Below are 107,988 nucleotides of genomic sequence, written 5' to 3'. Positions count from 1 at the left end.
AAATCGCCGCCCGGCGAGCGCCATGCTGGACCTGATGCGACAGCGGCGGAAATTGATTTCCGCCGTCCCGCGAATGCTTTATGACAGCCTTGGCGACGAGGCTGGATCTGCGCGCGCGATGGACGTTGCGACATTCGAAGACCTGATCGACCGGCTGGGGGAGGATCTGTCCCGCTGGCCCGACGATCAACGTCTTGCCGCCGCCCAGCTCCTGGCATCTTCGGCCGAGGCGCGGACGCTCTACGAGGAGGCGAGTGCGGTACGCCGCGCGCTCGCAGTGCCGCCGGTTCGCGCACCCAAGGGTCTTGCCGACCGCATCGTGACCGCTGCGGCGAAATTGCCCCAGAAGCCCGCTTCGGGGCCGGCCCCGGCTGACGATCAGCCGAACGATGCACAAGCACCGGGCCAATCCGCACAGCAAGGCAAGGTGCTGCCTGCGCTGCTGCTAGCCCTCTGCCTGTTGCACGCATTGACGCCGCCGGCATTGATGCTCGGCGAGCCGGATCTGCCGATCAGCCTTTCGCTCTAAAACGCTGCGCATTTGCCGTTGCAGCTCTCCGCGGGCTCTCGCGGCGAGATGCACGCCTGCGAGCCATGAACCTGCAACGGACACGGCAAATTCTGCCGCTTCATCAAGTGATTCCGGTGGATGAATCCGCGCCTGAAATCGGCGCGTCATCCGTTTTATCTGCGAACGACATCACGACCCCAATGTTCCACCGCGTTCCGTCGCGCATCCCGCGGCGAAGAGAGCCTTGTCATGACCGTCTCCTCGGCAACCTCTGCTGCAACCTCCACCACGTCGAGTTCGTCGTCGAGCGCGTCGATGGGGATGAGCTCGACCGATTTCCTCAACCTTCTCGTCAGCGAGCTGCAAAACCAGGATCCGCTGAACGCCACCAGCACGACTGACTTCATCAACCAGCTCACTTCCTACGCCAACTTCACCGAGCAGCAGTCGACCAACGCCAGCATGACGTCGCTGGCGAGCTCGTTCTCGAGCCTCGTGACGCTCAACTCGGTCAACTATATCGGCCACACCGTCGAGGCGAAGACGAACACGGCGGAGCTGACCAACGGCTCGGCGACCTTCGGCTACTCGCTCACCTCGGCTGCGTCCAATGTCGCGATCACGATCCAGGACTCCTCGGGCAACACGGTGTGGAGCGGCAAGGGGACCGGAACCACCGGCTCCAACACCTTCACCTGGAATGGCCAGACCTCCGACGGGACCCAGCTCAAGGACGGCGGCCAATACACGATTCAGGTGACCGCGACCAACTCCGCCGGAAACTCGCTGCTCAGCTACACCACGATGACGGGAACGGTGACCGGCATCGATGCCTCCGGCTCGACGCCGTCGCTGCTCGTGAACGGCGTCCCCGTCAGCGCCGCCAACATCATCGGCGTCACGTCCTGATTGCTTCCGGAGTAATCTCATGAGTCTCACTGGTGCTCTTTCCTCGGCGATCTCCGCGCTCAACGCGCAGAGCCAGTCGCTGGCAATGATTTCCGACAACATTTCCAACGCCGACACCACGGGCTACAAGACCACGTCGGCGATGTTCCAGGATCTGGTGACCGCGTCGAACAGCGCCACCTCATACACGTCCGGCGGCGTCACGGTGTCCGGCCGCGCCAACATCACCCAGCAGGGCTTGCTGTCCGCGACCACCAACGTCACCGACGTCGCGATCCAGGGCAGCGGCTTCTTCGTCACCACCAACGCGACGTCCGGCGGCACCACTTCCTATACGCGCAACGGCGCGTTCACCACCGACAATCTGGGCTATCTCGTCAACAACGGCAATTACCTCGAGGGCTGGCGCACCGACGCTGACGGCAACATCGTCGGCAATGCCTCTGCCGCGAGCCTCGGACCGATCAATACGCAGGTGGCTTCCACCAGCGGCAGCGCCACCACCAAGACCACCGTCGCGGCGAACCTGCCGGCCGATGCCGCCGTCGGTGCGACCTTCAACAGCTCGATGACAGTCTACGATTCGCTTGGCACGGCAAGCACGATCCAGATCGATTGGGAAAAGACCGGCGACAACACCTGGAAGGCCAGCTTCGAACAGCCCAAGCTCGCATCGGACTCCACGACGGCCAGCGCCGGCGCGATCACCGATACGGTGGCGATCACCTTCAATAGCGATGGTTCACTCAAATCGACGGTGCCGAGCCCGCCGACCATCTCGGTGACCGGTTGGACAGACGGCGCGGCCGACAGCTCCATTACGCTCAATCTCGGTACGGCCGGCAAGACCGATGGCCTCACGCAGTATTCGTCGGGCGAGACCACGCCGGCCGTCGACCTTACGAGCATCACGTCGGACGGTCTGCCCTATGGCAAGCTGAGCAGCATCTCGATCGGCAAGGGCGGCGTGGTCGACGCCACCTACTCCAACGGGCAGACGATCGCGATCTACAAGATTGCGGTCGCGACCTTCAGCGACCCCAACGGATTGAGCGCGGCTAGCGACGGCATGTACTCCGCGACGGCAGCTTCCGGCAACGCCACGCTGCAGACCTCGGGCACCAACGGCGCCGGCACGATCTACGGCAGCGAGCTGGAGTCGAGCACCACCGATACCAGCGGCCAGTTCTCCAACATGATCTCGGCGCAGCAGGCCTATTCGGCGGCCTCGCAGGTGATCACCACAGTCGACAAGATGTTCGATACGCTGATCTCGGCGGTGTCGCGATGATGACCGAAAAGCAAAATGACCGCTTGCTGGTCAGGCTTCAGCGGCTGAAGGCGAAGGCCGCTGCGGTCCGGCCGGACGATCGCGCGCAGCTTCGTGCGTTGCTCGACGATGTCGGAACGTTGCGGGACCAGCTAATGCGCGAATGCGCGCGGCTCGACCATGAACTCAACCGGGCCGCGGTCCGGGTAACTGCAATCACCGCGTACGGGCGCAGCGCACAATCGGTTCGCGCCCTGCGTCGCGGACACTAGCTTGAACGGGAGCGATGACATGACACCGGAACGCAACATCAAGATCAATCCCGCGGGAAATGACGAGCGCGCAAGGTCGTTGATCGCGCTGATCGACAATCTGATCGCGATCGTGAACGAGGACAATGTCGAGCTCGCCAAGGGCTTGCCGGCCTCGCGACTGAAGCAGGTCGACGAGAAGCACCGCCTTGCCACCCTGTTCGAGCAGTGTGTGGCGGAGGCGGTCGGCAAGACGGCAAATCTCAACGTTCAGGATCGCGTGCTGCGCGAGCAGCTGATGGACCGGATCCTGAAGCTGCGCATGGCGATGGACGAGAACGTGATGCGGCTGCGTGCGGCGATCGATGCCAGCAATCGCAGGATCGAGGCGATCATGCAGGCGATCCGCGAGCAGATCGCCAACGTATCGCCTTATGGCGCCGGCGGCCGTCGCGTCACGCCGGCGATGTCCTATGGCACCAATGTGCGGGCCTGATCGGGCCGGCGCCGGAGGGAGTAGGCCGTGTCGTCGCTCGATATCGCACGAAGCATCGCATTCAGCGGGCTGTCAGCCACGCAAGTGCAGATCAGCGTAGCCTCGGCCAATATTTCCAATGCCGATACCAAGGGCTATACCGCGAAGACCGCCAACCAGAGCAGCAGCGTCACTTCCGGTGTCGGTACCGGCGTCACGATCACGGGGATCAGCAGCGCGGTCGACAAGCTGCTCCTGAAGTCGCTGGTCGGGGCCGATTCCGATCTCGGCGCCGCCGATACCACCAACAGCTTTCTGACCGAGCTCCAGCAGCTCTATGGCAGCACATCGAGCTCGGACAGCTCCACGACGGGCACCTCGCTGGCCAACACGATCGCGGCATTCGAGTCGGCGTTGTCGTCGTTGGCGAGCACGCCGAGCAGCGCGTCGCTGCAATCGAACGCCGTCAGCGCGCTTGCGGCGGTGACGACACAGCTGCAGCAGACCTCTAGCGGCATCCAGACGCTGCGCTCCAATGCCGACCAGGACATCGCGTCGTCGGTCACCGATATCAATTCCGACCTGCAGCAGATCTCCGACCTCAACAAGCAGATCAAGCAGCAAGCGGCAGCCGGGCAGTCGACGGCCGATCTGGAGGACCAGCGCAACAGTGCGCTGCAGGATCTCGCGTCGATGATGAATGTGAGCTATTTTACCACGTCGAGCGGCGATCTGCAGATCTATACCAGCTCGGGGCAGGCGCTGGTCGATAGCACGGCGCATCCGCTGAGCTATACGGCGCTGCCTAGCGTCACGGCGTCGACGACGTATAGCGCGGGATCGTCGAGCGGTTTCAGCGGCATCTCCGTCAACGGCGTCGACATCACCTCGCAGATCTCCTCGGGCAAGGTCAGCGCGCTAATCACGCTGCGCGACCAGACGCTGCCGGCGGCGCAGTCGCAACTCGATGAGCTGGCCAGGCAGCTTGCCGCGAGCGTCAACGCGGTGTCGAACCAGGGCACGTCGGTGCCGCCGCCGGCCAGCCTCACCGGAGCCGCCACCGTGAGCAGCACGACGCCGCTGTCGGCAACCGGCACGGTGCGCATCGCGGTTGCGGACAAGAGCGGCAATCTGGTGTCCTACCAGGATCTCGATCTGTCGTCCTACGCTACGGTCGGTGATCTCGCCACCGCGATCAACGGCATCTCGGGGCTGTCAGCTTCGGTCGATGCCAACGGACACTTGTCGATCTCGACGACCACATCCGGCAACGGCGTTGCGATCAACGAGATGACGAGCGCGGTCGGCAGTGCGGCTCAGGGCTTTTCGGATTACTTCGGGTTCAACGACCTGATCACGGGGACCGGCGCGTTCGACATCGCCGTTCGCAGCGACATCCTCAACGGCACGGCGGCGCTGCCGACGGCGACGCTCGATGCGTCGTCCACGATGACGGCCGGAAACTCGGTGCTGTCACCGGGCTCGGCGACGGTGGTGAACGCGCTCTCGAGCGCGCTGACGGGGTCGACCAATTTCGGCATGGCCGGCGGCCTCGGGGCGACCACCGGCTCTTTCACGGACTACGCGGCCGCCATCGTCGCCAACGTCGCCGGCAAGGCGACCCAGGCGTCGGCGGCCTACACCGCCAAGCAAACCGCGCAGTCGACTTATGCGAATTCGCTGTCGTCGCAGTCCGGCGTCAACATTGACGAGGAATCCGCAAATCTGAGTGCGTTGCAGAACAAATACGCCGCCGCGTCCCAGATCATTACCGCCGTCAACGCCATGTTCTCGGCGCTGATGACCGCGATGAGCGCCAGCTGAGCCCGAGGCCGTCGTTATGATGATGCGTGTTGCCACCTTTGCTCAGTCGGACCAGATGATATCGAACGCGCTGCGGGTGCAGGCGGTGATGGCCAACGAGCAGGTGCAGGAGTTCTCCGGGCTGCAATCCGAGGATTTCGGCGGCTATGGTTCCAGCGCCGGGCGCGTGATCAATTTGCAGGTGTCGGTGACGCGCGCGCAGTCCTATATCGATGCCGGCCAACTCGCCGACAACAAGGTGCAGGTGATGTATTCGGCGGTCGGCTCGGTGACCGACATCATCACGCAGTTGCGGACCCAGCTCAGCGCGGCCACCACGGGCAGCAGCACGGCGACGGCATCGGTCATCAACTACGCCCAGCAAGCCATGGCGCAGATGCAGGGGCTGCTCAACACCCAGTATGACGGCGAATATGTCTTCAGCGGCGCCCGCACCGGCACCGCGCCGGCGGATCTGTCGAGCTTCGACACCGGCACCGGATCGCTGACGACATCAGACACCAGCTACTACAGGGGCGACAGCGAGATCGCGTCCGTGCGCGTGTCGGACAGCCAGTCGATCTCCTACGGCGTCACCGCCGACAATCCAGCGTTCGAGCAGGTCATGCGGTTGCTGAAATACGTCGGCAACAGCACGACGCTGTCGTCGAGCGACATCACGCAGGCGCTCGACCTCGCGAGCAATGCGCTGGATGCCACATCCACCGTGCAGGCAAAGCTGTCGGCCGCGGCGTCGCAGATCGAGACCGCCAGCACCAACCAGAGCGATTACCAGAATTTTGCGAAGACGCTGTCGACGGACCTCACCAGCGTCGACGTTGCGGCCGTGACGGCGCAGCTTTCGACCTATCAGGCGCAGCTGACGGCGTCCTATTCGGCGATCTCCAAGATCCAGAGCATGAATCTGGCAAGCTATTTGCGATAGCTATCGCCGGCATCACCGGTTCAGGATCTTCAGCCAGACATCGCCGAGGATGATCGGCTCGCGCGGCGGAAGCCAGGTGAGGCCGGCAGCCTTGCCGAGCTCCGCGATGGTGCCCTTGGCCTGCAGGTCGGCGAGGACCTTGTTGACCGATTCCAGCAGTCCTTTGTCGGTTTCGAGCGCAACGTAGCCGCGGTTGGCGCCGATCGGATAATAGTAGCCCGAGGCCGTGATCTTGGTGTCCGGATGTTCAGCGCGGTAGGCATCGAAGCGGCGCAGGTCGAGCAGCGTGGCGTCGAATTCGCCGCGTTCCAGTTCTCCGAGCAGGTCGCTGCGCCCCGGAACGAGGTGCGTGATGTCGTCGATCAGCTTTCCCTTGTCGAAGGTCATAAGGATGGCGTCCCCCAGCGTGCCACTTTCGATCGTCAGGCGAAGGCCGGCGAGATCGCCGATATTCTTGATCTTGCGCTCCTTGATCTTGTCTTTGGCCTTGGGACCGAGCACGACGGTCATCGGCGAATAGATGTAGGGCTGGCTCGGCGCCAGCACGCCGATCGGGATCCGCCGGCGGCGATCCTCGCGGGTGGCGCCGTCGAAGTCCGGCAGCTTGGCCGTCGTGACGCCGGGCGCCTTCAGCGAGTCCGTGGTAAGCGCGTAGCCGCCGACCAACGAGCAGCGCCCGTCCGACAGCAGCGCATTGGCTTCGAGCGCCGGGCTTGCAGTGTCATCGAGCTTGCTTTCGAACCACTGGATCTCGAGCTTGCGGCCGAGCCGCCCGGTTATTGCCTGCGCGAGCGCAACGTCGAAGCCCGAGGCGGGCTTGCCGCGATGATGCACGGAAAACGGCGGCAGGTCCTCGTCGAGACAGACTCGGAGCGGCTCGTCGGCCGCGCGTGCCGCGGTCACGCCGGCAAGCGTCGAGATCAGTGCGAAGCCGAGAGCGGCGGCTAGCGCCGCGGTCCAAGCCCTCATGGCTTTCTCCGGCTTGCGACGAAGGCCCAGAGATCCGATATCTCCTCGTCGCTCAGGATGTCGCCCCACGGCGGCATCTTGCCGTTCTTGCCCTGCTTCACCGTGGTGACGAACCGTGTCTTGTCATCGGGATGGGTACGAAGGTCCGGCGTGACCGTGCCCGAATTGACCATGTTCGGACCATGGCAGTGCGAACACTTCTGGGCGTACGTGACTTTGCCCTTGTCGATCGTGGCCTGATCGCCGTCGGCATTTGCTTGCTGTGCGATGGCAGGCATCGTCATAGTCGCGATGCCCGTCATCGCGGCGGCGGTGAACACCGCCGCCGTCCAGATCGATACTGTCTTCACGTGCGATCCGCGCTCACTGCTTGACGGCGAAGACCCAGAGGGACCCGCCCGTCGGCACTTTCGCAAGGCGCTCGTCGCCGGAGAAGATCGAGTACACTCCGCCGTAGCCGCTGGTGACGGCGATATACTGAACGCCATCTTGCTGCCAGGTCACCGGCTGGCCTTCGATGCCGGAGCCGGTCTGGAAGCTCCACAGCTTCTTGCCGTTCTCGGCGTCGAACGCATCGAATTCACCGGTCAGCTGGCCGGAGAACACGACGCCGCCGGCGGTCGAGAGCACACCCGAGAAGCGCGGGATGTCGCTCGCCACCTCCCACTTGCTCTTTCCAGTCATGGGCTCGATGGCCTTGAGATAGCCGCGCGGTCCGTTGGGCCAAGCCCAGGGATCGGTGAGGTCCATGCCGAGATACCATTCGCCCTGCTTGTAGGTCGCGGGCTCGGCCTTGTAGTTGCCGCCGATATTGAGCGTATTGGCGTAGGCTAGGCCGGTCTGCGGATTGTACGACATCGGCTCCCAGTTCTTGCCGCCAAGGATCGACGGTTGCACCAGGACTTTCTTGCCGTCGCGCGCATCCTTGGAGATGTCGGTCTCAATCGGACGGCCGGTTTTCAGATCGATGCCGCTCGCCCAGTTGACCGTCACGTAAGGATTGGCCGCGAGCAGCTTTCCATTGGTGCGATCGAGCACGTAGAAGAAGCCGTTGCGGTTGGCGTCCATCAGCACCTTGGTCGGTTTGCCCTCGACGTTCATGTCGGCGAGCACCATCTCGGCCACCGAGTCGTAGTCGAACGGGTTGTTCGGCGAGAACTGGTAGTGCCACTTGATCTTGCCGGTCTTCGGATCGAGCGCCAGCACCGAGCAGGTGTAGAGGTTGTCGCCGGGACGCACCGCCGAGTTGAACGGTCCGGGATTGCCGATGCCCCAATCGACGGTGTTCAGCTCGGCATCGTAGGAGCCGGTGATCCAGGTCGATCCGCCGCCGAGCTTCCAGGTGTCGCCCTTCCAGGTGTCGCCACCGGGTTCGTCCGGGGACGGGATGGTATGGGTGCGCCATAGATGCTTGCCGGTTGCGGGATCCCAGCCGTCGATGAAGCCGCGGGTGCCGAACTCGGCGCCCGAGATGCCGGTGATCACGACGCCGTCGGCGACCAGCGGGGCCACCGTCATCGAGTAGCCTTCCTTGATATCCGCGGCCTTCTGGCGCCACAGCTCCTTGCCGGTCTTGGCATCGAGCGCGATCACATTGGCGTCGAGCGTGGTGCGGAACACCTTGCCATCGAACAGCGCCGCGCCGCGGTTGATGATGCCGCAGCAGACGATGCGCGGTGTTTCGGCGGGATATTCGACCTTGGTTTTCCACACCTGCTTGCCGGATTTGGCGTCAATCGCCATCGTGGCGTTGTGCGTGGTGAGATAGATGGTGCCCTGGTAGATCAACGGCTGCGATTGCTCGCTGCGATCGTCGGCGAGGCTGTAATTCCAAACGGGAACGAGATTCTTGACCGTGTCCTTGTTGATCTGGTTCAGCGTCGAGAAGCGCTGAAGACTGTAACCCATGCCGTAATTGAGAACGTTCGAAGTATCAGTCGCCCCCTTGACCAACTGCTCGTTGGTCTGGGCGCTTGCACCATACGATGCAAGAATCACGAGGCTTGCGGCCAGCGCAATGCGTCTCATCCTATCCTCCCAATGAACCTTTTTCGCACGCCTATTCCTGACGTTGCGGACGGAACCATCCGCCTGAAACCAAAACGGGTCAATACGAAAACGTGAACGAGCGCCCGCTAACCGCAAGAGACTGATCGAAAGCGTCAGGTCTTTCGCAGATGCGTTCGTGGCTTGCCGCGTGGAATACGCTACACCAGCGCGGCCCGCCGTGATGCCGCGGCGCGAACGGTCAGCTGGACGGCGTCGGAGGACAGACACTCGGCCGCGGTTTCGCGCCCCGCTTGTCCGGCGGCACATTGCAATTATCGATACGCTGCTCGTCGGTCCATTTGCGACCGAGCCGTTCCTTGCCGGTGAGCACGCGCTGCTGGACCGCCTCCGCCGATGGGGCAGGGTGCCGGGTCTGCGCGGACACGGGCGCGATAAGACCGAGCACAACCAGACAGCCCAATGCGCTCCTCCAAATGTCGCTCATGGCTCACCTCGATCATCTTGGTGCGATACGTCGGAGCTTCACAGGTGACCAGTCGGGAGGTCTCTTTCCACCCGAAAACCGACAAGGGCTCACCGGTTGCGCCAGCTGTCGAAGGTTCGCCAAGGCTGTTATGGTGCGCTTTTCGTGGCGCACTTCGCCCCGTCGCCGGAGCGGCACGTAAGGGAGATGAATGATGATTTCGCGTCGATCGTTTGCTCTGACTTTGGCCATGGCCGTCCTGTCGGCGCCCACCCTGGCGGCATCCGGCCGCAAGGGCGCGCTGAAGATGCTCGATCCTGACAATGACGGTACGGTCGATCTCGCCGAAGCCAAGAAGGCAGCTGCCGACCTGTTCGCGAAGCTCGATCCCGACCATGACGGCACGCTCGACGCGCGCGAATTGCGCGGACGGCTGACCGCGAAAGAACTGGCCGCTGCCGATCCGGATCACGACGGCACCCTGACGCTCGACGAATACCTTGCGGTCGTCGAGCAGCGCTTCAAGGCCGCCGATCCGGACAATGACGGAACGCTGGACGCGAAAGAGTTGAAGTCGCGTGCCGGCCGAGCCCTGTTGCGCCTGCTCCAATAGGTTGCCAGCCGGCGAACTTTGCCGGGCGGACTTGCCGGATATTGACGCAGAATTCCGCGCATAACAAAAAAAGTTGCGATTTCGCTCATGGGCAAGACGCGGCTGGATGAATCGGGTCTCCTTACCCACGCGTCGCCGCCCGGCAGCCGGAAAATGCCCGACGGATCAATGTCGGAGTTCCCGATGCCGGGCAGATGTCAGCGAGCCGTCGTCCGCTTCGGCATGTCCAGCAGCGAAGTCGGGCCCTTACCCGGCCGGCTTGTGCCCTGGCAAAGGCAGCCCTAGCTTGCCGCGCGGCGCGAGGTTTGCGCCAACTTAATGACTTGGGAGAAGGAAATGGCCTGGAAAACACCGAAGATCGTCGAAGTGCCGGTGGGCATGGAAATCAACATGTACGCCTGCGCAGCGCGCAAGTAATCTTAAGACAAGTAACGCGAGACAGCCTGCCCGGTTCGTGCAGCGCACTGCATCGAGCCGGGCAGGCGTCTTTTGTGGAAAGTGTCTTTCGTGGGTCCTGATGCGGCCGCTCGGCCAGCTTCTCTCATACCCTTCCCACAAGACCTTGAGACCGACACCACCTGCGCGATTGGCGGGCCTAGCTGCTTTGTCCTACAGTGTAGCCTGAGGCTGTGGTGCGGGGACTATGAATCCAAAACTCAAGATCAGGCGTCGGGCGGGGATGCTGTGCGCGGCGATTGCCGGCATCGCGGCGGCGTTGCCGCCTGGCGCCTATGCCGAGGACTTTGATACCGAGCACATCTTCGGCTTCATGATCGGCTCCGACGTGGGCAATGTCGGCGAGCGCGAATTCCAGAGCCAGACCACCGGGCGCTTCGCCAAGGACGGCGGTCGGTATCGCACGCTCAATCAGGAAATGGAGCTCGAGCTCGTGCCCGCGCCGAATTTTCGTGTCGAGCTCGGAACGTCATTCAGCGCATACGACATCAACCGCGTTCCGGGTCTTGACGATCGGCGCCAGCTGTCGTGGCAGAGCGTCTCGGTCGATTTCCGCTATCGCTTTCTGAATCGCGAGGCGGCGCCCTTTGGCATGACGGTCGCGCTGGAGACACGTGCCGATCGTGTCGACGAGACGACGGCCGCAGCCGTCCGTAGTTATGGCACCGAACTCACGGTCGCGTTCGACCGCGAGGTGATCCCGAATTTTGTCATCGCGGCCCTCAACCTAAGCTACGAGCCGGAATGGACGCGCACGCCGCGCACCGGCGCTGCGGATCAGGATGCCACCATCGGTGCCGCATTCGGCCTGATGGCCAGGGTGAAGCCGGATATCCTGATCGGCGGCGAAGCGCGCTATTTCAGGAAGTATGAGGGAATCGGCCTGGATGAGCTGTCCGGGCAGGCGCTGTTCATCGGGCCGACCGCCTATTTCCAGCTCTCCGAACGTTCACGCCTGACCGCGACCTGGAGCGTCCAGGCCTGGGGGCAGCGGGCCGGGAGCAATGCCGCCCTTGACCTCGTCAATTTCGAGCGCCATCAGGCGCGGCTGGTGTACGGTTTGAACTTCTAGAGCGTGAAGCCTCCCGGACCGGGTTCCCCAACCTCTCACGGGGCTGTGAAACCCGGACGTGGCTGATTACGTATTTCGCCGTGTTATCTATCGCATGAGCACGCTTAGGGATCGCGCATGAACCCGATTGATCTGATCGTCACGGTATGTGCCGTGCTGTCGCCCGCCACCTGCGAGGAGCAGCATCTGGTGTTCAACTGGAACGGCTCGCTGCAGCAATGCGCCATGGCCGCGCCGCCTTACATCGCGCGGTGGGTCGGCGAACATCCGAAATGGACCGCGGTGCGCTGGCGTTGCGAATATCCGCACAGCAACGATCGGGCCGGCACGGGCGGCGAGCTGCCGGCGGGTTAGCCTTCCTATTTGTTGCAGTCCTTCAGGTCCTTGTCGGATACCGAAAACACGGCGTCGGCCTTGATCTCGATGTCGCGAACGAAGCACTGTTTGGCGCCGCTGTAGCCGACCTTGGCGTCGTAGCGGCCGGGCTCGACGCCGGTGATCCGCAGGCGCTCGTCATGGTCGACTTCCTTGTCCTTGTCGTTGAGCGTCTGGTTCGGACCCCACTCGCTCTTGCCTGCCGGCGACAGCTCAAAGCTCGAAATCGTGGCGCTGGTCAAATTCCACAGCCGAATGCCTTTGCCCTTGCTTTGGGCGAGCACCGTCGCCGGCAGCACAAGCGATGCAACACCAACAGCGATCAACGCGCGCGACATCCAGCCTCTCCTTTATGCTTCGTCCAAGGATGACGGCGTCTCACATATTTGCAAGGTCCAACTGTGAGAGTTGCCGCTTGATTTCGTCGATCTCGGGTTCGCCGCGCGTCGCGCGCGGTGCGGCAATGGTCTCGACGTGGAGGATTCGGGCCGGCCGCGACGACAGGAAGAACAGGCGATCGCCGAGGCGAACGGCGTCGTCGAGATCGTGGGTGACGAGCAAGGTCATCATTTTCCGGCTGGCCACCAGTGTTGCGACCTGGTCGCGCAGCCGCCCCGCGAGCGCATTGTCGAGCGAGGCCAGCGGCTCATCGAGGATCAGGAAATCGGGCTCGATGGCGAAGGCGCGGGCCAGCGCGACGCGGCGGGCGAGGCCGAGTGACAGCTCCGCGGGAAAATGGTTGCGGTGCGCGCCCAGTTCGAGCACCTCGAACAGCGCAGAGAGCGTGCCGTCGCCGATATGCGGCGCGGCCAGCCGCACATTCTCCTCGACCGTGCGCCAGGGCAACAGCCGCGGCTCCTGGAAGACCATGCCAAGGCGCATGCCCGGCGACCGCGCGACATGGCCCCGGTAGTTGGCGTCGAGCCCGGCGAGGATCCGGAGCAAGGTGCTCTTGCCGCAGCCTGACGGGCCGAACAGCACGCCGACCTCGCCGGCGTTCAGCGTGAAGGTGACGTTTTCGAGCACGTCGTGCCGCTTCCCGGCTGCGCTCGCAAAGCTCTTGCCGGTGATATTGACCTCAAGCTGCACGGAGCCGCCACCGCGTTAGCCTGGTTTCAAACGGCTGCACCAGCAGGGTCTCGATGACGAGCACGACTGCGGCAAAGCTCAGCGAATAGGCAAGCAGCAAGGGGATGTCGAACAGCTGGAAGGCGACGCCGATCTCGAAGCCGACACCGTTCGGCCTTCCGAGATATTCGGCGACCAGCACGATCTTCCAGACCAGCGAGAGCCCGGAGCGCGCAGCGGCCGCGATGTAGGGCGCAAGCTGCGGCAGGATCACATGACGGAAGGCGCGGCCGCGCGGAAAAGAAAACGCCGTCGCCATTTCGTCGAGCGCAGGATCGAGCGCGCGGGCGCCTTCGCGCAGGGTGACGACGGCGGTCGGCAGCTTGTTGATGGCGATGGCGGCGATCGCGGCGACCTCGGTCAGTCCGGCCCAGATGTAAGCGAGCACGATGACAACGAGCGCCGGCAGGTTGAGCAGCAGGATCAGCCAGGGATCGCCAAGGCGATTGGCAAGCGAGACGCGGCCCATCAAATAGCCGATCGCCGAGCCGAGCGCCATGGCAAGCGTGAAGGCCAGCGCTACGCGGGCCAGGGTTGCGCCGAGATTGACGAACAGCGCGCCCGATCGGGCTTCGGCGACGAGCACCGACAGCACCGCCGGCGGCGCCGGCAGCTTCGCATCGCCGATCAGCAGCGAGGCGATCCACCAGGTCGCGATGAACAGCGTGAATGAGAGGAGACGCAGCACCGCTAGTCTCCCGGGATCGCTTGGTAGAAGGTGCCGGGATCGAGCTCGGTTGCCGTGCCGACCAGATCGCGGCCGCCGAGCTGCGCCAGCACCCGGTAGAGCACGCGCGCATCGGCCTCTTCGTCCGCGATCGGACGGCGTGGGATGCCTTCGCGGTAGCGCTCACGATAGGCATGCAGGGTTGCGGGATCCTGCGCGCCGGTGAGCGGCGCGATCGCGTCCCATTCGGCATCCGAGGTCGCCAAAATCTCTTTCGCCGCGCGGGTCACCGCGATGAAGCGGGCCACCAGATCCTTGTTGGCATTGGCCCAGGCTTCGTCGAACACGTAGCCGATCATGGCGATGCGGCCCTTGCTGCCGAGCTTTTGCAGGATCTCTTCCATCCCGGCGAGCCGGCGAAAGCCCTTGGCTTCGAGCGCGGCGCAGAAATTCCAGTAATTGAGCGTCGCGTCCATCTCGCCGCCGAGCGTCTTGGCGGCGAGCAGCGGCGGCGCGCCGTAGACGATGGTCGCCTGCGACTTCAGGTCGACGCCGTCCTGCTTCGATGCGGCTTGCAGCAGCAGCCAGTTCTTGTCGATCGCCCCGCCGGCAATGGCAAGCTTCCGCCCCTTGAGGTCCGCAAGCGTCTTGACCGGCGAGGAGGCCGGGACCATCACGGCGCCGAGCGCGCTCGAATAGGGATAGAATTGCAGCTTGGCGCCGAGCGACCGCTCGCGCGACACCCAGGGCCAGTCCGATACCATCACGTCGGCGGTGCCGGCGCGCAACGCGATCTTGCCGGCCTCGGGGCTGGCCAGCTCGACGACGTCGATCGACAGATTGGCCTTCTTGTCGAGACCATGGGAGCGAATGACGGCCAGTTCCCAGGCCAGCGTTCCGGTCTTCTGCGCTGCAACACGGATGGTCTGCGCGTAGCACGAGGTGCCGAACTGCATGACCGCCAGAACTGCCGCAGCCAACACCGTGCGTACAGAGATGATCATCGTTTCTTGAGCCACTTCCCCGAATGTTTTCTTTTCTGATCAGCATCCATAGCATAGCTTGCGGAAAGAGAAGAGGAAGCAGGACCATGGCAGGAGCTGGCATGCTACGACCGATTGTCGCCATCCTGGTGCTCGCCGGGGCGGCGGTCAGCGTGCAGGCCCAGGAGGTCAACGACTATCCGACCTCGGCGCGGGCCGAATATGTGTTCGGCTGCATGAAGGCCAATGGCGAATCCCGGCAGTCGATCGAGCAATGTTCCTGCTCGGTCGACGTCGTCGCCTCGATCATCCCTTATGATCGCTACGTCACCGCCGAGACGGTGCTGAGCATGGCGCAGGTGCGCGGCAATTTGGGCGGCCAGTTCCGCTCGTCCGAGCAGGCCGCGAACGCGCTCAACGACCTCAGGCGCGCCCAGGCCGAAGCCGAAGTCAGGTGCTTCTAGAGCATGATCCGGAAAAGTGCGAAGCGGTTCTCCGGAAAGATCATGCTTAAATACCGGGCTAAAGCGCGATAGCGATCCAACCTGATCTCATCGCATTTTTGCGTCCGTCGTGAGATCGCGAGGCGTCAGGTGCCGGGATTCTCGACCTTCCATTCGTGCTCGAAGATGTGCCCTTCGGTGTCCTTGGCTTCGGCACGGAAGCGCTTGGCGCCGTTCGAGACGTAGGTGAAGCGGATATTGGGATCCTCGGAAATCGAGATTCCTCCCTCCATCGCCAGTACCGGACTGTCGTCCTGCCAGATGTGCAGCTCGTTGACGAAGAAGGCCGGGATATAGAGCTGCGTGACCTGGTCCATCTGCAGGCCTGAATTATTCGGATGCCCGATCATGATTTGGGCTTCCCGCGTGCCGGTCGCTGGTCCCTGTTCGGACTTGGTGAATTGCCGGTAGCGCATCTGGCCGAGGCGCTTCTTGGCTTCCTCGACGTTCTTGCCGGCGGGCGCCGAGCAGCCGCCGGATGCTTTGACATAGAGCTTGCTGACATAGAGCTTGCCGTCGCTGAGCTCCGCGACGGCGTGCACATTGGTGTAGTTGTTGACGCGGACACGGGTCGAGATCTCGGTGACGTTGGCGGCCGGCCCCAGCGTGAACTTCGCGGCCATCGGCGCCGGGTTCTCGTCGATCACAAGCGTGATCGCGACGACGCGGCGGCTGTCGCTCGGCTGCAGTTTGGTGCGCAGCGTCACCGGCACGATCGCGGCGTCTTCCGCGCGCATCGGCATCTCGATGCCGATGACGTCATTGCCGTCATTCATCGGACGGTTGCTGAAGATGTCCTGGACGAGACCCGGCCAGGGATCATAGGCCTCCGCCGCGGGCGCAACCGGTGTGCCCAGCGCGATCGTGAGCAGGCTTGCGATGCAAAGCAGGCGGGCGCGTTGTCCTGTCATGGTCGCGAAATCCTATGCAGCCGCCTCACTATAGGACGAACAGCTACTCCCATTCAATTTCCGAGAATGCTGCAGTTGCGTTGCGGGCGTTGTAATCGTCGAACAATTGCCAGCGCGGCCGCTCGGCGGCTGCCGCGTGCTCCGCCGCGGCCGTGATCGGCTTGCCGCTTGCGACCAGTGCGCGCACGTCCGCGGCCAGCACCCCAAGATAACGCCGCTCGTCGGCAAGCGCGGCCGGCCACGCGCTCACGGGCCCGTGACCGGGAACCACGCGCTCGGCGGAGATCGCCATGAGCTCGTCGAGCGCACGCAGCCAGCCCTTGAGGCTGCCGTCGACCACGGGAATATGGATGAGAAACACCATGTCGCCGGCGAACAGGGTGCTGGTTTGCTCGTCGAGGACCGTGAGGTCGTTATCGCTATGGGCGGGCGGCCACGCCTTCAGGGTGAGGGCCCGGCCGCCGAGGTCGAGCCTCAGCGTGTCCGCGACGAGCACGGTCGGGGGGATGATCTTCACCTCGTCGATCAACGCGTCGCCCATGCTCCGGCGAAACCCGTCGAGGTAGAATTGTCCGCGCGCGGCCAGCGCGCGTGGCAGAGACTTGTGGCCGACGAAGCTGGTCCCGTCGCCGACGAAAGCCGCATTGCCGAAGCTGTGATCCGGATGCGCGTGGGTGTTGATCACGTAGCGGATCGGCTTGTCGGTACGGCTGCGGACCGCGGCGAGCAGCTGTCGTCCTTCGCGGACGCTGCCGCCGGTGTCGATGACGGCGACGGCGCTGTCGCCGATCACGAATCCCACATTGGCGATGGCGCCTTCGTTCTCGCGCGTCATCAATGCGGTGACTCCGGTGTGAACGAATATTCCGGGAGCGACTTCGCTTACAGGCAATTCCACCTCTTGCGCCCGCGCTATGGTCGGCGCCCAAAGCATCAGGAGCAGCGCAAGCACCGAACCGCCATGAGCCATGTTTCCGCCTCAGTTACTCCGCGACGCGCGATCGATGTCGTCGCGTTCCAGTTTGCGCTGCAGCAAGCAACGCGGCGTGGTCGCGATCATTATTCCTGTTGCACGTCATGGTACGCCGGGCAATTGCTGGATGGCGGCGATCGATCCGATCAAGAGGAGACCGCGTAATGAGAATTGTCGGATGCCGTCCTGTTCTGCTCGCGCTTGTCGGTTTCATCGCCTGTCTGGCCGGCCGCGACATCGCACGCGCGCAGGTCAACGATCAGGGCGAACTGTCCATCGAGCTCATCGATGCCCGCGTGCTGCGCATCTGTGCCGATCCCCGCAACCTGCCGTTCTCGAACGACAAGGGCGAGGGGTTTGAGAACAAGATCGGCGAACTGCTGGCCGGAAAGCTGCAAAAGAAGCTCGACTACATGTTCTTTCCGCAGGCGACCGGCTTCGTGCGGATGACGCTCGGCGCGCATCGCTGCGACGTGATCATGGGCTTTCCGCAGGGCGATGACCTCGCGCAAGGCACCAATCCCTATTACCGCACAGCCTATGCGATCGTTGCCAAGCCGGGCAGTGGGCTCGATGAGGTCACGACGCTCGAGGACCAGCGGCTGAAAGGCAAGCATATCGGCATCGTGGCGGGAACGCCGCCCGCGACCAACATGGCCATCAACGGCCTGATGACTAATGCGAAGCCTTATCCGCTGATGATCGATACGCGGTACGATTCATCGGCCGAGGCGATGATGAACGATCTCGCCAAGGGCGAGATCGACGCCGGCATCCTGTGGGGGCCGATGGCGGGCTTTTACGCCAAGAAGGCCAACCCGCCGCTGCGCATCACGCCGCTGGTCAAGGAGACCACGGGACCGAAGCTGATCTATCGCATCGGCATGGGCGTGCGGGCGTCCGACCAGAACTGGAAGCGCCAGCTCAATCGCCTGATCCAGGAGAATCGAGCCGAGATCAACAAGATCCTGCTCGACTACGGCGTCCCGCTGCTCGACGAGAACGACCGTCCAATCGGGCCGGAGACTGCGACCAAATCACCATGATCAGGCTTGCGGCGGTGCTTGCGGTGATGTTCGTTGCCGCTTCGCCCGTCCGCGCGCAAGACCCACCCGCAGAGCCGGCGGGCTATCGCACCGAGGACTACCGCGCGCCGGTGCCGGTGACGCTTGCCGGCGCACGGGTGCTCACCACCGCGGAAGCGGAAGCGATCTGGCGCGACAAGTCCGCCGCCTTCGTCGACGTGCTGCCGCGCGCGCCGAAGCCAAATCTGCCCGCCGGCACGGTGTGGCGCGAACGGCCGCACCTCAACATTCCCGGCAGCATCTGGTTGCCCGACACCGGCTACGGTAAGCTCGCCGCGCCCACGGAGGATTATCTGCGGCGCGGGCTGGTCCGCGCCTCAGGCGGCGACGCGACCAGATTGCTCGTGATCTACTGTCAGGAGAATTGCTGGATGTCGTGGAATGCCGCCAAGCGCGTGCTGTCCCACGGCTACCGCAACGTGGCGTGGTATCCGGAGGGAACCGACGGATGGGGGCGTGCCAAATTGCCGCTGGCGGATGCCGAGCCCGAGCCGCGCGAGGGAGAGCAGTAAGTCCGACCTCGCGCGCGACGCGGGCCGTTACTTCTGCTTGTCGAGCTTGTTGATGGTCTTGCCGCCGTCGCTGTCCGTTGTGGTGAACGAGACCTTGTCACCGGCGTGGAAGGCCTCCAGCGATTGTCCCTTCGGCACCTTGTATTCCTGGATCGCGCCGCCGGACGCGCCCACCGTGCCGCCTTGCGTCTGCTGGATCGAGATGGTTCCACTCAGTCGGTCAATCTTGGTGACCATTCCCGACATGGATTGCTGGGCCAAAGCCGCTGAGGTGACCAGGCTCGCGGCGGCAAGGCTGGTCATGACGATCTTGGCTGCTTTCATGGAGGTCTCCCAACTTCAGATATAGTTGGAGACAACGAGCGGGCCGCGCAGTTTGTTCCGGATCGGCGTGGCCCAACAGATTGTTACCCAAAAGACCGCCAAAGCGGGGCGTTAACGATCCCGCAGGCCTCAATCGAGCTCCTGCTGGATGGTGCGGCCGAGCGCGAACAGGCGCTGATCGATGGCGGTCGGCACCTCGCAGACGAATTTCACCACGCGCCCGCGGTCCTCGAAGATGCGGGTCTCCCAGACCAGTTGGTTGCCGAGCTCGTCGACCTTGGCCTGGTCCGGCGGTGTCGCGTCCTGCAGCGCCTGTAGCTTGAGCGTATCGTCGCGGATCTTCTCCGCGGCCTCGCGCTGCTTGCGCATCACGCGCTCGAGCCCGTTCATCACCGAGGCGCGCTGTCCGTTCAGCGTATCGAACAGGCCGGCAAACAGCAGTTTTCCCGCATTGGCCTTGTCGGCCGCGGCAGCTGACAGGAATTCGGTGATTTCCTTCTGCGCTTCTTCGAGCGGAACGCGGCGCGCCGCGAGCTTGATCGCGAGCGTGCTGACTTTCGGGTCGTCTTTCCACTTGGTCTCGGCATCGCCGAGCGGCGGCCCGGCCCAGACTGCGGCCAGCGAGATCTCGGGCACCTTGGCCTGTTGGCAGGGCCAGTCCGGATAGCGCGGGTCGGCGGCCGATGCGGCCTGGTTCGACAGTACCATCGCGAGCAGCGCGCCCAGTCCTGTTCGCCGGCCTGTCATGCCTCGCCTCCGCCGGGTCCGCGGCGCACCAGGCCGCGTGATGGATCGTAAGCCAGGATCGCGCCGATCATGAAGACGACCGTGCAGCCGCCGACCACCGCGAGCGAAACCCAGTTCATCTTGCCGTACAGCGCAAACCGGATCAGCTCCACCGCATGCGTGAACGGATTGCACTGGCAGATATAATACAGCATCGGACTGCCTTCCTGCACGCGCCACAGCGGGTAGAGGGCCGACGATGCGAAGAACATCGGGAAGATCACAAAGTTCATCACGCCGGCAAAATTTTCCAGCTGCTTGATGCTGGCCGAGATCAGCATGCCCAGCGCGCCGAGCATCAGGCCCGACAGCACCAGCGCCGGAAGCACGGTGAGGTAGCCGATGGTCGGCGGCGCGATGTCCCAGAACCAGGCGATGACAAGGAAGGCATAGACCTGGAGCAGCGACACCGCCGTGCCGGCGAGCAGCTTGCAGAACAACAGATAGCCGCGCGGCAGCGGGCTGACCAGCAGCGTGCGCATGTTGCCCATCTCGCGGTCGTAGACCATCGACAGCGAGGACTGCATGCCGTTGAAGAGCTGGATCATCGCCATCAGGCCGGGCGCGATATAGACCTCGTAGAGGATGTAAGTCTCGTAGGGCGGGATGATCGAGATGCCGAGCACCTGCCGGAAGCCGGCCGCGAAGATGAACAGCCAGACCAGCGGCCTGACCAGCGCCGACACGAAGCGCTCGCGCTGATGCAGGAAGCGCAGCGCCTCGCGCCACACGATGCCGTTCAGGCAGACGAGGTATTCCGACAGCGAGAAACCGCTTCGCTCAGACGTAACCGTCGTGCTGGTCATGACGGCGGTCTCCCCGCGAGTGTTGCCGTTCCGGTCAGGCGCATGAACGCGGTGTTGACGTCCTGGGCGCCTGCGTCCGCGATCACGCGTGACATCGGGCCGTGCGCCAGCATTCGGCCCTGATGCAGCACGACGAGGTCGTCGTTTGGCATGATCTCGTCGAACAGATGCGTCGCCCAGAGCACGCCGATGCCCTGCTCGGCGACGAGCTGCCGGACATGGTCGAGAATGTCGGCGCGCGCCTTGACGTCGAGCCCGACCGTGGCCTCGTCGAGCAGCAGCAGCCGGGGCCGGTGCAGCAGCGCGCGGGCGATCTCAAGCCTTCGCATCTGGCCGCCCGAGAGATCGCGCACCTTGCTGGCGGCGCGGTCGGCAAGCCCGATGCGGCCGAGCACCTCGGCGCTGCGCAGCCGCGCCTCGCGCCGCGAGATGCCGTGCAGCGCGGCGTGATACAGCAGGTTCTGCGTCAGCGAGAGGTCGAGATCGAGCGTGCGCGGCTGGAACACCACGCCCATCAGCCGCAGCGCTTCACCCGGCGTCCGGCTGATGTCGTGGCCGAATATCTTGATCTGGCCGTTCTGGATGCCGAACAGCCGCGTCACCAGCGAGAACAGCGTGCTCTTGCCGGCGCCATTGAGACCCAGCAGCGCGGTGAAGCTCGCAGGCTGAACCGTGAAACTGACATCGATCAAAGCGCGGCGCGGACCGTAGCTGTGGCTGACATTGCCGATCGACAGCGCCGGCTGCACGGCCGCGGCTGTTCCAGGGCCTGCATCCGGCGAGAGCTGGCTCGCGATATGGGCGTCGCTTGCGGTCATGGCTGCGCGATCGTGATCCCCCAGGGCAGTTCGCCGACCTGAATGGTCTTGATCACCTTCTGGGCCGCGACGTCGATGACCGAGACGTCGTTGGAGACGCCGTTAGTGACCAGCAAATATTTTTCGTCCGGGGTGAAATCCATGTGCCAGACCCGCTGGCCGACCAGCAGATATTTGAGGACCTTGTGGGTCACACCGTCGACGACAGCGACGCGGTTGGCGGGGCCGAGCGCAATGAATGCGGTCTTGCCGTCCTTGGTCATGCCGATGCCGACGGGCTGGATCGCCTCGTTGCGCAGGCCCGGAATTTCGAAGGTGATCTTGCCGGTCACCTCGCGCTTGACCGGATCGATGATCGACACCGTGCCGCCGATCTCGGAGGAGACCCACAATTCGGAGCCGTCACGCTTGAACTGGGCGAAGCGCGGTCGCGAATCGACCAGCACATTGGCGACGATCTGGCGCGTCGACGTGTCGATGAAATGCGCCATGTTGGTGGTCTCGGAGGTGTTGATCAGGATCTTGCCGTCCGGGCTGATCGTCATGCCCTCGGGCTCGACGCCGACCTGGATGTCGCCAATCCGGGCGCGCTTTTCGAGGTCGATCACGGTGACCGTGTTGTCGTTCTCGTTGGCGACATACATGGTCTTGCCGGCGGCATCCTGGGTGAACAATTCAGGGTCGGGACCGGAGGGCAGGGTGTCGACGATCTCCTGGGTCTTGGTATCGATCACCTGGATCGTGTCGTCGTCGCCGACCGCAACCATCACGAACTTGCCGTCGCGCGAGAACTCGATGCCGCGCGGCCGCTGGCCGACCTTGATGGTTTTGGTCACCGTCCAGCTGCTGGTGTCGATCACCGTGACGGTGTTGCCTTTCTCGTTGGAGACGTAGGCAACGAAGGCGGACGCCGGTGTCGCGGCAAGCCAAACGAGCATCCCGGTCAAAAGACAGCGGCGCCACATGCGTTTCATCTCCCTCACTGCAGCTTGCACTTCGTTTCAGGCCGGTCAACTCCGAGCGTGTCGAGTTCGGAGACCTGATGCAGGAAACCTTCCTGCGGCGAGACCGAAACAACCATACGACCATCGGCCAGCAGGATCGGCTGGCGAAGCTGCAGATTCCAGTCTCGCAGGGTCAAGCGCGTACCCTTGAAGGCGGCAATCGAGAAATCCTTGCCCTTGAGGAAGGCGATGACCTTCTTTGGGTCCCCCGAATTGGTGCGCGATGTGGCTTCCCCGATCATGCGCGCGGCGGTCCAGGCCTGCATGTCGAGCGCCGTCATGCGGCGCATGTTCAGCTTGACGAAGCGGTTCTGGATCTGGACCGCGCCCCACTGGTCATGCGCCGCGTCCCAGCTGGTCGGCACCAGGCCCGCGGAGCCCGCCACCGGCCGCGGGTCCCAGGTACGGTACGGCAGATAGTTCGCGAACACCTCGCTCTCGTCGGCGGCGACCAGCACGTCGTAAGCCGGCGCCTGCTGCGTGAACACCGGCATCTGGCGCTGGATCAAGGTCACGCCGCTGTCGGTGCGGCGCGCGCCGCCGGTGTCCTCGAAAGTCCGTTCCTGGACGATCTTGGCGCCGAAGCGGGTCGCGGCGCGGCGCAGCGCGTCGGCGTAAAGCTTGTCCTGATCATGCGAGCCGACCACCAGCAGCCAGCGTTTCCACTGCTTCCACACCAGATATTGGCCAAGCGCGTCCGCCAGCATCGAGCGGGTGGGTGCGATGTGGATGACGTTGGCGCGGCAGTCCTGCTCGCGCAGCCGGTCGTCGATTGCGCCGGCGTTGAGCAGCACGGTGCCGCGGTCGCGCAGCGCGTCGGCGACCTTGAGCAGGGCATCGGCCGGTAGGTCGGTGATGATATAGTCGTTGCGTCCGGCGAAGTCGGTCGCGACCTTGGCGACATCGTCGCTGTCCTTGACCTTGACCTCGTCGAGCACGAAGCGCTGATTGAGGAATTTCCCGGTCGTGTTGTTGTCCTCGATCGCAAGGCGCGCGCCGGCGATGCCGTCATTGTCGGCGGGTTGCTCGACCAGCGAGAGCGTCGATTTGACGCCGGCATGGCCGAGATAGCCGATATGAACCTCGACGGGATCAGCCGCCAGCGCGCCGGTCGCTACCATGCTGAGCGCGATCGTGCCGATCAGCCATCGCAACATAACTCCTCCCGCAGTCTTTTTTCACTCGGCATGGCGTTCGGAAATCCGGCTTCCATGCTGTTGACTTGCAAGATGCCGGAATTGGCCTAGCTTGCAACCCCGCTTTTTGTCGTTGCGACGTTACAAATTACGATTGGTTCACAATCATGAGATCAGCGTTTGCCTTCGCCGTTTCTTTGCTGGTGGTGCCTGCGGCGGCAGCGCGCGCCGAGCCGCCCAAGCTCGCGGTGTTCGACCTCGAGATGATCGACACCAGCCTGCAGGGGGAAGTGAGCGGGCCACGCAGTGATGAGCAGGCGCGGCTGCTCCGGGCCGGCGATCAGGTGCGCAAGGAGCTCGCGGACTCCGGCAAGTTCCGCGTGCTCGACATCGCGCCGGTCAATGCTGCGGCGCATGGCAGCAATCTTCAGGCCTGTGGCGGCTGCGATGTGAAGCTGGCCGGCGAACTGGGCGCTGATCTCGTGATGACGGGCGTGGTGCAGAAGGTCTCCAACCTCATCCTCAACATCAATCTCTATTTGCGCGACGTGCGTAGCGGGCAATTGCTGGCGGCGGCGAGCGCCGACATGCGCGGCAACACCGACGAATCCTGGTCGCGTGCCACCGACTACCTCGTGCGCAACCGCCTGCTCGCGCCGAACTACGGCGTGCCGAAGGCGCAGTAGCCTGCGCTCACGAATGGACCTCCCTTATCCTGAGGTGTGAGCTTTGCGGCGCAATTGCGCCGCTGAGCGAGCCTCGAAGGATGAATCGGCTCGGTTACAGCCACACGTAGCAAATTCGGGCCGTGAATCCTTCGAGACCGGCCGCTTCGCGGCCTTCTCAGGATGATGGGATGAACGGACTGCGTGACGCTCACGCCTTCAACCGCGCGGCGTGCCAGCGCAGATGATCGGCCATGAAGGTCGAGATGAAGTAGTAACTGTGATCATAGCCCGGCTGACGCCGCAGGGTGAGGGGGATGTTGGCCTTCTCGCATGCCGCCTTCAGCAATTCGGGCCGCAGCTGCTCGGTGAGAAAGCCGTCGGCATCGCCGTAGTCGACCAGTAGATCGGAGAAGCGGGCACCGTCCTCGATCAGGGCGACGGCGTCATGCTTGCGCCACACTTGCTTGTTGCTGCCGAGATAGCCGCCGAGCGCCTTGTTGCCCCACGGCACCTGCGACGGCGCCACGATCGGAGCAAACGCGCTCGCCGCGCGATAACGATCGGGATAGCGCAGCGCGACCGTCAGCGCGCCATGGCCGCCCATGGAATGACCGAGGATGGACTGCCGCGTCGTGTCGACCGGGAACTGCTCTGCGATCAGCTTGGGCAATTCCTCGGTGACGTAGCTCCACATCCGGTAATTGGTCGCGAAAGGCTGCTCCGTCGCATCGACATAGAAGCCGGCGCCGAGCCCGAAATCGTATGAGTTGGCGGGATCGCCGGGGACGCCTTCGCCGCGCGGGCTGGTGTCGGGCGCGACGAAGATCAGGCCGAGCTCGGCGCATGCCTGGCGGAATTCGCCCTTCTCGGTAACGTTGGCGTGAGTGCAGGTCAGGCCCGACAGATAGGTGACGACGGGCAGTTTTGTGCCAGCAGCATGCTCAGGGACGAACACCGAAAAGGTCATGTCGGTCTTGGTCTCGCGGCTTGGATGCCGATAGACGCCTTGCGTGCCGCCATGCGACTTGTTCTGGGAAACCGTCTGCATTGTCGTATTCCTCTTGGTTGGAGCGCTGCGTCAGGCGACGCCGCTCTCGATCGCCAGCCGCACCAGCTCTGCCGAAGTGCGCACGCCAAGCTTCTGGCGCATGATCGATGACGTATTTGCGACCGTCTTGTATGATGAATGCACCAGCCAGGCGATCTCCGACAGGCTCTTGCCTGAGCTGAGCAGGCGCAGGATCTCCATCTCGCGTGAAGTGAGCTTGGAGAGCGGATTTTGCGCAAAGCCCGGCCGCGCAAACGCCACGTTGCGCGCGATCGCTGGCGGCAGATAGACGCCGCCATTGCCGACCTCGCGCACTGCTTCCACCAGATCGTTGGGATCGCCGGTCTTCGAAACGTAACCCTTGGCGCCGATGTCGATGGCGCGGGCGGCGAACACCGGGTCATCGTTCATGCTGAACATGATGAGGCGCGCAGACCCATCATGCGTCAGGATGCGGCGCGCCAGCTCGAAGCCGGAGACCGTCGGCAGGTTGATGTCGATCACGCAGAGATCGGGCTTCTCCGCGACGAACGCCCGTTCGCCGCTTTCGGCATCCGCCGCTTCCAGCAGCGTGATCTCGGGATCGTCGGCGAACACCGTGCGGCAACCGGAGGCAACGATGGGATGATCATCAACGATCAGAATGCGCATGGCGTTGTTCCGGCGACCTGCTTCGATTCACTCATCATCACGTTGGTTTGCGCGAAGGACAGGTCGGTTCCGACCGGTTGTGCACCTCGTGCGGGATTGCGATAGGGTGCGATTAGATAGCCGGGCAAATTTGGCTGTCAACGATCCTCTCGGAGGAGGGATCGCGGTCGGGGGCAACGTCATGTGGCAAAAGCTATCCTTGCGCGCGCGGATCAACCTGCTGCTGGCGCTGATCCTGGCACTTGGCCTCGGCATCAATATTGCGCGGCTCGTGCTGGAAGCGGGGCCGCGTGTCCAGGCCGAGGACCAGAGCGTGATCCGCCTGGCGCGTGAATTCGTTGCGACGATCGTGGCCGGTCTCGACGAGGCGCCGGATCCCGATGCGCGGCTCGATCAGATCGTCCAGGACCTGAGCCGGCTGCGTCACGTCAGCATCACGCGGCAGGATGGCGCGACCGCAAAATCTCCTGATCGGCCCGAGGGCGCCGGCGATCCGCGCGCTCCGCCGCAGTGGTTCGTCGCGCTGGTTCATCCCGAGCAGACCTCGGTGCGGGTGCCGATCTCGGTGCACGGCAAGCCGCAATCGCTGGTCATCACCTCGCATCCCGACGATGAAATCGCCGAGATCTGGGACGGCATCGTCACCCAGCTCGAGGTCGGCTCCGCCATCGCAGTGGCGCTGCTTCTGGTCACCATGCTGGTGGTCGGCCGCGCGCTGGCGCCGCTGGAGGCACTGTCGCAGGCCATGACCGACATCGAGGCCGGGGACTACGACGCACGCGTCGAGCCCGGCGGATCGCCGGAATTGGCCGCGATCTGTGCCAAACTGAACCATTTGGCGGCGACCCTTGGCGATGCCGTGGAGGGCAAGCGGCAGCTCGCCGAGCGTGCGGTCTCGCTACAGGATTCCGAGCGCAAGGAGATCGCGCGCGAATTGCACGATGAGTTCGGGCCCTATCTGTTTGCCTTGCGCGCGCATGCCGGTGCGCTGACCCGGCTGTCGGAAGTCGAAAAGCCGGACCCTGCGGCGTTGCGCAAGCACGGCAATGCCATCCTCGAGCAGGTCAACGCGCTCCAGCAGTTCACGCGCCGGATCCTGGAGCGATTGCGGCCGGTCGGACTGGCCGAGCTCGGGCTGGCGGAAGCGCTCGGCGCGCTGGTGCGGCTATGGAGCGAAACGCACCCGGAGGTGGAGATCGAGAGCCGCATCTCGTCGGCGCTCGGCGATACCGGCGAGATGGCCGACCTCACGATCTATCGCATAGTCCAGGAGGCGCTCACCAACGTGTTCCGCCATGCCGGCGCGACGGCGGTCGATATCACGATCGAACCGGCGGACCGGCAGGCCGGCCTGCGCGGTAGCCGCGACTGCGCGCTCGTGCGGGTTCGCGACAATGGCCGCGGCCTGCTGAGGGACCACAGGCTTGGCCGCGGTTTGACCGGGATGCAGGAGCGGATCCTCGCGCTTGGCGGCACGCTTAACATCAATTCCGGCGATGATGGCGTGACGGTCGAGGCGCTCGTGCCAAAGGCCGCACAGTCCTAGACGATTGGCTGTTGCCAATATCTGAAAGCCGCCCAAGCCAGCCCCGCCGCGCCGGCGATCCAGAGCACGACGATCGCGATCATTCCCGCCCGGCTGGTCGGACGCTGCAAGACGGCGCCGGCCTTGGCACGGCATTCCGTCATCGCCTCGTCCGGCACGAGCGAGATCGCAAGCCAGATGCCGAGCGGCAGCAGGATCAGATCATCGAGATAGCCGATCACCGGAATGAAATCCGGGATCAGATCGATGGGAGACAGCGCATAGGCTGCGACGGCGACGGCAAGGGCCTTGGCATACCAGGGTACGCGCGGATCACGCGATGCGAGATACAGCGCAACGCTGTCCCGTTTGAGGTTGCGTGCCCAAACCTTGATCGAGGACAGCTTGATTGAGGACAACTTGGTTGGAGAAAGTCCGTTGGCGGACGGCATGGCGCAACGCCTGCACGTCGGATGGAACCGCTATTCCAGCACCACATCGGCCGGCATACCGCCGTGCAGGCCCTTGTGGACGGAGGAGGGCGCGATGCCGAAATACTTCCGGAAGACGCGGCTGAAATGCGACGAGCTCGAGAAGCCCCAGGAGAACGCGACGTCGGTGATGGTCTTGCCGTTCTGGGACTCCAGCTCCTGCCGGCAGTTCTGCAGCCGGGCCTTCCAGATGTAGTCGCTGACCGTCATGCCGCGATCGCTGAACAGCATGTGCAGATAGCGCTTCGAGCAACCAAGCGCCGCGGAAATGCGGTCGATGCAGAGATCCGGATCGCGCAGATGCTCGCGGATGAAGCCCTGGGCACGCACATAGGTGGCCTCGGCGCTGCCGCGGTCGAACATGGCGCCAGTCTCGCGCAGCGGCAACAGCAGCAAGTTCGATCAGCGCATCAGCCACGCCGACGGCGTTGACCGGCGTCAGCGTCGGTGCCTCGCCGAAGGCGGCATGGACGAAATCATAGGCGATGCGGCCGGTGCCGTTGCGCGCCGACAGCTTGCACGGCGCCATCTTGGAGAGCTGGAAGCCGCGCTCCTTGAGCAGGTCCTTTGGAACGATGACGACCTCATGCCGCGTCAGCGACGGACTGATGATGGTGTGCGGACACGACACGTCGTAGGCGAAGCAGTCGCCCGGCATGATGTCGAAGTGCAGGCCGTCCTGCTCGAAATGCGAGACGCCGTGGGTCTGGAATACGATCTTGATGTAGGGGTGCTCGCTCAGCTTGATGCGCGAGATGGTATGCGCGATCCGGTGCTGGCTTGCCTCGATCTGACACAGCTTCAGGCGCGATACCGTCGTGAAATTGACCCGGGCTTCGAGCGAGGATCCTTCCAGCGCATCGACGTCGAACTGGCCGCAAAGGTCAGTGAGCGCATCCGACCAGCGCTGGATCTGCCGCTTGGGCGTCAATCCGTTCGTGCTGAGAGAATGGACTGTATCGGACATCTTTCCAGCCACCGATTCGATCCCCACGTGACTGCTCACCGAGCTTAAGTCTGGCCCGGGATGATGCGCCTTCTCCCTGATTCTGAATAGCTTAGGGAGGCGGCGGGATTTCTTCCCGGTTAATGTCGGGTGATCCTCCGACTTAGTTCTGGGCTCGTCAAGCGCAACCTTAGCACGCGTCAATCTGGCATCCGGATCGCGCCGGCCGCGATTGATGCCCTGCAACATGAAGCAAGCTTTCCAGCCAATTCAGGGCCGGGCGACAAAAATCTGACGAAGCTTCGCTTTTGAGCAAACGGCTCTTCTCTTCTGGGCAAGTCAGCGCGCTTCGAGAGGACTATGACTGGGGCACCAAAATGGAAGAAGTGGGGCCGTTTCGGCGGAAACCCTTGAGCTCTTGAACCTGGGAGGAAATCCACGATGCGCAAGATGCTTTACGCGACCGGTCTTGGGGCAATGGCGGTATTTGCCGCCGGAGCGGCCAACGCCAATGACGAACTCCACAAGATGTCGCAGAACCCGAAAGACTGGGTGATGCCGGCCGGAGACTACGCCAATCAGCGTTACTCCAAGCTGAATCAGATCAACGCCTCGAACGTCGGAAAATTGCAGGTCGCCTGGACGTTTTCGACCGGCGTGCTGCGCGGCCACGAGGGTGGCCCGCTGATCGTCGGCAACATCATGTACGTCCACACCCCGTTCCCAAACAAGGTCTATGCTCTTGACCTTTCGCAGGACAACAAGATCGTCTGGAAGTACGAACCGAAGCAGGATCCGAACGTCATTCCGGTGATGTGCTGCGACACGGTCAACCGTGGCGTTGCCTATGGCGACGGCAAGATCTTCCTGCACCAGGCCGACACCACGCTGGTGGCGCTCGATGCCAAGACCGGCAAGGTGGAATGGACGGTGAAGAACGGCGATCCCAGCAAGGGCTCGACCGGCACCTCCGCGCCGCTGGTGGTCAAGGACAAGGTGCTGCTCGGCATCTCCGGCGGCGAGTTCGGCGTCCAGGCTCATGTGACCGCTTACGACATCAAGACCGGCAAGCAGGTCTGGCGCGGCTTCTCGGAAGGCCCGGATGACCAGCTCCTGGTCGACGACAAGACCACCGAGCTCGGCAAGCCGATCGGCAAGGATTCGAGCTTGAAGACCTGGCAGGGCGATCAGTGGAAGATCGGCGGGGGCGCGACCTGGGGCTGGATCTCCTACGATCCCGAACTGAACCTCGTCGATCATGGGTCGGGCAATCCCTCGACCTGGAATCCGAAGCAGCGTCCCGGCGACAACAAGTGGTCGATGACGATCTGGGCGCGCAACCCGGATACCGGCGTCGCCAAGTGGGTCTACCAGATGACGCCCCATGACGAATGGGACTATGACGGCGTCAACGAGATGATCCTCTCGGATCAGACGATCGACGGCAAGGCGCGCAAGCTGCTGACGCATTTCGATCGCAACGGCCTCGGCTACACGCTCGATCGCGCCACCGGCGAACTGCTGGTCGCCGAGAAGTATGATCCGAAGGTGAACTGGACCTCCGGCGTCGACATGAAGAAGGACTCGCCGACCTATGGTCGTCCGAAGGTTCTTGATGCCGCGTCGACCGACAAGGCCGGCGAGGACGTCAACGTGAAGGGCATCTGCCCGGCAGCGCTCGGCTCGAAGGACGAGCAGCCCGCAGCCTACTCGCCGGACACACAGCTGTTCTACGTGCCGACCAACCACGTCTGCATGGACTACGAGCCGTTCAAAGTGAGCTACACCGCAGGTCAGCCCTATGTCGGCGCGACGCTGTCGATGTATCCGCCTCCCGGTGAGACCAACATGGGCAACTTCATCGCCTGGGACGGCAAGACCGGCAAGATCGTGTGGTCGAACAAGGAGCAGTTCTCGGTCTGGTCGGGTGCGCTCGCGACCGCCGGCGGCGTGGTCTTCTACGGCACGCTGGAAGGCTACCTGAAGGCTGTCGACGCCAAGACGGGCAAGGAGCTCTACAAGTTCAAGACCCCGTCCGGCATCATCGGCAACGTCACCACCTATGAGCATGGCGGCAAGCAGTACGTCGCCATTCTGTCGGGTGTTGGCGGTTGGGCAGGCATCGGCCTCGCGGCTGGTCTGACTGATCCGACGGCCGGTCTCGGTGCAGTCGGCGGCTATGCCGCGCTGAGCAACTACACTGCGCTCGGCGGAACGCTCACCGTGTTCTCGCTGCCGCAGCAGTGAGCTGAGCAACCTCGTTCCGGCGCATGGAGCGATCTCCATGCGCCGGTCCGTCTTCAATCTGCACGCGAGGATATGCTTTTGCGTAAGATCTGGTTTGTGAGTGCTGCGATCTTTGTCGTGGCAATGGGTGGAGTTGCCTCCGCCGAGGACGCTGGCGACCCGACCGCCGTCAAGTCCGAGGACGGCAAGTATCTCGACAAGGATGGAAACCCGACGTTCAAGGTTACGGCCGACGGCACGACGGACTGGTACACCTACTCCGGCTATCGCCGCTATCATTCGGAGTGCCACGTCTGCCACGGCCCCGACGGCATGGGATCGACCTATGCGCCGGCGCTGGCGAATTCGCTGAAGACCATGAGCTACGCGGATTTCATGGGCGTGGTCGCGAGCGGACGCAAGAACGTTTCCACGGCGCAGGAGAACGTGATGCCGGCGTTCGGCGATAACCCCAACGTTGCCTGCTACATGGACGACCTCTATGTCTACCTGCGCGCCCGCGCCAATGACGCGGTTGGGCGTGTTCGGCCGGCCAAGCACGAAGACAAGTCGGAAGCCTATGGAAAGACGGAAGACGCCTGCATGGGGCACAACGACAAGAAGTGAGCCCGTCCGGTACGAACGAGAAACCTGTTTGACGTTTTGTGGAGACCAAGATGAAGACCCGCGCCGCAGTCGCATTTGAAGCAAAGAAGCCGCTTGAGATCGTCGAGCTCGATCTGGAGGGCCCCAAGGCCGGCGAGGTCCTGGTCGAGATCAAGGCGACGGGCATCTGTCACACCGATGCCTACACGCTCGACGGCTTCGACAGCGAGGGCATCTTTCCCTCGATCCTCGGGCACGAAGGTGCAGGCATCGTTCGCGAGGTCGGCGCCGGCGTGACGTCGGTCAAGCCTGGCGATCATGTGATCCCGCTCTACACGCCGGAATGCCGGCAGTGCAAAAGCTGCCTGAGCCAGAAGACCAATCTCTGCACCGCGATCCGCGCCACCCAGGGCAAGGGCGTGATGCCCGACGGCACCTCGCGGTTCAGCTACAAGGGCAAGACGGTCTTCCACTATATGGGCTGCTCGACCTTCTCGAACTTCACCGTGCTGCCCGAGATCGCGGTGGCCAAGATTTGCGAGGACGCGCCGTTCGACAAGAGCTGCTACATCGGCTGCGGCGTCACCACCGGTGTCGGCGCGGTCGTCAACACCGCCAAGGTGACGCCGGGCTCCAACGTGGTCGTGTTCGGCCTCGGCGGCATCGGCCTCAACGTGATCCAGGGCGCCAAGATGGTCGGCGCCGACAAGATCATCGGCGTCGACATCGATGACTCCAGGAAGCCTGGGCAAGCAGTTCGGCATGACGCATTTCGTCAACCCGACCAAGGTTTCCGGCGACATCGTCCAGCACCTGGTGGGCCTGACCGATGGCGGTGCCGACTACACCTTCGACTGCACCGGCAACACCAACGTGATGCGGCAGGCGCTGGAAGCCTGCCATCGCGGCTGGGGCGTCTCGGTGGTGATCGGTGTCGCGGAGTTCAGGCAAGGAGATCGCGACCCGGCCGTTCCAGCTTGTCACCGGACGGGTCTGGAAGGGTACCGCGTTCGGCGGCGCGCGCGGCCGCACCGACGTGCCGAAGATCGTCGACTGGTACATGGGCGGAAAGATCCAGATCGATCCGATGATCACCCACGTGCTGAAACTCGACGAGATCAACAAGGGCTTCGACCTGATGCACGAGGGAAATCGATCCGTTCGGTCGTCGTATTCTGAAATCAAAACACCAAGCACTAGGAGGATAGGTCAATGACTGTTCATATCCACCCGTCGGTCGACAATGGCGTCAAGCAAGGCTCCGGCAGTTTTGCCGGCGGCACGCTGGTCTGCAAATGCGCGGACAAGCCGGTCAAGGTCGGCATCAAGGGCGACGTCGCCCACAACCATGCCTGCGGCTGCACCAAGTGCTGGAAGCCTTCGGGCGCCACCTTCTCGGTGGTCGCGGTGGTGCCGCGCGAGAATGTCACCGTGCTGGAGAACGGCGACAAGCTGAAGATCGTCGATGCGGCGGCGGTGATCCAGCGCCATGCCTGCACGGGATGCGGCACCCACATGTACGGCCGGATCGAGAACAAGGGCCATCCGTTCTATGGCCTCGATTTCATCCATCCCGAGCTGTTCCAGGAGTCCGGCTCGGCTGCGCCCGGATTTGCCGCCTTCGTGTCGTCGGTGATCGAGTCCGGCGTCAAGCCGTCCGATATGGCCGGGATCAGGTCGCGGCTCAAGGAGCTTGGGCTCGAGCCGTATGCACTGCCTGTCGCCGCCGCTGATGGACGCGATCGCCACCCACGTGGCGAAGTCCAAGGCGGCCTGACGACGGCACCGTGACAAAGGCGGCCTGACCGGCTCGCCTTGACGAGATCCTGCGCCGGCAGAGGATCTGCCGGCGAGGGATATGCTGGTAGTACCCGTGACCTTGAACCTTGCATGCCCTGCGGACGACCACAGGGCATGCATTTTATTTTCCGCTTTGCCCTCGTCCTTTCCCCGATCCTGCTGCTTTCGCCGGCCCGCGCCGCGTCGCCGGAAGACCGCTATATCGCCGCGCGTGACGCCGCGATCGCCAAATTCGCCAAGCTGTCGAACGACAACAAGATCAATGAGGTCGTCGACAAGGCCGAGGCGGCCGCGCGCGACGAGCTGAAGGGGCAGCTGACGGCCATCCTGTCACAGCCCGCCCGGCCGGGCTTTGCTCCCGCCCAGCTCAACCTCGACACTCTATACAAGGGCGATATGGGGTTCGGCATGCTGGACGGCCTGCGCTTCGATGCCGACACCGGCAGGGATGGGGCGAAGATCGGAGAAAAGCGTGCCGACGGCAGCCTCGTCGAGCCGAAAGCCCATATCATCGTCACCACCGAGCCTCTGTTCACGCGCTGGCTGCACGAACACAAGACCTGGTGGGACAAGGGCAGCAAGAACGTGCCGCAGCAGATCGATGCCGCCCTGAAGTTCGAGGGCCTCTACACCCAGGCGATCTCGACCGATGCCGCGGTGGTCAATTTCGACGACCTGCCCATCGCCAAGCCGGCGTCGGCCACGCTGGCTTACGGCTTCCTGGCCGGCCGCACCCGCGGATTCGTTCCCCGACGAGGCCGACGAGGTGTTCGTGGCGGCGCTCGCCGGCGGCAAGATGTATGTCGCCTATGGCGAGATCGAGCCGGCGGTGCAAGTGCCGGCCTGCACCGCGATCCGAACCGACTACAACAAGAAGGCCGATGCGGCGGCCGAGAGGCTCGAGCGCAAGCAGATCACCAGGCAGGCCTATGACAAGCTCGGTGACCTGCGCCAGCAGGGCGAGGATGCGTTCAAGCGCTGCTTCACCGAGCGCGCGCCGCAACAGCCGGCCTTCGCCGCGGCCACCGGGCAGGCCCAGGCGCTGCTCGAGGCGGCGATCGGCAAATAGCTCGGCGAGCTATTGACCAGCGGCAATCCCAACCTCAGCACGGCATCTTGTCTGTCATGGATGCTAATCAGATAGATTGCCACAACAAGCTCCGTCCTCTGCGACATCAGCGCTTCGATCGCCTGCGCGTGATGTCGATCTATTGTGGCCGATGTCTTAGCAAGATCGCGGTGCCGATAATGGTTCTTGTCGTCAGATTTCGCGGCTAGTCGTGCAGGGTTCGTGCAGGCGAGGTTTGCGGCGCGGGGTTTGATCGGCGACCCGCGCCAGCCTATCTTCCCCGAAAGTTCAGCATCCCGTGGAGACGCCATGACCGCCATCAGTCCGTTCCGCATCGCCGTCAGCGACGATGTCCTCGAGGATCTGCGTAGTCGGCTGCGCCGGACCCGCTGGCCGGAAGCCGAGCTGGTCGACGACTGGAGCCAGGGCGCGCCGCTGCAATGGATCAAGGACGTCTGCCATTATTGGGCCGAGACCTATGACTGGCGGCAGCGCGAGGCGCGGCTCAACCGCTTCAGCCAGTTCACCACCGAAATCGACGGGCTCGACATCCACTTCATTCATGTCCGCTCGAAGCATCCGGAGGCGCGGGCCTTGATCATCACCCATGGCTGGCCGGGATCGGTGGTCGAATTCCACAAGGTGATCGAGCCGCTGACCGATCCCGTGGCCCATGGCGGCCGCGCGGCCGATGCCTTCCACGTGGTGTGCCCGTCATTGCCGGGCTTCGGCTTCTCGGCCAAGCCTATCGCGAGCGGCTGGGGCGTCGACCGGATCGCCAAATCCTGGGCCGTCCTGATGCAGCGGCTCGGCTACGCCAACTATTTCGCGCAAGGCGGCGACTGGGGCTCCGCGGTCACGACCGCGATCGGCGGACAGGATGCTGCGCATTGCGCCGGCATTCACATTACGCTTGCGATGTCGACCCGGCCCAATGTCGAGGGGCAGCCGACGCCGGAGGAGACGAGGGCGCTCAACGGCATCAAATATTATGCCGACTGGGATTCCGGCTACTCCAAGCAGCAATCCACCCGGCCGCAGACGCTAGGCTATGGCCTGACGGATTCCCCGAGCGGGCAGGCGGCCTGGATCCTGGAAAAATTCTGGGCCTGGACCGATTGCGACGGCCATCCGGAAAACATCCTCAGCCGCGACGAACTGCTCGACAACGTCATGCTGTACTGGGTCACCGCGACGGCTGCGTCGTCGGCGCGGCTCTATTGGGAAAGCTTTGGGCCGGGCAAGCGAACCCAGCACAAGGTGAGCGTGCCGACCGGCGTTGCCGTGTTCCCCAAGGAGATCGTCACGCCGGTTCGCAAATGGATGGAGACAAACTTCACCAACATCCAGCACTGGAGCGAGATGCCGAAAGGGGGACATTTCTCGGCATTCGAGCAGCCCGAGCTGTTCGTCGGCGAGGTGCGCGAGTTCTTCGGGAAGCTGCGCTAAGCCTGACGCGTATGTTGGTCTGAAGCGGTTTGTGACAGAATGCACCGTGCAACGGAGGACGTCGGCGTGCTGCTTGATCCCCGCCTCGGCGACTTTGAGGACAATGCCGCCAGCCCGGAACAGCGTTCGTTGTTCGCGATCGTGGGTAGCCTTCTGGTTGAGATAAGCCCGGCGAAACTGTTGTTCGCCTGGACGGTCTCGCTTCTGCTTCCGGGCGTACTGCTCGGCCTTGCGCCACTGGTCGCATCCGCCTGGATTTCGAGCCTTTCGCAACACGCTCTTGCCCTGTCCGAAGTGGGCGCCGTGCTGGCGCTGGTTGTGATCGCAGCGTTGGGATGGCTCGGCGGACGACCGCTGCTTCAAATCGCGGAAACAAGCTTCTGGTCGCTGAACGCGCTCGCGGTCCAACCGAGTTATGCTTTCACACGCGAGGCGCTGGGCCATCTGGCGGAGCTGCTTTGGCGCACCGGCGCGACTCCTGCCTCTCGCACGAGGCTGCGCCGCGGTTGCTCGGTCGGCGCCGGCATACTGCTCTCCGCGGGGGCGGCATTGATCGCGGCCCTGGCCTGGCCTGCCTCGCAATGGACTGCGACCGTCAATGACCTTGTTCTGATCCATCGTCTGGTGTTGCCGACGTTCGCGAACGCCGTGGTGCTGGTGTCCTGCTATCTTGCGGTCGCGTCACTGGCCTGGAGCGTGGCCGACGCCAGTATGGAACAACCGGCCGACCTGGCCGGATTCGACGCGACTCCGTCCGGAGGCCGCTGCTGGCGCCTTGCGCATCTGTCCGATCTTCACGTGGTCGGCGAGCGGTACGGTTTCCGTATTGAAAGCGGGACCGGCGGTCCGCAGGGAAACGAGCACTTCAATCGCGTGTTGGCTCGCCTTGCCGAAATTCACACAGTTGATCCGCTCGACCATGTGCTTATCAGCGGCGATATGACGGACGCCGGCCGGCCCGGCGAATGGGCGGAATTTCTCGATGCATTGGCAGCTCATCCCGAGCTTGCAGCACGCATCATCATGCTTCCGGGCAATCATGACGTTAACGTCGTGGATCGTGCCAATCCTGCGCGCCTCGACCTGCCGTTCAGCCCAGGCAAGCGGCTACGGCAGATGCGTACCCTGTCGGCGATCGCGGCCGTCCAGGGCGATCGCGTGCGCGTCATCGACGGTTCCGGCAAACCGTCGGCCACGTTGAACCAGGCGCTCGCCCCTTATCATGATCGGATAACACAATTTGCGCAGCATGGGGGCGTGCGCCGCGCAGCGGCGCTCCGTGGCCTGTTCGATGATCAATTCCCAATGATCCTGCCGCCGGACCAGGACGGTAGCCTCGGGATCGCCATTCTCAACTCCAACGCCGAAACCCACTTCTCCTTCACCAACGCGCTCGGTTTGGTTTCGGAAGCGCAAACGCGGCGGTTGGAGGCTGCGATCCGTCATTTTCCGACGGCATGCTGGACCATCGCGTTACATCATCACGTGATGGAATATCCCATGCCGGTGAAGACATTTGCCGAGCGCATTGGGACAGCCTTGATCAACGGCAGCTGGTTTGTACGCAGGTTGCAAAGGTTTTCCGATCGCTCGGTGGTGATGCACGGTCACAGGCATATCGACTGGATCGGTACATGTGGTGCGTCGAGGATCGTCTCGGCCCCGTCGCCGGTGATGGGGGCCGACGATGCAGCCAGCTATTTCTATATCCACAAAATGATGGTCGGCCCGGACCGGAAGCTCTGCCTCGCCGAGCCCGAGCGGGTTGAGATTGCCGCAAGCTAGGACGCTTCCGGCTTGTCTTGGTGCGATCCGCCACACAGATCGGCTATCCATGCGGCCGACGGACTCTCGGCACAGAAGGTCAGAATAGCGAGCGTGATCGGCACGCCGATGAAGGTCCCAAACAGGCCCCAAAGCGAGCTCCAGAAGAAGATCGCAAACAGCACCAGAAACGGCGAGATCGACAACGTCGAGCCGGCCACCCGCGGTTCGATATAGCTGCCGACCACGAACTGGATGACGTTGAGGCAGGCGAACACGCCAAACACCGCGGGCCAGCTCTCGAACTGCGTCATGGCCAGCAGCGTGGGGAACAGCGTCGCGATGAAAGGACCGACGAAAGGAACGTAGTTGAGGACAAAGGCGATCACGCCCCATTCGAATGCGAATGGCAGCCCGGTCACGGCGGCGAACAGGCCGACCAAGAGACCCGTGACCGCGCTCATCTGCGTCCGCACCAGCATATATTTGCGAAACTTGGCGGCCGTCGCTTTGCTGCCCTTGAGCAGGACGCGCGCAGCTGTGCGATTCTCCAGCCGCTGGATTCGTCGACCAGCGTCGTCGACCTCGAGAAGTCCCAGCACGACATAGACCAGCGCGATGAGCCAGAAACTCAACGTGGTGTTGACGCGCCCCGTGACGTATTGCGTGGTGCGCAGCAGCCAGCCGACATTGAAATGCTCCGCCCAGACGCCGGCGAACGAGACGCCATGGCCGTCGAGCCAGATCACCGCGGCATCGTAGAAGGCCTGATACCGCGCCGCATCCGCAATCAAGGAGCGCCCGACGCGGCCGAACCCCCATGCTGCCAGCGAGGCAAACGCGATGCAGGTGGCAACCGTAACAACGACGGTAATGGCGAGCGCGAGGAGTTTCGGCAGCCACGACTGCAGCCGTTGCTGAACGGGCCAGACGATCGCGATGATGAACAGGGCGGCCGCAAGCGGGGCGAGCACGCTGCGCGCCTGAGCCACCGCCGCAATGACCAGTACCGCGGCGATGATGCCGGTCGTGATCTTCAACCCGCCAGCCATCCTTGGACTACCCGATCTCCGTGAACGCAGAGATTGTCAGTCTGTCTCGTAGCGCGACAGGACCGGCAATGGATCTGCGGAGCAGCTACAGCAATCCTCGATAGATCCCCGGCGCGGAGCCTTCGATGGCCACCGCGCCGACAGCTTTCGTATAGAATTCCGCCGGCCCGACGCCGCCGATGATGGCGTAACCGAAACCCTGGTGTTTCATGTCCTCGAGGCAGGCAAACAGCAGCGCCTTGCCGATTCCGCCCTGCTGCGCCTTCGGCGCGACACCGGTCGGACCAAAGAAGTTGCGACAGGCCGCGTCGTGGCAGGCGAATCCGAGGATCTTCTTTTGCTGGATCGCGATGAAGCAGGAGACGGGTTGGCGGCTGAACGCGACCTCGGTTTCGCTGGCCCACGCCTCGCTGAATGTCTCCCGCACCCAGGCCACAACCTTGTGCTTTTCCGGGGCGAGCGCGCGGCGCATGACAATTCCGGCCTTGAGCAATCGATCGTATGCGGACCGGGAATCGGGTAGGGCGTAGAGCTTGACGAGCATGTCCATCCGGCGAGCTTAGTTGAAAACGCGCCCCGTGGGCAAATCACGGGAGCAAGGTGGCGGCGCCGGACTACCATTTGCGTTGTTGCTTGTTCGCGGTCCTGGCTTCACGTGCAATTGCCCAGAAATACCCGCCGCAGAACGCAACAATCGCAACAATCACACCGGCGGCGATCAGCTCTTGCATATCAGCGGCTCTCCACGTAGACGTATCTCGTTCACGTGGGAATTATACCCACGAATACGCCGACGAAGAGGCAAATCGGTTTCGGGACGTAACGAGGCGGAGTGAATGCAATGGTGACGGTCAGCGCAGCAGACAGGCGTCTTCGGGCGATCGTTGCTCTCGTCGTCATGGTCGGCGTCGGTTCGGCGCAAGCCGCCCGAACTCCCGATGTGTCGGATGCGAGTGGGAGCACCGTCTCCATGCCGATCGACACACGGAGCCAGACGTCCGCGATGGACGGCGTGGTCCGCGCCGTCCAACTTCCCAAGGGCGCTTCCGCGATCAGCGAGACCTACGGAGACTGGATCGTCAAATGCCAGCTCGACGGCGGGGCCAAGCTGTGTACCCTCGGGCAGACACAGCTCGCCAAGGAAACCAATCAGCAAATCTTCGCCATCGAACTGATTCCCAGGGACGGAAAGGCCGAAGGCAACATCTTGATGCCGTTCGGGCTGAAGTTCGACGCCGGGGCCGTCCTCAAGCTTGACGGCAAGAATTTGGAGCAGACGCGCTTCACCACCTGCACGGCGCAAGGCTGCTTGCTGCCGGTATCCTTTTCCGCGGTCGTGACCGACACCATCAGCAGGGCCAAAATGCTCACCGTTGCCGCACAGAGCATCAGCAACGGGCAGGCTGTCGTCTTTAACGTCCCCCTCAACGGCTTCGCCGCGGCGCTGGAGCGCACCATTCAGCTCGGAAGCTGAGCGGCACGACGTTCCGCGCCCACCGCACGATGGCTGCGACAAATCACCCCGACGGGCAAAATCCCGCTTCCGTCGTCGGGCAAATCAGTGATCCAATTCCGCCCGTCTCACCCGATTGAGGGGCGCTTCGCGGTCGTCACGAACGTGGGTCGAGATGCGGTGGACGCCGATTGCCCAACTGACGAGTGCGCATGACGTGGACGGTGAAGTCGTGTGGTCCTGACGCCCTAGCGGCAGGTGTCTTTTCGAATTGCGCGATGCGCGTTGCGAAGACGGTGACAAACAAGCCCAGTCTCGCCGGGGAGAGCACGAAATAAGCCGTAGCCCATCGCGCAGGGAAAGCCGGATTGCTCCGGTTACACCTGTGGTCCTACCCCCGAGCTTTCTACCCATTGCTCGGGGCCCATGGGTGCGATCGGCACCCGGCTTTCCCTGCGCCCTCTTCAACAGAGAGGGTGGAACGAAGAGCAAAGCTCGGGCGAAACACGCCGCGAGAATGCGGATGTGTGACTTACAGATCGTGCAACAATTTCAGCGTCGTCCCGGCGAAGGCCGGGACCCATTACCACGAATGCGAATTGTTGCGCGACGCTGGGGCCACGGCCTGTTTTTCAACAACGCTACCCTGTGGTCATGGGCCCAGGCCTTCGCCGGGACGACGAATGGAGAAAGCCTGCGCCGGCTTTCGCTCTCAATCCCGATACGACGGATCCGCCCGGTCGAGCTTGCGCAGCAGCGCGGGCCAGGCGAGTTCGCCGTTGCGGGCGGCGCGGCCGGGCTTCGGCAGCATCCGCTCATAGGTGTCTTCGAGGATATTTTGCGGCGGATAGACCAGCTTGGTGTTGCAGGACAGCGCCATCACCTGGGTCTGGCAGGCGCGCTCGAGGCGGAACAGCACGTTGAAGGCGGCGGGCACGGTGCGGCCGACGACCAAGAGGCCATGGTTGCGCAGGATCATCGCCTCGTTGTCGCCGAGGTCGCGGACCAGGCGTTCGCGCTCGTCGACATTGTCGGCGATGCCCTCGAAGTCGTGATAGGCGACGTGCAGGAAGCGCATCGAGGTCTGCGCCAGCGGCAGCAGGCCGCATTCCATCGCCGAGACCGCCATGCCGGCCGGGGTATGGGTGTGCGCGACGCAATCCATGTCGTGCTTGGCCATGTGGATAGCGCTGTGAATGACGAAGCCGGCGACGTTGACGTCGTAGTCGGTGGCGTTGAGCAGCGTGTTGCCCTCGACGTCGACCTTGATCAGGCTGGAGGCGTCGATCTCCTCATACAGCATGCCGTAGGCATTGATCAGGAACTGGTCGGTGGTGCCGGGCACGCGGCAGGAGATGTGGTTCGCGATCATCTCGGTCATGCCGTACATCGCCGTCAGCCGGTAACAGGCGGCAAGATCGACGCGGGCCTGCCACTCCTCGGCGCTCACCTGCTCGCGAACCGATTTGACGACCTTGATCGCGGGCGAACTGACGGGGGGATTTATGGCGCTCTCTCCTTGAGATGTCTGCGGGGCCGCGGCCCGATTGTTGCGGCGGACCATAGCAGAATCCGCGCGGCGGCAAGCTGCGGCTGCGCCTGCGTATTTGCAGGTCTGGCGGGCAAAAATCGAATGCGGATTGGCGCGCCGCGCCTTCAATGCCACAATGCGGAAAACAGCCGAGCCGCACCAAAATGAGCGATCGCTACGGCCAGTTCTGGGTCTGCGTGCGCTTCGGCCGCAACAATGTGCTGATCCTGTCCACCTATCTGGTGCAGGTCATGGAGCCGTTTTCGCTGAAGGCGCTGGTGCCCGACATCGGCGCCTTTGACGTGATGGCGATCAAGTCGCGGGTCCATTTCCGGCGCGGCTTCGACGACAATGGATTTGCCAAGACGATCCTCCTGGTCGAACCCGATGAGCCGTTCCTCGGTACGACGCGTCTCGACAAGCTGCCGTACAAGAACGTCGATCTCGCGCAGTTCTATCCCTACGGCAATCCGGCGTTTTTGGAGCAATCGTCATGACAGAGGGACGCTATCACCTGATCGGCTCGACCGCCTCGCCCTATGCGATCAAGTTGCGCGCGCTGATGCGCTACCGCCGGATCCCGCACGACTGGGTGATCATGACCAAGGCGCTTCGCGAGGCAACCGCGCATCTGAAGCCGATGCTGATCCCGGTGCTGCAATATCCCGACGGCAGCTACCGCGGCGAGACCACGACGCTGGCCTATGATCTGGAGGCGCGACATCAGGGACGGTCGGTGATCCCCGAGGACAGGGCCATCGCTTTCATCTGCGATCTGCTCGAGGACCTCGCCGACGAATGGGCAGTGAAGCCGTTGTTTCTCTATCGCTGGTGGGATCCGGAAGACCAGGCCTATGTCTCGCGCTGGGCCGGCGAAGAGTGGTCGACATCGGAGGCCGAGGCCGGCAGCCGCGAGGAAATCGAAGAGTTCCGGCAGCGGCAGATTTCGCGCATGGTCATTCTCGGCGCGACGGATGAGAACAGGCCGCTGCTGGAGGAGAGCTACCGGCGGACGCTTGCGGCGTTCGAGCCGCATGTCGGCATGAGGAGCTATCTGTTCGGCAGCCGGCCGTCGCTGGCGGATTTTGCCTGGTTCGGCCAGCTCAGCGAGATGGCGACCGACCCGACCCCGATGCGGATCATGCGCGAGCGCGCACCGTTCACCGATCACTGGGTGCGGCGGCTCGACGATGCGTCAGGTGTCGAGGGTGACTGGTATCCTCGTGAGCAGGCGCTTGGCGGGTTCGCCGAGGCGCTGCTGCGGATCGCCGGCGAACTTTATCTGCCGTTCCTGGCGGCCAACGCGGATGCCTTCGCCAAGGGCCTCGAACGGCTCGAGATCAACGTCTGGGGACTGCCCTACGCGCTGGCGCCGTTCAAATATCAGGTCAAATGCCTGCAGCAGCTGCGCCAGAAGTTTACTGCGCTCGATGCCGGCGAGCGCGCGGCGTTGAAACCGGTGCTGGAACGCACCGCGTGCTGGGCGATCCTGAACGGAGGCTGATCGATCAGCGACGATAGGCCGATTCGAAACGGTCGGCGCCTACGTCCGGTGCCGGCCGCCAAGCGCGATCGCGATCGTCTCCGGCTGCTTGATCCGCTCGATCAGCATGTCGATGCGGTCGCCGCCCCAGAACAATTCGCCGTTGAACACCATGCTGGGAACGCCGAACACGCCGAGCGCTTCGGCCTCGTCGATGATGCGATCATGTTCGGCGCGGGCAGGGCCGCGAACATAGGCCTCGAAGGCGTCGGCGGAGCCGCCGACCGCGGTGATCACGCCGGCAATCTCGGGCAGCTCGTCGATTTCCAGCTCGTGGTTCCAGAACTTCCGGAACACCGTATCGTGATAAGGCCGGAACAGCCCGTGACGCTGCGCGAACAGCATGCCGGCGCTGGCGTAGAAGGCGTCATAGATCCGGCGCGGGCCCTTCATGGTCAGTCCCTGCGCGTTTGCGAACCGGCGCGCATCCATGTAAGCGTAGCGCACCTTGCGCCAGAAGTGCGGCGTACGCTCCTCGACCGTGCCCATGAATTCGGGAATGCGCAGCGTGTAGGGCAGCCATTCCAGCTCGACGCCGTATCTCTCCTCGAGTTCGAACAGCCGCTTGTTGGCGACATAGGCATACGGAGACTTGTAGTCGGTGTAGATTCGGATCCGCGGCTTTTCCATCGTCATTCCCCATCTCGTCGCGACAATTGTTCCCGATCCCGTGCGGGGGCGCAATGCGGCGTGACGGAGGAGAGATCGCGGGCAAACGAACGGGCCCCGGTGCAGTCAAGCATCGCGGGGCCCTGCTACTTCGTTTTAGCGAAGGATGTCTGGTATCGACCAGTCGTGTTTCGGGACCTAAAAGCGCGTGGCCTTTGCGCTCCTGTCCTGCGGATATGTTCAGATTGTCGGTGGCGCACGCGGCTAGCAGCTGCTGTTTGCCTCAACGTGCACCGAGACCTTGCCGCTGAGCAAGGTCGCTGGCTTGCGCCGGTGGCGTCATGCTCCTCTCCAAGGGTGGGCCGACGGACATCTGTCCGCTTCAGCTGCCTGACGGCCGATCCCATAATCGTCCGTCAATTCCTGCGACGCGAGGAGCAAGCGCTCCAGCACCCCAACAGGTGCAGTCAGCGAAATGCTGCGGCAGTTATGGCGATCTGTCAAGTTAACGAGCGGGGTAATTCAGGTCAGGATTCCTGTCGCGACTTTCGATATTGGGTGAAATCCGGATCGTGCGTCATCTTCCAGTAGTCGACGAACCGCCACGGCATCGCCGAGAACACCCGGCCGCGTCTGTTGCGGTAGTAGGTCGTCATGCCCGGATGCGTCCAGATCAGTTGCTCATGCTCGGCGTCGACGTCGCGGATATACGCGTCATGCGCGTCGGGATGCACGTCGATCGCGGCGATGTCATTCTCGATCATCTCGACAAGGCACGCGGAGATGTAACGGCTCTGGCACTCCGACTGGAAGATGACGCTGCCGCCATGCGCAGGCCCCGAATTGGGGCCGAGCATCAGAAAGAGATTGGGGAAATCAGGTACGGTGAGGCCGAGATAAGCGGTCGGATTGTCGTCGCGCCACGCCTGCTTGAGGTTCTTGCCGTGACGCCCGGTGATGTTGAGCCGCGCCGCCATCTCGGAGACCTTGAAGCCGGTCGAGATCACGATGACGTCGTGCTGCCGCGATGTGCCATCGGCGGTGACGATTCCGTCTGCGGCGAAATGGTCGATCTTGTCGGTCACCAGCTCGACATTCGGTTTGGTCAGCGTCTTGAACCAGTTGTTGTCGAGCAGGATGCGCTTGCCGTAGGGCGGATAGGTCGGCATGCACTTCTCGATCAGGTCGGGGCGATCCTTCAGCTCGGACAGGATGAAGTCGGCCAGCTCCTGGCGATGCCGGTCGTTGCCCTTGTTGACGGCGCGGTCCGGATGCGGCCACGCCGGATCCTTGCGCAGGAACGGCAGCAATCCGTCGCCGTAACGCCAGAACATGTTGAAGCGGTACCACTGCACATAGAACGGCAGATGGGCGAGCAGCCACTGCGCGCCTTCGGTGATCGGATCGGAATAGCCCTTCACCGGCCGCGCCCACTGCGCGGTGCGTTGGTAGACGGTGACCGAGGCGACGCGGTCGGCGATCGACGGCACCAGCTGCATCGCGGTCGCGCCGGTGCCGATCACGGCGACATGCCTGCCGTCGAGCTTGATATCGTCGGACCACCGCGCCGAATGAACCTTCAGACCGGTGAAGGCCTCGTCTCGCTCAAAGCGGGCAGGCAAGGGATCGTTGAGCTGGCCGATCGCGCTGACCAGCGCCGTGGATTCAAACGTTTCTTCGCCGCGGACGGACTTCAGCGTCGAGATCCAGCGTCGCTTGCCTTCGTTCCAGCGCGAGGCGACGAGCTCGGTATTGAGGCGGACGTGCTTGCGGATGTCGTATTCGCGCACGACCTTGAGCAGATAATCGAGCAGCTCCTGGCGCTGCGCGAAATAGCGGGTCCACGGATTGCGGGCGCCGAACGAGAAGGAATAGGAGTGGTTCGGTGTATCGACGCCGCAGCCGGGATAGCGGTTGACGTACCAGGTGCCGCCGATCTCGTCCTGCCTCTCGACAATCGTATAGGGGATGCCGAGCCGGCCGAGCGCGACGCCAAGCGCGATCGCGCAGACCCCGGCGCCGACGATCAGCACATGCTGCTGCGCCAGCTTCTCGCCAGAAGGGCGCTCGCGCCAGCGCGCGTCGCGTGGGATGAAGCCCATCTCCTCCCGCATCAGCGGCGCATATTCCGGCGCGACATTGTCGCCGAGCGTCGCGCGCATCATCCGCAGCATCAGCTCATTGCCGGGATCGGTGATGACGGGCTTCGGGGTGCCGTTCGCGAACAGGTTCAGGACCGCCGCGCGAATCTCGTCCTGGATCTCCTGAGGCACACCGGCGTCGGGATCCGGGATCAGACGGACGTCGCGCTTCGGCTTGTAGGGCGGCTCGAGCCACTTCTCGTCGCCGGTCATATGCACCAGCACCATCAGCAGCACGCGGATGTCACCCTCGGCGATGGCGGAGGACAGATCGAGGTGTTTGCGCGGAAGCTCGATATTCATGCGTTGTCCTCAGCTGCGTGGGGCTTCCGGCAGGCCGCCATAGGCGGCCCAGGTGGTGCCTGCGATGTATCCGGCATCGACCGGCAGGTTGATGCCGGTGATGCCGCTGCTCTGCGGCGAGAGCAGCCAGGCGATCGCCTGCGCCACTTCGATCGGCTCGACCAGCCGATTCAGCGCGGTCGGGCGCGCCAGCAGATCCTTGTTCAGGGCGCCCGATGCGATGCCGGCCTCGAGCGCCGCCGTGCGGGTGAAGCCGGGCGATACCGCGTTGACGCGGACGCCGGCGCGGCCCCATTCGGCGGCGAGCGTCTGCGTGATCTGGATGACGCCGGCCTTTGCGGCGGTATAGGCGTGGATCGGGCCCGACGTCATGCCGGCTACCGAGGCGACGTTGACGATCGCGCCATGCCGCCGCTTCGCCATGGCGATGCCGACGCTGCGCGCGACCAGGAAGGTGCCGCGCAGATCGATATTGACCTCGCGGTCCCATTGCTCCATCCGCACCCGTTCGATCGTGTGCATCTTACCGAACACGCCGGCGGCGTTGACGAGGCCGCTGATCGGACCATGCGCGGTCTCGATATCGGCAATGCCCGCGACGACGGCGCTCTCGCTCGCGACGTCGAACGGCACCGGCCACAGGACGGCGGCTGTTCCAACCAGCGGCTCCGGCGCGATGTCGACGATGACGACGCGATGCCCCTGATCGGCGAGCAGTGTCGCGGTCGCCGCGCCAATGCCGCGGCTGCCGCCGGTGACGAGGATGGTGCCCTCAGCGCTCATGATTTTCTTCCCTTGTCGCTGGTGGTGAACAGGCCGCGGGTGACCAGCTTTTGATAGGCGGTGATCACATAGTCGGGCACCGCAGTGACGCCGCGCTCGGAATAGGAATAGCGGCGGCTGAGATAACCGCGCGCGCCCATTAGCACCTGGACGATGGCCTCGAATTCCTCGTCGCTGAACGCGTTGGTCGCACCGGCAGCCCGCGCGCGTTGCAGGATCCGCACATAGGCGCTCGAGATGTTGTCGAAATGCTTCTGGTAGCCGATCGGCGCGAAGAATTCGGCCTCGTTGAGGATGCGCAGGAATTCCGGCACCTCGCGGATGAAATCGAAGAAGGCGCCGAAGCGCTCGACCTCCTGCCGGGCCTCGCTCGCGGTGCCGGTGCGCGCATGGATGAAGCGGACCATGTCGAGGCCGATCTTCGGCAGCAGCTGGTCGAGCAGCTCCTGGCGGTTCTCGAAATGATTGTAGAAAGTGCCCTGCGCGACGCCGGCGGCTTCGGTGATGCGCGCGACCGAGGCTTCGGCATAGCCGTATTTGCCGACGACCTTGGTCGCGGCGTCGAAGATCTTCTGCTTGGTCCAGGCGTTGCGCTCGACCCGGTTAAGTTTTGTCACTTTGGCGGATGTCGCTTGCGTCATGCGGTGGCCTCGAGTTCGGCACGGAGCACGCGTTTGAGCACCTTGCCGGATGGATTGCGCGGCAGGCTGTCGCGGATGACGAGCTGCCGCGGCACCTTGAAACCGGCGAGCCGTGTCCGGCAGTGGTCGGTGAGACCGGGCAGGTCGAGCTTGGCGTCGTCGGCCAGCACCACGATCGCGACCGGCTTCTCGCCCCAGCGCGGGTCCGGCAGGCCGATCACCGCGACCTCGCGCACTTCAGGCATTTCGTAGATGACGCGCTCGACCTCGGAGGAGGCGATGTTCTCGCCGCCGGAGATGATCATGTCCTTCTTGCGATCGGTCAGATACAGGAAGCCGTCGTCGTCGAGATAGCCGACATCGCCGGTACGGAACCAGTCGCCGAAGAACGCGGATGCGGTCTTCTCGGGATCCTTCCAGTAGCCCTGCGTGACCTTCGGGCCGCGCAGGCAGATCTCGCCGTTCTGGCCGGCCGGCAGGCGCTTGCCGGCATCGTCGCGGATCTCGATCTCGACATGGGCGATGGCGCGGCCGGTCGAACCGATCTTCTCGATCTCGCGGCCCGCGTCCATGAAGGTATCGCCGCCGCAGCTTTCGGTGAGGCCGTAGGCATCGATGTAGCGCGCGTTCTTGAAATAGTCAGAGAAGGCGCGGATGCGGACTTCCGGTGTCTTCTCGCCGCCGCCGATCGCCCATTGCAGGCTGGAGACGTCGTAGCGCTCGCGGTTCGGATGAGTGAGGAGGGCCGTGGTCATGACCGGCGCGAACCACGCCGCGTTGAGCTTCTCGCGCTCGATCGCGGCGAGCGCAGGTTCAGGCTCGAAGGTGCGGTGAATGCACAGCATGCCGCCATGCCAGAGCACCGCGATGCCGGGCAGGTCGAGCGCGCCGACGTGATAGAGCGGACCGACGACGAGCAGCCGCGTGTCGGCGTTGAGCCCGAGCACCAGGGTCTGGTCGGCGGATTTCCAGTAGATGTTTTCGTAACTGAGCATCACCCCCTTGGGACGATCCGTCGTGCCCGAGGTGTACATCAGCCGCATCAGGTCGCGCGGCCCGCGCACATGGATCGGCGCCGGCGCGATGTCGGGCGCAAGGTTGGTGACGCTGGACTGCGCGACCTCATCGAGCAGCACGACCGGCGCGCCGCCGGTTGCGATCGCGGCAAACTCCTCGTCGGCGACCAAGAGGCGCGCGCCGGAATTGCCGACGATGTAGCCGACCTCATCGGCCGAGAGGCGATAGTTGATCGGCAGGAACACCGCGCCGATATGGCTGGTCGCGAACGCCAGCTCGAGAAAGGCCGTGCTGTTCTTCATCAGCACGGCGACGACATCGCCGGGCGCGATCCCGCGCCCCGCGAGCCAGCCGCCGACCTGCCGGATCCGCAGATCAAAGTCGGCGTAGGAGACGTCCTCGCCGCGATATTTCAGCGCACAGCGGTCCGGAGTCCGCCGGGCATGAAATGCGATGAAGCTGGAAAGGTTGATCATTTGCCGCCCGCGGGGCCGATTCCGGCGCCGTTTTCTCCCTAGATGAATTATGAGTCGTAATTCATCTTTGGCTTGACGTCACCCCCCTTGCTCTGAAAACATCGTGGTCATGGAGACGAAACGATCTCCGGCAGGGATTTTGGGAACGCGAACCCGACAGGGAGGGGAATGATGAAGAGGACCCGGAAACCGGGCATCACCCGGCGCTCGACGCTTGCGCTGATGGGCGCCGGTGCGGTGAGCTTTGCCGCGCCATGGGTGGCGCGCGCACAGGCCAAGACGATCAAGATCGGCATGCCGACCATTCTGTCGGGCCGCGTCGCGCAACTCGGAACGTCCTCGCGCAACGCAGTGCTGCTGGAGGTCGAGAAGGTCAACGCCGCCGGCGGCCTTGCCGGACGGCAGATCGAGATGGTGATCCGCGACTCCAAGGGGCAGCCGCAGGAAGCCGCGCGCATCGCGCGCGAACTCGTCAACACCGACGGTTGCGAGATGCTGCTCGACGGCGAAGCGTCCTCGGGATCGTTCGCGGTTCACGAAGTGGCGCGGGATCTCGGGGTGCTCTGCATCCACACCTGCTCGGAAGCGTCGTCGCTGACTGCCGATCCCAAGCAGCACATCCCGAACGCCTTCCGCTGCGTGCGGCAAGGCATTCACGACTCGATCGTCGGCGCCAGCTACGCGGCAGGGATCGCCAAGGCCAAGGGCCTGAAGAAATGGGCGACCTGTTCGCCCGACTATGCCTATGGCCGCGACACCACCGGCGAGTTCGTGCTGTACTTGAAGAAGTTCGCGCCCGACGTCGAGATCATCAGCGAGTCCTGGCCAAAGCTGTTCCAACCCGACTACACCGAGGTGGTGACGAAGATCCTGCAGGCCAAGCCGCAGGCGCTCTATTCCTGCCTGTGGGGCGGCGATCTCACCTCCTACATCGACCAGGCCAACATCTACGCGATGTTCACCCAGATGGAGGTGTTCGCGGTCAACATGGCCGACTACACCGCACTCACGGTGGTGAAGAACCTGCCCAAGGGCATCCACTCCGGCGATCGCTATATCAAGACATTCCCGCCGACGCCCGAAAATGCGGCCTGGGGCGATGCCTACAAGGCCAAGTACAACGAGTATCCGACCAACTGGTCGTGGCAGAACGCGACGGCGGTCATGTTCCTCAACGAGGCCGTCAAGAAGGCGAACTCGACCGACGGCAAGAAGGTCGCGGAAGCGCTCACCGGGCTCACCATCAAGTGCCCGTTCGGCGCCGACGGCACCGTCACCATGCGCGCCGACGACCACACGCTGGTCGGTTACGCCATCGGCTGGGGCACCACGATCCCGCAGGAGCCCTACGTGCCTGACGTGAAGGCCGGAGACTGGAAGACCATCTTCGAGTTCGAAGCCGAGTGGAAGAAGAGCAAGGGCTACACCTGATCCGCATGTCGGGCGGAGGCGGCAATCTGCTGCCTTCGCCTCGCATCTGATGTTTGTCGCGCGCCGACGTTGCGGCCCGCCGTGATGGATGATTTTCCGTGGACCTCGACGCGCTCGCCAGTTGCCTCGCCAGCCCTGCCTGTCTGGTGACGCAAACCACCAGCGGCCTGATCATCGGCATGCTGCTGTTCCTTGTCGCCGTTGGGCTGACGCTGATCTTCGGCGTGCTCAAGGTGGTCAATTTCAGCCACGGCGCCTTCTATATGTTCGGCGCCTACTTCGCGATGACGGCCTATCAGCTCACCGGCAGCTTCGCGCTGGCGATGCTGAGCGGCGCCGTCGGCACCGCGATCCTCGGCCTGATCTTCGAGCGCGTGTTCATGAGCCGGGTTTACGGCCGCGACGTCTTGATGCAGCTCCTGGTCTGCTACGCCTTCGTGCTGATCTTCGACGATGTCGTCCGCATGATCTGGGGGCCTGAATTCAGGTCGATGGGCATGCCGGCGGCGTTCCAGGTGCCGCCGCTGTTCATCGCCGGCGGCGTGGTGCCGCCATATTATCTGCTCTTGATCGGGGTGGCGCTCGCCGCGGCCGTTGTTCTCGGCCTGGGGCTGGCGCGCTCCAGGATCGGCAAGGTGATCCGTGCGGCTGCGCATAATCCCGGAATGGTCTCGGCGCTCGGGATCAATACCGGGCTGATCTATGGCGGCGTATTCGCGCTCGGCGGCATGCTGGCGGGACTGGCGGGAGCGCTTGCCGCGCCAGTGCGCTCGCTGACGCCGGGCATGGGCTTCTCGGTACTGATCGAGTCCTTCATCGTGACCGTGATCGGCGGCATGGGCTCGATCCTCGGCGCGTTGATCGGCGCGCTTTTGATCGGCCTGATCCGCTCCTTCGGATCGCTCGGCTTCCCGCTGTTCACTGAGGGGCTGATGTATCTCTTCATGGTGATTGTGCTGGTCTCGCGCCCGACCGGGCTGTTCGGCAAGGAGGTCGCATGACCGAATTGCAGGCCGGGCAGGGCACGCAGCCCCTCGATGTTGCCCGGATCGACGCCAGGCCGCAGCGGTACCGCGATGTGCTGATCGCGCTCGTGGCCTTTGTCCTGCTCGCGCTGCTGCCGTTCATCTTTGGCAGCAAGCAGCTGCTCGACTTCGTGATCCGCTGTGCGGCCTATGGATTGTTCGCGACGTCGCTCAACCTTCTGGTCGGCTACACCGGTTTGATCTCGTTCGGCCACGGCATGTTCTTCGGCCTCGGTGCCTATGGTTTCGGGCTGATGATGCAGAAGACCGGCGTGCCGATCCCGGTGGCCTTCGTCGCCACGCTGGCCATGACCCTGGTCGTCGCCGTCGTCATCGGCGCGATCTGCGTGCGGTTGAAGGAAATCTACTTCGCCTTCGTCACGCTGGCATTCCAGATGCTGATTCACTCGACCATCCTGTCGTGGCAGTCGCTGACCGGCGGCGACCAGGGTTTGCGCGGCGGGATCCCGAGGCCGCCGTTTCTCGGCATCGATCTGTCGAATCATCTGCATCTCTACATCACGAGCTGCGCCCTGCTGGTGATCGGCCTGCTGCTCATGCGCCAGATCGCGCAATCGCCGTTCGGCTACACGCTGCGCATGATCCGCGACAACGCCACGCGGGCGAGCTTCATCGGCATCGATGTCTGGCGCGCCAAGCTGACGATCTTTGTGCTCGCCGCGCTGTTCGCCGCGACCGGCGGCATCATCATGGCGCTGTTCGTCTCCGGCGCCTATCCCGAGTTCGCGTATTGGACGATCTCGGGCGAGGGCATCTTCATCAACATGCTCGGCGGCGTGACAACCTTCCTCGGACCGATGGTCGGCACGGTGCTGCTGCTGATCCTCAACGATACCGTTACCCGCCTGACCGAGTATCACGGCATCGTGCTCGGCATTGTGATCCTGTTCTTTGCCGTCGGCCTGCGAAGGGGCCTGATGGACTTTGTCGTCGAATGGTTCGCGCAGCGTCGCGGAGAGCCCGGGGAGCGCGCGCCATGAGTGTACAGACGCGGATCAGCGTCGTTACCGGCGGCGCCAGCGGCATCGGCGCTGCGTGCGTGCGTGAGCTCGCAGCGGCCGGCGATCTCGTCGCCGTCGTCGACCGCGACATCGCCAAGGCGCGGACGGTTGCGGCGGAAGTCGGTGGCAAGGCGTTTGCGGCCGACGTGGCGGACGAGCGCAGCGTCGAGGCCTGTGCGGCAGCGATCGAGCGCGACTGCGGCCCGGTCGCGGTGCTGGTCAACAGCGCCGGCATCATCCAGGTGCCGGTCCGGCCGCACGAACTGCCGATGACCTCCTGGACGACGTCGTGCGTGTCGACCAGCGCGGCACCTATGTCGCCTGCGTTGCCTTTGCGCGGCAGATGATCGCGCGCAAGCGCGGCAGCATCGTCAACATCGCCTCGGTTGCCGGCATGCGCTCGATGCCGCTGCATGCTTATGCGCCCGCCAAGGCCGCGGTGATCGCCATCACCGAATGCCTCGCGGCCGAATGGGGGCCGTCCGGCATCCGCGTCAATGCGGTGTCCCCCGGCTATACACTGACGCCGGCGCTGAAGAATGCCATCGATCGGGGAGAGCGAGATGTCTCGGCGCTGGCTGCCAATGCAGCACTTCGCCGCCTCGTCGATCCCTCGGAGATCGGCCGCGTCGTCGCATTCCTGGCCTCCGACGCGGCCTCGGCGATGACCGGCGCCAACGTGCCGGTCGATTGCGGCTGGCTTGCCGGCACGTCGTGGAGCACGTATGGCGGTCTACGGGAGGCGAGTGGCTAGCCATGCTGGAGATTCGCGGACTCTCGAAATCCTTTGGCGGCGTCAAGGCGACCGACAACGTCTCGCTCGACTTCGCTGACGGTTCGCTCACCGCCGTGATCGGTCCCAACGGCGCCGGCAAGAGCACATTCTTCAACCTGATGACGGGCGCGCTGCAACCTGATGCCGGGCAGATCTTGCTCAACGGCGTCGACATGGCGGGCAAGGCCCCGCCGGAGATCGTGCGCCATGGCATCGGCCGCGCCTTTCAGGTCGCGAGCATCTTCCCGTCGCTGACGGTGGAGGAGACGATGCTGGCTGCAGTCTGTGCCGATCAGCGCCGCGCCGGCGTGATGCATCGCCGGTTTCCGCTGGCCGAGACGCGCGACCGCGCCGAGCATGCGATGGAGCTGCTCGGCCTCGCCGGTAAGCGCAACCGGACCGCGGCGACGCTGTCGCATGGCGACCAGAAGCTGCTCGATATCGCGCTCGCGCTGGTGCTCGAGCCCAAGGTGCTGCTGCTCGACGAGCCGACCGCGGGCATGGGTACCGAGGAGCGCTGGCGCATGATCGACAAGGTGCGCGAGCTCTGGGAAAAGCAGAAGATCACCGTCGTGTTCATCGAGCACGACATGGACATCGTGTTCAAGATTGCGCCCCAAATCGTCGTGCTGTGCTACGGCCGGATCCTGGCGACCGGGACGCCGGACGCGATCCGCAGGAACGATGCCGTGATCGAGGCCTATCTCGGCAGCGACGACCACGCGGGAGCGGTGGCATGAGCGCGCAGCCGGTGGTGCAGGTCGAGGACCTCGACGTCTATTACGGTACCAGCCAGATCCTGTTCGGCGTCGGCCTGTCGGTGCGGCAGGGCGAGACCATGGCGCTGCTCGGCCGCAACGGCGCCGGCAAGTCGACCACCATGAAGGCCATCATGGGACTGGCGCCGGCGCACCGCGGCAGGGTGACCCTGCGCGGCCAGGTGGTCTCGGGAATGCGGCCGCATCACATCGCGCGGGCCGGGCTCGGCTTCGTGCCGGAAGACCGCCAGATCTTTCCCGAGCATACCGTCGAGGACAATCTCGTCATCGGCCAGAAGAAGGGGCCCGATGGCGAGGACGAGTGGTCGATCCGCCGTGTCTATGACGTGTTCCCGCTGCTCGAGCCGTTGCGACACCGGATCGCCGGAAGGCTGTCCGGCGGCGAGCAGCAGATGCTGGCGATCGCCCGCACGCTGATGGGCAATCCGGTGCTGCTGCTGCTGGATGAGCCGAGCGAGGGGCTGGCTCCGATCATCGTGCAGCGCATTGGCGAACTGCTGCGGCAGCTCCGCGGCACCGGTGCCACAGTATTGATCGCCGAGCAGAACATGCATTTTTGCCTTGGCCTTGCGAGCCACGCGACGGTTATCGACAAGGGACAGATCGTCTACACATCCTCGATCGAAGAGCTGAAGGCCAACGATAACATCCGGCAGCGCTATCTGGCGCTGTAGGGCATGATCCGGGAAAGGCGCGCAGCGGTTTTCCCTCGCGACAAGCGCGCAGCGGTTGCGCGGGGATCATGCCCAAAGGACAGGGCTCTTCGACAGCGATGGGAGGACAAATGGCGGGCAAGCTGACGCCGACGCATGAAGCGCCGTATCGTGGGCTGAAGGTACTCGATTTCGGGCAGGGGATTGCCTCGCCCTACTGCGCGATGCTGCTTGGGGTCTACGGCGCCGACGTCATCAAGGTCGAACCGCCGGAGGGCGACTGGTCGCGCTATCTCGGCACGACCTACGGCAATCACACAACGCTGTCGGCGGTCTACAACCGCGGCAAGCGCAGCCTGTGCCTCGACATGAAGCACAAGGACGGGATCGCGATCGCGCAGCGGCTGGCGCGCGAGGCCGATGTCCTCATCGAGGGCTTTCGTCCCGGTGTCGCAGAGCGGCTCGGGCTCGGTTACGAGGGCCTGTCGCGCGACAATCCCGGCCTGGTCTACCTGTCGGTCAGCGGCTTCGGGCAGAGCGGCCCGTACGCCAAGCGGCCCGGCTCGGATTCGGTGGCGCAGGCGTTCTCGGGGCTGGTCTCGGTCAATGTCGGCGCCGATGGCGTGCCGCATCGGGTCGGGACCACGATTTCCGATGTCGTCACCGGCGTCTATGCGTTCCAAGCCATCGCCACGACGCTGTTCGCGCGCGCGACCGTCGGCACCGGCCGCTGGATCGACGTCAATCTCTGCCAGTCGACGTCGGCGCTGCTCGGCCACAAGGTGGCGGAGTTCATCCTCGAGGGCGGCGCGCCGCGCGCGCTGAACGTTCCGGCCGGCACCTACCAGACCCAGGACGGCTGGATGATGGTCACCCTGGTGAACGAGCCGCAATACAAGCGGCTATGCGGTGCGATCGGCCGTGAGGACCTCGCCGGCGATCCGCGTTTTGCCGACTTCGCCCGCCGCGCCGATGCGGCCGACGCGCTGATCCCGCAATTGCGCGAGGTGTTCCTGACCCAGGCGACGGACGCCTGGCTGACCCGGCTGCATGCGGCTGATATCATCGCGGAGCGGATCCTCGATCCCGGCGAATGGCTGCGCAATGTCCATGTCGAAGCGACCAAGGCGTCGGTGCGCCAGGACACACCCGGCGTCGGCGCGGTCTATTCGCCGCGCACGCCAGGGATCGCGAGCCTGTCCGAGGATCACCTTTGCCCCGCACCTGACGTCGGGCAGGATAGCCGCGCGGTGCTGACAGAGGCCGGATTTGACTCCGCAGAGATCGACGGCCTGCTGCTCTCGGGCGCCGTGCGGCAGGCCAAGAGCTAACGGGAGGCAACACATCATGAGCACCGACCTCGTTCGTTACTCGGTCACCGACCAGATTGCGGAGATCGTGCTGGATCGCGCGCCGGTCAACGCACTCAGCATTCCCCTGATCGACGCGCTGCTGGCGGCGCTGGCGAAAGCGCGTGACGACGACGCGGTGCGTGCCGTCATCATCAGCAGCGCCCACAAGGTGTTTTGCGCCGGCCTCGATCTCGACATCGTCAAGGGCAAGCCCGCGATCGAGACCAAGACATTCCTCGAGCGGCTGTATTTCGCGCTGAACGATACGCAGTACCGCATGGGCAAGCCGACGATTGCGGCGATCGATGGCGCGGTGCGCGCCGGCGGCATGACGATCGCGATCTCCTGCGACATGATCGTCGCGGGCGACGGCTCGACCTTCGGCTATCCCGAGATCGATGTCGGCCTGATCCCGGCGATCCATTTCGTGCAGTTGCCGCGGCTGGTCGGAAAGCACCAGGCGTTCGGCCCGCTGTTCCTTGGCGAGCCCTTCGATGCCGCGACCGCCTTTCGCATGGGGCTGCTCAGCGAGGTGGTGCCGAAGGGCACCGCGCTCGCGCGCGCCCGCGAGATCGCACGCAAGCTCGCGGCGAAATCACCGATCGTGATGAAGATCGGCCGCGACGCTTTCATGCGCGCAGTCGATGCCGATTTCCGCCGCTCGGTGGAGAACACGGCGGAAAGCTTCGTTGTGGTCGCATCGACGGAAGATTGCCAGGAAGGGCTGAATGCGTTCGTCGAGAAGCGGACGCCCAACTACAAGGGACGGTAAATGGCTGGATTGTATTTCGAGGAGTTCGAGACCGGACAGGAATTCCATCACGAGTTCAGCCGCACCGTGACCGAGATGGACAACACCATGTTCAGCCTCCTGACCATGAACCCGCAGCCATTGCATATCGACGCGCATTTCTCCGAGAAGACCGAGTTCGGCCAGCGGCTGTTCAACAGCCTCTATACGCTCGGCATCATGATCGGCATGAGCGTGTACGATACGACGCTGGGAACGACCGTCGGCAATCTCGGCATGACCGACGTCAAGTTCCCGAAGCCGGTGTTCCATGGCGATACGCTGAAGGCGCACACCAGAATCATCGGCAAGCGCGCCAGCAAGTCGCGGCCCACCCAGGGCATCGTCGAGTTCGAGCACACCATGACCAACCAGCGCGGCGAGGTGGTGGCGAGCTGCCGCCGCACCGGCCTGATGCACTGCAAGCCGAAGGCGTAAGCGATGCGATCGTTCCTGTTCGTTCCCGGCGACAGCACCCGGAAGTATGAAAGCGCGAAGAAGACTGCGGCCGATGCCTTGATCCTCGATCTCGAGGATTCCATCGCGCCGGACCAGAAGGTGGTTGCGCGGGGCATCACGCGCGAGATGCTCGATGCGCGCAATCCGGAGCAGAAGCTTTATATCCGCGTCAACGCGCTCGACACCGACCTGACGCTCGGCGATCTCGCCGCCGTGATGCCCGGCAAACCGGATGGAATCGTGCTGCCGAAATGCGCCGGTGCCGCCGACGTCAACCGGCTCGCGCTCTATCTCGACGCATTCGAGGCCGCCTCTGACATCGCGCAGGGCACCACCCGGATCGTGACGGTCGCGACCGAGACGGCGCGGGCGGTGCTGAAAATCCTCGATTTCGAGAACATGAGCCCGCGGCTGTGGGGCATGATGTGGGGCGCGGAGGATCTCGCGGCCTCGCTCGGGGCAACGCGCAACCGCAGTGATGGCCGCTATCACTCGCCCTTCATCCTGGCGCGCGATCTCTGCCTGATCGGCGCGGCCGCCGCCGGCGTCGTCGCGATCGACACCATCGCGACCGACATCAACGATCTCGATGCTTTGAAGGCCGAGGCGGTCGCCGCGCGCCAGGATGGCTTCCTCGCCAAGGCCGTGATCCACCCCAAGCATGTCGACGTCGTCAATGCGGCCTTCATGCCGACGGATGAGGAAATCGCATGGTCGGAGCGGGTGATCGCCGCGTTCGCCAATAATCCATCGGGAGTCGCCAAGATGGACGGCAAGATGCTGGACAAGCCGCATCTGCGCGCCGCCGAGAAGATCCTGGCGTCGCGCAGGAAATAGTCGGGGAGGCGGGCTCGATACCGCGATATTGCGCGATAGCGAGGCGCGGCTGCGGCGGTCGCTGGCGATCGACTAAACCGCAGGAATCAGGAATGAGCGACGGCCGACTTGCCGTCCTGCTGCTTCGACCACGAGACGTAGTAGGCGACGGCCGTCATCGCCGCGATACCGGCGATGCTGACCGCGACCTGCCTTGCCAGTGAGTATGGGCCCGTAATCAAGATCAGGTGCGCAGCGAATGAGAGGAAGACGCCTGCACAGAACACGGCCAGCCATTCCTCGCCGCACTTGATGATCGGCTGCAAGGCGGGAGATCGCAGGTATTCCCAATCGCGCGGCACCAGCCAGCTGAACAGGAATGTCAGGACCAGGAAGTGCAGGATGCGATGAGGCGCGATCTCCTCCCGGTCGTTTGGCAGCAGCACATCGCTCAGCCCACTCGGCATCATTTGCGCGAGTGCCGGGATATCGCTGATCGAGACAATTGTCAGGGCGAACAGCAGATACAGCAACGCCATGGCGCGCAGCGCGGGAGCCGCCTGCATCGCGCGGATCGCGGGCGCATATCGCGCGCCGATCAGCGCGAGCCAGCCGCCCATCACGAACAGCAATTGCCAGCAGAACGGATTGAGGTACCAGTCGCCATACGGATATGACGACAGGTTCCAGTTGAGCAGCCGGCCGGCCGCGTAGAGGGTCACGGACGCGACGACCGTCGCGTTCGGCACGTACAACAGCCCGAACACGATGACGGGCTGGAACGCCATCAAGGCAATGGTGAGTTGCAGCACGTCGAGATTGAGCGGCTTGGCCTGCAGGAACAGGCCGTAGATCAACGTCCGGATCGGGTGATCGATGAAGCCGGTGATGTTGAACTCGCTGATGATCTCGGGCGCCGCGGTCCGGGTGGCCACATAGCTGATCAACTCGACATAGATCACGAACAGAACGATATAGGCGGCATAGAGCTGCCATACGCGCTTGAAGATGCGGGTTGCGGCCACCAGGAATCCGCGTTCCAGCGTCATCCTGGCGTAGATGAGCGTCACGGCGTAGCCGCCCACGAATACAAAAAGGTCGGTTGCGCCGCTGAAGCCGAAGTTGCGCATGGTCAGCGCGCCGACGACGTTGTGCGGAATATGGTCCAGAAACAGAAACCAGTTTGCGATGCCAAGCAGCAGCGCGATCCTGAGATCGCCATCGGCTTTCGCGATCTCGGCGTTTGTCGTCGAAGTCATCTGAAGCTGAAATTTGCCGGCCCGAAAACGAATCGCTAGTCTAGAGGGAACCCGCGCCTGGTCCGAATAGACTTTGCGTGAACCCTATCTAGTCCGTTTCGGGTTCCGGCCAAGTGGCCGGCTCAAGAAAGATCACGTTTTCGCAATCAACTCGTGAGCGGTGTCAGATCGGTTCGTGTTTGCGCAGGTCGCGGGCGTGATCCAGCGTATTGGCTTGCAGGTTCGCGACGGTCGGGGGAGCTCCGGTAAGGCGGCCTCGGCCAGCAGGTCGTCCGTGACATCCTCGATCGAACGCTCGGCAATCTCGTGAATGAAGCTGATGTTCGTATATTCGCCCGAGGCGATTCGTGAGACTACGTCGCGTCGTGTCATTTCGGGATCGACGATCGCCTCGCGGCCACGGCGGCCATAGTCGATCATCACGACGAAATACTGCATTGCCTGATCGTTCGATGTTCTGATTGTCACCGGGCATTATTTCCGATAATCGGAAGTATGTCAAGGTGAATTGTTGAAAACCGAAATTCAGGCATGCACCGCCGGACCGATTCGGCCCGAAGGCGTCCGAATCGGTCCGGCCGGTCCCTGAAGCAGCGCGGTTACTTCTCGGACGATCGGCCGCCCTGCGTCCGGCAGATTTGCGACCCTTCGCCGCCGACTTGCCGCGCAGCCTTTCGATCTGGCCGCGAGGCAGGGTGACGCAGATTTCGCCGATCCATTCGAGCTTTACGCCGTTGATCGGCTTGGCATTAAAGCTCTTGAGGTTGACGGTGCCGGACGAACTGCCGCGTTCGATCGTCTTCAGATACCGCTCGCCGCTCTTCAGCCGGACTGCAGCTTCCTCTCCGTAGAAGCTCGACAGCGGATAGCGCTGCTCGCGATACACCACGATGACGTCGCCGTTCTCGTATTTCGGCAGCATCGAATCGCCTGAGACCTCGAAAGCGACGGTCTCCTCCGTCATCGGGAACGGAAGCTCGATTTCGCCGAGACCCTCCGGCGGGACCTGTTCAAGCTCCGGCTGGATCGAGGCGCCGGCGCCGACCCGGCCCACGATCGGCACCGAATTCAGCTCCAAATACTCCATGATCGGGGCAATCTCGGATGCCTTGATCAACCTTATTCCCGACAGGATTTCGGAGACCGCCCCGGCCCGAACCCCCATCGCGCGGGCAAGCCCGCCTTTGCTCTTCCCAGTCTTTTCCAGTGCTCGTTCGATCAGCGCCGCGTCCAGCATGTTTCATCCTTTCCCAAACCCGGAGACACTATATCCGTTACGATTATCAGAAACAAGCTTGACTTTTTCTTCGGAATATCGGAAGGTATGCGAGGCGCCGGCGGAATGACAGAAACGGGAATTTGGAATGGAAATGATGAACTGGCTGCCGGAGCATTCGGCAGCCCTGCAGGATCTCCGCGCCCGCGGCTTGTCCTATTCGGAAATCGCTGACACGATCAACGCTACCTTCAATACGGCCTATACGCGCAACGCGGCGCTCAGCCGAGCGCAGCGCATGGGGTTGGCGGGCCTCGAAAGGCTCGAGCCGTCCCTGCCGGGGCACCTCGATCCGCCCAAACCGTCCCTGCCGGAGCTCCCAAGGATCGGGCGGCTGCGTGAAGGGCACACTGAACTGACGCCGGATCTGCTTCGCGGGCCAAAGATCTTCACTGAAACGGTGGAGATGCCGCAGCTTCGTTGCGCGGCGGTCGTGCCGCGGCATCTTTCGCTGCTCGACCTCAAGCCCGGAGACTGCCGCTATCCCTATGGCGGAGATAGCGACGGCGAGACGATGACCTTCTGCGGTCATCCGTGCCGGTCGGGTTCGAGCTACTGCACCCCGCATTTTCACCTGAGTCGCGATCCTGAGGCCACGGCGAGGCCGGTATTGAGCGCCGCCTGGCTTCAAGCCATCGGGGCCGGTTGAGGCAATTCATCACCTGACCGACGGATATCGGTCCGCAACCGCGATCGCGCGGAAGCCTCCGCGCGCCCATCACCAGACATTTTGGAGGTTACCAATGCCGCGAGCCAAGCGCCGGAAGCCGTACGATCCCGTCGGAGCGCACGATCGACGTGCCCAGGATCTGCCCTTTAATGCCGAGGTGGCGACCGTCGACGTCGACAATCCCCTTGCGCTCGAGCCCGGCGAGAAGATCGTTGCCTTTCGCTCGATCCGCAACGATCCGCTCGGCCGGTTGCACGCGCACCGCCAGATCGACGATACGCAATATCGGAGTGGCCGGGCGTTCCAAAACGACTGGGAAAAGGCCGAGCGCGGGCCGCGCGCGGTGGATACGACACGCGAATTCGTCGATGGCGGCCTGCGACGCGAGCCGATCACCGAGGGGCAGCGCCAGGCGACGCTGCGCCTGAATCGCGCCGAGCATGAGCTCGGCGCCGACGGTTCGGCGCTGGTGCACGACGTCCTGATCCTCGGCATGACCATGGAGCAGGTTGGACAGCGGCGCGGGCTGCGCACGCAGCGCTGGCAGGACTATTTTGCGCGGCGTCTCAAGGAATGCCTGGATCGGCTGGCACTGATGTACGGGCTTGCGACGGCAGGCAGGGTTCCGGTGAAGGACCGTCGCTGATCTGACGCGGTTTGTCGCGCAGGAAATCCGGCACGGCAGCCATCATCGCATGACTGTGCATTGCCTCACACTGAACTCCTTCCTTGTGTGCGGTCGGGATTGGGCCCGGCCAAGGCTGTGAAGATGGTCGACAGCGGCGCGGACTCTCATGTAACTTCCGTCGCGTCGACGACCTGCCTGCATTCGAGCCCTCTCGCGCAAGGAAGGGTCTGGTACGTCCACGCAAGGGAGTTCGCCGCGGCTACGCACCTGTCGACATCTTCTCTGCATCACGAACACCACGAGCAACGTGGATCGATGTCGACGCGGAGCCCAATCAAAATAACCCAAGGGAGAAACGACCGATGAATCACACTGGAAACTGCTTTTGTGGCGCCGTCGAACTCAAGGTCAGCGGAGAGCCTGAGGCAATGGGCTATTGCCACTGCCGCTCATGCCGTTCCTGGTCCGGTGGTCCGGTGAATGCGTTCAGCCTCTGGAAGCCCGAGGCGGTCGAGGTCACCAAGGGCGCCGACCACATCGCGACATTCGAGAAGACCGCGATGAGCCAGCGCAAATATTGCACGAAGTGCGGCGGTCACCTGATGACCAACCACCCGACGCTCGGGCTCGTCGACGTGTTCACCGCAACGATCCCGACGCTGAAATTCAACCCAGGCGTTCACGTCAACTATTCCGAGGCAGTGCTGCAGATACGCGATGGCCTGCCGAAGTTGAAGGATTTTCCGGCTGAGTTCGGCGGCTCCGGCGAAATGATCGCCGAATAGATCACGCAGGCGGGTGGCGGCGGCGTGCCGCCACCCGCCTGCGTATGGGCTTCGCGCCCCACAGTTCGGTATCCGGCAGGCTTGCTTCGTATGCGAGGCGTCCGACCATGTCGGCGGCCGCCCGGTCGTCTTTGGCCATCGACAGCCATGTCGGACGAAGGTCCCGCCCTGCAAAATCCGGGTTTGGTTTTGCTGACGAGCTTCCGCTAAAAGGCGAGCAGTGCCGGTCTTGGCAGGGACCCTCGTATTTCGCCTGATAAAATAACAGAGGAAGCGTCAGACATGACCAGACCAGAATTGCCGGGGCGCACGCCGCGCGGGGAGGAGTTCCGACGGCGCTCGAACGGCCTGCTGGTCGTCGACTTCACCCGCGTCGTGGCCGGCCCGGCCTGCACGCAAACGCTGGCCGACTTCGGGGCCGAAGTCATCAAGATCGAGAATCCGGATGGCGGTGATGACACGCGCGCCTATGAGCACGCCGAGATCGGCGGGGAGAGCGCAGCGTATCTGAGCCTCAACCGCAACAAGCGCGGCATTGCGCTCGATTTCAACAATCCGGCCGCGCTCGAGGTTGCGCGCGCGTTGATTGCCAAGGCCGACGTCGTGGTGGAGAATTTCTCCGGCGGCGTGATGAAGAAATTCGGTCTCGATTATGCGTCGGTGGCGCCGACCAACCCGCGGCTGATTTATTGCTCGATCTCCGCCTACGGCCGTAAAGGCGATTTCGCGCTGCGCCCGGGCTTCGACCCCATCACGCAGGCCGAAAGCGGCTTCATGTCGCTCAACGGCTTTCCGGATGGCGAGCCGGTGCGCACCGGGCCGCCGATCGTCGACATGGCAACGGGCATGTCGGCCTGCAACGCCATTCTGCTGGCGCTGATTGCGCGCGATCGGCTCGGTCGCGGTCAGCAGGTCGAGGTCGCATTGATCGACACCGCGGTGTCAATGACCGGCTTCTACGGCATGGCCTATCTTATCAATGGCAACAATCCTGGCCGTTTCGGCAACTCTCCGAACGGTTCGCCGACCGTCGGCGTCTATCGGGCGTCCGATGGTCCGCTCTACATGGCCTGCGCCAATGACCGGCTGTATCGCCGGCTGGTCACCGACGTGCTGGAACGTCCGGATCTCGTCACCGATCCCGAGTTTGCTCACCGCAAGGCGCGGACCGCCAACAAGGAGAAGCTGCGCGCGATCATTGCCAGCGTGTTTGCGGGCGACACGCTCGAGAACTGGATGGCGAAGATGAAGAAGGCCAACATTCCGGTTGGCTATCTGCGGACGGTCGAGGAGGGGTTCAATGCGCCCGAGGTGCGCGACCGGCATCGCCTGAGCAGGATTGCGCATCCAACCGCCGGCTCGGTTCCCAACATCGAGTCGCCGGTCAATATGAGCCTGACGCCGACCGTTGATCCTGTTGCGGCTCCGCTGCTCGGTCAGCATACGAAGGACGTGTTGAGCAAGACGCTCGGCTACGACGACCGGCGCATCGCCGCGCTGGCCGAGGCCGGCGCGTTCGGCAAGGCAGGCAACACCGGCTAGAGCCCTCCGTTCCGATGGAATCGGAAAGGGGCTGTCGCTTCTAGTTTGACGCGTCTCCTTGACGCGAACCGGTATCCGCTTCGCTCGAAAACGCTCCAGCGTGCTCAGCCTGCACAAAAGATCAACTATTCGCAAAACAATCTGACGGCAGGCGAGAGGAAAGCCTCTCGCCTGGCGAGATGTCTTTCAGGCGTCGCAGGCCCCGGCGCGTCGCCGGCGGCCTTGGAGCTGGTCCGTTTCGGGAACTCAGTTCGGCTTGCTGCGCAAGTTGTTCCTTGGCATACTTTCAACTTCCTCGGGCTCCGCCCGATCAATCTCGAGGCGTGCCATCCGGAGGATGAGGGTTGCCGTGGTGAGGCCGAGGCGTTCGGCCTCTTGTGCTGCGGTGTCGACCTTCTGGGCCAAGCCTTCACGCTTACCTGGGTATGCCATTCGTAATCCTCACTTAAGGTGCGAGATGAAAAATCCCACATACGTTGCAGAGCTGCAGAAGAAGCTCGGAGCTCCATCGAGCGAAACACTGGAAAGCCTGCGACTGTTGAAGGCTTTCCTTCGACTTGCGCCCGACCAGCGTTCCGAGGTCATCGAGCTGGTCGAACGTTTGGCGGTTGAGCCGCCGCGCGATCCCTCACTGTCCTGAGGTGCTCGCAAATCCTTCCTGTGCGTCAGTTGCTCATCGGCTTGGCGGGTGTTTGCGTCGCGATCACGTAGATTGCGCCGCCCTCGAGCGCTTCGGATTGATGCCGGGTACCGGCCGGCAGCAGGATGGTATCGCCGGCGCCGACCACCCGCTCGCCACCATCCCAGATGAAGTGCAGCCGGCCGCTGATGATCATCAGGATCTCGTCGACCGGATGAGTATGGAATTGATGCACCTTGCCGGCCGCATCATGCTGCAGTTCGACCGAGCCCTGGGCCGGGAGCAGGTTCAGGATCTCAGGGTCGATGGCAAATTCAGTCTTCGTGCCTGCGATGATCTGGGTCATGCTGCCTGCTCCTTGTTCGCGATCGGTGGCGTCTTGTTTTGCGCGAGCTTGGCGAAGGGGCAGCCCGAGCTCGCATTGTTGTCGTCGTGCAGGAAGTACTGCAGATACTCGCGGCCGTCGGTTGCGCCGTAGCGGCCAAGAAGCGGAGAGGGGCTCGCGCTGTCGTACGGGATCAGGCGCTTGCGCACCTCCGCGAACGCGGCGTTCGCAGCCTTCTCCGTCCCGAGGATCTTCTCGAACACCCAGCGCGGCTGGAACGTGAGCATGAACGCGCTGGACCGGCGGCTTTGCCGCATCACATGCGCGGGCGTCGTGCAGACCACGAAGATCGGCTCGCCCGCAAACGAGAACTCCCACATCGGATGGTCGATCTGTTCCGGAATCTCTGATGGCCACGGGTTCTTGTCTAGCCGTGCGAGCTGGTCGAGCGTCAGCCACATCTTGCGATAATAAGCATCGAGCGTCTGCACCGGGCGGGGCCGCGTGAACACGATCAACGAGGTGTTGGGACCGAACGAGCGCGCCTGCGAGACATATTGCCCGAGTTGCTCGCCCAGCACTGCCACATCATACGGATCGAGGAAAAGGTAGCGGAGCTGGTCCTGGCGATGTCCGGTCACGCCGAACACGCAAGGGAACGGCCTTGCCTCGCTGCTCATCTGCGCTTCAAACTCGGAGAACATCACGCTCTGCCAGCTGCTGACCGGAAAGTTTGACGCGACTTCGCCTTTTCTCAAGAACAAGCGCTCCATAACACCCCCTACACTCATAACCACACTAACGAGCTATCAACTTGCTTCTCATCAAGAGCGGCCCGGCAATGCCGGGCAGCGACATGAGAAGCAGAATGACAATCAAGGCGCTGTAGCCGCCGTCGCCGATCGCGGCCGTGTTGTGTACGGCGTCGGTCCCCGAGGCGTTGCTGGCGGCGAGCATCGCGAAGCCGATGATGGGCTGCGAGATGCCGGCGAAAATTCCGGCGGCAGTGGTGTTCACGGATGCGCCCACACCGATCAGATCGGCGGTGTAGAGCTTCTTGACGCATTTCAGCACCAGCGGGACGGTGCCGCCGGCGACGAGCCCCAAGGCAGTGAACGCGACGGTGACGTAGGCGAGACCAAATGTCTGGGCGATCGGCGGCAGCAACATCGCGATCAGCAGCATGCGCAGCACGCAAATGCCGATCAGCGCGCGGTCAAGCGCCGCCGCGGCGCGATCGGCAGCGTGACCCAGGAAGATCGAGCCGAGCGCATTGCCGATCATGAAGGCGAGCAGGGGCGTGCCGGCCGCTGTCGGGGAGATATGGAAGAAGTGCGCGACCATCGGAATGCCCCAGACGCCCGACAGTGTGGTCACTACCGCGAAGTGCGACGCAAACGTCATTGCGCAACCCCAGTTCGCGACATGGGCCAGCGATTGCCGCGCGGCGAGCACCACGCCCTTCAGCGTCTTGTTGCTGTGCGAGGCCGGATCGGGCTTGAGCGCGAGCTTGGCGAAAGCGAGGTTGGCGAGGCCAATGCAGGCGATGAACAGGAAGCAGGCCCGCCAGCCAAAGCCTGAGACCGCGGCTGCAAGCGGCGTGGTCGCGATGACGCCACCGACATAGCCCGAGACCTGCGAGATGCCCGACATCATGCCGAATCGCTCATCCGCGAAGCTCTGTGCCACGAGCTTCAGGAGTGCGGTAAAGACCAGCGCATCACCGCAGGCGACGATCAGGCGCGCAACAAAAACGTCGAGCAGGTTCGGCGCCAGCGCGAACGCGGCGCTGCCGAGCGAGGAGGCGATCATGCTGACGAGGACGACGCGCTTGACGCCGTAACGGTCGACCAGAAGGCCTGCCGGAATCTGCCATCAAGGTGTAGCCCCAGAAGTAGCTTGAGGCGAGCATCGCAACACCGGCCGCGTCGGTGTTGAAGTCGTGCATGAAATTGAGGCTGACCGACTGCGGCGATACGCGCTGCAGGAAGGCGATGGCGTAGGCGATGGCCACCGCCGTCCACGCGAGATAGGCGCGATCGGTGAAGCGCGACGTCGGGGCATAAACAGCTTGTTGTCCGAGCATCGACATCACACCCTCGCGTAACCCACCGAGAAAAGGGCATCCGCAGAATTCGGAATCTTCCGCGACATCGCGGCATCGACCAGCGACGCGGTGCCATGATAGGCCTGCCGATGGTGCTTAATGTGGCCGTAAGCGCCACGCATGATCATGTCGGGCAGTTCGAGCGGCTTGCCCGGATAGAGCGAGGTGCACATCTCGATACAGGCCGCCTGCAGGGCGAGATCCTGCGTATCGTCGAGCAAGGATGGAGTCACTTTTTCGCAAATCTTAGCGTTCGCTGCCCAGACGATCGGGTTGCGGGTTCGCCAGCCGTAGAGCACGTTGCCCTCGGCTCTCGCGGCGGCGCCGGAGCATTTCAGGACTTCCGATGTGAAGAATCCGTAGAAGCCGCGGCCCTGGTGCGCCGGGAGCACTTCCGTGCCGCTGCGATAAATTCCAAGTCCGGCCGACATCTGCAGGACGCGGTAGACCGAGAAGGCAATGAGGCCGGACCGATCGTAGACAAGGATCAGGCTATACTTCTTGTCGAAGGGCGAGGAGGTTGTTGTCCAGTGCGGCTCGGTGGCCTGCCAGTTGACGGCAATGATGGCGTTCATGGCGTCCATCAGCGGCTGACGGTCACAGGCTTCGACCCGAGAGGCATCGGGTAGACTGTAGATCGCGTAATCCGTCCAAGGCGATTTGATCGCCTCGTATCCGCTGCCCAGATTTCGCGGCATGGCAGAACTCCAGAATTCCATTGCGAGCTATACAGGGCAGCCTCGAATGGCTTAAAGGACAATATGCCCTCGAAAACTGCCAAAGCGCCCCGGCCAGAGCCGCGCGACAAGAAAGCAACGCGGCGGATCGCGATCGTTGCCTTTCCGGGTGTGACCTTGCTCGACATCTCGGGACCGGCGCAGGTGTTTGCAGAACTGGAAGCGATCGAGCTGCCGGGACCGGACTACTCGCTATCCTACCTGTCGACCTCCGGCGGGTTGGTGCCGACCGATGTCGGCATGATGATCGACACGGCGCCGATCGACAGTATTGCGCCCGCCGAGGTCGACACGCTGGTGATCCCCGGCGGGCCCGGCATCTGGAAGATCCGCAACGACGCGAAGTTGATGAACTGGATCGCGGAGGCGCTGCCCAAGGCGCGCCGTATCGCGTCGGTTTGCCTTGGCGCATTTGCGCTGGCCTGGACCGGGATTCTGGACGGCAAGCGGGCAGCAACGCACTGGCGTTATTGTCCCCGTCTGCAGGATAGCTTTCCCAATATCCGGGTTGAGCCCAACGCGATCTTCGTCAAGGACGGACGGGTCTGGTCATCGGCCGGGGTCAGCGCCGGCATCGATCTGGCACTCGCCATGATCGAGGAGGATTTCGGCCACACTATCGCGCTCGATGTTGCGCGCAGACTTGTGGTGTTTCTGAAACGGCCGGGCGGTCAGAGCCAGTTCTCCACCGTCCTTGCCGCACAGGCATCGGACGTCGAGGGACGCTTCAGCGCGCTGCACGCCTGGATCATCGAGAACATCACGAGCGACCTCAAGGTCGAGACCCTCGCGGAAAAGGCGGGGATGACGCCTCGCACCTTTGCCCGGACCTATGTCAGCCGCACCGGCATGACGCCTGCAAGCGGCGTTGAGGCGCTGCGCGTGGAGACGGCGCGCTTGCTGCTCGAAAGCCGCCAGATCGGCGGCGTGGTCGAGGTCGCCAAGCGCGCGGGATTTGGCGATGACGAGCGAATGCGGCGGGCCTTCCTGCGCCACCTCGGCGTATCGCCGACCGAGTACCGAAACCGGTTTTCCGGCAGCTAGCTCGCCTCGGGCGAGGCCGTCTGGACGCGGACCGCTTCGCGTCGGAAGCCGATCTATCTCACGAGCGAATAGCTGGCCTTCGCTGGCAGGATTCGCGGCTCAAGGTGGTAGCTTTTCCGGTTTGTCTGCGGCTAATGTGCCGGCCAAATCGGGAGAAGAAACACCATGAATGACGGGACCCCCATTCGACAGGCGCGCAATGTCGAACTCGGCGCCAGCGGCGAGGAATTCCAGAACCTGCACGAATTCGCGCGAAAGGCCCGCGCCAAGCTGAATCAGAACGCCTGGGACTACATCGTCGGCGCCTCGGAGACCGAGACCACGATGCGCCGCAACAGAATGGCGCTCGATGAGATCGCGTTCCGGCCGCGCGTCCTGCGCGACGTCATCAACGTCGATCCTTCCACCGAGGCATTCGGACGCAAGCTCCGGCTTCCCGTGATGATCGCCCCGGTCGGCGCGCTCGAGATCTTCGATCCGGATGCGGGCGCGGCCGTTGCGCGCGGAGCGGGAACGTTCGGCGCGGCGCACATGCTGAGTTCGGTGTCCGAGCCCGGGCTGGAGAACACCGCCAGGGCGGCACCGGATGCGCTTCGCATCTTCCAGCTCTATGTGCGTGGCGACGATGCCTTTGTCGAGGATGTGGTCAGCCGTAGCATCGACAACGGTTACGCCGCGTTCTGCCTCACGGTGGACACCGCCCATTACAGCCGGCGCGAACGCGACATAGCCAAGCGCTATGTTCGCGAGAGCCGCATCCGCGCCACCGGCGGCGATTTCCAGAAGGGTCTGGAATGGCGGACGGTGAAGCTGATCAAGGACAAGTTCAAGATTCCACTTATCCTCAAGGGGATCGCCACCGCCGAAGACGCCAAGATCGCGCTCGACCACGGGGTCGACTGGATCTATGTCTCAAATCATGGCGGCCGACAGCTCGACCATGGCCGTGGGTCCATGCATGTCCTGCCCGAGATCGTTCAGGCGGTCGCCGGCCGTGCCAAGATCATGGTCGACGGCTCGTTCTGCCGCGGCACCGACATTGTGAAGGCTATCATTTCGGGCGCTGATCTTGTCGGCATCGGCCGGCTGCAGTGCTGGGCGCTCGCCGCAGCCGGTGAGGCCGGCATTGTCCGGATGCTTGAACTGCTGGAGGACGAGGTGATCCGCTGCCTCGGTCTGCTCGGTGTCACCAGCTTTGCCGAACTGGACAAATCCTACCTGCATCCGGCGATGCCGACCAACCTGCCGAGCGTGTTCAGCGCATTCCCGCTTCTCGATATCGATCCCTACCGCTACTGAACCGCTGCGAGCAAAGCATGAAGCGTCGGCGCGATCGAGGCATTGTGCGCCTTGATCGCGCCAGCCGCCATCTATCTGTGGTGTCCATGAAGCCGCCGTGGCAACGACAAAGTCTGATCCAAATGCCGCACTAGTCGAGGTGGATGGCAAATAATCCATTCGCGGAATTTTCACTCGAGCGCGCGTTCGGCTTGCGCTGGACCTTGCGAGATATTCAGGCCGGCAGGCTCAAATTGTCACCGGTCAGCGATGAGGATCTGCACGTCCTCGCTGAGCTCGGTCTGGTCGAACTGCATGACGACGAGCCCGGGCTGACGGAGGCGGGGGCCGCCGTGCTGAGCGACTGAACAGGCGCGCAGCCTAGCGCGCGTTCAGGAAGCTTTCACCGGAATTGCAAGGCGTGCACTGATAGGTCAGCACGTCGTAGACTTGGTCGCGTGGCTCGATCAAGGCAAGCCGCATTTGCGTGCCGCACTTCATGCACGGCATCTCTATGCTGGTCTTGAACCGGGTGCAGGTCGGTGTCGGACGAACGGCGCGCAGCATCGGATCCTCTTATTCCCCAGAGACGCGAACGCGACCGACGAAGAAGCCGAATCACTGTGCCACAGTGCTGACATGATTGGAATCGGCTGTCGGTCGCGGCTAGGTAATTTTTCCTCAATTGGCCGGAGCGGGTGGGGTCTTCATAGCTCGCGATCCGGCGCTGACGCCGTCACGATCTATGCTAACGTCGCCGGACGCTTATTTCAGGGGGCGCGATCATGATTGAGCCGAAGCTTGAAGTTCCCGCCGAGTTGCGCGATCTCGCGGAAAAGACCATCGACCAGGCCGAACAGGCCTTCAGCCTGTTCTTTGATGCCGCGAGCAAGTCGATGACGTCGATGCCGGGCGCCGGTACCGAGATCTCCAAACAAGCGCTGTCGTTCACCGAGCAGAACATGAAGGCGGCGTTCGAGCATGCGCGCAAGCTCGTGCACGCTACGGATCTGCAGGAGGCGATGCGAATCCAGTCGGAGTTCCTGCGCAGCCAGTTCACCAATGCCGGCGAACACATGCGGCAGATCAGCGGTAGCGTGATGTCGGCGACCAAGGACGCGACGAAGGGCAAGTTCTAGGACGGCGTTCGCGGGCCCATCGACGCTTTAGCGCCGGCGCGCGACGGCAACGCCGAGCAGAAACGCGACGAACAGGCTTGCGAGCGGCGCTTCGCGCGTGACCGCACTCACGGTGGCCAGGGCTCCGCCCGGTCGGCGCGAGGTCGCGATGGCATCGCTGAGGCGATCGGCGGCGGCTCGAAGTCCGTCCGACACCTCCGTGATCGTACGCGAGACGTCCGTCGCGGTGTCGATCGCTCGTTCACCGAGTGTGGGTTGAAGCGGGAACTCGGGTGTTTCGGAGCTCATGTGCCGTGCCGCGATTTATTGAAGGCCAAGTGACCGACGTCAGGTGACCGACGTCAGGTGACCGACGCCTTCACTCTCCGCACGTCTTGAACGGCGGTGGCGGCCACATATCCGAGAAATTCCGCAGCGGCGGATTGGTTCCACCGACATGCCTTGCATTCACATCGGGGAACCGGAAACTTACGCGCGGGTCGCGGCTTGTTTCCGTGGTGGAGGCGATGATGAGAATGCAGGCGCATGGCATTGCGGATGGCGGTTCGGTCAAGCATCGAAATCGACATGGCGGCACGCCGCTGTTGGTCGCGGCCGTGGTTGCGATCCTCGGCGTGCTCGGCATGCTGATCGTGGATCACGGTCCGTGGAACAAGCCGAACGTGCAGCCGGCCGCTTCGGCCAACTACTCAACGACCGGCGAGGCGGCGCGCGCGGCTGGCGCAAAGGTCATACCGACCGAGCCCAAGGCACCGATCGAGCCTGATCCGCCTGGCCCAAAGCCCGCTCATCCGGCAAACCCGAGCACGCCGCAATAGATGCGGGCGTTCGTGGGATCACATCCCGACGCAGGGCGGAGGAATTTAACTCGTCGGGCAAATCGGCGGCACAAAATCATCGTCGGAAATATCGCGGGATGATCAACGAATGCTGACCAGCATGCCCCACGCTGCTGCAAATCCCGCACCGACGAGAACCAGCACCGGACTATCGCAGAACATGCCGCCATACCGGCACATGGTGGCACCGAGAGAGCCGATCTGATGATGGCCCGCGGCGTAGAACAGGCCGGACAGGACCGCGAGCACGGCAGCAACGAAATACATCGACGCTTCCTCCTTGCAATCAAATTCGGCGCGGGTCAGTTCGACCGACGCAAGCCAAAAACTGAATTGATGTCGATCCAAATATTGTGAGCTGTCCGCTTGACGCGTCGGGCAACTCAACGGCACACTGACATCATCGCAGCAAGCATAGGCGCTTGGCGCCGGCTCGCGTTGCGATTTCGGATCAATGCCCAGACTTTCGCTCAAGGCGGTTTCTCACCGTCGAAGCCGACACATCGTATTTTACCGATCGCATTCAGCCCGAAAAAAGGGTTTGACACGTCGGGCAACTCAGGGGCATAATCCGAAAATCAGAAATTGTTGAGCCCGCGCGGAGCAATCCGCGGCGGGCTTTTTGTTTGCCGTTTCACCAATCGGACGGCGGCCGCACCGTCACGACGCCACATCCTCCCAGCCCGTCGCCTGAGCGTCGCAAGCGTGCCGCCGTCCGAACCCTTTGAAAAGAGCAACGGATTGGCCGGTGCGCGCGAACGCGCCGGTCCTGCGGCGCGGCGCAAGCCGGCGCCGCCCGCGGCCCCACTCGTCAGGGATAAGGTTCGCGCCCCAAAGATCGCCGCCCGTGCGCGATCTGCCGCACATTCATTCCATGGCCGCATCGCGCGCTGACGGCCGATCAACGAGGTTTGCATGACCGCCTACCTGGTATCGCTCGCGCTCGCGGGCCTGGTTGCCGTCGCGTTGTGGGAGCTAGCATGAGCGCCGAGATCATCCAGTTCATTCCGCGCCCGCATCCCAAACGGGAGCAGACGGACTTTCCCACGATCGCATTTCGCTCCGCGTTGCCCGATCCCGAGACGAATTGCATCGACACGGCGCCGAGCGAATACCTCCCGACCGATTGGCAGGAGAAATGAGTGGCGAAAACGATTACGCAGATACGCTCGCTTGCCCGAAGCCATACGCGAAGCGCACTCAACGCTTTGGTCGGGGTGATGCGATCGACCAGCGCGACCCCGGCTGCCCGCGTTTCCGCTGCCAACGCCATCCTCGATCGCGGCTGGGGTAAAGCGCCGCAGGCGATCGAGAACGGTGACGGAGCGCTAGAGCTTGTGCACCGCATCGAACGGGTCATCGTCGAGCCCGAAGAAGTCGAAGACGAAAATACCTGAGAGGCGAGCGCGCAATCCTCCCTGAGGCAGAGCGCTCGATCTGCCTTTGTCCGACGTCTGTTCGAATACGTTCAATCACTTCACCGCTAGCGGCCGGACCACTCCTGTCGCCGCTCGCGGTACCGTGCTTCAGAACCGCCCTACCAGGGCACGGATCAGCATGATATCTATCATGGCGTGCTCCGCGCAAAAAGTGCTGCTATGGCGAGAGTTCTGATGTGGATCGTCGCGACGGCTGTTGAACTGCTTGTATTGTTTTTTGTCGACCTCGTTGGTTACAACGTGGCGCGGTTTGTCCTGCCACTGCTTTCGTTTGGAAGAATTAGCGTGGCGCCCGGCATGTCGAGCGACCAACGAGAGTTCGGCTGGCTCGGTGCCAGGCGTGACGGGCTCGGAAGAGTAGAGCTGGGGGCGAGCGCTGCCGGCGGGATTGGGCTTATTATCTGTGCTCTCTGTTTAGCGGCGGTCTTGTTCTTCGTGCGCTGATGTAATCGTGTGGCCGATAAGGGTCTCGGCGGAAGTGCCGGCGATGGCATTCGTTGCGATAAATCGCACGATGTTCGCAGCATTGATCGGATTGGCAGTCTGTTGCGCCGGTCTTGCGGTGGTTCTGCGTTCCGTCCGTCGGTAGCCCCTCCCAAGCGAGCAAATTCTGAGAACACTCGACAACGATAAGACGTCTTCCCGAAATCGCGCATGCGCGGGCCAAATTTACTCGGACCAATTCGGGCGGACCTCGAGCCAAGGCTGAAAGCACTCATGTGGCAGTTGATTTTGGAAGAAGTTGCTCGAGAACTTGAGAGGAGGGCTGCCCAATGGGCGGGACGAAAGGTCTTCCGCAAAACTGTAGATGGGGGCGAGCCGAATAAGCCTGAAGCATATGCCGACAGGATCAATCGAGAGTTCGGGCTCCGCGATTATTTCAAGGCATGGAATCTTTATGATTCGGATCGTGCATATTGGGAAGAACTCTTCGGTAACGACCCTTTGAATTCCCCCGATCATCCTGCCTCACCTCCAGGCAACCTGTTGCCGCGCGCGGACGCGCCGCGCAATCCGCGTTATGATTATCTCAATCCGGCGCCGAGGGGGCTGGCGCCTTCGGCCGGTTTGGCACCGGCGGACAGTTTTCGGCGGGATCAGCTATATCGTCGCAACCGCTCTACGAGACGCGATCGTTCGTGGGGCCACCTGACGGCTCTCCGCAAGAATCGGACAGCAACGGAGCGCCTGTCCGGCGGCTGGTGCGAGTCCCGACGGCGGGCGAGAGCCAGGCCAGATTCGAAGGTGGAGCACCGGCCGTGCCGTTCGTTCCACGCGCTGCGAAACCGGGGCGTCCCGCCACATTCAGCGAGCGCTTCGGGGGATTCGCATCCCTAATGGCTGAGCCTCGGGCTCCCATCGATGGACGGCCTATGCCAAGTTCTCCGTTGCCACCGTCGGTCTTTCGCTTTCCGGACAATTCCGATATTCCGGAGATGGATTTCAATAATTGGCTTGCCAGTCTGATCAGGCCGCGTGCTCGTCAATGACAGTTCACGGCCGACGATTGCAGCAGGGCAGCTGCCCGGCGCTCAAGCGGTCTTGCCTCATCGAGAGTAGTCTTGTCGATCCTGAAAATTCCAACCGCAAAGGTGTTCGAGCCGCTGCTTCGGCCGGCGCGATACAAGGGGGCATTCGGCGGCCGAGGCTCGGGAAAGTCCCATTTCTTCGGCGAGCTTTTGGTCGAGATGTGCCAGGCCGAGCGCGGCACGCTGGCGGTTTGTATCCGCGAGGCGCAGCGAACGCTGGCGCAATCGTCGAAGCGATTGATCGAAAGCAAGATTGCGTCGCTTGGTGTCGGTCAGGGGTTCAAGAACTATTCGGACCGGATTGCGACGCCCGGTGACGGCGTGATGATCTTCCGTGGGATGCGGGATCATACGGCCGACTCGATCAAGAGCCTCGAGGGCTTCAAGATTGCGTGGATCGACGAAGCGCAGTCGCTGAGCGCGCATAGCCTCGCTTTGCTGCGGCCGACGATTCGTGCGCCAGGTTCGGAATTGTGGGCGAGCTGGAATCCGCGGCGGAAGTCGGACGCGATCGACGATTTTCTTCGGATACGCAAGCCTTCGGGAGCCATCGTCGTCAACGCAAACTGGCGCGACAATCCGTGGTTTCCCGCGGTGCTTGACGAAGAGCGGCGCACGGACCTCTCGCTCTATCCCGATCGCTACAATCACATCTGGGAAGGAGGCTACGTGCAGGCGTTCGAAGGCGCGTACTTCGCGCAGCTCTTGACCCAGGCGCACAAGGACGGCCGGATCGGCAAGGTCGCCGCGGACCCGCTGCTGCCGTTGCGCGCGTTCATCGACATCGGTGGCGCCGGCGCGACCGCCGATGCCTTCACGATGTGGATCGTGCAATGGGCCGGAAGCGAAATTAGGATCCTGGACTACTATGAGAGCGCTGGCCAGGTCCTGGCGTATCACGTGAACTGGCTGCGCTCGCGCGGCTATCAGAACGCGATCCTCTATCTGCCGCATGATGGCATGGCGACCAACAACATCACCGGCAAGCGCTACGAGGACCATCTGCGCGACGCCGGTTTCGCCGTCGAGCCACCGGTGAAGAACCAGGGCCGCGGCGCAGCGATGATGCGCATCGAGGCACTGCGCCGGCTCGGACCGCAACTCTGGTGGAACGAGGCGACGACGGAAGCCGGCCGCGATGCGATCGGCTTCTATCACGAACGCAAGGATGAGGTGCGCAATGTCGGGCTCGGCCCGGAGCACGATTGGTCAAGCCATGCCGCAGACGCGCTCGGCCTGATGGCGATCTGCTACGAAGCGCCGGGTAGGGCAGGGACTTTCAACCGGGTGATCAGGTACAAAGATCAAGGTTGGGTGTGAGGCAATCGCAAATGTGCTCTTCGTCGTACGGCGAAGCCTCCGCTTTTCCATCCGTGTTGAACGACGTTGTTCTTAGCCGATTGGGCGACTGCGCTCTGGCTCCCAATTGAGCTTTGCGTGTTATGCGCAGAGGCGCAGCGACGCTGAGGGCCGATTGACAATGTTCTTGATCTGTTCTAGTTGGTGGTAGCGTCTTTTGCACAACTCATGAGTAGCCAGACTGCATTGCCCAACATGGTTCACCTATGGCTGACGGCTGCTCAGACCGTCCACGAAATCTGATCGTGACCCGCCATTTGCCTTCGAGCAGAGAGGTTCGGCCGATGGCTTTGTCGGATACGTTCCAGCGTGGGCTGGAGGCCACGGGTAGTGTTCGCGACGGCGCAGCGCCGTGCTGTCGATCAAAGCCGTGGATTGCAATTGCAGGTGATGCATGAAGGCTAATGGGCGACGTCTCGTGGCCACAACACTTCTGCTCAGCGGATTTGTCGCTACTCCTGCGTTTGCAGCCGCCTACAGCGTGGATGTTGGTGTCGAGACCAAAGCCGGCAAGGACGCTGGGTCTCTTGGCTGTGTGTATGAGGAGACCTGCGGGCTGAATATGCCGTCGCTGGGGCTAAGGGTTACTCTTCTCTCGCTCAGGACTGATCCAAGCCGCGTGACCATCTATGTGAGCCGCCATGATCTTAACTGCTGCTATTTTGAGAGCGCCGCCGACTCCCTTCATGTCGATCGGCGCAAGTCAACCTTCCGGGTACCCGATCTTTACTGGTGCGCGGGCCAAGGGCGGCCTGTTTATTCAGAATGAGCGGGTGGGCACTCTGTACCTGCGATTTGACACGCGTTGAGTTAGTATTAGCGACATTGGAGATTTCGCGACATGGCGACGATTGAACGAAAGCCTCTGCCGCCGCCAGATTACAAGCCGGTTAGGATAACTGAAGCCGATCGGGCAGAGATCATGGCCCAGGCTGACGACGTCATCAACCGTTGCAGACCTGAAGAACTTTAGGGACAAGGTAATTGCATCGAGGCAGTTTGCTGAAGATCCTGCTTCGATCATCGACGCTGTCGTTGATCGTATCCGCGAAGCAATTGAAGGAGCAGAGTCGAGGGCGCTGTATAAGGAGGGCCAGGACACCATTTCACGCCCGCCTCCAGCTACTAGCGATCCCCTTGATGATCCCAGAGTGATAAGTCCAAGGCCGTTAAATAACGCGGCGTCTCCAATTTCTTGGCGTATGTCAAACAAGAGATCCGCATATCCAGCTTTTCCAATGAGCGCTGTTGCGTGCTGCGATCAGCGTTGGAATGCTGCCCTACCTGCACCCATATACCAAGGCTTTCACGAATGACGAAAATGTCGACGTCCGAGCTCAAGGCGATGCTCGCCTCCGAAAAGGCCGATGCGCTCGCGGCGCTGTCCGCGGCGCGGCTCGCCGAGGAGCGCGCGGACGCAATGGACTATTATCTCGGCGACATGCGTAAGGACATGCCGGCGCAGGACGGCCGCTCGCGCGCGGTCTCGACCGATGTCGCCGACACTATCGAGGGGTTGATGCCCTCGCTGATGGATATCTTCGCCGGCTCCGACGAGGTCGTGCGCTTCGAGCCTGTCGGCCCCGAGGACGAGGCTGCCGCGCAGCAGGAGACCGACTATGTTAATCACGTCTTCATGCAGCGGAATCCTGGCTTCATGACGCTCTATTCCTTCATCAAGGACGCGCTGCTGTCGAAGGTCGGCGTCGTGAAGGTGTGGTGGGAGGAGCGCGAGGAAGAAGGCCGGGAAACCTACTACGACCTGACCGACGACCAGTTCGCGCTGCTGGCGCAGGCGGTGATGCAGTCAAACGGTGCGATGAAGATCGTCGAGCACACCGTGCACGATCCGGCCAGCGATGTTGGGATCGAAGCGACGAGCTGACCGCTCGTCGTCGTTCAAGCGCGTGACCTAGAAGGAAGTCCCAAGCAGCGCCAGACTCAGAATTCTGCGGGTCAACGTCGACCGTTCGGCCGGATTGCTCGCTTCTCAGGTCCTGAGATATGAAAAAGGACTCCGATCAAGATGAAGCCACCGGCGCCCCATGCGATCATGATGCGATCATTTAGTCGCGCCCGATTCTGATAGGTTTTGCCTGCTTCAGTAAGGAGCGAGGGGTCGATCGCGGTGGCCTGAATTCTGAACTCGCCGCCTAACAGGGTGAAGGATTTGACGTCGCTTTTGCCGAAGTAGGTCGCTCCCGGCTGCAGATTATTCAATACCAAGCGGGAGAGATTCAGACCGCGTCCGGCCAGGAAGACGAGGCCGCAGAACCACAGCGTTACAAGGCACCCGCGAGATAGATCACTCAGCTGTCCTCCACGTTCTGCCGATCTCCGGCTCCGGCTTTGTCGTGTCTCTACGAGCGGCACTTTACGATTTGCCACGCTAGCTGCCGGCACAAGATAGATCATACGTTTCCGAAAGGCCACCAAGGAGAGAGCTGTGGCTGAATCAGACAAGAAGATCCGGTGGCCGGACGGAATTTCCTTCTCATGGACTCCATCGTTTCCGCGGATCGGCCAGGTCGGGATCGGTGGCACTACTACTGGAGCCCGGGATCCGAAACGGCGCCTTGGTCGACCCTCACCGGCATGTATGGCCGCGGGCGCGATGTGTGGCGGGTCGGTCCACCTCTAGCCAGCCTGAACGGCGGACTCGGGATGGCGAAGCGCACGGGGTTTGGTGCATAGTCGCGACTGTCGTCGAAGTGTTCAGGGAATTGCCATGTCTGTCGCCTTCTTTGCCGTCGCCGCAATTGTCGCAATATGGTCGGCCGTCAAGTCCGAGGTCATTCGTCGCCAGCTTGTCGATTTGTTTCCTCCACAGTTCCAGGACTACGACATGTCGCGATACGCGCTTCACACCTATGCGCTCGCGCCTTCGACGTCGTTACCGCAGCAAGCCGAGTACATGAAGACCTTGTACGGCTGGTGCGCCGCTGCCTTGGGCGGCTCGCTTGGATTCTTCGCAGCGGGAAATATCGTGTTTGGTTGTTTCGTGCTGATTGGAGTCTTCTGGGTTGCTTATCAGACGTTCAAATCCTGGAAAACCTATCGAACCAACTGCGGGTTGGCAGTCGATCAAACGCGGTAAGGAGCACAGATGACAGCAGGGACTTACGGTGGAGGAACGTTTGGCTGGCCATGGGGCGGCGGGGTGGGCGCGTACATCGACAATCACGGCAGACTCTATCCCCAAGTGTATGCAGGCACACCTCGCTGGGGCCTGTCCGCGGGATACACACCAGACCTTGAAGGATTGCTGACTGGGCCATCGGCATCGGGCAGCATCGGATCTGGACCAGTTCGCGCGAATGTCGGGACCAGCGGAGGCGCGCACGGTGTTGGCTTTGGGACGCCTGGCGCCGGTGTGACGTACGGGTTTGGGCCCTACGAAATGTCCGACGATTATTCGCAGCCCTGGAGGAGACCCCTTATCCGAGATAGCGCTGCGGCCGCCGGGATCCCGAAGCAGAAGCAATGTTTGGGAGTACGACTATCCCGACGCCGGATTGCGTCCAGTTGCGCCGGCGGGCGATTCCGGCGCCGCCGGCAGACTCCGTTCGCCGCGTGAGTATGGATATCCGGAGGTGCCCGTAGGCGGTGTGGCCGCGCGGTCGGGAGCGAGTGGGGGGCTTCTGGGCCGGATCGTCGCCCTGACCGACAATGGCGCGGACAGCGTGGATTGGCGGACGCCGGCGATCACGTCCCCATCATCAGGCAAGGCTTTCAATGAGGGGGCGCCTCCTGTGCGATTTCTCGAAAGCACCTCCGGTCCTTCCGGACGTCAGGCTGACTCTTCCGATCTGCGTTACCCCGAGTTGTCGCTGAACGAGTTGGCCGATTTTCTGCAAAGCTACGCACGGATCAATTATCCGGGCAAATAGACCGCCGACGCGATGTACGAGCGCTTGTCAGGCGCACAAGCCGTCGCACACCCCCATTAGATGAGCTCAACGAAAATGGCTGTTCCCATGCTCCCGGGGCCGGCGGCGATGCCGCTTGGCTCATCCATTACTCACGACGTCACCATCGTCACCACGCGAAAGCTCGCACAGGCGAGGGTGATGGGTGTTCCGCCGGAAGAATTCGGCATCGAGCGTGGTGCACGTAGCATCCATGACTGCAACTACTGCTTCCACGAGGTGGTGACCAAGACGGAAGTCCAGCTGATTGCCGAAGGCTTCGATGCCGCGCAGATCAGGTCGCTGAACGACTATACCGGCAATACCAACATCGAGACATTGGCGCGCGATACCGCCGACGAGCATTTCGGTGCCGGTGCCGGCAGCATCAACGCGGCGGCGCGGCTGGTGCGGATCACCGAGCACTATGTGCGGATGGACTATGAGGGTAACGGTCGGCCGTGCTTGTATCAGGTGATCACTGGAGGCGACCAGTGCGAGATCCTGCGCAAGGATGGGCGTGACTGCATCACGCCGTTCGACGCGGTTCCGTTCGCGGCGACGACGCCGGTGCCGATGACGCATCGCTTCTTCGGCCGCTCGATCGCCGAGCTGGTGATGCCGCTGCAGCGGGAGAAGACCGCGCTGAAGCGCGGCGCGCTGGACAATCTCTATCTGCACAACAATCCGCGCGTCGAGGTGGCCGAGAGCAATGCCGGTCCCAATACACTCGATGACTTGCTGGTCTCACGGCCGGGCGGCGTGGTGCGCACCAAGACGCCGGGAGGGCTGAACTGGCAGGTGGTGCCTGACATCACCTCCTCGATCTATCCGATGATGCAATATCTCGATGCCGAGCTCGAGAGCCGCACCGGCCTCAGCCGCCAATCGCAAGGCATCGACGCCAACGCGCTGCAGAACCAGTCGGCGACCGCGGTGGCCCAGGTGTTCTCGGCCTCTCAGATGCGGGTCAAGCTGATCGCGCGGATCATGGCCGAAGGTGTGCGCGACATCTTTGCGCTGCTGCATGGCACGATCCGCAAGCACGGCCAGCAGCAGCAGACAGTGCGGCTGCGCAATAGCTGGGTCACCGTCGATCCGCGCAACTGGAAGACCCGCGACGACATGACGATCAATGTCGGCCTCGGCACCGGTGGCAAGGCGCAGCAGTTCGCGCAGGTGATGGCGCTTGCCAATGTGCAGAAGGAGCTGATTGGCGGCGGCAAGATCAACATGGTTGGCGACCGCGAGCTCTACAACACCGCGGTCGAGCTGACCCGGATCATGGGGCACAAGAACCCGAGCCGGTTCTTCAACGATCCGACCGCGGTCAATCCACAGACCGGACAGTTGCTACATCCGCCGCCGGCGCCGCCATCGCCGCCGCCGGATCCACGCGTGCTGGCGCTGCAGGCCAAGGCACAGGCCGATCAGCTTGCTGTCGTCCATCGTGCGCAGGTCGAGCAGCAGAAGGCGCAGGCCGATGCGATCCATCAGAAGCTCAAGGCCGAAGCCGAGATCGAGTTGGCCAAGATCAAGGCCGAGCTCGATGCCCAGATCAAGGTGTTCGACGCGCATCTGAAGGCTGCGACGGAAGCGCGGAAATCAGAACGCTCTTTTGTGCCCGGCGCGCGGAAGGCCAAGGACGGTCACCACTACGTTGAGGATCCGAAGCGGCCCGGCAAATTCCTGATGGTCGTTCATCATGTCTGATTTCTCGCTGGTGCCCGTCGACCATCAACCGGATTTCGCAGCCGTTGCGCTTATTCCCGTGGACCACGATCCGTTCGCGGCGGACGTTCTGATTCGAGCGACTGGAACGCAAGCCGAAGGTCAGCCTCACCCGCATGCAACTAGCGTTGCCCCGCCGGATGTCGGCGTGTCGCTACGCGACATGCCGCCAATGGTACCCGGCGAGTTCCTACGAGCCGGATTCCGCGGCCACTGGAGTTGCGGGCCAGGTTGCCGCACAGGATCCGACGTCAGCACCGATATCTCCTCCCGGCGAGCTGAGGATCGATCGGTCGGCATTCAATCGGCCGACCGACGAATTGAAGGCGGCGACTTATACGCCCACGCAGCGCATTGGATATCTCGCGGCCGATGCGCTGACGGGTATGGGTATGCAGCCATACACCGCGAACGACCTGACTTCACGGATCGGCAACGTACTCGGCTTAACCCCACTTGGCGTTGCCGGCTCGGCCCTTGACTTTGTCGATGCAAAGCGCCGCGACGACTTTCCCAGAGCCGTCACAGCTGCAATTGGAATGATACTGGGCGCCACGGGCGGCGCGGCGTTCAGACGTGCCGCAGAAACAGCAGCGATCGGCGATAGCGTACCGATAGCCGGCCGAACTCTATATCATTACACTGATGAGGCAGGTCTGAATGGTATCCTAGAAGAGGAAAGGCTAAATCCGTCTCTTAAAGCCACAAGCCCGAATGATGTTCGATATGGAAATGGCCAGTATCTTTCCGATATCTCGCCGGGTAACTTGAAACCAGCACAGCTTTCGCGAGCCTTCTTAAAAATTCCCTTCCAGGGGAAGAGACTTACCCAGTACCTCGAAATCAACACTGGCGATCTGGATGTCATTCGAGGCCGGCCCGGTGTTTATGTTATCCCAAACGAGGTGCCGTTGGATTTAAGCGGTAGGGTTATCGGTAGCGGAAAGGTGCCAAGCGAATGATCTATCTCAAGGTGAAATGGAAGCACTCGTTCTCTGATGAACCGGTGCTTCTTTATAGTGAGTTGGATCGCGAACGTTGGGAGGTTCGCAAGGTCGAAATCTTTCGTAGCGGAAGGATGGGGTATGCGGGTCCCGGAAGCGCTGACGGTGGAACGGATTTAGGCGTCGAGCCACTCCCATCCTTTGAGGAGATTGCCGGCGACCCCGATTTCGAGCCGGAAATCATTTCAAAAGCGGAGTTCGACAAGGTTTGGGCAAAGGCGACGGGGTGATTCGACTTCTGGCTGCGATACAGCACGATCTGCAAGCGGCGTTGGACCAATCTCATGTGCATGCCATTGATGCCTGCAACTGCAGCCGAGGCGGTGCTCGATAATCTATATGGAGCTCAAATCAACGTTGGGGATTGACTATGGCGGTCACGATCGGCTTTGAGCTCTCCTATGGGCAACTCTCTGTGTTCGTGAGTTCGCTGAAGGATCCATACAATGACTGGACTGACCGCCATATGTCGCAGGGCTTCACTGGCGGCCTGGCAGCGTGTTGTTCAGCTCCATGGTCGAGTCCGGTCGGCACTCGGTGGAAATTCACGTGGTAAACCACGCCGCTGCCGTCCACCCCGGCGCGGTACGCGCAGTTGCGGTCCCCTTCGAGGTTCCGGCTGACGGGGCCATAGAAGTCGGAAGTATTTCAGAGACCGTTCCGCTGGAGCTGCCGCCCGGATCGTTTCTGCTACGTTGTGAGTTCTTTCAACCGTCCGGTACGGATGAAGACGAGCGGGTGCGACTAACCTAAGACGAGCATGGCGGCGATACTAGAGTGACATGCTGCTCGAGGTAGCTGCCGGCGGGCGATGCGCTACGCTCGCTGACCCAAGGTCAACACAGGCGGCGTTGATCCGGCCAAGCGCGCTAACGCCAACTCCTGTACCGACTCGCGGGACTGTCGGACTGCCCGGTCATCTCGCCTTCACTCTCGACCTTGTCGACCATGATCCCGATCGCATCGATGGAGTACCTTCGCAATGACGATTGCCGATAAATCGCGACTGGACCAGGCCGTAGGCCGCGCGGTCCGGGCCGAACGCTTGCTCGCCGATGAATTGTTGGTCGAGGCGTTCGCGACGCTCGAGGACGCCTATACGACCGCGTGGCGGTCGACGACGATCGATGACGCGTCCGGCCGCGAAAAGCTGTTCCTGGCCATCAACGTGGTTGGGAAGGTGCGCGATCACCTCACCGCCGCGGTCACCAACGGCAAGCTGGCGAAAGCCGAGCTGAAAGAGCTGGCGCAGACGGCGGAGCGGAGGAAGCGGTTCGGCATCCTCTAGCAGCAGGCGCATTGACATTGTTCTTGTTTTGTTCGATGTTGTCAATTCCTGCACCAGCAGGTTGTGTAAGGGGCGCAAGGCGTTTTTGAGCCATAGGCATGACAAGGTCTGACAAGACGCTTCAGCGACGCCATTTGAGCCCTGAACGGGAGCGGAATTTCGCAAATCCGCGCGGGGAGATCTTCCGGCGGCGACCGTGGCCCGTCTTCGCGGCGCCGTTGCTCGTCTTCGCCTTCCTCTTTCTCGGTTCAGGCGGGTTCTGCGCGCAAGCTGAAGCATTCGACAAGGCCAACTACCACCGCGCTGTCGAATATGCCGAGGGGCCGTTGCTCGGCCAATCGCACTCAGCGCCGATCAAACGATCCTTTGCTTTGACGGTAGGATCGATAAGGCGACGGATCGCGCAGAGGTCAGTGACTTGAAAGAGGGGGGCTCTTCGTCGTTCGAAGCGCCGGGGGCGATATCGCTTCCGCTGTTGCTTTGTCCAACCTGCTTGGCGGCCGGCACGCGACAGTCGTCGTGTACGACTACTGTCTGGCGGGCTGCGCAAACTATCTGCTCATCGCATCCGACCAAGCATATGTGCTCAAGGGAGCCCTTGTCGCCTGGGACTACGAAAGCACTGATCCCGCGCTGCCATTCTGTTCACGGTATGCGTCGGTGCGAATGCCGAGCGGGGAGTTCCGTCTGCAGCGCGGTTCCTGTCAGCCTATGCCGGAGAAAGAGGCGGACTGGCGGCGCGTGGTGTTAGCGCAGAACAAGTTTTTCAAGCAGCGAGTGATCGATCCGTTGTTCGAGGCTCCGCCGGACAATCGCTATTTGAGAAAGGTCAGGAAAAATCTCTATTTTGACTCCGTCTTAGATCACCGCATCGCGTGGACGCTGCATCCCAGATACTTCGCAAGGCTGTTCAAGACAAAGGTGATCTATGAGGCCTATCCGGAAAGCCAGACCGATGTCGACGACTTGGTGAGTCGTTTGCATCTGGAACTTAAGGTTATCTATGACCCGTAGGCACGATTTTCTCTCGCTCGACAATGAGCGACCCTCAACCAGCAGCAGGTCATTCACTATCCGTAGGTAAGAAAGGCGCGTATTCCAACATGGCCAGGTACCGGAAGACAGCATCCCTCCGAATTCGCTTCTTGAATATCCAGGCTATTTGCCTCCCTGGTTCATTTGGATGATGCTCGGACGACCTCCTAGGTTTGCTTTCCCCGATTGGGGACCGCTTCCGTCGTTGCCCCGGAAAGAGGGAGCACCTGTACCGCTGCCACCTCCCCGAGGTCCCAACGTGCCAGGGCCGATCGAGGTTGATCCACCTGCACGACCACCGGAATGGCTATTTGGCCCGCCGCTCATTGTTCACTCGCCGGCGGCGCCGAAGGGACTGCCTGGCATGCTCGAAGATTACATCCAAGGGCAAATCTCCCCGAACGCGCAGCCTCGCAGTTCGACCTTTGACGTTGGTTTGTCGCCGCCACCGCAAGGCAACGCGAGCTCCTTCAACGATCGCTTTGGCGGAACTCTCTCTGTTTCGCGATTGTCGTCGCGGTGGGACCGGTTGTGATGTTAGCTCGGGTGATCATACTGCAGGACTGAATTTCGTGCGCGCTAAGAAAAATACATCTTGCGAGTTGACACGTCGGGCAACTCACTAGCATAATCTCACCATCAAAAGTTTTGAGCTCGCGCCGGGAAGCCGCCGCGGGCTTTTTCATGACGCCGACCCTGCGTGACGCGCAGGCGCCACGGCGGAGACGAAGGCGGGCCGAACCGGAAACGAGTTTCCGCGCCATCGCGCAGCCCAAGCGCTCAACCACCAAGACCATCACGTCCGCTCATCACGATGACGAACGCTCCGCCGATTGGGCGGCGCGTCCGCTCGCGTTGTCGGACAGCACAAGGACCAACACATGGCTTTGCCTACCAACACGGTGACGACCTACCAGGCGATCGGCAACCGTGAAGACCTCAGCGATATGATCTATCGCATCGATCCGACCGACACCCCGTTCATGAGCGGCGTCGACAAGGAGAAGGCCTCCGCCGTCAACCACGAATGGCAGACCCAGGCATTGGCGCCAGCCTCCAATGCCAACGCTCAGCTCGAGGGTGACGATCCCACCGCCAACGCGCTGGTGCCGACCGTCCGGCTCGGCAATCTCTGCCAGATCTCCTACAAGATGGCGCAGGTGTCGGGCACGCAGCAGGCCGTCGACCATGCCGGCCGCGACAACGAGCTTGCCTACCAGGAGATGTTGCGCGGCCTCGAACTGAAGCGCGACATCGAGACGATCCTGGTTGGTAGCAACCAGGCCAAGGTTGCCGGCTCGACCAGTGTGCCGCGCAAGACGGCGTCGGTGTTGTCGTGGGTCGTGAGCAATACGTCCAAAGGGACGGCCGGCGGCGCAGCCGATCCGGCCGCGGCCGACGGCACCGGCACGCGTACCGACGGCACCCAGCTGGCGTTTACGGAGGTGCGGCTGAAGACCGTGCTGTCGTCGATCTGGAGCAATGGCGGCAAGCCCGGCACCATCATGACCGGCGCTTTCAACAAGCAGGTGTTCTCGACCTTCACTGGGCGGTCCACCGCGATCGAGGAAGCCAAGTCGAAGAAGATCGTCGCCTCGGTCGACGCGTACGAATCCGACTTTGGCAAACTGAAGGTCGTTGCCAATCGCTTCCAGCGTCCGCGCGACGTTCTGGTGCTCGAGATGGACAAATGGGCCGTCGCCTATCTCAACGGCCGCAACATGATCTCGATCCCGCTCGCGAAGACCGGCGATTCCGATCGGCGCCAAGTGCTGGCCGAGTACGCGCTGGTCGCGCGTAACGAGAAGGCCTCCGGCGGGGTGTTCGACAACACCACGTCCTAATCCGTCATTGCGATCCGGCGGGCACCTTCGGTTGCCCGCTTTCCCTTGCTCCAGGAGGCCTCCATGCCACTTCCCGGTAATCACACTCTCAATACCGAGCACCTGACGGCCTATACGCCGTCATGCGGTGCGTCTCCCGTTGCTGCCTATATTCGGGTTCCCTTTCGTTGCCGCGTGCTGAAGGCGACGGGAATTCTGGGCGGCGCGATCACCACGGCCGACGGCACCATCTCGGTCGCCGCCAACGGCAACACGCTGACGAGCTTCACGGTGCCCCAGGCTGGATCGGCTGCGGGGCAGCTGTTCTCGGCGGTGCCGGCTTCGCCGACCTATCTCAACGAAGACGATGTCATCGTGCTGACGCCGTCAGGCGCGTCCGGCGCCGCCGTTCCCATGCATTCTCTCTCTCGGTGAGGACGGCCTGATGTCATTCTTTCCCAAACATCCGGCGTCGCGCCTCGGCGTGACGCAGACGATCGCCTACGACGCAAGCGTCGGGGCGACCAATGCGTTCGGTGCCGAGACCTACCAGCTGCGCCTGGTCGCCAACTCCGCCTGTTGCTATCGGATTGGCGACGGCACCCAGACCGCGACGACCGCCGATGTCTATCTGCCTGCGAACGTCGTCGAATACATCATCGTCAGTCCCGGGCAGCGGATCGCCGCGATCAAGGCGGCAACCAACGGCCTGGTCACGGCAACCGCCGGCATGCTCTGGGTTACGGAGATGTCGTGATGGACGGCATCCTGATCCGGCCGCATTTCGACAGCAACGGTCGCGACCTTGCGATCGAGCACGTGCAGGATGTTCGAGCCGATCCTGCAATGGAATCATCAGGCGCGTCGCGACCAGCAGCACGGCGAGTGGGGCCGGCACGTCGCGCGCATCCCCAACGTGATCTACGTCAAGTGGCTCAACGAGGAGCACGCCAGGGGCAACACGTCGGTCCGGATGTTCTCGCCCGAGTTTGATGCCATCGTGCAGCGCAAGCTCGACGATCCCGAATGGGCCTACCTGCGCACCGATCGACCGAAGCTGCAGGCCGGATGGACAGCGGAGGCCTCGTGACACAGATCGTGGACTATGCCTCCCTGCAATCGGCGGTGACGGAGTATCTGGCGCGCGACCAGGATTCCGTCCTGATCGCGCGGATCCCGACCTTCATCCAGCTTTCCGAGGCGAAGCTCAATCGGGAGCTCTTTGTTCGCCAGATGGAGCAGCGCGCCATCGCGGTCATCGAACTCACTTCCGATGAGCCCGAGTTTATCGCGCTGCCGACCGACTTCCAATCGATGCGAAGGATGCGGCTGTCGAGTGTGGCGGGCAAGCCCTGGCTCGAGTTCAAGTCGGGCACACAGCTCGACGAATACCGGTTCGGCATATCGGACGTCGCGGGACAGCCCCGATACTTCACGATCTTCGGCAGCGAGATCGAGATCGCTCCGACGCCCGACAAGGCCTACACAATCGAAATGGTCTACCGACGGGTGGTCCCGCCGCTCGCCAGCAATGATCCGAACTGGCTGCTGTCGGCCGCGCCGGATCTGTATCTCTATGGCGCGCTCCTGGAGGCCGCACCTTACCTGAAGGACGATGGACGGATCCAGACCTGGGCGCTTGGCTTCGCGGCCGCGCTCAACAGTCTCAATAATCTGGGGCTGACCTCAACTTTCAATGCCGGGCCAATGACGGTTCGCGCTTCCGGTCAGATCATCTAGGAATCACAAGCATGGCCGCCTTCAACAAGTTCAACTGTTTCGTGCAGGATGTTGCTAACGCGCTGCACGACATGAAGACCGGGACAGCACAGGTCTACAAGGTATATCTCACCAACGCGCTGCCCACCGCGACCAACACCGTCTACAATGTGCCCGCCGATCTCCCGGCCGCAAACGGCTACCTGTCGGGGGGAGCATCGATCGGCACGGTCGCGGGATCGCAAACCTCGGGCACGTTCAGGTTCTTTGGCTCAACGAACCCGGCATGGACGGCGGCCGGCGGATCGATCGGTCCGTTTCAATATGCCGTTCTCTACAACTCGACTTCCGCAACCAAGCCATTGATCGGGTGGTGGGATTACGGCACAGGCCTGGTGCTCACCAATGGCAATACCTTCACGGTCGCGCTCGACCAGATCAATGGCATCCTGACGATTTCCTGATATGGCAGCATTTCTCGACGCGTGCAGATTTTCTCCGGCATCCGGCGGCACCGCAGATTGGTTGGTCGCGGGGCCTGTCGGAGGATACATGGCGCCCGCGGCGGCAGGAGCCGTCAATGGGCGCATATACAAGTATCGCGCGGAGAGCGCGGACCTTTCCCAATGGGAGCTCGGCGAAGGTACCTGGAACGCCTCGACCGGCGTTCTGTCTCGAACCACGGTCCTGTTCAATTCGTCTGGAACGGCGTCGAAGATCAATTTCTCCGCATCGCCGCAAGTGGCGATCGTGGCTCTGAAAGAGGATCTGATCTCGATCGAGGAAGCTAACAATTTCGGCACGGCACAGCGCGCTCAGGCTCGGGCCAATATCCGAGCCAACTTGTCCGAAAACGGAATCTTCATCGTCGACCGAAATGGCACCGACCTGACCGGACTAACGGCCTCGGCGTATAACAAGATCACATGGACGAATAAGCAGGTCGATAACGAATCCTGGTTCGATACCTCGACTGGGAAGTACACCCCGCAGACCGCTGGCACCTATCTCTTTGTTCTGGATTGCACGACCGCGACAGGAACTTCTCCAACAGAGAGCTGTCAGCCGTCGCTTTACAAAAACGGCACGCGCATCAAGAACGGGGCCTACACGGCAGTTTCGGGCGGTATGTCGGGCGACAGCAACAAGCTGCTTGTTTGTGCCGTTCCGATGAACGGAAGCACCGACTACGTTGAGGCATATGTCTATATGCCAAACGGCGTCACGACACTGTTCGGTGCTACGTCAGGCACGCATTTTCAAGGCTTCAGGATTGGCGCCTAAGCGCCACCCTGTCTGCAGCTTGATCCTCGTTACGGAGTCTCGGCGATATGATGAGGTTCATCACTGAGGCGCTGCGCGGCGGCGTGCCTCTTCGAACGGCGGGGGCGGTCTAGCAAATGTCGCTGCTCGGGTTCGACGCAATCGGCCGCCTCGCTCTGGGACAGACGAGGGTCAGCGGATCGAATGTTCTGGTCTGTGGATCGGCATCGTACGCCCTAGAGGGAAATGGGACGATCCTCGGTCTTCGCGAAACGGCGGCTCCGGCAAGCTACGCGCTAGCCGCCAATGCCGTGACCTTTAATTCAAAGCTGAATGCAAGCTCGAGAAGCTACAATGAGGGCGGCGCCGCCGCTCTGTTCTCTATTGGTCTCGTGTCGTTCGCGACGAACTATGTCCTCACTGGAAATTCCGTGAGGACTGCCATGACGCTCAGCGTCGCCGTAGGCGACTACATTGTTGCCTGTAACGGAGTGGCTGGGGCGGTTGCTCTGAATGCCGGAACGGTCGCGTACCAGGTCACTGGCAGCACCGCGGCGATGGGCCGAGACTTTGTGAACTGGTGGCCGGCCCAACCTACCGCAAGCAGCTGGACTGGTGGAGTAGCGCCGTCTCCTGAGTGGACAACGAACGCGACGGTCTCGCCTGCCTGGACCACGGACGTTCCACCGATCTCGGCCTGGACGTCCCAGGCTGCTCCGGCGAGCGCCTGGACCGCTGATTCCGAGCAGGAAATTCCAGATCCAGTTGTGCACTAGCGCCGCTCTGCACAAAGCGCCCGGCATGCCGCCGGCAGTGCGTTCGCCTTGCCTGCCGTCCAATCTCCTGGAGACGATTGAAAGATGCCCTTGCTTGCCACTGGCGAGTATCGCCCCGATGTCAGCGACTATGAAGGTCAGGCGACGCGAAACATCCTCAATGTGATTCCGCGTGGTGACGGCTACGGACCATTTCCGAGTCTGTCAGCTTATGCGGCTCCGCTGCCGGCTGCTTGCAGGGGAGCCTTCTACGCGCTGAAGTCCGACGGCACGGTGGTCACTTTCGCAGGAACCAGCAACAAGCTCTACAAGCTCAACAATACTGATTTTACCTGGGCCGATGTGTCGTCAGGCGGCGGCACATATAGCGCGCTGAGCGCCAACGCGCAGTGGCAATTCGCGCAGACTGGAAACTTCGTATTCGCGACGCAGGCGAACACGACATTGCAGATGTTCGACCTGTCGTCGGCCTCGACCTTCGGCAATGCGCTCGGCTCGCCGCCTCAGGCGGCCTACATTGGGGTCGTCGGCCGGTTCCTGGTGCTGTCCGGATTGCTCTCGAACCCTTATCGGATTCAGTGGTCGGGGCTGAACAATTTCAACGCAGTCGACAGCTGGATCAGCGGCATCAAGTCCTCCGATTTTCAGGACTTTCCCGACGGCGGCATCGTTCGCGGTGTCGCCGGCGGCGAGGCGGGGATCATCTTTCAAGATCAGGCGATCCGGCGGATGTCCTACGTCCCGGGTTCGCCGATCGTGTTCCAGATCGATCGCATCACGCAGGACAAGGGCCTTTACGCGCCGTACTCGATCATCCGGGCCGGCGAACGCATCTTCTTCTACGCGGGCCAGGGCTTTCACAAGATCGAGCCGGGCGGTGTGCCGGAGCAGATCGGCCGCGAGAAGGTCGATCGCACGTTTCTGGCGGATCTCGACAAGGGCAACCTGCAGCTTTTCATGGGCGCGGCCGATCCGCGCAGCACCCGCGTGTACTGGGCCTACAAATCGGTCTCCGGCGCCGTCGGGAATACCTATGAACAAGCTGCTTGGCTATGACTTCCTGCTTGATCGATTCTTTCCTGTCTCGATGACCGGAGAATATCTGCTGGGTGTCTCGCAGACCGGTCTGACGCTGGAAAACCTTGACACCATCTCGTCCTCGCTCGATGCGATGACATTGAGTCTCGATGCCTATGCCACGGCGGTGCAGCCTGAAATCGCGCAGTTCAACAATGCGCATGTGCTCGGCTTCTTTCGCGGCCAGAACCTGGAAGCGACGCTGGAAAGCGCAGAGCAGGGCAGTGACGAAAACCGGATCACGATCCGCGGCTTCAGGCCGATCACCGACGCCCCCACGCTCTACGGGGCCGTCTCATCCCGCGATACGCCTTCCGCGATTGCAGTCCCCGGCACTGAGGTGCTTGTGAATGCCAGGACCGGACGCTGCGACATGATGCAGGATACGCGCTACTCGCGGTTCAAGGTGCGGATCCCCGCGGCAACCCAGTGGACCTTCTGCGCCGGCGTCGTGCCGGACGTGATCGCGAGCGGCGAGCTATGACGGCGTACGTTCCAGGCATCACCGAGACCGACCTGAAGAAGATCGTACTCGCCATCCAGGGCCTCGCCGCCGGTCGATCGAACGCGGTCGGGACGGTAACGCTCGCGGCGGGGGCATCGACAACGACGGTGTCGACACCGAACGCTGCATCAGGCTCGACGCCGATCCTAACGCCAGCTTCGGCAAATGCCGCGACAGAGCTTGGCAACGGCACGCTCTACGTCAGCGCCGTGGCTAATGGATCGTTCACGATAACGCATGTGAACTCGGCGACGGCTGGGCGGACGTTTTTTTACGCAGTGCTGGGTTAAGACTGACAAAGCGTCCCCAGCCGCGTTCGCGCGCCGGTACGCCCTCACAGGCAATCGACAGCTCTTACCTTGAGCGATCTATCTACGCGCGACGCAGTGCCGCGCGTCAATGATGGATGGCGCTTTCATTTCAGCGAGGGAATCAACCAATGGCTCCACCACTTAGACTAGGCCCTGGCGTGTTTGGAAGGGGGCTCCCCTTTCCACCTCCGCCGACTTTCGGACCATCCGATTCAACTCAGCTAATTCCAATGCCGTCGATGCCGCCGTTACCCAACACTTGGCGCTACGGATGGCTCGCGGCCACGCTCTGGCCACGGCTCCTTCGACAATCAATGACGGGCCAGCCCTTCGTCGATAGCAATGATGTTCCGGCGCTGCGCGACTTGGACAATTCAATCGGCAGTCCAGAAGGATCGAAGCGCGACTCTGGTGGGGACCAGCCGCCGTATCAGCCGCCAGGCCTGCCAGTAGGTCTGCTTGGCCTAATTCTGAAACACGAGCAATTGCGGCAATCGGGGTCCGGCGACGAGAGTGAGAGTTCATCGAGTTCGCCCAACCAAGATACCAGAGAACTTGTGCGCGTTCCAACCACTATGTCGTCCATCTCTAAGCGGGTGGCTCGCAACAAGAGTGCTTCCGGTGGTTCGGGGCGGGGTAACAACGGCGGCAAACGTTCGGGCGGAGGCGACGACGACGATTACTGTCTGAGTCGGAAGAACGAAGAAGAAAACGAGTGTCACCAGCGATGGCGAGATGACGAGTTTGCTCATCCCGATCACTACCAAGGATGTAAGCAGCGAGCTGCCATCCGATGGGACATGTGCAATAGGAATGGTGGTCGACCGGCGCCTTCCGAACCCCCTAGATGGAAACTCGACCCCGACGAGGAAGTCTACCGGAACCACGGCCGATGACTCTAGTGATGTGCGAGATCGCGCCATCTAGTTGACAGCAGGTCGAAGGTTTGTTTCGATCAGGCAGTCTCGCGACGGTACCATGCGTGTGGTGACTGGACCGCCCAATTCATTGCAGGATCTGGACGAGTGGATCAAGCGCCTGCGGCGCGAGAGACCACTCGGGGAGGTCATTCGTACCGTCACGGACAGTGTGGCGATGGCGCAAGGCGATAACCATCGTTTTTTAGGCTATGAATTGGTGTTGCTACTGCGGGAAGCTAGACGAGATCTGGATGCCTTGCTGATCCTCGACGAGCTTTTGCAGCGTCACCCGAGTGATGTTCGCCCTGCGATTACCAAGGCGACTATCTGTTTCTACTCCCTCAACCAAGCGGAACAAGCCTTGGTTTGGATCGATGTCGCCTTGGGGCGAGCGAACCAGACCGGATTTTTCCAGAGAGAAGCGCTTGGCGAAAAGGCTCGGATCCTCCTAAAGCTCGGCCGAGGTGAGGAGCTATCAGATGTGCTCGAAGAGATCATGTCTGTGCAAGTCGCTGCGGACAAACCGGACGTCGCTCGCGAACGAGACTTCGTTGATCGCGCTCCGGCTGGACTTATCCGGAAGAACGTTCTCGACCGCTATAATGAGTTTTGCCCAAGACGCGTAGGAGAAGGCTGACGACCCTCCACCGTTCGGGCGCCGGACGATGAGACCAAAAGCACGAATGTGGACCATGAATGTGCGTCAATCATGTTCGCTCGTTTGTGTCCCTCCGGAGCAGGTCCGCACAGTTTGGCCCCATGCCAGACCACTACTGTGGGCAGCTTGTCGCCGAACGACGCTCAACGCGTTAGCCGATGTCGAAGCGGACATTCTCTCTGGACGCAGCCTTTTATGGCTCGCCTGGGACGGTCGGACAATCCAAGCGGCAGCTGCGACAGTCCTGATCAACTCCGATATCGGCAAAGTTTGCGTCATTACTGCGTGTTGCGGCACTGGCGTGAAGCGCTGGTTGCCGCTGCTCGATGGGATCGAATCTTATGCGAGAGACGAAGGCTGCGCGCGCGTCAGGATCTACGGTCGTAAGGGCTGGCTGCGCGTGCTCGACGGGTATCGTGCGAAGCATATCATCATGGATAAGGAAATTGCGGTTTCGTAAGCGGATTGACAAATGTTCATGCTTTGTTCTAAGCTGGAGATCGCGTCATCTTTGGGCTCAACAAAGTGCAGGTAGAACGTGTTTGGCTTCCGCGGAGCAAATGTAGCGTTTGCGGCCCTCGCCTGGATACTTCCGATGAGTGCGGAGGCTTCACATGCCCAAGTGCCAGAGGCGGAGAAGCAGGTCTATTCCGAGGCATTGGCGTTCTGCCAAGAGATCAAGACGAGCTCACGGATATTTCAGCAGGAGAGGGCGAGTCCGCTGACGCTCCGATCCGACAGGAAGGTCCTGTGTATCAACGACTGGATATTTTCTGAACAGGAGATCTTGGTTGCAGACAGCCTGGAGCAGGGCGGATATGCCGTAATCCACGGATTTGGTGGTGAAGTCTCGCCGACGATTGCGCTTGCCGAGATACTCAAGAGCAGGCAAGCGATCGTCATTGTTCGTGACTACTGCTTCGCGGCATGCGCCAACTATCTGCTCTTTGCGTCGGCAGAGGCATTTGTGCCGCGAGATGCCATTGTTGCGTGGACCAATTTAAAAGCAGGGCTGAGTAACGAATGTTTCGGATTTGCGGAGAAGCCGGGTTCTGACGCACAGCACTTTGGCGCTTATCCATGTGTTCCTGGCTCGGTCGGTGCCCAAGGCCAGGCACGGGCCGATCTCAAGAGTAAGTTCTATTATTCAAGGGGCTTTCCGGCTCAATTCAAGGAGCCACCTGAAAGTACCGCGATCAGAAGATCCTGAAGCGGAAGTTTGACGAGACAGGAGTGCCTCCAGCAGACCTCGCTTGGACATGGAATCCGCGATATTCCGCGAGCCTAAAGACGAAGCTGATCTATGAGGCATATCCACACAGTCAGGACGAGATCGACGCTGTCCTGGCCCGACACGGCCTGTCGCAGTCGGTAATCTACGACCCTTAGTTGGTTTGTCCTCAACAAGCACGATCCTTTTGGAGCGGCATCCAGTCGATGAGAAAGAGCGGCGTGTCCTCGATGCACTCTGCTCTTTCGGCTCGTCGGCATCGCTCCACGCGCGCGTCTGGCAAATCATGGAGTGAGTTCATGACGGCACGGTCTAAAGACAACGCCTATCGAGTGCCCAACTTCGGAACTGATGGTGCGATCCCGAAGGAGTCGTGGTCTGGCATTGGCGACCGGGTTCCAGATATCTACGGGCCAGTGCCGCGGATACCGGGATATCCGTGGTGGATTGATCCGTGGTTACCACCTCCACCAGCGCCTGCGCCCTCGCGGCCAAAATTTCCGTCGCTGCCGGATATTCCAGACCGCACCGTTGCTTCGTCGTCGCGGATGGCGGCAACCGAAAGCGCGGGAGGTCTTCTTCGTTTGCTTCACGACGTGATGCGACACAGGACGACGTAGCCACCACCATCATAGCGGAATTCGCGGCGCCGCGCTTTCACGGGTACTGGTCGGCAACGGTTCGCGACCTGGTCTCGCCGTCGACATCGTTGCGCACCACGTCGCGCCTCGCACCTATAGGCTGAACACAATCATTGATCTCAGGAGCACCTGATGGGTGGACAATCCTCATCGACCCAAACACAACAATCGCAGACCACCCCATGGGCAGCTGCGCAACCGATGCTGCAAAGCATTCTCAACCAGCTCGGTACGGGCCTGAACAACACAGGGCTGACGGCAGCGGAGAGCGGCGCGCTCAATACGCTCCAGGGCAATGCCGCGTCGGGGAATCCCTACGCGGGACAGGTTGGAGGATACGCACAATCGCTTTTGAACGGCGGCGGCGCGAATGCGCAGGCCGGAAACGTGCAAGATAATCTTGCCACGTTACAGCGGCAGCTCACGCCGTATGCCAATGGCAGCATGATCGGCAACAATCCGGCGCTAACCGCTCAGCTGGCGCAGATACAGAGCGATGTTGGCAACAGCATCAATTCGCAGTTCGCGGCGGCCGGCCGCGACCTCAGCGGCGCCAACCAGATGGCTTATGGGCGCGGGGTCGCTGCGGCCGAGGCGCCTGTGATCGCGGCACAGTACAACCAGGATGTCACCAACCAGTTTAATGCGGCGAACGCGCTCTACGGAGCCGGCAACACCACTGCGAATACGCTGAGCGGTATGCAGCAGAACTATCTCACCAACCAGGGGCAGGGCGTCTCGGCCGCGCAATCTGCGCTCGATGCCCAGAACTACGGCGCCAACGCAACGTTGGCCGAGGAGGCGCAGCGCCGCGGCATTCCGGTGCAAGCGTTGAGCCTGCTCGCCCAGATCGGTGTGCCGATCGCGCAACTCGGCCAGCAGAGCAATGGGACGACGAACACCACCCAGCAGATGTCCGGGGCACAGCAGTTTGGGGCGATCGCCAACGGCATCGGCAGCCTGTTCAAGTTCACGCCGTCCGACATGCGGCTGAAGGAAGATATCGCACCCGTCGGCACGCTATTCGATGGGACGCCCGTCTACAGCTATCGCTACAAGGGAGCGCCGGCCTACCACATCGGCCTGATGGCGCAGGATGTGGAACGGACCGCGCCGCATGCCGTCCTGGACATCAATGGCTACAAGGCTGTCGATTATCACGCCGCGACGGAAACCTCTCGCAAGCTCGGCGAGGTGTGCTGATGGGATTGCTTGACGATTATTTGAGCTTTGATCCGAGGCTTTTCGATCCGGCTGGAGGATTGTATGGTCGGCTGGTCTCCCTGCAGCCGCAGTTGAGTTTCGACCAGCCCGCGCAGGGCTCGCCTTTCCCACCGGTCCCCGGCGCCGGGAGTTCGGGTCTACCGGCAAGCAACCGCGACACAGCGTCGCCAGATGGACCGAGCGCACCGGGGGCGCCTCAAACGCCGTCGAGCTGGCCGCGCGACGATGGGCAGACGCTCAACATGCGTATTGGGGATTACTGGATGCCGCAGTTCGGCCGCGCGGAACCTTCCGCGCCGGTCGCCGCTCCCACATTGGGTGATCGATTGAATGCCGGCTTTCAGAGTTGGGCTCATACCCCGCTAGGTAATCCATTCGCGGCTCTTGCCAACGGCTTGACGGGATTTAACACCGGCCAGCGTTCGGTCGAGCAGACTGGTCGAACCGCCCCTGCGTTTCCCGACAATCAAGAGGCGCCAACACTGGGGGTTGCGCCCGGTCGAAGCCCTGGCGCTTACCTGCGGAGGAGAGGTCTGAACAATGGCCGATGAACCCAGCAACGATCTTACGGGCGCTGCCCATGATTTGGCAGTGGCAGGCTACAAGCCGATGCCGGATCGCAGAGCGGACGAAGAGGAGCCGATCGGGAGCGACAATGCATCGCTTCGCGAGGCCGCAGAGAAGATCTCGGAGCAGTCTGAGGACGTAGTTGTCCGGCAATATCGGGACGCGGAGGGGAAGCCGGCGGCGGCGAACGAAGCGGTAACGTTGCGGCGTGCCAGCCGCGATTACGCCGCTGCCGTCGCGGCCGAGAAACTGATCGCCGACGGCGAAGACGCCGAACGATTGGCCGAGCGGGTTGACGCACTGCGCATGGAGGCGCTCGCAAGCGACCCGGAGGCGGCCGAGTTCTACGGCTTAGATCTGTCTGAAGCCGATGTCGCGGAGGCCGGGCGAAGCAACGGCGACGTGAGGACGCAAGATGCCGACACAGACGTCAACTTCAACGAAGGGCTCGATCCTGCGCTAGCGAGAGCTCTGGAGCACCCGCAAGTGCGCCAGGCGATCGACGAGGAGATCGCAGAGACGCACAAAGTCCGCCAGGGCTATCTTGATGCCCTTACCGGTGCGACGCAGATCGCGCAGGCGAGCTTCATCAATCAATTTCCCGAGCTCGTCGGCATCCCGCTCGAGACCTTGCCTGGCGTCCTCGAGCAGATGTCGCGGCACGAGCCGGCCAAATTTGCGCGCGTTCAGAGCGCGATCGCGGCAACGGACCAGCTTCTTGCACAACGTCAGCAGGAGAGCCAACGGCAGGCTGAAGCCGCGTATCACTCTTTTCGCGCTCACGCGAAATCAGAGGACGCGCGGTTTGATGCGATGTTGAAAGGAGAGCCCGTCGAAACCCAGCGCGCCGTGATGCAGGAGATCATCGCATCGGCCAAGGCGAGTGGACTCGAGGCTTCCGAGTTGACGTATTTGCTCAACACCGAGCCGCTGATGCGCAACGCCACCTTTCAGCGGATGATGTATGACGCGGGAAAATATCGCCTGATGATGAAGGCGAAGGATGCCGTCACCACCAGACCGCTTCCGCCGGTGCAGCGACCGGGCGCCGCGGCATCGCGTGGCGAGCGCGAGAACGTGGATCTTCGAGCGCTCAATGCAAGGCTTTCGAGCACTGGCGATATCAAGGATGCGGTAGCGCTTTATCATGCGCGAAGAGGTGCCAGGCGGTGAAGCGCACCGACTACGGTAGGCTCGTCAACCTTGACAATGTTCTCTGTATGTTCTACTTCGATTGCCGAATTTGACGGAATGCCATGCAAGGCGAATTTTCAAATTTGAGCTCGACGTTGCCGAGATGGGCAGCCTTGCTGGTCATTGCTATCTTCTGGTTGCTACTCGTGCCAGCCGCACGTGCAGGTGACTACGCAGTTGCTTACGCGCTTGATGTCGGAGGTCGCCAGGAAACCGGCATTGTCGACAAGTGCAATACTGAAACGACTTGCAATATCGAGTTCAAGACTCAGCTGATCTCGATCAAGCTGTCTTTCTTTGAACGCGACAAGAAGGCCAAGATCGCGATTCACGGTGCGCAACCGGGTTGCTGCTTCTTCTATGGCGGCACGACGTCGGTGTCGCGTGACACTGGTTCTCTGATCGGCCTTACCGTCTATGAGGGGCACCAGCGCAGGGGAAACGAGTTCGTTGTGAATTTCCACATCGGCACCCTGTTCCTGAGATTCGCTCAGGCGGATTAGAGATCGCCGGCTGAGCCGCCGACATTGTTCTTCCAAGCAACTGGCCGCAGGCTCCGAAGGTCTGACCTTCCGAGGCATCGGGGTCGCATGCATTGTAAGAGCCAATATGGAGAAACAGGATGGCGGAAATTGAGAGGAAATACCTTGCGCCACTCAATCCGAGGACGGTGATCAACGAGGCGGATCGGCGGCGGGTCTATGACATCGTTCGCGGGCAATTGTCCGATCTTATCGTCGGCGATCAGGCTTATTATCCCGATGGCGTGCAGAAGGATAATCAAGCCCGCGCTGACGCTGTGGATGGCTACATCGATTCGATCGCGGCCTTGCGCGGTCAGATCGATGATCCATCGGACATTCTGGGCGGACTGCTCTCAGATCTTGGGAAATATGCCGACGCAATCAAGAAGCGCATCGGCCGTGAATCGCCGATCGACCATATCGAGCTTCCTCCGGGATTGACCCCGCAAGCTCCGGACAAGGACTGGCTTTACGTTGATCCTGACCACGGTCCATTCTCGCCGCCAAGCCCACTATCGACAAGTCGAGATCCAAGGGAGATCGGAGTTTCGTTTCGGTTACCCGGCGGTGATGGCGAACTCAGGCGGCATCCGCAAGGGAGTTCTGGTTCGCCGATGCCGACGAACGGTGGAAGTGCGGATAAGGGCCTCCCGCGTTTATCAATTGCGAGCGGATTGGTTAGTGGACAACCGATGCGACAGTTGCCGGTCGGCCTCCCGATTTTCTTGCGGTCTTGAGCCTGAGGTTCGCAGATGACAGACGATCGAGATTTTCTCCAGCAAGCCGAATCCATCACGGAAAAGGCCTGTGGCCAGCCCGCTACCGTTAGCGAGATCGCCGACAACTTTGCCCTTTATGGATTGAGCAAGCGCGTGGCCGCCCTGGACAGGCTCGATGCGGAGCTCGCCGGAGAGATCAATTCGGGTTCGCATAGCCTTCGGCGCCACGTGCGCCTTCAGGAGCTGCGGCGCAGGATGACCGATCTCCATCATGCGTTGCGCAGGGCGAAGCGCTGAAGCGGGCGATGGTCAATCCTGTGTTGGCAACGCTCGCGCAAGCTCGCTTGCGTGCCGCACCAATATTTGTTCGCTGGTGTGAGTTGCACGGCGCGGTTCCGTATCCCGCAGCGCCAGCCGTCGTTGCCCGGTTCGTGGTCGACTGTGCATCCCTTGGCGTCGAGCGGCTGTGGCCGGCGGTGCAGGATATCTCGAAACTGCATGTGTCGGCGGGTCTTGCCGACCCAACGCTCGGAGGCCCGGCTGCTGCGGCAATCGCGCATATTGCAGGAATTGAACCGCCGAGATCCTGGCCGGACGATCGCAAGACGCGCTTCCGGTCACTGCCTTACGATGTGCAGATATTCATTGCAGCCCATGAGGCGCGTCGCGACAAGGCGTTGCGGCGCGCCCAGAACGAAGCGGCCGCGGCGCTGAAGCGATTTGAAGCGCTGCAGCGTACGTCCAGCGCACAGCCAGAGAGGACCAGAGATGAAGCCAGCCCGCACGCCACCAATTGAAAGCCGTATCAGTGAACTTCGTGCCGAAATTGAAGCCATCATCGATGCACGTGCGCAGGCCGTAGCCAGGGAAAGCCCCGGCGTGCCCATCGGCGTGATCCGCAACCTTCTGATCGCGCGGGCTCCTGCCTGCCCGTGCGCCCAATATCTCCAGCTCGGTCGTGCGGAATAACGGAGAGGCTGCCGCTCATCGACGAGAGCTGGCCTCGCAAAAATTCATCAAGGGAAAGTACCATGACTCTCTACAAGTGGTCCCGGGTTGCGGCCTCGGATGCAACCGCAGATAGCTCGATCAATTGGCAGGAGGGGCAGGCGCCTTCGAGTGTCAATGACTCCGCGCGCGCGATGATGGCGGCCACAGCAAAGTATCGCGACGATATCGCCGGCGCGATTGTCACGACCGGATCCAGCACATCTTATGCGCTGTCTAGCTATCAGCAATTCGACACCTTCACGAACATGAACAGTACGATGATTGCCTTCACGCCGCACGTCACAAACGGCGGAGTAACCGTCATCAACGTCGACGGGCTCGGCAACCGTCCGTTGAGAACTGCGCCCGGCGTCGAATTGCAGGCCGGAGTTATCATCCAGGGTACGCCCTATGCGGCGACTTACAATAACTCTGATGCAGTGTGGTATCTGCACGGCTTTTTTGGCAATCCATACAACGTGCCACTTGCGGCCGGCATGGATTATTGGGCGCCTACCGCTCCGAACAGCTCGTTTGTTTTTCCAGTCGGGCAGGCGATCTCGCGCATGACCTATGCGACGTTGTTTGCGCTGGTCGGAACGCTTTATGGAGCAGGTGACGGTTCGACCACGTTCAATCTACCCGACAAGCGAGGACGTGCCTCAGTTGCAGCAGATGGCGGCGCTGGTCGGATCACGGGAGCAGTCTTCTCTAGTCTCGCTCTCAGCGGAACGGGCGGTTCGCAGGCGCAAACGCTGATCGCGGGGCAAATTCCCCAAATTTCATCGTCAGTAACAGTGACTACATCAAGTTCTACTTTTCTGACCGCTCCATCGACCGGCTTCGGCATCTCAGCTTTCAGCGGAAGTCCGGGTAGTCAGGTGTGGCAGGCATTTCAGCAAGGTGCATCGATCGTCCCAGTCGCGAGCATTACGTCGACTGGTACCGCAACATCCACAAACACAGGCAGCTCACCTGTCATTACAGTCCAACCCTCGATTGTGTGTAACTATATCATGAGAATTATTTAGTGCATTCGACGGCAACGGCTTCAAAGATCGGCGAGAGCCATCGTTTATAGCCATTCCGGGAAAGATGTATCCCATCGATTGTGTTCGGCCCCTCGGAAGTTTCTGGAGCTACATATGGGATATGCCGTGCCGCTGCGATCTCGGAAATAGTTCGATTGTCGACCTCTAGTTGCTTCGGATCAAAAGCTCGGGAAGCGGTGCTATCTTCCATAGCTGGAGCGCCAACGAGAATGCGCTTCTGGGCTGGAATAGCATCAATCAGCGCTTCATAGTTTTCTCGAAATGATCCGTTGTTCAGCGTCGCGTCGTTCGTCCCAATCGCAATGACGACAAGAAAGATTGGACCGAACAATTCCTTCGCCAGATCGGCATAGGAAGCGGCCCTCATGCCTCCGATACCAGCATTGACGACTTGATGACCGCAAATCTGGGTAGGAAGAAGCGCGCCCTCGGTAAGACTGTCGCCTACGAATACGATCGGGGAGTCGGCTTGCGCCAGCTGGCTCTTGATTGCGAAAGTCCGGACTTGGATGCGATTGTTTTCTGCGCGGATGGTTTCATTCAAACCATCGACTTTGATGCTGAGAACCTTGACACGGCTGCTGATCGTGTTGACGCGCTCATATGCCCATCCGAAACCGGTGATGGCGACGGCAACCAAAACCCACGGCAAGCAGCGCAACATGCGCCTTCCTACCACTGCATCCCTTAATAGAGCAACCTATGACGGACGTTAACGCCTTAAGAGCGGCGAACGCTACCCGCTGGACAAAAGCCAAGTTGACCCGGAATTTCTCCGGTACCGCCAAGAGGCTCATCGCTCCGACGGCCAAAGCTCGGTATCAGACGGTGTCGGCCAGGACTGGCGTGCCCTGGTTCTTCATCGCGGTCGCCCATGAGCGGGAGGCTTCACAGAGCTGGAACACCCAGCTTGGGCAGGGCGACCCGCTCGGAAGCGTCTCTGTCCATGTTCCGAAGGGAAGGGGGCCGTTCAAGACCTCGGAAGACGGCGCCTATGACGCGCTGGTCAAATGTGCGCCCTTCGCTGCCCGAAACAGGGACTGGTCGATCGGTGGCACGCTGACCATGCTCGAGCAATATAACGGGCTCGGCTATGCCGCTCGGGGCAGGCCGTCGCCCTACATCTGGTCCGGCACCGATCAGTATGTCTCGGGTAAATATGTTCGGGATGGGGTCTTCGACTCGAGCGTCGTGGATCAGCAACTCGGCTGCGCCGGCTTGTTGGCGGCGATGATGCAACTCGATCCGACCATCACCTTCACCGGGGCGAAGATTACCCCGGCAGGAACGGCGCCTTCGCCAGCGCCAAAGCCGCCTCCGGGCACTCCATCGATCCACGCTCCCGCCAAAGGCTCCCTCGGAGCCTTTTTGTTGACCTCTTCAGATCTCTTTTCGGAAGGAAATGATGATGCTCTGGCTGTTCCTGACCTTGCCCGGACTGCTTTGCGCGTATTTCATTGTGCTGCGGCCGGTCTTGCACGCGATTCCAGCCCTCAAATCCTTTTACGATGAGGCCGATACGTTCTGGGGCAAGGCCTGGGCGCTGGCCGGACGATCTGTGACGGTGACCTGGGGCCTCTTCCTGACCGGTCTTGGGACCGTCTTTCAGTGGCTTGATCCGATCGCATCTGCCTTCGGCGATCCTGATCTCAAGGCCCAGATCATGGAGGCTCTGAAGAACAACCCGCGATATCTGGCCTACGCCATGATCGGAATCTCGACCATTACGATCGTCGCGCGGCTGCGGTCGATGGGAAAGAACTGATCCATGTGGATGGCTATTCTTTCATTCCTTGGTGGTCCCGTCATCAAGGGCCTGATCGATGCTTATCAGGCCAAGCTGAAGGCTGGAAACATTGAGAGCAGGATCGCGGCCGATCTCGCTGCAAGCGAGATCGCAGCCCAGACGGCCGAGGCGCAGGCGCAGAATCAACTCAAGCTCGCCGAGATCGGTCATCCCTGGGAGCCAGAGAAGTTGGCGTTCTATGTCACTCTTACTTTTTACGCGAAGTGCGTCGTGTGGGACAAGGTTCTCGGTCTTGGGACGACGCCGCAACTCGCGGGAGACGTAAGCACCTGGGCTGGCATGATCATGGGCTTCTATTTTGGAAAGCGCACGTTCGAGAATGTCGCGCGCATTCTTCGACGGTGACCGCATGCACGAAGCTGATGTCAAAGCGATCGTGATGGAAACGTTGATTGAGCAAGATCGGGTACGACGAAGCGATATCGACGCCGTGGTGGTCAAGACTATTGCGACTGTTTTGACTTCATTCGGCTTTGAAGAGGGAGACCGACGCGAGCTGCGCGCCGATTTTCAGCACCTCCGGCGGTGGCGACGAAGTGTCGAGCAGGCGCAAACCTATACATTCAAGGCGGTGATCACTGTGATTGCCACCGGTTTTCTCGGAGCCGTTTGGTTGGGCATCAAGGCCACGCTCGGAAAATGACTCGCAGAGCGCGGAGCCGATCGATGTCCTTGGACATAGATCTGGGCGCCTTGCCGGACAACAGAATTATTGAGGCGCAGGAATGTACCGGATACGCGAGGTCGAAACCCAGGACGAAGCGATGGCGGACTCGCTCGCCGAGCTTCATCAGCTGATATTCTGCGACGGGACCCGTGTACCGGACTTCGAGCAAGGGTATTGGTGGATTGCGTTCCGTGGAGCGAAGCCAATCGCATTCGCGGGTGTCGTTCCTTCAACCCATGTTACAAATGCTGGATATCTGTGCCGCGTTGGCGTCGTGATGCCGCACTGCGGCCACGGCCTGCAGGTGCGGCTTACTCGCGCGCTGGAAGCACGAGCGCGGCGTGCCGGCTGGAAGGCGATCGTTTCGGATACCACCGACAACATCTTCTCGGCCAATAATTTTATCCGGCAGGGGTATCGGCTCTTCGAACCTGTCTCGCCCTGGGCATGGCAGCACACGCTGTACTGGCGGAAGGAGCTCGTCTAAATCCTGCAACGCGGTTCGGGTTGTTGCGAACAATCGATGACGTGGAGCGCCCGGTGGCTTCGGCCACCGGGCTTTTTTGCGTTTCTGGCCATGGATAGCTCCCTTTGGCAAGCCGCGGTCGTAACGGGCATCGAATCTTGGGCGTGGGGATGCTAGAATGCGTCTGTGCAGTGCGAACGAAGCATCGCTGGAAGCGTTTCCTCAAATGGGCGCCCGGCGGCAGTCGTGGATCCTGAGCCTTGAATTGGCGGAATGCAGGCTTGCGCGTCTTGATCTCTGGTGATCGATCGATAAACTGAGTTAACGGCTCGATCACACGCGCAAACGTCTTGGAGATCGAACGAAGGAAGAGACCATGGTTGAGGTTGGCCGCGGGCTCGACACGAAGGTACAGCCAGGCCCGGATATGGATCGCTATTCGGTCATGGTCGCACGAGCCAGGGCACTTGTTCCGGCTTTGCGCGAGCGGGCATCGCGGACCGAAGAGCTGCGCAGATTGCCGCCGGAGACCGAGCGGGATTTGCTTGATAGCGGCCTTTTCCGGATCCTGCAACCCAAGCGCGTCGGAGGCAGCGAGCTCGACTATGTTGCGCTGGTCGACTGTGCCGATGCCCTCGGGCAGGGAGACGCCTCGGTCTCCTGGAATTTTGCCAACCTTGCAAGTCACCACTGGATGCTGGCTATGTTCGCGCCCGAAGCGCAGAGCGCGGTATGGGGAGAGGATCCGGATGCGCTGATCGCGTCCTCCTTTGTCTTCCCGGCAGGTCGTGCGAGGAAGGCCGGCGGCGGGTATGTTCTGAGTGGTCATTGGCCGTTTTCGTCCGGGGTGGAATCCTGCGAATGGAACATGCTCGCGAGCGTGGTCGCCTCGGATGATGAGGCCGATGGTGTCGAGTATCGGCTATTCCTGTTGAACAGACGGGACTACAGCATCGACGACACCTGGAATGCGGCTGGTTTGCGCGGAACGGGATCGAACGACGTGCGGGTAACCGACGCATTCGTTCCCGAGCATATGACGGTTGCCGTCAGCGATCTTGCGGGAGGTGCGACGCCGGGCAGTATCGTCAATCCGAATGCGCTCTACATGCTTCCGGTGTTTTCGTTGTTTCCCTATGTGTTGTCAGGGGTTGGTTTGGGAAATGCGCAGGCTTGCCTTGATGACTATGTCGAGATCGCGCGACACCGCGCTTCGACATATAACCGGGCCAAGATCGGGGACCTGCAAAGCACACAGATCAAGATCGCCGAGGCGTCGGCGAAGATAGATGCCGCGCGGCTGATCATGCGCACGAACTGCGTTGAGGCGCTTGCGGAGGTCCGGCGTGGCGATATCCCGGGCATTGCAGCGAAGACGAAGCTTCGGCGCGACGGTGCGTTCGCGGTCAATTTGTGCACCGAGGCGGTGTCTCTTCTATTTGCGGCGGGCGGCGCACGCAGCCTGTTCACCTCGGGAGCGTTGCAGCGCCAATTCCGCGACGCGCATGCGGTGAATTCGCATCTCGCGTTCAATTTCGACGCGGCGGGCACCAATTACGGGCGGGTGGCTCTTGGGCTGCCGTCTGAAAACCTGACGCTTTGAGGTAAGCCGGATGTCCGACTCGCCCAAACATCCGCT

The 107,988-nt window shown here is 62.3% G+C and carries 123 protein-coding genes and 7 pseudogenes (1 of these 130 only partly in view); 89 read left to right on the top strand and 41 right to left on the bottom strand.

Translation table 11 applies throughout. The features are described from left to right. Window positions 1–22 precede the first annotated feature (22 nt). The 7 genes from ACSKB9_RS11095 to ACSKB9_RS11065 all read left to right on the top strand — a co-directional run bounded on the left by ACSKB9_RS11095 (window position 23) and on the right by ACSKB9_RS11065 (window position 6,165). Complete coding sequence (locus ACSKB9_RS11095) at window positions 23–529, top strand: hypothetical protein (RefSeq protein WP_438073124.1); 507 nt, start codon at window positions 23–25, stop codon at window positions 527–529. Window positions 530–760: 231 nt separating this feature from the next. Continuing rightward, entirely contained in the window at window positions 761–1,420 is a 660-nt protein-coding gene (locus ACSKB9_RS11090; RefSeq protein WP_438073123.1) for a flagellar hook assembly protein FlgD, read from the top strand. A 19-nt stretch (window positions 1,421–1,439) separates the two neighbouring features. Next, entirely contained in the window at window positions 1,440–2,711 is a 1,272-nt protein-coding gene (flgE, locus tag ACSKB9_RS11085; protein WP_438073121.1) for a flagellar hook protein FlgE, read from the top strand. Beyond that, window positions 2,708–2,962: a hypothetical protein gene (locus ACSKB9_RS11080; RefSeq protein ID WP_057020579.1), complete on the top strand. Its 255-nt coding sequence runs from the start codon at window positions 2,708–2,710 to the stop codon at window positions 2,960–2,962. The genes flgE and ACSKB9_RS11080 overlap by 4 nt, the downstream gene beginning before the upstream one ends. A 19-nt stretch (window positions 2,963–2,981) precedes the next feature. Beyond that, entirely contained in the window at window positions 2,982–3,437 is a 456-nt protein-coding gene (locus ACSKB9_RS11075) for a flagellar protein FlgN (RefSeq protein WP_438073119.1), read from the top strand. 27 nt (window positions 3,438–3,464) lie between these two features. Then, window positions 3,465–5,240: a flagellar hook-associated protein FlgK gene (gene flgK, locus ACSKB9_RS11070; protein WP_438073118.1), complete on the top strand. Its 1,776-nt coding sequence runs from the start codon at window positions 3,465–3,467 to the stop codon at window positions 5,238–5,240. 16 nt (window positions 5,241–5,256) lie between these two features. Further along, a complete protein-coding gene (locus ACSKB9_RS11065; RefSeq protein ID WP_438073116.1) occupies window positions 5,257–6,165 on the top strand; it encodes a flagellin in 909 nt (302 codons plus the stop codon). 12 nt (window positions 6,166–6,177) lie between these two features. On the opposite strand, the gene ACSKB9_RS11060 is transcribed toward ACSKB9_RS11065, so the two are convergent. From ACSKB9_RS11060 to ACSKB9_RS11050, 3 genes are all read right to left on the bottom strand, one after another. Continuing rightward, window positions 6,178–7,134: a substrate-binding periplasmic protein gene (locus ACSKB9_RS11060; RefSeq protein WP_438073114.1), complete on the bottom strand. Its 957-nt coding sequence runs from the start codon at window positions 7,132–7,134 to the stop codon at window positions 6,178–6,180. Next, a complete protein-coding gene (locus ACSKB9_RS11055; RefSeq protein ID WP_229188856.1) occupies window positions 7,131–7,418 on the bottom strand; it encodes a c-type cytochrome in 288 nt (95 codons plus the stop codon). The genes ACSKB9_RS11060 and ACSKB9_RS11055 overlap by 4 nt, the downstream gene beginning before the upstream one ends. Before the next feature lie 79 nt (window positions 7,419–7,497). Continuing rightward, window positions 7,498–9,162 (bottom strand): methanol/ethanol family PQQ-dependent dehydrogenase, encoded by a 1,665-nt coding sequence (locus ACSKB9_RS11050; protein WP_438073112.1) that lies wholly within the window; start codon window positions 9,160–9,162, stop codon window positions 7,498–7,500. 659 nt (window positions 9,163–9,821) lie between these two features. Here ACSKB9_RS11050 and ACSKB9_RS11045 point away from each other — a divergent pair. The 4 genes from ACSKB9_RS11045 to ACSKB9_RS11030 all read left to right on the top strand — a co-directional run bounded on the left by ACSKB9_RS11045 (window position 9,822) and on the right by ACSKB9_RS11030 (window position 12,102). Next, window positions 9,822–10,220 (top strand): EF-hand domain-containing protein, encoded by a 399-nt coding sequence (locus tag ACSKB9_RS11045; protein ID WP_438080156.1) that lies wholly within the window; start codon window positions 9,822–9,824, stop codon window positions 10,218–10,220. 336 nt (window positions 10,221–10,556) lie between these two features. Next, window positions 10,557–10,637, top strand: coding sequence for a pyrroloquinoline quinone precursor peptide PqqA (pqqA, locus tag ACSKB9_RS11040; protein WP_009031067.1), 81 nt, complete (start codon window positions 10,557–10,559; stop codon window positions 10,635–10,637). Between the two features lie 226 nt (window positions 10,638–10,863). Continuing rightward, the gene (locus ACSKB9_RS11035) at window positions 10,864–11,748 is read left to right on the top strand and encodes a hypothetical protein (RefSeq protein WP_438073110.1); all 885 of its coding nucleotides are present in this window, start codon (window positions 10,864–10,866) and stop codon (window positions 11,746–11,748) included. Window positions 11,749–11,865: 117 nt separating this feature from the next. Then, window positions 11,866–12,102 carry a hypothetical protein gene (locus ACSKB9_RS11030; protein ID WP_168856069.1) on the top strand — a complete coding sequence of 79 codons (237 nt, stop codon included), beginning with the start codon at window positions 11,866–11,868 and terminating at the stop codon, window positions 12,100–12,102. Window positions 12,103–12,107: 5 nt separating this feature from the next. Here the strand turns inward: ACSKB9_RS11030 and ACSKB9_RS11025 are convergent, their stop codons facing one another. The 4 genes from ACSKB9_RS11025 to ACSKB9_RS11010 are packed head-to-tail and all read right to left on the bottom strand — an operon-like array spanning window position 12,108 to window position 14,874. Then, on the bottom strand, window positions 12,108–12,461 hold the full coding sequence (locus tag ACSKB9_RS11025) for a hypothetical protein (protein ID WP_229188786.1): 354 nt from the start codon (window positions 12,459–12,461) through the stop codon (window positions 12,108–12,110). Window positions 12,462–12,501: 40 nt separating this feature from the next. After that, window positions 12,502–13,212, bottom strand: a complete 711-nt coding sequence (locus ACSKB9_RS11020) for an ABC transporter ATP-binding protein (RefSeq protein WP_438073108.1) — start codon at window positions 13,210–13,212, stop codon at window positions 12,502–12,504. Then, a complete protein-coding gene (locus ACSKB9_RS11015) occupies window positions 13,202–13,939 on the bottom strand; it encodes an ABC transporter permease (RefSeq protein ID WP_092083010.1) in 738 nt (245 codons plus the stop codon). The genes ACSKB9_RS11020 and ACSKB9_RS11015 overlap by 11 nt, the downstream gene beginning before the upstream one ends. A 2-nt stretch (window positions 13,940–13,941) precedes the next feature. Further along, window positions 13,942–14,874: an ABC transporter substrate-binding protein gene (locus tag ACSKB9_RS11010; RefSeq protein ID WP_168856108.1), complete on the bottom strand. Its 933-nt coding sequence runs from the start codon at window positions 14,872–14,874 to the stop codon at window positions 13,942–13,944. A 149-nt stretch (window positions 14,875–15,023) separates the two neighbouring features. Between ACSKB9_RS11010 and ACSKB9_RS11005 the strand changes: the two genes are divergently transcribed. Further along, window positions 15,024–15,365 carry a hypothetical protein gene (locus tag ACSKB9_RS11005; RefSeq protein WP_438073106.1) on the top strand — a complete coding sequence of 114 codons (342 nt, stop codon included), beginning with the start codon at window positions 15,024–15,026 and terminating at the stop codon, window positions 15,363–15,365. Window positions 15,366–15,490: 125 nt separating this feature from the next. On the opposite strand, the gene ACSKB9_RS11000 is transcribed toward ACSKB9_RS11005, so the two are convergent. Continuing rightward, window positions 15,491–16,315 (bottom strand): quinoprotein dehydrogenase-associated SoxYZ-like carrier, encoded by an 825-nt coding sequence (locus ACSKB9_RS11000; protein WP_438073104.1) that lies wholly within the window; start codon window positions 16,313–16,315, stop codon window positions 15,491–15,493. Between the two features lie 43 nt (window positions 16,316–16,358). After that, window positions 16,359–17,285: a quinoprotein relay system zinc metallohydrolase 2 gene (locus ACSKB9_RS10995; RefSeq protein WP_438073102.1), complete on the bottom strand. Its 927-nt coding sequence runs from the start codon at window positions 17,283–17,285 to the stop codon at window positions 16,359–16,361. Window positions 17,286–17,452: 167 nt separating this feature from the next. Between ACSKB9_RS10995 and ACSKB9_RS10990 the strand changes: the two genes are divergently transcribed. Next, entirely contained in the window at window positions 17,453–18,334 is an 882-nt protein-coding gene (locus ACSKB9_RS10990) for a substrate-binding domain-containing protein (protein ID WP_438073100.1), read from the top strand. Beyond that, window positions 18,331–18,885, top strand: coding sequence for a PQQ-dependent catabolism-associated CXXCW motif protein (locus tag ACSKB9_RS10985; RefSeq protein WP_438073098.1), 555 nt, complete (start codon window positions 18,331–18,333; stop codon window positions 18,883–18,885). Before ACSKB9_RS10990 ends, ACSKB9_RS10985 begins: the two co-directional genes overlap by 4 nt. 27 nt (window positions 18,886–18,912) lie before the next feature. Here the strand turns inward: ACSKB9_RS10985 and ACSKB9_RS10980 are convergent, their stop codons facing one another. The 6 genes from ACSKB9_RS10980 to ACSKB9_RS10955 all read right to left on the bottom strand — a co-directional run bounded on the left by ACSKB9_RS10980 (window position 18,913) and on the right by ACSKB9_RS10955 (window position 23,780). After that, window positions 18,913–19,209 (bottom strand): copper-binding protein, encoded by a 297-nt coding sequence (locus ACSKB9_RS10980; RefSeq protein ID WP_438073096.1) that lies wholly within the window; start codon window positions 19,207–19,209, stop codon window positions 18,913–18,915. A gap of 129 nt (window positions 19,210–19,338) precedes the next feature. Further along, window positions 19,339–19,956 carry a hypothetical protein gene (locus ACSKB9_RS10975; protein ID WP_438073095.1) on the bottom strand — a complete coding sequence of 206 codons (618 nt, stop codon included), beginning with the start codon at window positions 19,954–19,956 and terminating at the stop codon, window positions 19,339–19,341. After that, window positions 19,953–20,801, bottom strand: a complete 849-nt coding sequence (locus ACSKB9_RS10970) for an ABC transporter permease (RefSeq protein WP_438073093.1) — start codon at window positions 20,799–20,801, stop codon at window positions 19,953–19,955. The genes ACSKB9_RS10975 and ACSKB9_RS10970 overlap by 4 nt, the downstream gene beginning before the upstream one ends. After that, window positions 20,798–21,619 (bottom strand): ABC transporter ATP-binding protein, encoded by an 822-nt coding sequence (locus ACSKB9_RS10965; protein ID WP_438073091.1) that lies wholly within the window; start codon window positions 21,617–21,619, stop codon window positions 20,798–20,800. Before ACSKB9_RS10965 ends, ACSKB9_RS10970 begins: the two co-directional genes overlap by 4 nt. Continuing rightward, complete coding sequence (locus ACSKB9_RS10960; protein ID WP_016847797.1) at window positions 21,616–22,593, bottom strand: YVTN family beta-propeller repeat protein; 978 nt, start codon at window positions 22,591–22,593, stop codon at window positions 21,616–21,618. The genes ACSKB9_RS10965 and ACSKB9_RS10960 overlap by 4 nt, the downstream gene beginning before the upstream one ends. Before the next feature lie 5 nt (window positions 22,594–22,598). Beyond that, window positions 22,599–23,780 carry an ABC transporter substrate-binding protein gene (locus ACSKB9_RS10955; protein WP_016847798.1) on the bottom strand — a complete coding sequence of 394 codons (1,182 nt, stop codon included), beginning with the start codon at window positions 23,778–23,780 and terminating at the stop codon, window positions 22,599–22,601. Window positions 23,781–23,926: 146 nt separating this feature from the next. On the opposite strand from ACSKB9_RS10955, the gene ACSKB9_RS10950 reads away from it, so the two are divergent. Further along, complete coding sequence (locus tag ACSKB9_RS10950) at window positions 23,927–24,445, top strand: DUF3280 domain-containing protein (protein WP_438073090.1); 519 nt, start codon at window positions 23,927–23,929, stop codon at window positions 24,443–24,445. 190 nt (window positions 24,446–24,635) lie between these two features. Here the strand turns inward: ACSKB9_RS10950 and fghA are convergent, their stop codons facing one another. After that, window positions 24,636–25,475 (bottom strand): S-formylglutathione hydrolase, encoded by an 840-nt coding sequence (gene fghA, locus ACSKB9_RS10945; RefSeq protein WP_438073088.1) that lies wholly within the window; start codon window positions 25,473–25,475, stop codon window positions 24,636–24,638. 30 nt (window positions 25,476–25,505) lie between these two features. Then, window positions 25,506–26,126: a response regulator transcription factor gene (locus ACSKB9_RS10940; protein WP_168856061.1), complete on the bottom strand. Its 621-nt coding sequence runs from the start codon at window positions 26,124–26,126 to the stop codon at window positions 25,506–25,508. 181 nt (window positions 26,127–26,307) lie between these two features. Here ACSKB9_RS10940 and ACSKB9_RS10935 point away from each other — a divergent pair, with 181 nt between their 5' ends. Next, window positions 26,308–27,672: a histidine kinase gene (locus tag ACSKB9_RS10935; protein WP_438073086.1), complete on the top strand. Its 1,365-nt coding sequence runs from the start codon at window positions 26,308–26,310 to the stop codon at window positions 27,670–27,672. Here ACSKB9_RS10935 and ACSKB9_RS10930 read toward each other — a convergent pair. Together ACSKB9_RS10930 and ACSKB9_RS10925 are read right to left on the bottom strand one after the other, a co-directional pair. Beyond that, entirely contained in the window at window positions 27,669–28,103 is a 435-nt protein-coding gene (locus ACSKB9_RS10930; RefSeq protein ID WP_438073085.1) for a YkvA family protein, read from the bottom strand. The two genes, ACSKB9_RS10935 and ACSKB9_RS10930, sit on opposite strands and share 4 nt — an antisense overlap. Before the next feature lie 30 nt (window positions 28,104–28,133). Further along, window positions 28,134–29,109: pseudogene (locus ACSKB9_RS10925) on the bottom strand (helix-turn-helix domain-containing protein). Window positions 29,110–29,529: 420 nt separating this feature from the next. Between ACSKB9_RS10925 and xoxF5 the strand changes: the two are divergent. The 8 genes and pseudogenes from xoxF5 (at window position 29,530) to ACSKB9_RS10885 (ending at window position 38,023) form a co-directional block, all read left to right on the top strand. Continuing rightward, window positions 29,530–31,335 carry a lanthanide-dependent methanol dehydrogenase XoxF5 gene (xoxF5, locus tag ACSKB9_RS10920; protein WP_438073083.1) on the top strand — a complete coding sequence of 602 codons (1,806 nt, stop codon included), beginning with the start codon at window positions 29,530–29,532 and terminating at the stop codon, window positions 31,333–31,335. 123 nt (window positions 31,336–31,458) lie between these two features. Beyond that, on the top strand, window positions 31,459–31,941 hold the full coding sequence (locus ACSKB9_RS10915; RefSeq protein ID WP_438080153.1) for a c-type cytochrome, methanol metabolism-related: 483 nt from the start codon (window positions 31,459–31,461) through the stop codon (window positions 31,939–31,941). Between the two features lie 50 nt (window positions 31,942–31,991). Beyond that, window positions 31,992–33,099, top strand: a pseudogene (locus tag ACSKB9_RS10910) (S-(hydroxymethyl)glutathione dehydrogenase/class III alcohol dehydrogenase). Between the two features lie 33 nt (window positions 33,100–33,132). Beyond that, window positions 33,133–33,697 (top strand): annotated as a pseudogene (gfa, locus tag ACSKB9_RS10905) (S-(hydroxymethyl)glutathione synthase). Between the two features lie 137 nt (window positions 33,698–33,834). Then, the gene (locus ACSKB9_RS10900) at window positions 33,835–34,653 is read left to right on the top strand and encodes a hypothetical protein (RefSeq protein ID WP_438073081.1); all 819 of its coding nucleotides are present in this window, start codon (window positions 33,835–33,837) and stop codon (window positions 34,651–34,653) included. Then, window positions 34,556–34,789 (top strand): hypothetical protein, encoded by a 234-nt coding sequence (locus tag ACSKB9_RS10895; RefSeq protein WP_438073079.1) that lies wholly within the window; start codon window positions 34,556–34,558, stop codon window positions 34,787–34,789. Before ACSKB9_RS10900 ends, ACSKB9_RS10895 begins: the two co-directional genes overlap by 98 nt. A 309-nt stretch (window positions 34,790–35,098) precedes the next feature. Next, on the top strand, window positions 35,099–36,238 hold the full coding sequence (locus ACSKB9_RS10890) for an epoxide hydrolase family protein (RefSeq protein WP_438073078.1): 1,140 nt from the start codon (window positions 35,099–35,101) through the stop codon (window positions 36,236–36,238). Window positions 36,239–36,304: 66 nt separating this feature from the next. After that, the gene (locus ACSKB9_RS10885) at window positions 36,305–38,023 is read left to right on the top strand and encodes a metallophosphoesterase family protein (RefSeq protein WP_438073076.1); all 1,719 of its coding nucleotides are present in this window, start codon (window positions 36,305–36,307) and stop codon (window positions 38,021–38,023) included. Here ACSKB9_RS10885 and ACSKB9_RS10880 read toward each other — a convergent pair. Continuing rightward, a complete protein-coding gene (locus ACSKB9_RS10880; protein WP_438073075.1) occupies window positions 38,020–39,054 on the bottom strand; it encodes an AI-2E family transporter in 1,035 nt (344 codons plus the stop codon). The genes ACSKB9_RS10885 and ACSKB9_RS10880 overlap by 4 nt on opposite strands. A gap of 85 nt (window positions 39,055–39,139) precedes the next feature. Beyond that, window positions 39,140–39,604 (bottom strand): GNAT family N-acetyltransferase, encoded by a 465-nt coding sequence (locus ACSKB9_RS10875; RefSeq protein ID WP_438073073.1) that lies wholly within the window; start codon window positions 39,602–39,604, stop codon window positions 39,140–39,142. Window positions 39,605–39,895: 291 nt separating this feature from the next. On the opposite strand from ACSKB9_RS10875, the gene ACSKB9_RS10870 reads away from it, so the two are divergent. Next, complete coding sequence (locus tag ACSKB9_RS10870; protein WP_438073071.1) at window positions 39,896–40,528, top strand: invasion associated locus B family protein; 633 nt, start codon at window positions 39,896–39,898, stop codon at window positions 40,526–40,528. 691 nt (window positions 40,529–41,219) lie between these two features. Here ACSKB9_RS10870 and ACSKB9_RS10865 read toward each other — a convergent pair. Then, complete coding sequence (locus tag ACSKB9_RS10865; RefSeq protein WP_438080151.1) at window positions 41,220–42,014, bottom strand: class II aldolase/adducin family protein; 795 nt, start codon at window positions 42,012–42,014, stop codon at window positions 41,220–41,222. Between the two features lie 188 nt (window positions 42,015–42,202). Here ACSKB9_RS10865 and ACSKB9_RS10860 point away from each other — a divergent pair, with 188 nt between their 5' ends. After that, window positions 42,203–42,535, top strand: a complete 333-nt coding sequence (locus ACSKB9_RS10860; protein ID WP_438073069.1) for a hypothetical protein — start codon at window positions 42,203–42,205, stop codon at window positions 42,533–42,535. Then, window positions 42,532–43,542, top strand: a complete 1,011-nt coding sequence (locus tag ACSKB9_RS10855; RefSeq protein WP_438073067.1) for a glutathione S-transferase N-terminal domain-containing protein — start codon at window positions 42,532–42,534, stop codon at window positions 43,540–43,542. Before ACSKB9_RS10860 ends, ACSKB9_RS10855 begins: the two co-directional genes overlap by 4 nt. 39 nt (window positions 43,543–43,581) lie before the next feature. On the opposite strand, the gene ACSKB9_RS10850 is transcribed toward ACSKB9_RS10855, so the two are convergent. From ACSKB9_RS10850 to ACSKB9_RS10830, 5 genes are all read right to left on the bottom strand, one after another. Continuing rightward, window positions 43,582–44,211: a 2-hydroxychromene-2-carboxylate isomerase gene (locus ACSKB9_RS10850; RefSeq protein ID WP_438080149.1), complete on the bottom strand. Its 630-nt coding sequence runs from the start codon at window positions 44,209–44,211 to the stop codon at window positions 43,582–43,584. Window positions 44,212–44,717: 506 nt separating this feature from the next. Further along, complete coding sequence (locus ACSKB9_RS10845; RefSeq protein WP_438073065.1) at window positions 44,718–46,634, bottom strand: NAD(P)-binding domain-containing protein; 1,917 nt, start codon at window positions 46,632–46,634, stop codon at window positions 44,718–44,720. A 9-nt stretch (window positions 46,635–46,643) separates the two neighbouring features. Beyond that, window positions 46,644–47,417, bottom strand: coding sequence for an SDR family NAD(P)-dependent oxidoreductase (locus tag ACSKB9_RS10840; protein ID WP_438073063.1), 774 nt, complete (start codon window positions 47,415–47,417; stop codon window positions 46,644–46,646). Continuing rightward, window positions 47,414–48,058 (bottom strand): TetR/AcrR family transcriptional regulator, encoded by a 645-nt coding sequence (locus ACSKB9_RS10835; RefSeq protein WP_057020547.1) that lies wholly within the window; start codon window positions 48,056–48,058, stop codon window positions 47,414–47,416. Before ACSKB9_RS10835 ends, ACSKB9_RS10840 begins: the two co-directional genes overlap by 4 nt. Continuing rightward, window positions 48,055–49,551 (bottom strand): AMP-binding protein, encoded by a 1,497-nt coding sequence (locus ACSKB9_RS10830; RefSeq protein ID WP_438073061.1) that lies wholly within the window; start codon window positions 49,549–49,551, stop codon window positions 48,055–48,057. Before ACSKB9_RS10830 ends, ACSKB9_RS10835 begins: the two co-directional genes overlap by 4 nt. Before the next feature lie 171 nt (window positions 49,552–49,722). Here ACSKB9_RS10830 and ACSKB9_RS10825 point away from each other — a divergent pair, with 171 nt between their 5' ends. The 10 genes and pseudogenes from ACSKB9_RS10825 (at window position 49,723) to ACSKB9_RS10780 (ending at window position 58,674) form a co-directional block, all read left to right on the top strand. Continuing rightward, a complete protein-coding gene (locus ACSKB9_RS10825; protein WP_438080147.1) occupies window positions 49,723–50,982 on the top strand; it encodes an ABC transporter substrate-binding protein in 1,260 nt (419 codons plus the stop codon). Between the two features lie 98 nt (window positions 50,983–51,080). Beyond that, window positions 51,081–51,983, top strand: coding sequence for a branched-chain amino acid ABC transporter permease (locus ACSKB9_RS10820; RefSeq protein WP_057020545.1), 903 nt, complete (start codon window positions 51,081–51,083; stop codon window positions 51,981–51,983). Continuing rightward, on the top strand, window positions 51,980–53,008 hold the full coding sequence (locus ACSKB9_RS10815; RefSeq protein ID WP_438073059.1) for a branched-chain amino acid ABC transporter permease: 1,029 nt from the start codon (window positions 51,980–51,982) through the stop codon (window positions 53,006–53,008). Before ACSKB9_RS10820 ends, ACSKB9_RS10815 begins: the two co-directional genes overlap by 4 nt. Beyond that, window positions 52,963–53,783, top strand: a pseudogene (locus ACSKB9_RS10810) (SDR family NAD(P)-dependent oxidoreductase). The gene ACSKB9_RS10815 and the pseudogene ACSKB9_RS10810 overlap by 46 nt, the downstream one beginning before the upstream one ends. 2 nt (window positions 53,784–53,785) lie before the next feature. Then, window positions 53,786–54,544 carry an ABC transporter ATP-binding protein gene (locus tag ACSKB9_RS10805; RefSeq protein ID WP_411780442.1) on the top strand — a complete coding sequence of 253 codons (759 nt, stop codon included), beginning with the start codon at window positions 53,786–53,788 and terminating at the stop codon, window positions 54,542–54,544. After that, window positions 54,541–55,257, top strand: a complete 717-nt coding sequence (locus ACSKB9_RS10800; RefSeq protein ID WP_075968245.1) for an ABC transporter ATP-binding protein — start codon at window positions 54,541–54,543, stop codon at window positions 55,255–55,257. The genes ACSKB9_RS10805 and ACSKB9_RS10800 overlap by 4 nt, the downstream gene beginning before the upstream one ends. A gap of 110 nt (window positions 55,258–55,367) precedes the next feature. Further along, complete coding sequence (locus tag ACSKB9_RS10795) at window positions 55,368–56,567, top strand: CaiB/BaiF CoA transferase family protein (protein ID WP_438073057.1); 1,200 nt, start codon at window positions 55,368–55,370, stop codon at window positions 56,565–56,567. A gap of 16 nt (window positions 56,568–56,583) precedes the next feature. Continuing rightward, window positions 56,584–57,360, top strand: a complete 777-nt coding sequence (locus ACSKB9_RS10790) for an enoyl-CoA hydratase/isomerase family protein (protein WP_438073055.1) — start codon at window positions 56,584–56,586, stop codon at window positions 57,358–57,360. Then, window positions 57,361–57,816 carry a MaoC family dehydratase gene (locus ACSKB9_RS10785; protein WP_438073054.1) on the top strand — a complete coding sequence of 152 codons (456 nt, stop codon included), beginning with the start codon at window positions 57,361–57,363 and terminating at the stop codon, window positions 57,814–57,816. Window positions 57,817–57,819: 3 nt separating this feature from the next. Continuing rightward, the gene (locus tag ACSKB9_RS10780; RefSeq protein WP_438073052.1) at window positions 57,820–58,674 is read left to right on the top strand and encodes an HpcH/HpaI aldolase/citrate lyase family protein; all 855 of its coding nucleotides are present in this window, start codon (window positions 57,820–57,822) and stop codon (window positions 58,672–58,674) included. A gap of 86 nt (window positions 58,675–58,760) precedes the next feature. Here the strand turns inward: ACSKB9_RS10780 and ACSKB9_RS10775 are convergent, their stop codons facing one another. The 3 genes and pseudogenes from ACSKB9_RS10775 to ACSKB9_RS10765 form a co-directional block, all read right to left on the bottom strand. Next, window positions 58,761–59,912: an OpgC domain-containing protein gene (locus tag ACSKB9_RS10775; protein ID WP_316397576.1), complete on the bottom strand. Its 1,152-nt coding sequence runs from the start codon at window positions 59,910–59,912 to the stop codon at window positions 58,761–58,763. A gap of 163 nt (window positions 59,913–60,075) precedes the next feature. After that, a pseudogene (locus tag ACSKB9_RS10770) lies at window positions 60,076–60,350 on the bottom strand (hypothetical protein). 196 nt (window positions 60,351–60,546) lie between these two features. Next, a pseudogene (locus tag ACSKB9_RS10765) lies at window positions 60,547–61,149 on the bottom strand (LexA family transcriptional regulator); the annotation flags it as partial. A gap of 127 nt (window positions 61,150–61,276) precedes the next feature. Between ACSKB9_RS10765 and ACSKB9_RS10760 the strand changes: the two are divergent. From ACSKB9_RS10760 to ACSKB9_RS10745, 4 genes are all read left to right on the top strand, one after another. Next, window positions 61,277–61,837 (top strand): GcrA family cell cycle regulator, encoded by a 561-nt coding sequence (locus tag ACSKB9_RS10760; protein ID WP_057020535.1) that lies wholly within the window; start codon window positions 61,277–61,279, stop codon window positions 61,835–61,837. 94 nt (window positions 61,838–61,931) lie between these two features. Then, window positions 61,932–62,504 (top strand): DUF6456 domain-containing protein, encoded by a 573-nt coding sequence (locus ACSKB9_RS10755; protein ID WP_438073051.1) that lies wholly within the window; start codon window positions 61,932–61,934, stop codon window positions 62,502–62,504. A gap of 344 nt (window positions 62,505–62,848) precedes the next feature. Next, window positions 62,849–63,271 carry a GFA family protein gene (locus tag ACSKB9_RS10750; RefSeq protein WP_038376562.1) on the top strand — a complete coding sequence of 141 codons (423 nt, stop codon included), beginning with the start codon at window positions 62,849–62,851 and terminating at the stop codon, window positions 63,269–63,271. A 282-nt stretch (window positions 63,272–63,553) separates the two neighbouring features. Continuing rightward, the gene (locus ACSKB9_RS10745; protein WP_438073049.1) at window positions 63,554–64,813 is read left to right on the top strand and encodes a CaiB/BaiF CoA transferase family protein; all 1,260 of its coding nucleotides are present in this window, start codon (window positions 63,554–63,556) and stop codon (window positions 64,811–64,813) included. A 246-nt stretch (window positions 64,814–65,059) separates the two neighbouring features. On the opposite strand, the gene ACSKB9_RS10740 is transcribed toward ACSKB9_RS10745, so the two are convergent. Beyond that, the gene (locus tag ACSKB9_RS10740) at window positions 65,060–65,218 is read right to left on the bottom strand and encodes a hypothetical protein (protein ID WP_225645895.1); all 159 of its coding nucleotides are present in this window, start codon (window positions 65,216–65,218) and stop codon (window positions 65,060–65,062) included. Window positions 65,219–65,270: 52 nt separating this feature from the next. On the opposite strand from ACSKB9_RS10740, the gene ACSKB9_RS10735 reads away from it, so the two are divergent. Continuing rightward, window positions 65,271–65,453 carry a hypothetical protein gene (locus tag ACSKB9_RS10735; protein ID WP_016847357.1) on the top strand — a complete coding sequence of 61 codons (183 nt, stop codon included), beginning with the start codon at window positions 65,271–65,273 and terminating at the stop codon, window positions 65,451–65,453. Between the two features lie 25 nt (window positions 65,454–65,478). Here ACSKB9_RS10735 and ACSKB9_RS10730 read toward each other — a convergent pair whose 3' ends face one another. The 5 genes from ACSKB9_RS10730 to ACSKB9_RS10710 are packed head-to-tail and all read right to left on the bottom strand — an operon-like array spanning window position 65,479 to window position 68,604. Beyond that, on the bottom strand, window positions 65,479–65,799 hold the full coding sequence (locus ACSKB9_RS10730; RefSeq protein WP_057020532.1) for a cupin domain-containing protein: 321 nt from the start codon (window positions 65,797–65,799) through the stop codon (window positions 65,479–65,481). Further along, on the bottom strand, window positions 65,796–66,536 hold the full coding sequence (locus tag ACSKB9_RS10725) for a YqcI/YcgG family protein (RefSeq protein WP_229188818.1): 741 nt from the start codon (window positions 66,534–66,536) through the stop codon (window positions 65,796–65,798). Before ACSKB9_RS10725 ends, ACSKB9_RS10730 begins: the two co-directional genes overlap by 4 nt. A 40-nt stretch (window positions 66,537–66,576) precedes the next feature. Beyond that, the gene (locus ACSKB9_RS10720; RefSeq protein ID WP_438073046.1) at window positions 66,577–67,590 is read right to left on the bottom strand and encodes an MFS transporter; all 1,014 of its coding nucleotides are present in this window, start codon (window positions 67,588–67,590) and stop codon (window positions 66,577–66,579) included. After that, a complete protein-coding gene (locus tag ACSKB9_RS10715) occupies window positions 67,499–67,870 on the bottom strand; it encodes a hypothetical protein (protein ID WP_438073044.1) in 372 nt (123 codons plus the stop codon). Before ACSKB9_RS10715 ends, ACSKB9_RS10720 begins: the two co-directional genes overlap by 92 nt. Beyond that, window positions 67,870–68,604 (bottom strand): hypothetical protein, encoded by a 735-nt coding sequence (locus tag ACSKB9_RS10710; RefSeq protein WP_082654035.1) that lies wholly within the window; start codon window positions 68,602–68,604, stop codon window positions 67,870–67,872. The genes ACSKB9_RS10715 and ACSKB9_RS10710 overlap by 1 nt, the downstream gene beginning before the upstream one ends. 42 nt (window positions 68,605–68,646) lie before the next feature. On the opposite strand from ACSKB9_RS10710, the gene ACSKB9_RS10705 reads away from it, so the two are divergent. The 3 genes from ACSKB9_RS10705 (at window position 68,647) to ACSKB9_RS10695 (ending at window position 71,312) form a co-directional block, all read left to right on the top strand. Next, window positions 68,647–69,666: a GlxA family transcriptional regulator gene (locus ACSKB9_RS10705; RefSeq protein WP_018272820.1), complete on the top strand. Its 1,020-nt coding sequence runs from the start codon at window positions 68,647–68,649 to the stop codon at window positions 69,664–69,666. 165 nt (window positions 69,667–69,831) lie between these two features. Next, window positions 69,832–70,965: an alpha-hydroxy acid oxidase gene (locus ACSKB9_RS10700; RefSeq protein ID WP_229188822.1), complete on the top strand. Its 1,134-nt coding sequence runs from the start codon at window positions 69,832–69,834 to the stop codon at window positions 70,963–70,965. Between the two features lie 143 nt (window positions 70,966–71,108). Next, window positions 71,109–71,312, top strand: coding sequence for a hypothetical protein (locus tag ACSKB9_RS10695; protein ID WP_438073042.1), 204 nt, complete (start codon window positions 71,109–71,111; stop codon window positions 71,310–71,312). Between the two features lie 13 nt (window positions 71,313–71,325). Here ACSKB9_RS10695 and ACSKB9_RS10690 read toward each other — a convergent pair whose 3' ends face one another. Continuing rightward, on the bottom strand, window positions 71,326–71,511 hold the full coding sequence (locus ACSKB9_RS10690; RefSeq protein ID WP_018272817.1) for a hypothetical protein: 186 nt from the start codon (window positions 71,509–71,511) through the stop codon (window positions 71,326–71,328). A 218-nt stretch (window positions 71,512–71,729) separates the two neighbouring features. On the opposite strand from ACSKB9_RS10690, the gene ACSKB9_RS10685 reads away from it, so the two are divergent. Next, the gene (locus tag ACSKB9_RS10685; protein WP_016847366.1) at window positions 71,730–72,083 is read left to right on the top strand and encodes a phasin; all 354 of its coding nucleotides are present in this window, start codon (window positions 71,730–71,732) and stop codon (window positions 72,081–72,083) included. A gap of 27 nt (window positions 72,084–72,110) precedes the next feature. Here the strand turns inward: ACSKB9_RS10685 and ACSKB9_RS10680 are convergent, their stop codons facing one another. Continuing rightward, on the bottom strand, window positions 72,111–72,371 hold the full coding sequence (locus ACSKB9_RS10680; RefSeq protein WP_050383887.1) for a hypothetical protein: 261 nt from the start codon (window positions 72,369–72,371) through the stop codon (window positions 72,111–72,113). A 218-nt stretch (window positions 72,372–72,589) separates the two neighbouring features. On the opposite strand from ACSKB9_RS10680, the gene ACSKB9_RS10675 reads away from it, so the two are divergent. Continuing rightward, a complete protein-coding gene (locus ACSKB9_RS10675) occupies window positions 72,590–72,901 on the top strand; it encodes a hypothetical protein (RefSeq protein ID WP_438073039.1) in 312 nt (103 codons plus the stop codon). A gap of 102 nt (window positions 72,902–73,003) precedes the next feature. On the opposite strand, the gene ACSKB9_RS10670 is transcribed toward ACSKB9_RS10675, so the two are convergent. After that, the gene (locus ACSKB9_RS10670) at window positions 73,004–73,396 is read right to left on the bottom strand and encodes a hypothetical protein (RefSeq protein ID WP_438073037.1); all 393 of its coding nucleotides are present in this window, start codon (window positions 73,394–73,396) and stop codon (window positions 73,004–73,006) included. A gap of 506 nt (window positions 73,397–73,902) precedes the next feature. On the opposite strand from ACSKB9_RS10670, the gene ACSKB9_RS10665 reads away from it, so the two are divergent. The 6 genes from ACSKB9_RS10665 (at window position 73,903) to ACSKB9_RS10640 (ending at window position 79,134) form a co-directional block, all read left to right on the top strand. Further along, complete coding sequence (locus tag ACSKB9_RS10665) at window positions 73,903–74,064, top strand: hypothetical protein (protein WP_156436535.1); 162 nt, start codon at window positions 73,903–73,905, stop codon at window positions 74,062–74,064. Next, a complete protein-coding gene (locus ACSKB9_RS10660) occupies window positions 74,065–74,319 on the top strand; it encodes a hypothetical protein (protein ID WP_438073035.1) in 255 nt (84 codons plus the stop codon). It begins immediately after the preceding gene. A gap of 216 nt (window positions 74,320–74,535) precedes the next feature. After that, on the top strand, window positions 74,536–74,805 hold the full coding sequence (locus ACSKB9_RS10655; RefSeq protein WP_438073033.1) for a hypothetical protein: 270 nt from the start codon (window positions 74,536–74,538) through the stop codon (window positions 74,803–74,805). Window positions 74,806–75,923: 1,118 nt separating this feature from the next. Beyond that, window positions 75,924–77,210: a PBSX family phage terminase large subunit gene (locus tag ACSKB9_RS10650; RefSeq protein ID WP_438073031.1), complete on the top strand. Its 1,287-nt coding sequence runs from the start codon at window positions 75,924–75,926 to the stop codon at window positions 77,208–77,210. Window positions 77,211–77,667: 457 nt separating this feature from the next. Continuing rightward, window positions 77,668–78,018 (top strand): hypothetical protein, encoded by a 351-nt coding sequence (locus ACSKB9_RS10645; protein WP_438073030.1) that lies wholly within the window; start codon window positions 77,668–77,670, stop codon window positions 78,016–78,018. Between the two features lie 552 nt (window positions 78,019–78,570). Beyond that, window positions 78,571–79,134: a portal protein gene (locus tag ACSKB9_RS10640; RefSeq protein WP_438073028.1), complete on the top strand. Its 564-nt coding sequence runs from the start codon at window positions 78,571–78,573 to the stop codon at window positions 79,132–79,134. A gap of 71 nt (window positions 79,135–79,205) precedes the next feature. On the opposite strand, the gene ACSKB9_RS10635 is transcribed toward ACSKB9_RS10640, so the two are convergent. Next, entirely contained in the window at window positions 79,206–79,664 is a 459-nt protein-coding gene (locus ACSKB9_RS10635; protein WP_438073026.1) for a hypothetical protein, read from the bottom strand. A 313-nt stretch (window positions 79,665–79,977) separates the two neighbouring features. Here ACSKB9_RS10635 and ACSKB9_RS10630 point away from each other — a divergent pair, with 313 nt between their 5' ends. The 29 genes and pseudogenes from ACSKB9_RS10630 to ACSKB9_RS10490 all read left to right on the top strand — a co-directional run bounded on the left by ACSKB9_RS10630 (window position 79,978) and on the right by ACSKB9_RS10490 (window position 103,388). After that, window positions 79,978–80,346, top strand: a complete 369-nt coding sequence (locus ACSKB9_RS10630) for a hypothetical protein (RefSeq protein WP_438073025.1) — start codon at window positions 79,978–79,980, stop codon at window positions 80,344–80,346. 496 nt (window positions 80,347–80,842) lie between these two features. Beyond that, window positions 80,843–81,139, top strand: a complete 297-nt coding sequence (locus ACSKB9_RS10625; protein ID WP_438073023.1) for a hypothetical protein — start codon at window positions 80,843–80,845, stop codon at window positions 81,137–81,139. A gap of 75 nt (window positions 81,140–81,214) precedes the next feature. Next, on the top strand, window positions 81,215–82,870 hold the full coding sequence (locus ACSKB9_RS10620) for a portal protein (protein WP_438073021.1): 1,656 nt from the start codon (window positions 81,215–81,217) through the stop codon (window positions 82,868–82,870). A gap of 338 nt (window positions 82,871–83,208) precedes the next feature. Then, window positions 83,209–83,850, top strand: a complete 642-nt coding sequence (locus ACSKB9_RS10615) for an HYD1 signature containing ADP-ribosyltransferase family protein (protein ID WP_438073020.1) — start codon at window positions 83,209–83,211, stop codon at window positions 83,848–83,850. Then, on the top strand, window positions 83,847–84,122 hold the full coding sequence (locus tag ACSKB9_RS10610) for a DUF6881 domain-containing protein (RefSeq protein WP_438073018.1): 276 nt from the start codon (window positions 83,847–83,849) through the stop codon (window positions 84,120–84,122). The genes ACSKB9_RS10615 and ACSKB9_RS10610 overlap by 4 nt, the downstream gene beginning before the upstream one ends. Window positions 84,123–84,262: 140 nt before the next feature. Next, window positions 84,263–84,645 (top strand): annotated as a pseudogene (gene comJ / locus ACSKB9_RS10605) (competence protein ComJ). A gap of 229 nt (window positions 84,646–84,874) precedes the next feature. Then, window positions 84,875–85,180 carry a hypothetical protein gene (locus ACSKB9_RS10600; protein ID WP_438073016.1) on the top strand — a complete coding sequence of 102 codons (306 nt, stop codon included), beginning with the start codon at window positions 84,875–84,877 and terminating at the stop codon, window positions 85,178–85,180. 480 nt (window positions 85,181–85,660) lie between these two features. Continuing rightward, a complete protein-coding gene (locus ACSKB9_RS10595) occupies window positions 85,661–86,194 on the top strand; it encodes a hypothetical protein (protein ID WP_438073014.1) in 534 nt (177 codons plus the stop codon). Window positions 86,195–87,096: 902 nt separating this feature from the next. Beyond that, on the top strand, window positions 87,097–88,059 hold the full coding sequence (locus ACSKB9_RS10590; protein ID WP_283069984.1) for a DUF5309 domain-containing protein: 963 nt from the start codon (window positions 87,097–87,099) through the stop codon (window positions 88,057–88,059). A gap of 63 nt (window positions 88,060–88,122) precedes the next feature. Further along, on the top strand, window positions 88,123–88,473 hold the full coding sequence (locus ACSKB9_RS10585; protein ID WP_438073012.1) for a hypothetical protein: 351 nt from the start codon (window positions 88,123–88,125) through the stop codon (window positions 88,471–88,473). A gap of 10 nt (window positions 88,474–88,483) precedes the next feature. Continuing rightward, window positions 88,484–88,795 carry a hypothetical protein gene (locus ACSKB9_RS10580; protein ID WP_438073010.1) on the top strand — a complete coding sequence of 104 codons (312 nt, stop codon included), beginning with the start codon at window positions 88,484–88,486 and terminating at the stop codon, window positions 88,793–88,795. 69 nt (window positions 88,796–88,864) lie between these two features. Then, window positions 88,865–89,128, top strand: a complete 264-nt coding sequence (locus ACSKB9_RS10575; RefSeq protein WP_438073008.1) for a hypothetical protein — start codon at window positions 88,865–88,867, stop codon at window positions 89,126–89,128. Next, entirely contained in the window at window positions 89,125–89,778 is a 654-nt protein-coding gene (locus tag ACSKB9_RS10570) for a phage adaptor protein (protein WP_438073006.1), read from the top strand. Before ACSKB9_RS10575 ends, ACSKB9_RS10570 begins: the two co-directional genes overlap by 4 nt. 11 nt (window positions 89,779–89,789) lie before the next feature. Continuing rightward, the gene (locus ACSKB9_RS10565; RefSeq protein WP_283069996.1) at window positions 89,790–90,221 is read left to right on the top strand and encodes a hypothetical protein; all 432 of its coding nucleotides are present in this window, start codon (window positions 89,790–89,792) and stop codon (window positions 90,219–90,221) included. Window position 90,222: 1 nt separating this feature from the next. Continuing rightward, window positions 90,223–91,041: a hypothetical protein gene (locus tag ACSKB9_RS10560; protein WP_438073004.1), complete on the top strand. Its 819-nt coding sequence runs from the start codon at window positions 90,223–90,225 to the stop codon at window positions 91,039–91,041. A gap of 839 nt (window positions 91,042–91,880) precedes the next feature. Continuing rightward, window positions 91,881–92,852: a hypothetical protein gene (locus ACSKB9_RS10555; protein WP_438073002.1), complete on the top strand. Its 972-nt coding sequence runs from the start codon at window positions 91,881–91,883 to the stop codon at window positions 92,850–92,852. Further along, a complete protein-coding gene (locus ACSKB9_RS10550; protein WP_438073000.1) occupies window positions 92,830–93,357 on the top strand; it encodes a hypothetical protein in 528 nt (175 codons plus the stop codon). Before ACSKB9_RS10555 ends, ACSKB9_RS10550 begins: the two co-directional genes overlap by 23 nt. Continuing rightward, window positions 93,354–93,668, top strand: a complete 315-nt coding sequence (locus tag ACSKB9_RS10545; protein ID WP_438072998.1) for a hypothetical protein — start codon at window positions 93,354–93,356, stop codon at window positions 93,666–93,668. The genes ACSKB9_RS10550 and ACSKB9_RS10545 overlap by 4 nt, the downstream gene beginning before the upstream one ends. A 999-nt stretch (window positions 93,669–94,667) precedes the next feature. Beyond that, window positions 94,668–95,246 (top strand): tetratricopeptide repeat protein, encoded by a 579-nt coding sequence (locus ACSKB9_RS10540; RefSeq protein WP_438072997.1) that lies wholly within the window; start codon window positions 94,668–94,670, stop codon window positions 95,244–95,246. A gap of 55 nt (window positions 95,247–95,301) precedes the next feature. Beyond that, window positions 95,302–95,727, top strand: coding sequence for a hypothetical protein (locus ACSKB9_RS10535; protein WP_438072995.1), 426 nt, complete (start codon window positions 95,302–95,304; stop codon window positions 95,725–95,727). Window positions 95,728–95,862: 135 nt separating this feature from the next. Beyond that, entirely contained in the window at window positions 95,863–96,477 is a 615-nt protein-coding gene (locus ACSKB9_RS10530; RefSeq protein WP_438072993.1) for a hypothetical protein, read from the top strand. Window positions 96,478–97,271: 794 nt separating this feature from the next. Then, window positions 97,272–98,342 carry a tail fiber domain-containing protein gene (locus ACSKB9_RS10525; RefSeq protein ID WP_438072991.1) on the top strand — a complete coding sequence of 357 codons (1,071 nt, stop codon included), beginning with the start codon at window positions 97,272–97,274 and terminating at the stop codon, window positions 98,340–98,342. 561 nt (window positions 98,343–98,903) lie between these two features. Continuing rightward, window positions 98,904–100,103 (top strand): hypothetical protein, encoded by a 1,200-nt coding sequence (locus ACSKB9_RS10520; protein WP_438072989.1) that lies wholly within the window; start codon window positions 98,904–98,906, stop codon window positions 100,101–100,103. 83 nt (window positions 100,104–100,186) lie between these two features. Then, entirely contained in the window at window positions 100,187–100,627 is a 441-nt protein-coding gene (locus ACSKB9_RS10515; protein ID WP_438072988.1) for a hypothetical protein, read from the top strand. Window positions 100,628–100,746: 119 nt separating this feature from the next. Next, the gene (locus ACSKB9_RS10510) at window positions 100,747–101,385 is read left to right on the top strand and encodes a hypothetical protein (protein WP_438072986.1); all 639 of its coding nucleotides are present in this window, start codon (window positions 100,747–100,749) and stop codon (window positions 101,383–101,385) included. 15 nt (window positions 101,386–101,400) lie between these two features. Further along, window positions 101,401–101,664 (top strand): hypothetical protein, encoded by a 264-nt coding sequence (locus tag ACSKB9_RS10505; RefSeq protein WP_438072984.1) that lies wholly within the window; start codon window positions 101,401–101,403, stop codon window positions 101,662–101,664. A gap of 8 nt (window positions 101,665–101,672) precedes the next feature. Then, window positions 101,673–102,164, top strand: a complete 492-nt coding sequence (locus ACSKB9_RS10500) for a hypothetical protein (protein ID WP_438072982.1) — start codon at window positions 101,673–101,675, stop codon at window positions 102,162–102,164. Then, window positions 102,136–102,336 carry a hypothetical protein gene (locus tag ACSKB9_RS10495; RefSeq protein ID WP_283070018.1) on the top strand — a complete coding sequence of 67 codons (201 nt, stop codon included), beginning with the start codon at window positions 102,136–102,138 and terminating at the stop codon, window positions 102,334–102,336. Before ACSKB9_RS10500 ends, ACSKB9_RS10495 begins: the two co-directional genes overlap by 29 nt. 62 nt (window positions 102,337–102,398) lie before the next feature. After that, window positions 102,399–103,388 carry a phage tail protein gene (locus ACSKB9_RS10490; RefSeq protein ID WP_438072980.1) on the top strand — a complete coding sequence of 330 codons (990 nt, stop codon included), beginning with the start codon at window positions 102,399–102,401 and terminating at the stop codon, window positions 103,386–103,388. Here the strand turns inward: ACSKB9_RS10490 and ACSKB9_RS10485 are convergent. Further along, window positions 103,381–104,073: an SGNH/GDSL hydrolase family protein gene (locus ACSKB9_RS10485; protein ID WP_438072978.1), complete on the bottom strand. Its 693-nt coding sequence runs from the start codon at window positions 104,071–104,073 to the stop codon at window positions 103,381–103,383. The genes ACSKB9_RS10490 and ACSKB9_RS10485 overlap by 8 nt on opposite strands. A 38-nt stretch (window positions 104,074–104,111) precedes the next feature. Here ACSKB9_RS10485 and ACSKB9_RS10480 point away from each other — a divergent pair, with 38 nt between their 5' ends. The 7 genes from ACSKB9_RS10480 to ACSKB9_RS10450 form a co-directional block, all read left to right on the top strand. Next, a complete protein-coding gene (locus ACSKB9_RS10480; protein ID WP_438072976.1) occupies window positions 104,112–104,921 on the top strand; it encodes a hypothetical protein in 810 nt (269 codons plus the stop codon). Further along, window positions 104,884–105,174, top strand: a complete 291-nt coding sequence (locus tag ACSKB9_RS10475) for a hypothetical protein (protein ID WP_438072974.1) — start codon at window positions 104,884–104,886, stop codon at window positions 105,172–105,174. Before ACSKB9_RS10480 ends, ACSKB9_RS10475 begins: the two co-directional genes overlap by 38 nt. 3 nt (window positions 105,175–105,177) lie before the next feature. Then, entirely contained in the window at window positions 105,178–105,561 is a 384-nt protein-coding gene (locus ACSKB9_RS10470; protein ID WP_438072972.1) for a hypothetical protein, read from the top strand. After that, window positions 105,536–105,859 carry a hypothetical protein gene (locus ACSKB9_RS10465; RefSeq protein WP_438072970.1) on the top strand — a complete coding sequence of 108 codons (324 nt, stop codon included), beginning with the start codon at window positions 105,536–105,538 and terminating at the stop codon, window positions 105,857–105,859. Before ACSKB9_RS10470 ends, ACSKB9_RS10465 begins: the two co-directional genes overlap by 26 nt. A gap of 82 nt (window positions 105,860–105,941) precedes the next feature. Next, window positions 105,942–106,370 (top strand): GNAT family N-acetyltransferase, encoded by a 429-nt coding sequence (locus ACSKB9_RS10460; RefSeq protein ID WP_438072968.1) that lies wholly within the window; start codon window positions 105,942–105,944, stop codon window positions 106,368–106,370. 406 nt (window positions 106,371–106,776) lie between these two features. Then, window positions 106,777–107,952: an acyl-CoA dehydrogenase family protein gene (locus tag ACSKB9_RS10455; protein WP_438080145.1), complete on the top strand. Its 1,176-nt coding sequence runs from the start codon at window positions 106,777–106,779 to the stop codon at window positions 107,950–107,952. A 10-nt stretch (window positions 107,953–107,962) separates the two neighbouring features. Then, window positions 107,963–107,988, top strand: the start of a protein-coding gene (locus ACSKB9_RS10450) for a flavin reductase family protein (protein WP_438072966.1). It continues 529 nt past the right edge of the window; 26 of the gene's 555 nt are visible here — the first part of the coding sequence; its start codon is at window positions 107,963–107,965; its stop codon lies beyond the right edge, outside the window.

Origin of the sequence: Bradyrhizobium sp. BR 1433 (assembly GCF_051547665.1) — a bacterium.
Lineage (GTDB): Bacteria > Pseudomonadota > Alphaproteobacteria > Rhizobiales > Xanthobacteraceae > Bradyrhizobium > Bradyrhizobium australafricanum.
Note: the sequence above shows the minus strand (reverse complement) of the source record. Positions and strands in the feature narration are given on the sequence as shown.

Excerpts from the sequence above, each read along its gene's own strand:
- ACSKB9_RS11095 (WP_438073124.1), top strand. The coding sequence starts at position 23 with ATGCTGGACCTGATGCGACAGCGGCGGAAATTGATTTCCGCCGTCCCG.
- ACSKB9_RS11090 (WP_438073123.1), top strand. The coding sequence starts at position 761 with ATGACCGTCTCCTCGGCAACCTCTGCTGCAACCTCCACCACGTCGAGT.
- flgE (WP_438073121.1), top strand. The coding sequence starts at position 1,440 with ATGAGTCTCACTGGTGCTCTTTCCTCGGCGATCTCCGCGCTCAACGCG.
- ACSKB9_RS11080 (WP_057020579.1), top strand. The coding sequence starts at position 2,708 with ATGATGACCGAAAAGCAAAATGACCGCTTGCTGGTCAGGCTTCAGCGG.
- ACSKB9_RS11075 (WP_438073119.1), top strand. The coding sequence starts at position 2,982 with ATGACACCGGAACGCAACATCAAGATCAATCCCGCGGGAAATGACGAG.
- ACSKB9_RS11065 (WP_438073116.1), top strand. The coding sequence starts at position 5,257 with ATGATGATGCGTGTTGCCACCTTTGCTCAGTCGGACCAGATGATATCG.
- ACSKB9_RS11060 (WP_438073114.1), bottom strand. The coding sequence starts at position 7,134 with ATGAGGGCTTGGACCGCGGCGCTAGCCGCCGCTCTCGGCTTCGCACTG.
- ACSKB9_RS11055 (WP_229188856.1), bottom strand. The coding sequence starts at position 7,418 with ATGACGATGCCTGCCATCGCACAGCAAGCAAATGCCGACGGCGATCAG.
- ACSKB9_RS11050 (WP_438073112.1), bottom strand. The coding sequence starts at position 9,162 with ATGAGACGCATTGCGCTGGCCGCAAGCCTCGTGATTCTTGCATCGTAT.
- ACSKB9_RS11045 (WP_438080156.1), top strand. The coding sequence starts at position 9,822 with ATGATTTCGCGTCGATCGTTTGCTCTGACTTTGGCCATGGCCGTCCTG.
- pqqA (WP_009031067.1), top strand. The coding sequence starts at position 10,557 with ATGGCCTGGAAAACACCGAAGATCGTCGAAGTGCCGGTGGGCATGGAA.
- ACSKB9_RS11035 (WP_438073110.1), top strand. The coding sequence starts at position 10,864 with ATGAATCCAAAACTCAAGATCAGGCGTCGGGCGGGGATGCTGTGCGCG.
- ACSKB9_RS11030 (WP_168856069.1), top strand. The coding sequence starts at position 11,866 with ATGAACCCGATTGATCTGATCGTCACGGTATGTGCCGTGCTGTCGCCC.
- ACSKB9_RS11025 (WP_229188786.1), bottom strand. The coding sequence starts at position 12,461 with ATGTCGCGCGCGTTGATCGCTGTTGGTGTTGCATCGCTTGTGCTGCCG.
- ACSKB9_RS11010 (WP_168856108.1), bottom strand. The coding sequence starts at position 14,874 with ATGCAGTTCGGCACCTCGTGCTACGCGCAGACCATCCGTGTTGCAGCG.
- ACSKB9_RS11005 (WP_438073106.1), top strand. The coding sequence starts at position 15,024 with ATGCTACGACCGATTGTCGCCATCCTGGTGCTCGCCGGGGCGGCGGTC.
- ACSKB9_RS11000 (WP_438073104.1), bottom strand. The coding sequence starts at position 16,315 with ATGACAGGACAACGCGCCCGCCTGCTTTGCATCGCAAGCCTGCTCACG.
- ACSKB9_RS10995 (WP_438073102.1), bottom strand. The coding sequence starts at position 17,285 with ATGGCTCATGGCGGTTCGGTGCTTGCGCTGCTCCTGATGCTTTGGGCG.
- ACSKB9_RS10990 (WP_438073100.1), top strand. The coding sequence starts at position 17,453 with ATGAGAATTGTCGGATGCCGTCCTGTTCTGCTCGCGCTTGTCGGTTTC.
- ACSKB9_RS10985 (WP_438073098.1), top strand. The coding sequence starts at position 18,331 with ATGATCAGGCTTGCGGCGGTGCTTGCGGTGATGTTCGTTGCCGCTTCG.
- ACSKB9_RS10980 (WP_438073096.1), bottom strand. The coding sequence starts at position 19,209 with ATGAAAGCAGCCAAGATCGTCATGACCAGCCTTGCCGCCGCGAGCCTG.
- ACSKB9_RS10975 (WP_438073095.1), bottom strand. The coding sequence starts at position 19,956 with ATGACAGGCCGGCGAACAGGACTGGGCGCGCTGCTCGCGATGGTACTG.
- ACSKB9_RS10970 (WP_438073093.1), bottom strand. The coding sequence starts at position 20,801 with ATGACCAGCACGACGGTTACGTCTGAGCGAAGCGGTTTCTCGCTGTCG.
- ACSKB9_RS10965 (WP_438073091.1), bottom strand. The coding sequence starts at position 21,619 with ATGACCGCAAGCGACGCCCATATCGCGAGCCAGCTCTCGCCGGATGCA.
- ACSKB9_RS10960 (WP_016847797.1), bottom strand. The coding sequence starts at position 22,593 with ATGAAACGCATGTGGCGCCGCTGTCTTTTGACCGGGATGCTCGTTTGG.
- ACSKB9_RS10955 (WP_016847798.1), bottom strand. The coding sequence starts at position 23,780 with ATGTTGCGATGGCTGATCGGCACGATCGCGCTCAGCATGGTAGCGACC.
- ACSKB9_RS10950 (WP_438073090.1), top strand. The coding sequence starts at position 23,927 with ATGAGATCAGCGTTTGCCTTCGCCGTTTCTTTGCTGGTGGTGCCTGCG.
- fghA (WP_438073088.1), bottom strand. The coding sequence starts at position 25,475 with ATGCAGACGGTTTCCCAGAACAAGTCGCATGGCGGCACGCAAGGCGTC.
- ACSKB9_RS10940 (WP_168856061.1), bottom strand. The coding sequence starts at position 26,126 with ATGCGCATTCTGATCGTTGATGATCATCCCATCGTTGCCTCCGGTTGC.
- ACSKB9_RS10935 (WP_438073086.1), top strand. The coding sequence starts at position 26,308 with ATGTGGCAAAAGCTATCCTTGCGCGCGCGGATCAACCTGCTGCTGGCG.
- ACSKB9_RS10930 (WP_438073085.1), bottom strand. The coding sequence starts at position 28,103 with ATGCCGTCCGCCAACGGACTTTCTCCAACCAAGTTGTCCTCAATCAAG.
- xoxF5 (WP_438073083.1), top strand. The coding sequence starts at position 29,530 with ATGCGCAAGATGCTTTACGCGACCGGTCTTGGGGCAATGGCGGTATTT.
- ACSKB9_RS10915 (WP_438080153.1), top strand. The coding sequence starts at position 31,459 with ATGGGTGGAGTTGCCTCCGCCGAGGACGCTGGCGACCCGACCGCCGTC.
- ACSKB9_RS10900 (WP_438073081.1), top strand. The coding sequence starts at position 33,835 with ATGCATTTTATTTTCCGCTTTGCCCTCGTCCTTTCCCCGATCCTGCTG.
- ACSKB9_RS10890 (WP_438073078.1), top strand. The coding sequence starts at position 35,099 with ATGACCGCCATCAGTCCGTTCCGCATCGCCGTCAGCGACGATGTCCTC.
- ACSKB9_RS10880 (WP_438073075.1), bottom strand. The coding sequence starts at position 39,054 with ATGGCTGGCGGGTTGAAGATCACGACCGGCATCATCGCCGCGGTACTG.
- ACSKB9_RS10875 (WP_438073073.1), bottom strand. The coding sequence starts at position 39,604 with ATGGACATGCTCGTCAAGCTCTACGCCCTACCCGATTCCCGGTCCGCA.
- ACSKB9_RS10870 (WP_438073071.1), top strand. The coding sequence starts at position 39,896 with ATGGTGACGGTCAGCGCAGCAGACAGGCGTCTTCGGGCGATCGTTGCT.
- ACSKB9_RS10860 (WP_438073069.1), top strand. The coding sequence starts at position 42,203 with ATGAGCGATCGCTACGGCCAGTTCTGGGTCTGCGTGCGCTTCGGCCGC.
- ACSKB9_RS10855 (WP_438073067.1), top strand. The coding sequence starts at position 42,532 with ATGACAGAGGGACGCTATCACCTGATCGGCTCGACCGCCTCGCCCTAT.
- ACSKB9_RS10850 (WP_438080149.1), bottom strand. The coding sequence starts at position 44,211 with ATGGAAAAGCCGCGGATCCGAATCTACACCGACTACAAGTCTCCGTAT.
- ACSKB9_RS10845 (WP_438073065.1), bottom strand. The coding sequence starts at position 46,634 with ATGAATATCGAGCTTCCGCGCAAACACCTCGATCTGTCCTCCGCCATC.
- ACSKB9_RS10840 (WP_438073063.1), bottom strand. The coding sequence starts at position 47,417 with ATGAGCGCTGAGGGCACCATCCTCGTCACCGGCGGCAGCCGCGGCATT.
- ACSKB9_RS10835 (WP_057020547.1), bottom strand. The coding sequence starts at position 48,058 with ATGACGCAAGCGACATCCGCCAAAGTGACAAAACTTAACCGGGTCGAG.
- ACSKB9_RS10830 (WP_438073061.1), bottom strand. The coding sequence starts at position 49,551 with ATGATCAACCTTTCCAGCTTCATCGCATTTCATGCCCGGCGGACTCCG.
- ACSKB9_RS10825 (WP_438080147.1), top strand. The coding sequence starts at position 49,723 with ATGAAGAGGACCCGGAAACCGGGCATCACCCGGCGCTCGACGCTTGCG.
- ACSKB9_RS10815 (WP_438073059.1), top strand. The coding sequence starts at position 51,980 with ATGACCGAATTGCAGGCCGGGCAGGGCACGCAGCCCCTCGATGTTGCC.
- ACSKB9_RS10805 (WP_411780442.1), top strand. The coding sequence starts at position 53,786 with ATGCTGGAGATTCGCGGACTCTCGAAATCCTTTGGCGGCGTCAAGGCG.
- ACSKB9_RS10800 (WP_075968245.1), top strand. The coding sequence starts at position 54,541 with ATGAGCGCGCAGCCGGTGGTGCAGGTCGAGGACCTCGACGTCTATTAC.
- ACSKB9_RS10795 (WP_438073057.1), top strand. The coding sequence starts at position 55,368 with ATGGCGGGCAAGCTGACGCCGACGCATGAAGCGCCGTATCGTGGGCTG.
- ACSKB9_RS10790 (WP_438073055.1), top strand. The coding sequence starts at position 56,584 with ATGAGCACCGACCTCGTTCGTTACTCGGTCACCGACCAGATTGCGGAG.
- ACSKB9_RS10785 (WP_438073054.1), top strand. The coding sequence starts at position 57,361 with ATGGCTGGATTGTATTTCGAGGAGTTCGAGACCGGACAGGAATTCCAT.
- ACSKB9_RS10780 (WP_438073052.1), top strand. The coding sequence starts at position 57,820 with ATGCGATCGTTCCTGTTCGTTCCCGGCGACAGCACCCGGAAGTATGAA.
- ACSKB9_RS10775 (WP_316397576.1), bottom strand. The coding sequence starts at position 59,912 with ATGACTTCGACGACAAACGCCGAGATCGCGAAAGCCGATGGCGATCTC.
- ACSKB9_RS10760 (WP_057020535.1), top strand. The coding sequence starts at position 61,277 with ATGGAAATGATGAACTGGCTGCCGGAGCATTCGGCAGCCCTGCAGGAT.
- ACSKB9_RS10755 (WP_438073051.1), top strand. The coding sequence starts at position 61,932 with ATGCCGCGAGCCAAGCGCCGGAAGCCGTACGATCCCGTCGGAGCGCAC.
- ACSKB9_RS10750 (WP_038376562.1), top strand. The coding sequence starts at position 62,849 with ATGAATCACACTGGAAACTGCTTTTGTGGCGCCGTCGAACTCAAGGTC.
- ACSKB9_RS10745 (WP_438073049.1), top strand. The coding sequence starts at position 63,554 with ATGACCAGACCAGAATTGCCGGGGCGCACGCCGCGCGGGGAGGAGTTC.
- ACSKB9_RS10735 (WP_016847357.1), top strand. The coding sequence starts at position 65,271 with ATGAAAAATCCCACATACGTTGCAGAGCTGCAGAAGAAGCTCGGAGCT.
- ACSKB9_RS10730 (WP_057020532.1), bottom strand. The coding sequence starts at position 65,799 with ATGACCCAGATCATCGCAGGCACGAAGACTGAATTTGCCATCGACCCT.
- ACSKB9_RS10720 (WP_438073046.1), bottom strand. The coding sequence starts at position 67,590 with ATGATCGCCTCCTCGCTCGGCAGCGCCGCGTTCGCGCTGGCGCCGAAC.
- ACSKB9_RS10715 (WP_438073044.1), bottom strand. The coding sequence starts at position 67,870 with ATGTCGATGCTCGGACAACAAGCTGTTTATGCCCCGACGTCGCGCTTC.
- ACSKB9_RS10710 (WP_082654035.1), bottom strand. The coding sequence starts at position 68,604 with ATGGAATTCTGGAGTTCTGCCATGCCGCGAAATCTGGGCAGCGGATAC.
- ACSKB9_RS10705 (WP_018272820.1), top strand. The coding sequence starts at position 68,647 with ATGCCCTCGAAAACTGCCAAAGCGCCCCGGCCAGAGCCGCGCGACAAG.
- ACSKB9_RS10700 (WP_229188822.1), top strand. The coding sequence starts at position 69,832 with ATGAATGACGGGACCCCCATTCGACAGGCGCGCAATGTCGAACTCGGC.
- ACSKB9_RS10695 (WP_438073042.1), top strand. The coding sequence starts at position 71,109 with ATGGCAAATAATCCATTCGCGGAATTTTCACTCGAGCGCGCGTTCGGC.
- ACSKB9_RS10690 (WP_018272817.1), bottom strand. The coding sequence starts at position 71,511 with ATGCTGCGCGCCGTTCGTCCGACACCGACCTGCACCCGGTTCAAGACC.
- ACSKB9_RS10685 (WP_016847366.1), top strand. The coding sequence starts at position 71,730 with ATGATTGAGCCGAAGCTTGAAGTTCCCGCCGAGTTGCGCGATCTCGCG.
- ACSKB9_RS10680 (WP_050383887.1), bottom strand. The coding sequence starts at position 72,371 with ATGAGCTCCGAAACACCCGAGTTCCCGCTTCAACCCACACTCGGTGAA.
- ACSKB9_RS10675 (WP_438073039.1), top strand. The coding sequence starts at position 72,590 with ATGATGAGAATGCAGGCGCATGGCATTGCGGATGGCGGTTCGGTCAAG.
- ACSKB9_RS10665 (WP_156436535.1), top strand. The coding sequence starts at position 73,903 with ATGAGCGCCGAGATCATCCAGTTCATTCCGCGCCCGCATCCCAAACGG.
- ACSKB9_RS10655 (WP_438073033.1), top strand. The coding sequence starts at position 74,536 with ATGTGGATCGTCGCGACGGCTGTTGAACTGCTTGTATTGTTTTTTGTC.
- ACSKB9_RS10640 (WP_438073028.1), top strand. The coding sequence starts at position 78,571 with ATGTCGACGTCCGAGCTCAAGGCGATGCTCGCCTCCGAAAAGGCCGAT.
- ACSKB9_RS10635 (WP_438073026.1), bottom strand. The coding sequence starts at position 79,664 with ATGATCTATCTTGTGCCGGCAGCTAGCGTGGCAAATCGTAAAGTGCCG.
- ACSKB9_RS10630 (WP_438073025.1), top strand. The coding sequence starts at position 79,978 with ATGTCTGTCGCCTTCTTTGCCGTCGCCGCAATTGTCGCAATATGGTCG.
- ACSKB9_RS10620 (WP_438073021.1), top strand. The coding sequence starts at position 81,215 with ATGGCTGTTCCCATGCTCCCGGGGCCGGCGGCGATGCCGCTTGGCTCA.
- ACSKB9_RS10610 (WP_438073018.1), top strand. The coding sequence starts at position 83,847 with ATGATCTATCTCAAGGTGAAATGGAAGCACTCGTTCTCTGATGAACCG.
- ACSKB9_RS10600 (WP_438073016.1), top strand. The coding sequence starts at position 84,875 with ATGACGATTGCCGATAAATCGCGACTGGACCAGGCCGTAGGCCGCGCG.
- ACSKB9_RS10590 (WP_283069984.1), top strand. The coding sequence starts at position 87,097 with ATGGCTTTGCCTACCAACACGGTGACGACCTACCAGGCGATCGGCAAC.
- ACSKB9_RS10585 (WP_438073012.1), top strand. The coding sequence starts at position 88,123 with ATGCCACTTCCCGGTAATCACACTCTCAATACCGAGCACCTGACGGCC.
- ACSKB9_RS10580 (WP_438073010.1), top strand. The coding sequence starts at position 88,484 with ATGTCATTCTTTCCCAAACATCCGGCGTCGCGCCTCGGCGTGACGCAG.
- ACSKB9_RS10575 (WP_438073008.1), top strand. The coding sequence starts at position 88,865 with ATGTTCGAGCCGATCCTGCAATGGAATCATCAGGCGCGTCGCGACCAG.
- ACSKB9_RS10565 (WP_283069996.1), top strand. The coding sequence starts at position 89,790 with ATGGCCGCCTTCAACAAGTTCAACTGTTTCGTGCAGGATGTTGCTAAC.
- ACSKB9_RS10560 (WP_438073004.1), top strand. The coding sequence starts at position 90,223 with ATGGCAGCATTTCTCGACGCGTGCAGATTTTCTCCGGCATCCGGCGGC.
- ACSKB9_RS10555 (WP_438073002.1), top strand. The coding sequence starts at position 91,881 with ATGCCCTTGCTTGCCACTGGCGAGTATCGCCCCGATGTCAGCGACTAT.
- ACSKB9_RS10550 (WP_438073000.1), top strand. The coding sequence starts at position 92,830 with ATGAACAAGCTGCTTGGCTATGACTTCCTGCTTGATCGATTCTTTCCT.
- ACSKB9_RS10545 (WP_438072998.1), top strand. The coding sequence starts at position 93,354 with ATGACGGCGTACGTTCCAGGCATCACCGAGACCGACCTGAAGAAGATC.
- ACSKB9_RS10540 (WP_438072997.1), top strand. The coding sequence starts at position 94,668 with ATGCGTGTGGTGACTGGACCGCCCAATTCATTGCAGGATCTGGACGAG.
- ACSKB9_RS10535 (WP_438072995.1), top strand. The coding sequence starts at position 95,302 with ATGAATGTGCGTCAATCATGTTCGCTCGTTTGTGTCCCTCCGGAGCAG.
- ACSKB9_RS10530 (WP_438072993.1), top strand. The coding sequence starts at position 95,863 with ATGAGTGCGGAGGCTTCACATGCCCAAGTGCCAGAGGCGGAGAAGCAG.
- ACSKB9_RS10525 (WP_438072991.1), top strand. The coding sequence starts at position 97,272 with ATGGGTGGACAATCCTCATCGACCCAAACACAACAATCGCAGACCACC.
- ACSKB9_RS10520 (WP_438072989.1), top strand. The coding sequence starts at position 98,904 with ATGGCCGATGAACCCAGCAACGATCTTACGGGCGCTGCCCATGATTTG.
- ACSKB9_RS10515 (WP_438072988.1), top strand. The coding sequence starts at position 100,187 with ATGCAAGGCGAATTTTCAAATTTGAGCTCGACGTTGCCGAGATGGGCA.
- ACSKB9_RS10510 (WP_438072986.1), top strand. The coding sequence starts at position 100,747 with ATGGCGGAAATTGAGAGGAAATACCTTGCGCCACTCAATCCGAGGACG.
- ACSKB9_RS10505 (WP_438072984.1), top strand. The coding sequence starts at position 101,401 with ATGACAGACGATCGAGATTTTCTCCAGCAAGCCGAATCCATCACGGAA.
- ACSKB9_RS10500 (WP_438072982.1), top strand. The coding sequence starts at position 101,673 with ATGGTCAATCCTGTGTTGGCAACGCTCGCGCAAGCTCGCTTGCGTGCC.
- ACSKB9_RS10495 (WP_283070018.1), top strand. The coding sequence starts at position 102,136 with ATGAAGCCAGCCCGCACGCCACCAATTGAAAGCCGTATCAGTGAACTT.
- ACSKB9_RS10490 (WP_438072980.1), top strand. The coding sequence starts at position 102,399 with ATGACTCTCTACAAGTGGTCCCGGGTTGCGGCCTCGGATGCAACCGCA.
- ACSKB9_RS10485 (WP_438072978.1), bottom strand. The coding sequence starts at position 104,073 with ATGTTGCGCTGCTTGCCGTGGGTTTTGGTTGCCGTCGCCATCACCGGT.
- ACSKB9_RS10480 (WP_438072976.1), top strand. The coding sequence starts at position 104,112 with ATGACGGACGTTAACGCCTTAAGAGCGGCGAACGCTACCCGCTGGACA.
- ACSKB9_RS10470 (WP_438072972.1), top strand. The coding sequence starts at position 105,178 with ATGTGGATGGCTATTCTTTCATTCCTTGGTGGTCCCGTCATCAAGGGC.
- ACSKB9_RS10465 (WP_438072970.1), top strand. The coding sequence starts at position 105,536 with ATGTCGCGCGCATTCTTCGACGGTGACCGCATGCACGAAGCTGATGTC.
- ACSKB9_RS10460 (WP_438072968.1), top strand. The coding sequence starts at position 105,942 with ATGTACCGGATACGCGAGGTCGAAACCCAGGACGAAGCGATGGCGGAC.
- ACSKB9_RS10455 (WP_438080145.1), top strand. The coding sequence starts at position 106,777 with ATGGATCGCTATTCGGTCATGGTCGCACGAGCCAGGGCACTTGTTCCG.